The 115,343-nt window shown below is 65.4% G+C and carries 88 protein-coding genes, 4 tRNA genes, 3 rRNA genes, 1 pseudogene and 1 CRISPR repeat array (2 of these 97 cut by a window edge); of the genes and pseudogenes, 70 read left to right on the top strand and 26 right to left on the bottom strand.

All coding sequences use genetic code 11. From position 1 onward, the window contains the following. Together BcFMB_RS00725 and BcFMB_RS00720 are read right to left on the bottom strand one after the other, a co-directional pair. On the bottom strand, nucleotides 1–139 hold the 5' portion of the coding sequence (locus tag BcFMB_RS00725; protein ID WP_099720747.1) for a DUF4391 domain-containing protein. 584 nt of this gene lie to the left of the window's left edge; 139 of the gene's 723 nt are visible here — the first part of the coding sequence; the start codon lies at nucleotides 137–139; the stop codon falls past the left edge of the window. Between the two features lie 359 nt (nucleotides 140–498). Further along, a tRNA-Arg gene (locus tag BcFMB_RS00720) sits at nucleotides 499–574 on the bottom strand. A 236-nt stretch (nucleotides 575–810) separates the two neighbouring features. Here BcFMB_RS00720 and BcFMB_RS00715 point away from each other — a divergent pair. Further along, the gene (locus BcFMB_RS00715; RefSeq protein ID WP_024541083.1) at nucleotides 811–1,827 is read left to right on the top strand and encodes an endonuclease/exonuclease/phosphatase family protein; all 1,017 of its coding nucleotides are present in this window, start codon (nucleotides 811–813) and stop codon (nucleotides 1,825–1,827) included. A gap of 33 nt (nucleotides 1,828–1,860) precedes the next feature. Here the strand turns inward: BcFMB_RS00715 and BcFMB_RS00710 are convergent, their stop codons facing one another. Both BcFMB_RS00710 and xseA read right to left on the bottom strand, forming a co-directional pair. Beyond that, a complete protein-coding gene (locus BcFMB_RS00710; protein WP_024541082.1) occupies nucleotides 1,861–2,199 on the bottom strand; it encodes an exodeoxyribonuclease VII small subunit in 339 nt (112 codons plus the stop codon). Between the two features lie 76 nt (nucleotides 2,200–2,275). Next, entirely contained in the window at nucleotides 2,276–3,598 is a 1,323-nt protein-coding gene (xseA, locus tag BcFMB_RS00705; RefSeq protein WP_024541081.1) for an exodeoxyribonuclease VII large subunit, read from the bottom strand. Between the two features lie 359 nt (nucleotides 3,599–3,957). On the opposite strand from xseA, the gene nrdD reads away from it, so the two are divergent. Continuing rightward, nucleotides 3,958–6,351 (top strand): anaerobic ribonucleoside-triphosphate reductase, encoded by a 2,394-nt coding sequence (nrdD, locus tag BcFMB_RS00700; protein WP_099720746.1) that lies wholly within the window; start codon nucleotides 3,958–3,960, stop codon nucleotides 6,349–6,351. A gap of 283 nt (nucleotides 6,352–6,634) precedes the next feature. After that, nucleotides 6,635–7,381, top strand: a complete 747-nt coding sequence (gene nrdG, locus BcFMB_RS00695; protein WP_099721661.1) for an anaerobic ribonucleoside-triphosphate reductase activating protein — start codon at nucleotides 6,635–6,637, stop codon at nucleotides 7,379–7,381. 421 nt (nucleotides 7,382–7,802) lie between these two features. Here the strand turns inward: nrdG and BcFMB_RS00690 are convergent, their stop codons facing one another. Continuing rightward, nucleotides 7,803–8,843: a hypothetical protein gene (locus BcFMB_RS00690; protein WP_099720745.1), complete on the bottom strand. Its 1,041-nt coding sequence runs from the start codon at nucleotides 8,841–8,843 to the stop codon at nucleotides 7,803–7,805. 546 nt (nucleotides 8,844–9,389) lie between these two features. Between BcFMB_RS00690 and BcFMB_RS00685 the strand changes: the two genes are divergently transcribed. The 26 genes and pseudogenes from BcFMB_RS00685 to BcFMB_RS00560 form a co-directional block, all read left to right on the top strand. Next, nucleotides 9,390–14,162 (top strand): acyl-CoA dehydratase activase-related protein, encoded by a 4,773-nt coding sequence (locus BcFMB_RS00685; protein WP_232513816.1) that lies wholly within the window; start codon nucleotides 9,390–9,392, stop codon nucleotides 14,160–14,162. Between the two features lie 114 nt (nucleotides 14,163–14,276). After that, entirely contained in the window at nucleotides 14,277–15,548 is a 1,272-nt protein-coding gene (locus BcFMB_RS00680; protein ID WP_099720743.1) for a glutamate-cysteine ligase family protein, read from the top strand. A 311-nt stretch (nucleotides 15,549–15,859) separates the two neighbouring features. Then, nucleotides 15,860–16,009, top strand: a complete 150-nt coding sequence (locus tag BcFMB_RS09780) for a hypothetical protein (RefSeq protein ID WP_232513815.1) — start codon at nucleotides 15,860–15,862, stop codon at nucleotides 16,007–16,009. A gap of 540 nt (nucleotides 16,010–16,549) precedes the next feature. Further along, nucleotides 16,550–19,486 (top strand): CRISPR-associated helicase Cas3', encoded by a 2,937-nt coding sequence (cas3, locus tag BcFMB_RS00670; RefSeq protein ID WP_232513814.1) that lies wholly within the window; start codon nucleotides 16,550–16,552, stop codon nucleotides 19,484–19,486. A 55-nt stretch (nucleotides 19,487–19,541) separates the two neighbouring features. Beyond that, nucleotides 19,542–21,266, top strand: coding sequence for a type I-E CRISPR-associated protein Cse1/CasA (gene casA, locus BcFMB_RS00665; RefSeq protein ID WP_157774985.1), 1,725 nt, complete (start codon nucleotides 19,542–19,544; stop codon nucleotides 21,264–21,266). Beyond that, nucleotides 21,256–21,891, top strand: a complete 636-nt coding sequence (gene casB / locus BcFMB_RS00660) for a type I-E CRISPR-associated protein Cse2/CasB (RefSeq protein WP_157774983.1) — start codon at nucleotides 21,256–21,258, stop codon at nucleotides 21,889–21,891. The genes casA and casB overlap by 11 nt, the downstream gene beginning before the upstream one ends. 85 nt (nucleotides 21,892–21,976) lie before the next feature. Further along, nucleotides 21,977–23,107, top strand: a complete 1,131-nt coding sequence (gene cas7e, locus BcFMB_RS00655) for a type I-E CRISPR-associated protein Cas7/Cse4/CasC (RefSeq protein WP_099720739.1) — start codon at nucleotides 21,977–21,979, stop codon at nucleotides 23,105–23,107. A 7-nt stretch (nucleotides 23,108–23,114) separates the two neighbouring features. Beyond that, entirely contained in the window at nucleotides 23,115–23,858 is a 744-nt protein-coding gene (gene cas5e, locus BcFMB_RS00650; protein WP_099720738.1) for a type I-E CRISPR-associated protein Cas5/CasD, read from the top strand. 15 nt (nucleotides 23,859–23,873) lie between these two features. Then, nucleotides 23,874–24,584 carry a type I-E CRISPR-associated protein Cas6/Cse3/CasE gene (gene cas6e / locus BcFMB_RS00645; protein ID WP_099720737.1) on the top strand — a complete coding sequence of 237 codons (711 nt, stop codon included), beginning with the start codon at nucleotides 23,874–23,876 and terminating at the stop codon, nucleotides 24,582–24,584. 82 nt (nucleotides 24,585–24,666) lie between these two features. Further along, entirely contained in the window at nucleotides 24,667–25,689 is a 1,023-nt protein-coding gene (cas1e, locus tag BcFMB_RS00640) for a type I-E CRISPR-associated endonuclease Cas1e (protein ID WP_418214998.1), read from the top strand. 3 nt (nucleotides 25,690–25,692) lie between these two features. Beyond that, entirely contained in the window at nucleotides 25,693–26,070 is a 378-nt protein-coding gene (cas2e, locus tag BcFMB_RS00635; protein ID WP_099720735.1) for a type I-E CRISPR-associated endoribonuclease Cas2e, read from the top strand. A 143-nt stretch (nucleotides 26,071–26,213) separates the two neighbouring features. Next, a CRISPR array of direct repeats spans nucleotides 26,214–31,122; the repeat unit is 29 nt; unit sequence GTGTTCCCCGCAAGCGCGGGGATGATCCC. A 322-nt stretch (nucleotides 31,123–31,444) separates the two neighbouring features. Then, nucleotides 31,445–32,011, top strand: a complete 567-nt coding sequence (locus BcFMB_RS00630) for an NADPH-dependent FMN reductase (protein WP_099720734.1) — start codon at nucleotides 31,445–31,447, stop codon at nucleotides 32,009–32,011. A gap of 643 nt (nucleotides 32,012–32,654) precedes the next feature. Then, nucleotides 32,655–33,392 (top strand): MarR family winged helix-turn-helix transcriptional regulator, encoded by a 738-nt coding sequence (locus BcFMB_RS00625; RefSeq protein WP_232513813.1) that lies wholly within the window; start codon nucleotides 32,655–32,657, stop codon nucleotides 33,390–33,392. 95 nt (nucleotides 33,393–33,487) lie between these two features. Next, the gene (locus BcFMB_RS00620; protein WP_232513886.1) at nucleotides 33,488–35,416 is read left to right on the top strand and encodes an ABC transporter ATP-binding protein; all 1,929 of its coding nucleotides are present in this window, start codon (nucleotides 33,488–33,490) and stop codon (nucleotides 35,414–35,416) included. A 68-nt stretch (nucleotides 35,417–35,484) separates the two neighbouring features. Then, a complete protein-coding gene (locus BcFMB_RS00615; RefSeq protein ID WP_198405445.1) occupies nucleotides 35,485–37,491 on the top strand; it encodes an ABC transporter ATP-binding protein in 2,007 nt (668 codons plus the stop codon). A gap of 162 nt (nucleotides 37,492–37,653) precedes the next feature. Then, complete coding sequence (locus BcFMB_RS00610; RefSeq protein WP_099720731.1) at nucleotides 37,654–38,508, top strand: tyrosine-protein phosphatase; 855 nt, start codon at nucleotides 37,654–37,656, stop codon at nucleotides 38,506–38,508. A gap of 112 nt (nucleotides 38,509–38,620) precedes the next feature. Next, nucleotides 38,621–38,833, top strand: a complete 213-nt coding sequence (locus BcFMB_RS00605; RefSeq protein WP_024540480.1) for a hypothetical protein — start codon at nucleotides 38,621–38,623, stop codon at nucleotides 38,831–38,833. A gap of 299 nt (nucleotides 38,834–39,132) precedes the next feature. Further along, entirely contained in the window at nucleotides 39,133–40,221 is a 1,089-nt protein-coding gene (locus BcFMB_RS00600; RefSeq protein ID WP_099720730.1) for a glycoside hydrolase family 5 protein, read from the top strand. 183 nt (nucleotides 40,222–40,404) lie between these two features. Then, nucleotides 40,405–40,680 carry a hypothetical protein gene (locus BcFMB_RS00595; protein WP_024540482.1) on the top strand — a complete coding sequence of 92 codons (276 nt, stop codon included), beginning with the start codon at nucleotides 40,405–40,407 and terminating at the stop codon, nucleotides 40,678–40,680. 397 nt (nucleotides 40,681–41,077) lie between these two features. Then, nucleotides 41,078–41,368, top strand: coding sequence for a hypothetical protein (locus BcFMB_RS00590; RefSeq protein ID WP_024540483.1), 291 nt, complete (start codon nucleotides 41,078–41,080; stop codon nucleotides 41,366–41,368). A 288-nt stretch (nucleotides 41,369–41,656) separates the two neighbouring features. Beyond that, entirely contained in the window at nucleotides 41,657–42,892 is a 1,236-nt protein-coding gene (locus tag BcFMB_RS00585; RefSeq protein ID WP_099720729.1) for a hypothetical protein, read from the top strand. Further along, nucleotides 42,892–43,578 carry a PspA/IM30 family protein gene (locus tag BcFMB_RS00580; protein WP_024540485.1) on the top strand — a complete coding sequence of 229 codons (687 nt, stop codon included), beginning with the start codon at nucleotides 42,892–42,894 and terminating at the stop codon, nucleotides 43,576–43,578. Before BcFMB_RS00585 ends, BcFMB_RS00580 begins: the two co-directional genes overlap by 1 nt. A 357-nt stretch (nucleotides 43,579–43,935) precedes the next feature. Beyond that, nucleotides 43,936–47,256: a mupirocin-resistant isoleucine--tRNA ligase gene (gene ileS / locus BcFMB_RS00575; protein ID WP_099720728.1), complete on the top strand. Its 3,321-nt coding sequence runs from the start codon at nucleotides 43,936–43,938 to the stop codon at nucleotides 47,254–47,256. 497 nt (nucleotides 47,257–47,753) lie between these two features. Continuing rightward, nucleotides 47,754–48,392: a hypothetical protein gene (locus BcFMB_RS00570; protein WP_157774981.1), complete on the top strand. Its 639-nt coding sequence runs from the start codon at nucleotides 47,754–47,756 to the stop codon at nucleotides 48,390–48,392. 93 nt (nucleotides 48,393–48,485) lie between these two features. Beyond that, nucleotides 48,486–49,565, top strand: coding sequence for an isopeptide-forming domain-containing fimbrial protein (locus BcFMB_RS00565; protein ID WP_157774979.1), 1,080 nt, complete (start codon nucleotides 48,486–48,488; stop codon nucleotides 49,563–49,565). A gap of 64 nt (nucleotides 49,566–49,629) precedes the next feature. Then, a pseudogene (locus tag BcFMB_RS00560) lies at nucleotides 49,630–50,073 on the top strand (transposase); the annotation flags it as partial. Here BcFMB_RS00560 and BcFMB_RS00555 read toward each other — a convergent pair. Beyond that, entirely contained in the window at nucleotides 50,042–50,644 is a 603-nt protein-coding gene (locus BcFMB_RS00555) for an MFS transporter (protein WP_257790236.1), read from the bottom strand. The pseudogene BcFMB_RS00560 and the gene BcFMB_RS00555 overlap by 32 nt on opposite strands. Before the next feature lie 431 nt (nucleotides 50,645–51,075). Between BcFMB_RS00555 and BcFMB_RS00550 the strand changes: the two genes are divergently transcribed. From BcFMB_RS00550 to BcFMB_RS00540, 3 genes are all read left to right on the top strand, one after another. Further along, nucleotides 51,076–51,564: a hypothetical protein gene (locus BcFMB_RS00550; protein WP_099720724.1), complete on the top strand. Its 489-nt coding sequence runs from the start codon at nucleotides 51,076–51,078 to the stop codon at nucleotides 51,562–51,564. Nucleotides 51,565–51,683: 119 nt separating this feature from the next. Then, nucleotides 51,684–53,183, top strand: coding sequence for a basic amino acid/polyamine antiporter (locus BcFMB_RS00545; RefSeq protein WP_024540491.1), 1,500 nt, complete (start codon nucleotides 51,684–51,686; stop codon nucleotides 53,181–53,183). A gap of 138 nt (nucleotides 53,184–53,321) precedes the next feature. Continuing rightward, nucleotides 53,322–55,427, top strand: coding sequence for an elongation factor G (locus BcFMB_RS00540; protein WP_024540492.1), 2,106 nt, complete (start codon nucleotides 53,322–53,324; stop codon nucleotides 55,425–55,427). A 60-nt stretch (nucleotides 55,428–55,487) separates the two neighbouring features. Here BcFMB_RS00540 and BcFMB_RS00535 read toward each other — a convergent pair. Both BcFMB_RS00535 and BcFMB_RS00530 read right to left on the bottom strand, forming a co-directional pair. Further along, a tRNA-Gly gene (locus BcFMB_RS00535) sits at nucleotides 55,488–55,563 on the bottom strand. 24 nt (nucleotides 55,564–55,587) lie between these two features. Then, a tRNA-Val gene (locus tag BcFMB_RS00530) sits at nucleotides 55,588–55,659 on the bottom strand. Between the two features lie 741 nt (nucleotides 55,660–56,400). On the opposite strand from BcFMB_RS00530, the gene BcFMB_RS00525 reads away from it, so the two are divergent. From BcFMB_RS00525 to BcFMB_RS10005, 4 genes are all read left to right on the top strand, one after another. After that, nucleotides 56,401–57,943: ribosomal RNA gene (locus BcFMB_RS00525) — 16S ribosomal RNA — on the top strand. A gap of 551 nt (nucleotides 57,944–58,494) precedes the next feature. Then, a 23S ribosomal RNA gene (locus BcFMB_RS00520) occupies nucleotides 58,495–61,577 on the top strand. Nucleotides 61,578–61,770: 193 nt separating this feature from the next. Next, nucleotides 61,771–61,887: ribosomal RNA gene (gene rrf / locus BcFMB_RS00515) — 5S ribosomal RNA — on the top strand. The 16S, 23S and 5S rRNA genes sit together here, the layout of an rRNA operon. A gap of 206 nt (nucleotides 61,888–62,093) precedes the next feature. Beyond that, nucleotides 62,094–62,282 (top strand): LacI family DNA-binding transcriptional regulator, encoded by a 189-nt coding sequence (locus BcFMB_RS10005; RefSeq protein ID WP_081707920.1) that lies wholly within the window; start codon nucleotides 62,094–62,096, stop codon nucleotides 62,280–62,282. A gap of 81 nt (nucleotides 62,283–62,363) precedes the next feature. On the opposite strand, the gene BcFMB_RS00505 is transcribed toward BcFMB_RS10005, so the two are convergent. Beyond that, nucleotides 62,364–62,921 (bottom strand): 3'-5' exonuclease, encoded by a 558-nt coding sequence (locus BcFMB_RS00505; RefSeq protein ID WP_024540706.1) that lies wholly within the window; start codon nucleotides 62,919–62,921, stop codon nucleotides 62,364–62,366. A 250-nt stretch (nucleotides 62,922–63,171) separates the two neighbouring features. Further along, nucleotides 63,172–63,834 carry a GNAT family N-acetyltransferase gene (locus tag BcFMB_RS00500; protein ID WP_033491490.1) on the bottom strand — a complete coding sequence of 221 codons (663 nt, stop codon included), beginning with the start codon at nucleotides 63,832–63,834 and terminating at the stop codon, nucleotides 63,172–63,174. Nucleotides 63,835–64,141: 307 nt separating this feature from the next. Here BcFMB_RS00500 and BcFMB_RS00495 point away from each other — a divergent pair, with 307 nt between their 5' ends. The 11 genes from BcFMB_RS00495 to BcFMB_RS00445 all read left to right on the top strand — a co-directional run bounded on the left by BcFMB_RS00495 (nucleotide 64,142) and on the right by BcFMB_RS00445 (nucleotide 75,409). After that, on the top strand, nucleotides 64,142–65,566 hold the full coding sequence (locus BcFMB_RS00495) for an APC family permease (RefSeq protein WP_099720723.1): 1,425 nt from the start codon (nucleotides 64,142–64,144) through the stop codon (nucleotides 65,564–65,566). Nucleotides 65,567–65,804: 238 nt separating this feature from the next. Next, nucleotides 65,805–66,803, top strand: a complete 999-nt coding sequence (locus tag BcFMB_RS00490; protein WP_099720722.1) for a ketopantoate reductase family protein — start codon at nucleotides 65,805–65,807, stop codon at nucleotides 66,801–66,803. Between the two features lie 156 nt (nucleotides 66,804–66,959). After that, on the top strand, nucleotides 66,960–67,835 hold the full coding sequence (locus BcFMB_RS00485) for a MetQ/NlpA family ABC transporter substrate-binding protein (RefSeq protein WP_024540702.1): 876 nt from the start codon (nucleotides 66,960–66,962) through the stop codon (nucleotides 67,833–67,835). 9 nt (nucleotides 67,836–67,844) lie between these two features. Beyond that, nucleotides 67,845–69,005, top strand: coding sequence for a methionine ABC transporter ATP-binding protein (locus tag BcFMB_RS00480; protein ID WP_099720721.1), 1,161 nt, complete (start codon nucleotides 67,845–67,847; stop codon nucleotides 69,003–69,005). Then, nucleotides 69,002–69,661, top strand: a complete 660-nt coding sequence (locus BcFMB_RS00475; RefSeq protein WP_024540700.1) for a methionine ABC transporter permease — start codon at nucleotides 69,002–69,004, stop codon at nucleotides 69,659–69,661. The genes BcFMB_RS00480 and BcFMB_RS00475 overlap by 4 nt, the downstream gene beginning before the upstream one ends. A 117-nt stretch (nucleotides 69,662–69,778) precedes the next feature. Beyond that, nucleotides 69,779–70,939, top strand: coding sequence for a pyridoxal phosphate-dependent aminotransferase (locus BcFMB_RS00470; RefSeq protein WP_099720720.1), 1,161 nt, complete (start codon nucleotides 69,779–69,781; stop codon nucleotides 70,937–70,939). Between the two features lie 181 nt (nucleotides 70,940–71,120). After that, nucleotides 71,121–71,777, top strand: coding sequence for an amino acid ABC transporter permease (locus tag BcFMB_RS00465; RefSeq protein WP_099720719.1), 657 nt, complete (start codon nucleotides 71,121–71,123; stop codon nucleotides 71,775–71,777). Further along, nucleotides 71,764–72,447: an amino acid ABC transporter permease gene (locus tag BcFMB_RS00460; protein ID WP_024540697.1), complete on the top strand. Its 684-nt coding sequence runs from the start codon at nucleotides 71,764–71,766 to the stop codon at nucleotides 72,445–72,447. Before BcFMB_RS00465 ends, BcFMB_RS00460 begins: the two co-directional genes overlap by 14 nt. Then, nucleotides 72,431–73,288, top strand: coding sequence for an amino acid ABC transporter ATP-binding protein (locus BcFMB_RS00455; protein ID WP_024540696.1), 858 nt, complete (start codon nucleotides 72,431–72,433; stop codon nucleotides 73,286–73,288). The genes BcFMB_RS00460 and BcFMB_RS00455 overlap by 17 nt, the downstream gene beginning before the upstream one ends. Nucleotides 73,289–73,366: 78 nt before the next feature. Then, on the top strand, nucleotides 73,367–74,272 hold the full coding sequence (locus BcFMB_RS00450) for a cysteine ABC transporter substrate-binding protein (RefSeq protein ID WP_024540695.1): 906 nt from the start codon (nucleotides 73,367–73,369) through the stop codon (nucleotides 74,270–74,272). Between the two features lie 207 nt (nucleotides 74,273–74,479). Then, nucleotides 74,480–75,409: an SPFH domain-containing protein gene (locus tag BcFMB_RS00445; protein ID WP_099720718.1), complete on the top strand. Its 930-nt coding sequence runs from the start codon at nucleotides 74,480–74,482 to the stop codon at nucleotides 75,407–75,409. Between the two features lie 34 nt (nucleotides 75,410–75,443). On the opposite strand, the gene BcFMB_RS00440 is transcribed toward BcFMB_RS00445, so the two are convergent. Beyond that, a complete protein-coding gene (locus BcFMB_RS00440; RefSeq protein ID WP_033491488.1) occupies nucleotides 75,444–76,292 on the bottom strand; it encodes a patatin-like phospholipase family protein in 849 nt (282 codons plus the stop codon). A gap of 14 nt (nucleotides 76,293–76,306) precedes the next feature. Then, nucleotides 76,307–77,107, bottom strand: a complete 801-nt coding sequence (murI, locus tag BcFMB_RS00435; protein ID WP_099720717.1) for a glutamate racemase — start codon at nucleotides 77,105–77,107, stop codon at nucleotides 76,307–76,309. Nucleotides 77,108–77,240: 133 nt separating this feature from the next. Here murI and dapF point away from each other — a divergent pair, with 133 nt between their 5' ends. Beyond that, complete coding sequence (gene dapF / locus BcFMB_RS00430; RefSeq protein WP_099720716.1) at nucleotides 77,241–78,134, top strand: diaminopimelate epimerase; 894 nt, start codon at nucleotides 77,241–77,243, stop codon at nucleotides 78,132–78,134. A 69-nt stretch (nucleotides 78,135–78,203) separates the two neighbouring features. Here dapF and BcFMB_RS09445 read toward each other — a convergent pair whose 3' ends face one another. From BcFMB_RS09445 to BcFMB_RS00425, 3 genes are read right to left on the bottom strand one after another with little or no spacing between them, the layout of a single operon-like run. Then, nucleotides 78,204–78,341, bottom strand: coding sequence for a hypothetical protein (locus tag BcFMB_RS09445; RefSeq protein WP_157774975.1), 138 nt, complete (start codon nucleotides 78,339–78,341; stop codon nucleotides 78,204–78,206). After that, nucleotides 78,323–78,493, bottom strand: a complete 171-nt coding sequence (locus BcFMB_RS09440) for a hypothetical protein (RefSeq protein ID WP_157774973.1) — start codon at nucleotides 78,491–78,493, stop codon at nucleotides 78,323–78,325. Before BcFMB_RS09440 ends, BcFMB_RS09445 begins: the two co-directional genes overlap by 19 nt. A gap of 52 nt (nucleotides 78,494–78,545) precedes the next feature. Continuing rightward, on the bottom strand, nucleotides 78,546–79,154 hold the full coding sequence (locus BcFMB_RS00425) for a vitamin K epoxide reductase family protein (protein WP_099721658.1): 609 nt from the start codon (nucleotides 79,152–79,154) through the stop codon (nucleotides 78,546–78,548). 280 nt (nucleotides 79,155–79,434) lie between these two features. Between BcFMB_RS00425 and BcFMB_RS00420 the strand changes: the two genes are divergently transcribed. Next, nucleotides 79,435–80,319: a PHP domain-containing protein gene (locus tag BcFMB_RS00420; protein ID WP_099720715.1), complete on the top strand. Its 885-nt coding sequence runs from the start codon at nucleotides 79,435–79,437 to the stop codon at nucleotides 80,317–80,319. Between the two features lie 104 nt (nucleotides 80,320–80,423). Here the strand turns inward: BcFMB_RS00420 and BcFMB_RS00415 are convergent, their stop codons facing one another. Both BcFMB_RS00415 and BcFMB_RS00410 read right to left on the bottom strand, forming a co-directional pair. Further along, complete coding sequence (locus BcFMB_RS00415) at nucleotides 80,424–80,651, bottom strand: DUF3107 domain-containing protein (protein ID WP_024540687.1); 228 nt, start codon at nucleotides 80,649–80,651, stop codon at nucleotides 80,424–80,426. A 117-nt stretch (nucleotides 80,652–80,768) separates the two neighbouring features. Continuing rightward, complete coding sequence (locus BcFMB_RS00410) at nucleotides 80,769–82,220, bottom strand: phosphotransferase (RefSeq protein ID WP_099721657.1); 1,452 nt, start codon at nucleotides 82,218–82,220, stop codon at nucleotides 80,769–80,771. 165 nt (nucleotides 82,221–82,385) lie between these two features. On the opposite strand from BcFMB_RS00410, the gene BcFMB_RS00405 reads away from it, so the two are divergent. Next, nucleotides 82,386–83,885, top strand: a complete 1,500-nt coding sequence (locus BcFMB_RS00405) for an ATP-dependent helicase (RefSeq protein ID WP_099720714.1) — start codon at nucleotides 82,386–82,388, stop codon at nucleotides 83,883–83,885. 21 nt (nucleotides 83,886–83,906) lie between these two features. Here BcFMB_RS00405 and BcFMB_RS00400 read toward each other — a convergent pair whose 3' ends face one another. Next, nucleotides 83,907–85,508 (bottom strand): zinc-dependent metalloprotease, encoded by a 1,602-nt coding sequence (locus tag BcFMB_RS00400; protein WP_099720713.1) that lies wholly within the window; start codon nucleotides 85,506–85,508, stop codon nucleotides 83,907–83,909. Between the two features lie 104 nt (nucleotides 85,509–85,612). Between BcFMB_RS00400 and BcFMB_RS00395 the strand changes: the two genes are divergently transcribed. Further along, nucleotides 85,613–86,488 carry a YlbL family protein gene (locus BcFMB_RS00395; RefSeq protein WP_024540683.1) on the top strand — a complete coding sequence of 292 codons (876 nt, stop codon included), beginning with the start codon at nucleotides 85,613–85,615 and terminating at the stop codon, nucleotides 86,486–86,488. A gap of 138 nt (nucleotides 86,489–86,626) precedes the next feature. After that, entirely contained in the window at nucleotides 86,627–87,049 is a 423-nt protein-coding gene (locus tag BcFMB_RS00390) for a DUF3052 domain-containing protein (protein ID WP_024540682.1), read from the top strand. Between the two features lie 85 nt (nucleotides 87,050–87,134). On the opposite strand, the gene BcFMB_RS00385 is transcribed toward BcFMB_RS00390, so the two are convergent. Together BcFMB_RS00385 and BcFMB_RS00380 are read right to left on the bottom strand one after the other, a co-directional pair. Next, a complete protein-coding gene (locus BcFMB_RS00385; RefSeq protein ID WP_024540681.1) occupies nucleotides 87,135–87,629 on the bottom strand; it encodes a hypothetical protein in 495 nt (164 codons plus the stop codon). A gap of 96 nt (nucleotides 87,630–87,725) precedes the next feature. Further along, nucleotides 87,726–87,799, bottom strand: a tRNA-Val gene (locus BcFMB_RS00380). Between the two features lie 159 nt (nucleotides 87,800–87,958). Here BcFMB_RS00380 and BcFMB_RS00375 point away from each other — a divergent pair. From BcFMB_RS00375 to BcFMB_RS00350, 6 genes are all read left to right on the top strand, one after another. Further along, nucleotides 87,959–89,566: a DivIVA domain-containing protein gene (locus tag BcFMB_RS00375; RefSeq protein WP_099720711.1), complete on the top strand. Its 1,608-nt coding sequence runs from the start codon at nucleotides 87,959–87,961 to the stop codon at nucleotides 89,564–89,566. Nucleotides 89,567–89,570: 4 nt separating this feature from the next. Continuing rightward, nucleotides 89,571–90,800: a 1-deoxy-D-xylulose-5-phosphate reductoisomerase gene (gene dxr / locus BcFMB_RS00370; protein ID WP_081707925.1), complete on the top strand. Its 1,230-nt coding sequence runs from the start codon at nucleotides 89,571–89,573 to the stop codon at nucleotides 90,798–90,800. 149 nt (nucleotides 90,801–90,949) lie between these two features. Continuing rightward, nucleotides 90,950–92,149 carry a flavodoxin-dependent (E)-4-hydroxy-3-methylbut-2-enyl-diphosphate synthase gene (gene ispG, locus BcFMB_RS00365; protein ID WP_024540678.1) on the top strand — a complete coding sequence of 400 codons (1,200 nt, stop codon included), beginning with the start codon at nucleotides 90,950–90,952 and terminating at the stop codon, nucleotides 92,147–92,149. A 92-nt stretch (nucleotides 92,150–92,241) separates the two neighbouring features. Next, a complete protein-coding gene (locus tag BcFMB_RS00360) occupies nucleotides 92,242–93,864 on the top strand; it encodes an alpha/beta hydrolase family protein (RefSeq protein ID WP_024540677.1) in 1,623 nt (540 codons plus the stop codon). Between the two features lie 97 nt (nucleotides 93,865–93,961). Continuing rightward, complete coding sequence (gene recO / locus BcFMB_RS00355; protein WP_024540676.1) at nucleotides 93,962–94,681, top strand: DNA repair protein RecO; 720 nt, start codon at nucleotides 93,962–93,964, stop codon at nucleotides 94,679–94,681. A 4-nt stretch (nucleotides 94,682–94,685) separates the two neighbouring features. Next, nucleotides 94,686–95,480 (top strand): isoprenyl transferase, encoded by a 795-nt coding sequence (locus BcFMB_RS00350; RefSeq protein WP_024540675.1) that lies wholly within the window; start codon nucleotides 94,686–94,688, stop codon nucleotides 95,478–95,480. A 22-nt stretch (nucleotides 95,481–95,502) separates the two neighbouring features. On the opposite strand, the gene BcFMB_RS00345 is transcribed toward BcFMB_RS00350, so the two are convergent. The 3 genes from BcFMB_RS00345 to BcFMB_RS00335 form a co-directional block, all read right to left on the bottom strand. Beyond that, on the bottom strand, nucleotides 95,503–96,768 hold the full coding sequence (locus tag BcFMB_RS00345) for a nucleoside hydrolase (RefSeq protein ID WP_099720710.1): 1,266 nt from the start codon (nucleotides 96,766–96,768) through the stop codon (nucleotides 95,503–95,505). Nucleotides 96,769–96,823: 55 nt separating this feature from the next. Then, complete coding sequence (locus BcFMB_RS00340; protein ID WP_099720709.1) at nucleotides 96,824–97,912, bottom strand: ABC transporter substrate-binding protein; 1,089 nt, start codon at nucleotides 97,910–97,912, stop codon at nucleotides 96,824–96,826. 116 nt (nucleotides 97,913–98,028) lie between these two features. After that, nucleotides 98,029–98,847, bottom strand: coding sequence for an ABC transporter permease (locus BcFMB_RS00335; protein WP_099720708.1), 819 nt, complete (start codon nucleotides 98,845–98,847; stop codon nucleotides 98,029–98,031). A 245-nt stretch (nucleotides 98,848–99,092) separates the two neighbouring features. On the opposite strand from BcFMB_RS00335, the gene BcFMB_RS00330 reads away from it, so the two are divergent. The 3 genes from BcFMB_RS00330 to BcFMB_RS00320 all read left to right on the top strand — a co-directional run bounded on the left by BcFMB_RS00330 (nucleotide 99,093) and on the right by BcFMB_RS00320 (nucleotide 103,466). Then, nucleotides 99,093–100,142, top strand: coding sequence for a LacI family DNA-binding transcriptional regulator (locus BcFMB_RS00330; protein ID WP_099720707.1), 1,050 nt, complete (start codon nucleotides 99,093–99,095; stop codon nucleotides 100,140–100,142). Nucleotides 100,143–100,470: 328 nt separating this feature from the next. Next, on the top strand, nucleotides 100,471–101,802 hold the full coding sequence (locus BcFMB_RS00325) for an MFS transporter (RefSeq protein WP_029675376.1): 1,332 nt from the start codon (nucleotides 100,471–100,473) through the stop codon (nucleotides 101,800–101,802). 83 nt (nucleotides 101,803–101,885) lie between these two features. Beyond that, a complete protein-coding gene (locus tag BcFMB_RS00320; protein ID WP_099720706.1) occupies nucleotides 101,886–103,466 on the top strand; it encodes a glycoside hydrolase family 32 protein in 1,581 nt (526 codons plus the stop codon). 96 nt (nucleotides 103,467–103,562) lie between these two features. Here BcFMB_RS00320 and BcFMB_RS00315 read toward each other — a convergent pair whose 3' ends face one another. Genes BcFMB_RS00315 through thiM form a run of 3 tightly spaced genes read right to left on the bottom strand, consistent with a single transcriptional unit; the run spans nucleotide 103,563 to nucleotide 106,418 of the window. Next, a complete protein-coding gene (locus BcFMB_RS00315) occupies nucleotides 103,563–103,943 on the bottom strand; it encodes a thiamine-binding protein (RefSeq protein ID WP_024540668.1) in 381 nt (126 codons plus the stop codon). A 40-nt stretch (nucleotides 103,944–103,983) separates the two neighbouring features. Further along, nucleotides 103,984–105,528, bottom strand: coding sequence for a bifunctional hydroxymethylpyrimidine kinase/phosphomethylpyrimidine kinase (gene thiD / locus BcFMB_RS00310; RefSeq protein ID WP_033491419.1), 1,545 nt, complete (start codon nucleotides 105,526–105,528; stop codon nucleotides 103,984–103,986). Continuing rightward, the gene (gene thiM / locus BcFMB_RS00305; RefSeq protein ID WP_099720705.1) at nucleotides 105,525–106,418 is read right to left on the bottom strand and encodes a hydroxyethylthiazole kinase; all 894 of its coding nucleotides are present in this window, start codon (nucleotides 106,416–106,418) and stop codon (nucleotides 105,525–105,527) included. The genes thiD and thiM overlap by 4 nt, the downstream gene beginning before the upstream one ends. Before the next feature lie 220 nt (nucleotides 106,419–106,638). Here thiM and BcFMB_RS00300 point away from each other — a divergent pair, with 220 nt between their 5' ends. From BcFMB_RS00300 to dnaE, 9 genes are all read left to right on the top strand, one after another. Continuing rightward, nucleotides 106,639–108,114, top strand: coding sequence for a glycine--tRNA ligase (locus BcFMB_RS00300; RefSeq protein ID WP_024540665.1), 1,476 nt, complete (start codon nucleotides 106,639–106,641; stop codon nucleotides 108,112–108,114). 215 nt (nucleotides 108,115–108,329) lie between these two features. Further along, a complete protein-coding gene (dusB, locus tag BcFMB_RS00295) occupies nucleotides 108,330–109,571 on the top strand; it encodes a tRNA dihydrouridine synthase DusB (RefSeq protein WP_099720704.1) in 1,242 nt (413 codons plus the stop codon). A 165-nt stretch (nucleotides 109,572–109,736) separates the two neighbouring features. Continuing rightward, nucleotides 109,737–111,011, top strand: coding sequence for a cell division protein FtsZ (gene ftsZ / locus BcFMB_RS00290; protein ID WP_024540663.1), 1,275 nt, complete (start codon nucleotides 109,737–109,739; stop codon nucleotides 111,009–111,011). Between the two features lie 31 nt (nucleotides 111,012–111,042). Next, a complete protein-coding gene (locus tag BcFMB_RS00285) occupies nucleotides 111,043–111,513 on the top strand; it encodes a cell division protein SepF (RefSeq protein ID WP_024540662.1) in 471 nt (156 codons plus the stop codon). Between the two features lie 53 nt (nucleotides 111,514–111,566). Beyond that, on the top strand, nucleotides 111,567–111,857 hold the full coding sequence (locus BcFMB_RS00280; RefSeq protein WP_024540661.1) for a YggT family protein: 291 nt from the start codon (nucleotides 111,567–111,569) through the stop codon (nucleotides 111,855–111,857). A gap of 132 nt (nucleotides 111,858–111,989) precedes the next feature. After that, nucleotides 111,990–113,570: a DivIVA domain-containing protein gene (locus BcFMB_RS00275; protein WP_099720703.1), complete on the top strand. Its 1,581-nt coding sequence runs from the start codon at nucleotides 111,990–111,992 to the stop codon at nucleotides 113,568–113,570. 8 nt (nucleotides 113,571–113,578) lie between these two features. After that, complete coding sequence (locus tag BcFMB_RS00270) at nucleotides 113,579–114,151, top strand: signal peptidase II (RefSeq protein ID WP_099720702.1); 573 nt, start codon at nucleotides 113,579–113,581, stop codon at nucleotides 114,149–114,151. Continuing rightward, nucleotides 114,145–115,086 carry an RluA family pseudouridine synthase gene (locus BcFMB_RS00265; RefSeq protein WP_024540658.1) on the top strand — a complete coding sequence of 314 codons (942 nt, stop codon included), beginning with the start codon at nucleotides 114,145–114,147 and terminating at the stop codon, nucleotides 115,084–115,086. Before BcFMB_RS00270 ends, BcFMB_RS00265 begins: the two co-directional genes overlap by 7 nt. A 115-nt stretch (nucleotides 115,087–115,201) precedes the next feature. Beyond that, nucleotides 115,202–115,343 carry the start of a DNA polymerase III subunit alpha gene (dnaE, locus tag BcFMB_RS00260; protein WP_099720701.1) on the top strand. It continues 3,422 nt past the right edge of the window, so only the first 142 of its 3,564 coding nucleotides appear in the window; it begins with the start codon at nucleotides 115,202–115,204; its stop codon lies beyond the right edge, outside the window.

Here is a 115,343-nt window from a genome sequence, read left to right as displayed (position 1 = left end):
TCGTCTTCGCCGACAGCGGCGCGGACGCCTTCGCGGCGAACAATCCCTTCGGCAGTATGCTTTTGGCCGCCGGGAAGGCGGTCTTGGGGGAGAGCCCCAGCGTTTCGGCGGTCAGTGAACCACATGCGGCCATCGTCATCGTGGGCCCTCTTTCCTAGCGGATTTCCTGGCGGATAGTGCGCGGATGCTGCCTTCCGCCCTTCCACTGTACCGGCACACGGCCACGGCCGGCCGCGGCATCTCATGTTCGCCGCGCCCGGGACGGACCAGCGTCCGGATTGGGCGCGGCCGGTGGGCAGGACGGACGCCGTTGGCCTGGGCGGCGGATATCGGCCATCCGCGCCGCCGTTTGCGGCACTCCCTGTCCTGCCGCGGCAGTGGACGCCGTCGCCCTGCGATCATCGCGGGTGCGGATTGCGCCGGTCGTGTTCGCTGGCGTCGACGATGGACGGGGCAGTAATGACAAAGCCGCGGCGGCGTAGAGGCCGACGCGGCTGATGGTGCCCTAGACGCGATTCGAACGCGCGACACCCGCTTTAGGAGAGCGGTGCTCTATCCACTGAGCTACCAGGGCGAACAACCTGACATTATACACATGCCCATGCATCCGGCACAACCGTGCGTCGCCGTGCCGGTCGTCATGCGCGTAGGAAAAATCAGCCGTGCGGACGATGCATGTGCGTCCTTCGCTGCGTTAGTGTGGAACACGTCGGCACACCACGCTCGCCGTACGCGCGGCGTCGGCGGACGGCCGCCCGGCACGGCCGCATCCGCAGCGCATGCCAAATACAGGAAAGAAAAAGGAGACGTATGACACGGCACAAGCATCCGGTTCTGGCGGCGCTCGCGGCGATCCTCGCGATCGTCGCACTGCTCGGCTGCGCGGCGCGGCTGCTGCCCGAGGACATGCAGTCGCTGCCATACGTGCCGTACGTGATCGCGTTGTCGCCGTGGTTCGCGCTCGTCGCACTGATCGCGTTCGTCCTCGCCTGCATCTCGCGCCGCTGGTTCACGGCGGTCGTCGCCTGCGCGTGCATCGCGCTGCAGGTGTGGTGGCAGCTGCCGTACTTCCGCAACGGACATCCGATCAGCGGCGCCGCGATGAGCGCCGTCGCCCAGGTCAAGCCGTCCACCGACGACGCATACGCGCGCGTCATGACGTGCAACGTCTACAAAGGACAGGCGAACGCGCAGGACATCGTCGACGCCGTGCGCGACCAGCGCGTCGAGGTGCTCGCGCTGCAGGAGACGACGGAACCCTTCCTCAAGGAGCTCGCGAACGCCGGCATCTACGACTATCTGCCGCATTCGACGATCGCCAACGCGAACCACAAGTACTACAGCAACGCGCTGTTCTCGTCGTCGCCGCTCGAATCGCCGGCGGACGCCGAATTCGAGTCGAGCGCATCCGACATGCCCGCCGGCACCGTCCTCTTCGACCATGGCCGCCTTCCCATCCGATTCGTCAGCGTGCACACGACGTCGCCGAGCACGAGCACCTGGGACCTGTGGCGCCGTTCGCTCGACGAGATGGACGTGCTGCGCTCGCGCACCGACGTGCACTACGTGCTCATGGGCGATTTCAACGCGACGACCGACCACGCGCCGTTCCGCCGACTGCTCGGCGAACGTTTCCAGGACGCGTCGGTGGCGAGCGGCCACGGCCTCGTCTTCACCTGGCCGGCGAACATGCGTTTCGTGCCCGCCGGAGCCGGCATCGACCACATCGTCACCGAACGCGGCGTGCGCGTCGGGCAGATCAAGACGATCCATATCCCCGGATCCGACCACGACGCGCTGCTCGCGACGCTCGAATTCGCGCAGTAGCCGCGCGCGTCGATTCCGCGGCGGATCCGCCGCTTACTGCAGGTTCGACTGCGTGCCCGCCGTCGCCGCCGTCTGCGCCTGCTGCGCCTGCGCGGCGTCGAGCTTGGCGCGCACCGTGTTGAGCAGCGACTGCGCGCGCTGGGCGAGCGCCTCGCCGATCTCCCATTGGCGCATCGACTCGTCGAGGCTCAGGCCGCCGTTCTCGAGCGCGCGCACGGCCTGCATGAGCTTGTCGCGCGCCTCCTCGTACGGCATGTTCGCGATGATGTCGCGTTCTTGTTGCGTCAGGCTCGACGCGATCTGCGGCTGCTCGGCCGCCGTGCTCTCGCCGGTTGTCTCCGTCGCGGTGACTTCGATGGTTTCCTCCGCCATGGCTGCTCCTTCGTGCTGGTTGATGGTTGGTTCGGTTGCGTTGTCTGTGATTGCGTTTTTATGACTGCGTATGTATTTATGGTTCGACGATCTTCGTCGTCTGCGCGACGACGGCGCCGCGCCGCAGCGTGACGGTGATCTCGTCGCCGACCTCGAGCTTCGCCGCGTCGTCGACGACGTGGCCGTCGGCGGTCTGTAGCACCGCGTAGCCGCGGTCGAGCGTCGACTGGGGGCTCAGCGCGCGCAATGTCGCCTCGAGCTTCTCGACGCGCAGCTGCTCGTCGTCGACGATTCGCGTCAGCCCGATGCGCATCGTGCGCACGGCGTCGTCGATCTGCCGCTGGTACGGGTCGAGCATCGTCTGCGGCCGCGTCAGGCTCGGACGGTTCGCGTAGCCTTCGACGAGCCGCGTCTCGTTGTTGACCATCGCGCCGATGCGCATGCGCATCGTGCCGATCGCGTTCGCGATGAGCTGCTGCTGCTCGCGCACGTCGGGCACGACGCGCTTGGCGGCGTCGGTCGGCGTCGAGGCGCGCACGTCGGCGGCGAGGTCGATGAGCGTCCAGTCGTCCTCGTGGCCGATCGCGGAGACGATCGGCGTCACGCATGCCGCCGTCGCGCGCACGACGCCTTCGTCGGAGAATCCGATGAGGTCCTCGAAGCTGCCGCCTCCGCGCGCGACGATGATGACGTCGACGTTCGGGTCGGCGTCGAGCCTGCGGATTGCGTCGATGACTTCAGGCGGGCACTGCGGACCCTGCACATGCACGTGCTGCACGGTGAAGTCGACGGTCGGCCAGCGCAGCATGACATTCGTGATGACGTCGCCCTCGGCCCTCGCCTGCGGCGCGCAGATCAGGCCGATGTTCTTCGGGAACTCGGGCAGCGGCACCTTGTTCGAGGCGTCGAAGAGCCCTTCGCCCTTGAGTTTGCGGCGCAGCTCGTCGATCTGCTCCTTGAGGTCGCCGACGCCGACCTTGCGGATGTCGTCGCCGCGCAGGCTCAGCCTCGTCTGCTTGACCCACAGGTCGGCCTTGCCGTGCACGACGACGCGGTCGCCCTGCTTGAAGCCGCGCGCCATCTGCGCGAACGCGCCGAAGCCGTTCACCGAGATCGAGACGTCCTCGAAGTTGTCGCGCAACGTGATGTACACCGACGTCGCGCGGCGCGCGTTGATCTCGACGATCTGCCCTTCGATCCACACCGTCGGCCAGCGTTCGATCACGTCATGCCATTTGCGGCTGAGCAGATTGACCGGCCACGGGTGCTCCGGGGTCGTGTCGCGCGCGTACTTCGGCAGCTCGTCGAGCGGGCGCGGTCCGGCGGCGGCGCCGTCCGCTCCTGTCCATGGGGTGCCTGAAGGCCGTCCCGCCATGCCATATCCGTTGTTCCAAGACATGGTTCTAGGTTCCATCAGCGAAGGGACATCGTCCGTATCCTGTACGGCGTGTCAGGGCTGATTCCGCCGCCTCGGTGGCGTTTCACGGCGGCCATGGCGGCGGTGTCGCTATGATGATTCCCGCTCAGCGAACACCGCGCCGAGTGACGAAGGCCACACCGTCGGGAGGCATCGTGGATTTTCGGCACTGTTTCAACGAAAGTTCCATATTTAGTGATTGTCTGACGTCTGTTGCACTACATATAGCGGCGCGTCGCTTGGCAGAAGGGCGTACAGTCTTATCCGTCAGCAAGACGTCCGGCATCGTCCGGACGCACGAAACGAGCCGGCCGGGCCGGCCCCGAAGCAAGGAGCAGCGAATGGAAGCAGAGGTACTGGAGGCGCCGATGACGCAGCCGAAGACCGCAGCGAAGGTACTCGTCGAGAAGCGCGACGGCCGCATCGTCGATTTCGACCCGGTCAACATCATCGTCGCCGTCAAGTCCGCGTTCGCCGATCTGGACAAGGAAGTCGGTCCCGAAGAGGAGCGCATGATCTCCGACATCGCCGATCAGGTGGAGGGCGAGATCAAGGAACGCTACAACGGCCCGGCGCGCATCGAGGACATCCAGAACCTCGTCGAGCATGCGCTCATCGACGACCATCTCTACGAGGTCGCGCGCACCTACACGACCTACCGTCTCAACAAGGACATCCAGCGCGCGAAGGCCACCGACATCAACGAGGCCGTCAAGCGTCTCGTCAACAAGGACGAGTCGCTCGTGCGCGAGAACGCGAACAAGGACTCGAACGTCTACGCGACGCAGCGTGACCTGCTCGCGGGCGCCGTCTCGAAGGCGTCGGCGTTCTCGATGCTGCCGGACGCCGTCGCCAACGCCCACATGAAGGGCGACATCCACTTCCATGACGCCGACTACTCGCCGTTCACGTCGATGAACAACTGCTCGCTGCCCGACTTCGGCGACATGCTGCGCCATGGTTTCGCGCTCGGCAACGCGATGATGGATTCGCCGAAGTCGATCGGCACGGCGGCCACGCAGATCACGCAGATCATCAAGGACATCGCGGGCGCGCAGTATGGCGGCCAGACCGTCAACCGCGCCGACGAGATGCTCGAGGAGTACGCGCGCCGCGACTATGCGAAGAACCTCAACATGGCTCAGGCGCTCATCCCCGATTCGATGCCGATCGAAGTGGCCGAGGACATGGTCAGGGGACTCAAGGCGCAGGAGCCGGACTGGCTGCACTTCGAGAACCGTGACCCGCTGCCGGCCGACACCGCCTTCGACGAGGAACTGCCCGAGATCGACCAGCTGCGTGAGATCTACGCGAAGATCATGACGCGCAAGGCCATCTACGATGCGATGCAGACGATGGAATACCAGATCAACTCGAACCGCGTCTCCAACGGCCAGACGCCGTTCGTCACCGTCGGCTTCGGCCTCGGCACGAGCTGGTTCGCCCGTGAGATCCAGCGCGCGATCCTGCTCAACCGCATCCGCGGCCTCGGCAAGGACCGCCACACGGCGATCTTCCCGAAGCTCGTCTTCACGATCAAGCACGGCGTCAACGCCGATGCGGGCGATCCGAACTACGACATGAAGCAGCTCGCGCTCGAATGCTCGACGAAGCGCATGTATCCGGACGTCGTGTTCTATGAGAACATCGTCAAGATCACCGGCTCGTTCAAGGCGCCGATGGGCTGCCGCTCGTTCCTGCAGGGATGGATCGACCCGGAGACCGGCGAGGACGTCGAGGACGGCCGCATGAACCTCGGTGTCGTCACCGTCAACGTGCCTCGCATCGCGCTCGAATCGCACGGCGACGTCGACCGCTTCTGGAAGCTCTTCGACGAGCGCATGGAGACCGCGCATCAGGCGCTGCAGTTCCGCATCATGCGCTGCAAGCAGGCGACGCCGGTCAACGCGCCGACGCTGTTCCGCTACGGCGCCTTCGGCCGCCTCGGCGCGAACGACAACGTCGACCAGCTCTTCCGCAACGAGCGCGCGACGGTGTCGCTCGGCTACATCGGCCTGTATGAGGCGACGTCCGTCTTCTACGGCAAGAACTGGATGCGCGACCACGGCTGGGATCCGCAGGGCAAGGAGTTCGCGCTCGAGATCGTGCGCCGCATGAACCAGCTGTGCAAGGACTGGTCGGCCGCCGAAGGCTACCACTATTCGGTGTACTCGACGCCGGCGGAATCGCTCACCGACCGCTTCAACCGCATGGACCGCGAGAAGTTCGGCGTCGTCGAAGGCGTCACCGACCACGACTTCTACACGAACTCGTTCCACTATCCGGTGTGGCTGCAGCCGACGCCGATGGAGAAGCTCGACTACGAGAAGGACTTCCCGTACTATGCGTCCGGCGGCTTCATCAACTACTGCGAGTTCCCGTGCCTGCAGGCCAATCCGAAGGCGCTCGAGGCGGTGTGGGACTACGCGTACAACATCGGCATCGGATACCTCGGCACGAACACGCCGATCGACCACTGCTTCGAATGCGGCTTCCAGGGCGACTTCGAGCCGACCGAGGAGGGCTTCAAGTGCCCCGAGTGCGGCAACTCCGACCCGGACAAGTGCAACGTGACGAAGCGCACCTGCGGCTATCTCGGCAACCCGGTGCAGCGTCCGATGGTGCACGGCCGCCACGAGGAGATCGCGCACCGCGTCAAGCACATGGCCGGCGAGACCGGCCGCGTCACGCTCGCCGACGGCGAGACGCGCGAATGGTTCGAAGAGACGAAGTGAGCCGTTGACGCCCATGCGCAGCCGGTGCGATCGGCGTAATCGACACCGTCGATACGGTCGGCTCGGCCGGCGCGGATGACCGGAACACGGGCTCGGATGGACACATGGACACATTGGGGCGGTCGTAAGGCCGCCCCTTTTCGCGGTCTACAATCGGTAGGTCGGCAACGATGCGCGGCAGGCGCACAGGAGAGGACGGGACATGGCCCAGGAATGGCGCAGAACGGAAGGCACGACGAGCGCGGACGGTTCGGCGAGCGTCGTCGAATCGTCGACGGAACCGATGACCGACGCATCGGATTCGCCGCTCGACGACGCGCGACCGGTGCGGAAGAAGCCGCGGCTGCATGACTTCGCCGCCGGCGAGCGCGGCCGCGGTCCGGGAATCCCGACGCCGCTGTCGAACAATCCGAAGGCGGGGCAGTGGACGAGCGAGCGGATGAGCCACAACATGATCGCCGACTACAAGCGCTTCCTGATGACCGACGGAGAAGGCATCCGCTGCTCGCTGTACGTCTCCGGCTGCCCGTTTCACTGCGAACAGTGCTACAACGCGTCGATCTGGGACTTTCAGGCGGGGCATCCGTACAACGAGAAGCTCGAGGCGCAGATCATGGACGATCTTGCGCAGAGCTTCGTGCAGGGCATCACGTTCCTCGGCGGCGAGCCACTGCTCAACACCGGCGTGCTGCTGCCGCTCGCGCGCAGGATCCGCGAACGCTTCGGGCACACCAAGGACATCTGGTGCTGGACCGGCTACACATGGGAGGAGCTGATGCGCGACGGCGAAAGCGCCGACAAGATGGAGCTGCTGCGCGAGATCGACATCCTCGTCGACGGTCGGTATCTCAAGGACCAGCACGATTCGCTGCTGCAGTTCCGCGGCTCGCGCAACCAGCGGATCATCGACGTGCCCGCCTCGCTCGAGCGCGGCGAGGTCGTCATCTGGAGCAAACTGCACGACCAGGAGCGCTTCATCCCGGAGATCTACGGCCACGAGCGCGCCGCCGGCGAAGGCGACGCGAGCTGAGGTGGGGCTGGACGCATTCCGCGCAGCGTACCCATGCGCGTCATGCGACGCCGGCGGCCGTGCCGGCGTCCCGTGTCGCGTATGCGTGCGCGGTACATGACGCTGGCGGTGTTGCCGGCGTCACGTCTGGCGTATCCGTGCGCTGGAGGCGTCCCAAACGTGTGTGCCGGTGTCCGGTGTCGCGTATGCGTGCGCGGTGTGTGACGCCGGCGACCTTGCGGGCGTTCCGTCTAGCGTACCTATGCGCGGTGTGTGACATATGTGGCCACGTCGGCGTCCAGTGCCGCGTATCTAAGCGCAATCCGAGACGCGAATCCGCCGTTTGCACCTGCGCACGTGTACGGCCACACATGTCCCTGAATGCGGGCCTGATACACCTGTGTGACATAGAATATCGAAGAATGTTGCGTTTATTGCCTGCTTACTGCGCCTTTGCGGCCTGCGAGTCGATCCAATTGCTGACGGTGGCGATCGCCTCGTCGAGCGTCACTTTGGCGGCCTTGTAGATCTTCGAATTCGTGATCGGCGACAGGTCGAGCTTTTCGGCCGCGTCGATCGCCGACTGCAGGCCTTCGCTGATTCGCTTGCCCGCCTCGGAGGATCCGTACTGCTGCTTGACCGACGCGAGCAGTCCCTTCGCATGCTCGAGCGAATCCTTGAAGCCCTTCTTCGCCGCGGACGTATCGTCGTCGGCGTCGTCGGTGGTCTTGTCGGTCTTGTCGCCGTCCGCGCCGTCGGTCTCCGCGCTGCTTGATTCGTCGGTGCCGGAACCGCCGAGCCACTCCATCGCCTTTTTCCTCCAGTCGCCGCTGTCGAGCAGACTGCGCTGCTCTTCCTGCTGCTTCGTGATTTCACTGACCGACTTGTTGAGCGAATCGGTCGTGCTGTTGACGGTGTCGGCGACGAGATTGAGCTGTGTGATCGTCGCGTTCGTCGCGCATCCCTCGGTCGAGATGGTCTGTTCGGCGGCGGACGCGGCATCCGCGACCGCGTCGATCATGCCGTTGACGCCGAGCGCGTCGAGTACCCACTGCTGCGTCGACGACAGGTTCTTCGTCGTGTCGACGAGTTTCTTGCGTGCGGCGCTGAAATCGCTGACCGCCGTGCGGCACCGCACCAGCGCCTCGGAATGCTTGTTGCTGTAGACGATTGCGCCGCACACGCCGGCGATGAGCGCGACGACGACCACGACCGCCGTGACGATTGGCCACTTCCTGCCCGCCTTCCTGGGTTTCCCGTCGGTGTCCCCCTCTCCGTCGGCATTGTCGCCGTCGTGGGATGTCGGCGGCTGGGCCGGCGGGAAGCTGGCGGGGGTTGGCGCGGCGGGGCGCGGCGGCAACGCGGCCGTGACCGGCCCCTCGCTGACCTGCGTCTCGATGTCGATGCGCGTCGTCGGCATCGACTGTGGCATAGCCTCCGTCGGCGCCTCCTGCTCGGTCGGTTCGTATCTGCGTTCGGACATGGGCACCCCCGTATGCTGGTCTGCTGTCTGTCTATCTATGTCTATGTGGTCTACGTACGTCTTCTGTGCGCGCCATCGCCCGGCGTCTCCGCGTCGGGTAGCGTGCCTGTCCGCCACCCTGCGTGATGCCCGGCTGCGCGATACCGGTGATTCTAGCAGCGCCGCTTGGCCATCGGCATGGAATTGCCGGCATGCAGGGCCATCGACGGCCCCTGCCGGCATGTATCTGCGCTGAGGGAGAGCAACATGTGCGAATATGGCGAGTATGCGCCCCGGGAACCGCATGGTTCCAACGCCGAAAACCGCGGATACTCACCCAATGCCGAGAAGACGCTCTCCCTCAGCGCAGATACATCCGCAAAGGGGCGTTGCACACGTATGCGGCGCCCCGAACCGGCCCTGCGCGCACCGCGACGAACGTACCGAGGCCTGACTATGCTGGGGTGATTGCCCTATGCAGATCCTGCAGGGGCGCGAAGTCGGACGTCCACTGCGGCAGCGGCGCAATTCCGCCATTGCCGGGCACCATGAGCGAGTGAGGTAACGATGGTTCATCCGAAGGAGCAGATGCCGAACGACGATGCAACGAGGGGGAGGCACACGCCGCCGGCCGCATCGCAGTTCGCATCCGCGACCGGGGCGCGTCCGGAGCCTTCCGTGCCGCGCATCGGCCTCGACATCGGCTCGACGACCGTCAAAGCCGTCGTCCTCGACAATTCCAACGCGTTCGACGCACCGCTGTTCGCCGACTACCGCCGCCACCACGCGAATGTGCGCGCCACGATGGAGGAGCTGTTGCGCGACGTGCGCGCACGCCTCGCCGAACTGGGCCGCGCCGACGAGCCGGTGCGTCTGGCGATCACCGGCTCCGGCGGTCTCGCGCTCGCCGACGCGATCCATGTGCCCTTCGTCCAGGAGGTCATCGCCGAGACGCGTGCGATCGACGAGCGGATCCCGCAGGCCGACGTCATCATCGAGCTGGGCGGCGAGGACGCGAAGATCACCTACCTCAAGCCCACGCCCGAACAGCGCATGAACGGTTCGTGCGCCGGCGGCACCGGCGCGTTCATCGACCAGATGTCGACGCTGCTGGACACCGACGCGGCCGGCCTCAACGAGATGGCGAAGCATTACGAGAACCTGTATCCGATCGCGTCGCGCTGCGGTGTCTTCGCGAAGACCGACCTGCAGCCGCTCATCAACGACGGCGCCGCTAAACCCGACCTCGCCGCCTCGATCTTCACCGCCGTCGCCACGCAGACGATTGCGGGCCTCGCCGCCGGCCGCCCGATCCACGGCACCGTCGTCTTCCTCGGCGGCCCGCTGTTCTTCATGTCCGAGCTGCGCGAGGCGTTCCGCCGTGCGCTCGACGGCAAGGTCGACGAATTCGTCACGCCCAAGGACGCCCACCTGTACGTCGCGTACGGCGCCGCGCTCACCGCCGGCGAACCCGACCAGATCGAACATGCCGACGACTATCCGCCGCGCACGCTCGACGCGATCATCGCCGCGCTCGCCGACCTGAGCAATCTGGGCGCGAACACGGCGACGATGCCGCCGCTGTTCGCGAGCGCGCAGGACCGCGAGGCCTTCGACGCCCGCCATCATCGCGAACATGTGCACGTCGGCACGCTCGACGGCGCGCACGGACCGCATTTCCTCGGCATCGACGCCGGTTCGACGACGATCAAGGCGACGCTTGTCAACGACGACCGTGAGATCGTCTGGAGTTCGTATGCGACGAACGACGGTTCGCCGTTGACCGCCGCGATCGACATCGTGCGTCGCATCCAAAGCGAACTTCCGACGGACGCGTGGATCGCGCGCAGCTGCGCGACCGGCTATGGCGAAGGCCTGATCACGACCGGCCTGCATCTGGACGAGGGCGTCGTCGAGACGATGGCGCACTACCGCGGCGCCGAGATGACGTGCCCGGGCGTCACCGCCGTCATCGACATCGGCGGACAGGACATGAAGTACCTCGCGATCAATGACGGCGTCATCGATTCGATCGCCGTCAACGAGGCCTGCTCATCCGGCTGCGGCTCATTCCTGCAGACCTTCGCGCAGTCGATGGGACTGTCGATCGAGGAGTTCACGCAGGCCGCGCTGAACTCGACGCATCCGGTCGACCTCGGCTCGCGTTGCACCGTGTTCATGAACTCGAGCGTGAAGCAGGCGCAGAAGGAAGGCGCGAGCATCGAGGACATCGCCGCCGGCCTGTGCTATTCGGTCGTGCGCAACGCGCTGTACAAGGTCATCAAACTGCGCGACTCGGGCGAGCTCGGTGACAACGTCGTCGTGCAGGGCGGCACGTTCCTCAACGACGCCGTGCTGCGCGCCTTCGAACTACTGACCGAACGCGAGGTGACGCGGCCGAACATCGCCGGTCTGATGGGCGCATACGGCGCCGCGTTGACCGCGCGCATGCACTACGACGACGTCGCCGACGACACCGACGGCGACACCGCCGCCGCGCACGTCGCTGTCATCGCCGGCGCCGAACACACCGTCTCGAGCATCCTGTCCGGCGACGCGCTCGACGAACTGTCGATGACGACCGAACGCGACGTGTGCAAGCTGTGCCAGAACCACTGCAAGCTGACGATCACGACGTTCCACGACGGTTCGCGCTACGTGACCGGCAACCGCTGCGAACGCGGCGGCGACGCGAAACGCAAACGCAGCGACCGCCCGAACCTCTACGACTACAAATACAAGCGCGCCTTCGCCTACCGGCGCCTGACCGACAAGAAGGCGACGCGCGGCGAAATCGGCATCCCACGCGTGCTCAACATGTACGAGAACTACCCGTTCTGGTTCACACTGCTCACGTCGCTCGGCTTCAAGGTCGTCATCTCCGGCCGCAGCAACCACGAACTGTTCGAGACGGGCATCGAATCGATCGCGTCCGAGAACATCTGCTACCCGGCGAAACTCGTCCACGGCCACATCACATGGCTGCTCAACAAAGGCATCAAGACGATCTTCTACCCGTGCGTGAGCTTCGAGGACGACCTCGTTCCCGAATCGGACAACCATTTCAACTGCCCGATCGTCGCCAACTATCCGGTCGTCATCGCCGCGAACATGGCGGCACTGCGCGAGGACGGCATACGGTTCATGAAACCGTACTTCAACCTGTCCAAACACGACCTGATGGTCGACCGCATCGTCGAGGAGTTCGCCTGGGCCGGCGTCACGCGCGACGAGGCCGAACTGGCCGTCGCCGCCGCCTACGCCGAAGACAAGGTCTTCAAACACGACGTGCAGATGGAAGGACTGCGCGCGCTCGCCTACATGAAGGAACACGACTGCCGCGGCATCGTCCTCGCCGGCCGTCCCTACCACGTCGACCCCGAAATCAACCACGGCATCCCCGAAACGATCTGCTCGCTCGGCATGGTCGTCCTCTCCGAGGACTCCGTCAGCTGGCTGAACCCCGACGACAAGCTCGACCTGACCGCATACCTCGCCGACGGCGAAAGCGACCCGCACAGGCACGACGCCGCCGGCTTCCGCCACGTCGACGACCGCAAGGTCACGAAACTGCCGCTACGCGTCATGAACCAGTGGGCATACCACGCGCGCCTGTACAAGGCCGCCGACTTCGTCGCCCACTGGCCGGGACTCGAACTCGTGCAGCTCAACTCCTTCGGCTGCGGCCTCGACGCGATCACGACCGACCAGGTCGCCGAGATCCTCGCCGACAAGGCCGACGTGTACACGATGCTCAAGATCGACGAAGTGAGCAACCTCGGCGCCGCCAAGATACGACTGCGCTCGCTCAAGGCCGCCGTCGAGGAACGCGAAAGCAGCCGCGGCACACACGCAGCCGCCGCCGACGTGAACGCCGCGACGACGACATCGACGACATCGACATCGACATCGACGACGCCCACGCAGCCGACATCGACGTTCCGCAAGACCGGCACAATGGCGCCGACAGCCGGACGACAGGCGATGCTCGACGCGATCCTCGGCGCGCGCGACGGCGACGGCAGTCGTCACACACGCACGCAGAAAGCCACAATGAGCAACTACGCGCAGCACGTGCCGTTCACGAAGGCGATGCGCAAGACCCACACGATCGTCGCACCGCAGATGAGCCCCATCCACTTCAGCCTCGTCGAAGCTGCCGTACGCGCCAGCGGCTACAAATTCGACGTGCTCACCCACGCCGACAAGACCGACGTCGAAACCGGACTCAAATACGTCAACAACGACGCCTGCTACCCGGCGATCATGACGGTCGGCCAACTCGTCGAAGCCATCAAATCAGGACGCTACGATCCGGACACGACGGCGCTCGCGATCTCGCAGACCGGCGGCATGTGCAGGGCGACGAACTACTACGGCCTGATTCGCAAGGCGTTGATTGACGCCGGCTACCCGCAGATCCCGGTGCTCGCGATCTCGACGCAGGGATTCGTCGACAATCCCGGATTCACGCCGACGGTGCCGCTGCTGCACCGCGCGGCGAAGGCGCTCATCATCGGCGATCTGCTGATGAAATGCCTCTACCGCGTGCGCCCGTACGAGCAGCGTCCCGGCAGCGCGAACCGGCTGTACGAACGCTGGAACACAATCGTGCGCGAGACATTACTCAACCATGGCAACTCGAGGACTGCGAAGATGCTCTACGGACGCGGCCACTGGAGCTACGCCGCGCTCGTCAAGGGAATCGTGCGCAGCTTCGACGCGTTGCCGCTGCGCGACGTGCCACGCAAGGTGCGCGTCGGCGTCGTCGGCGAGATCCTCGTCAAATACCATCCGGACGCGAACAACCACGTCGTCGACGTCATCGAATCGCAGGACTGTGAAGCCGTCGTGCCGGGCATCATCGACTTCATGACGATGCGCCCGTACATCAACGACTGGAACGAGCACAACATCGGCATGGGACGCAACAAAGCGCTGATGGGCGCGTTCAAGGGCGTCATCCACGCCTACATGAAGCCGGTGCACGACGCGCTCGACGCAAGCGGCGGCAAGTTCGAGAAGGACCTGCCGATGGGCGAGCTCGTGAAGAAGGCGGCGACCGTCACGTCGATCGGCGTGCAGGCCGGCGAAGGATGGCTGCTGAGCGGCGAAATCGTCGAACTCATCGAATCCGGCTGCCCGAACGTCATCTGCGCGCAGCCCTTCGCATGCCTGCCCAACCATGTGACCGGCCGCGGCATGTTCGGCAAGATCCGCAGGATGTACCCGGAGGCGAACATCGTCTCAATCGACTACGACCCGGGCGCGAGCGAAGCGAACCAGCTCAACCGCATCAAGCTGATGATCGCGGCGGCGAAAAAGGCGGCGCGTCGCTGACGGGCGGGCGCTTCGCCGCCCGTCGGCGTCAGATGGCCGGTTTTGGACTGATTATTGAGATTTCCTAGAACGGCGCCGCCGTGTCCCCGCGGATGCACGTTACTATGGGCACTTATGACAACACCACGAGTCTCATACGCGCATCTGCTCGTCCAGCCGAATCCGAAGCATGTGCGCAGCCTTGTCCGCTTCTTCGAACAGGGATGCTCCGCGCCGGGAACCGGGGGCTTCGGCGTCGAGATCGAGCATCTGCCGGTGCACAACGCCGACGACACGGCCGTCACCTACGGGGAGCCGAACGGCGTCGAGGAGCTGCTGCGCCGCCTGCGGCCATATTATGACGCCGACCAGGAATACTGGCAGGACGACCATCTGGTCGGACTGGGACGTGAGGGACTCGCCGTCTCGCTCGAACCCGGCGGCCAGATCGAAACGTCAATCGGCATCCTGCGCAAGCCGGAAGAACTGCTTGCACTGCACGGACGGTTCATCGAGGAGGCGCAGCCGATCCTCGACGAACTCGGTTTCCGCCTCGTCAACTACGGCTACCAGCCGAAGACATCGTTCGCGGACATCCCGCTCAACCCGAAGCGACGCTACGCGGCGATGAATGAGTATCTGGGACGCATCGGACAGTTCGGCCCGTGCATGATGCGCGCGTCGGCGTCGACGCAGGTGAGCATCGACTACACGAGCGAACGCGACGCGATCGCGAAGATGCGGCTCGGCACCGCGATCGGTCCGATCCTCGCATGGTTCTTCCGCAACACCCCGTATTTCGAAGGAGAGCGCAACCCGTGGCCGTTGTGCCGACAGCGGATGTGGGACTATCTCGACGTGCAGCGCACGAACGTGACGCCGGGACTCTACGATGAACGCTTCAGCTGGGAGGACTACGCGGCGGACGTGCTCAGCACGCCGCTGATGTTCGCCGACCTGACGCATACGCCGGAATGCAAAGGACGCCCGGAGCACGAACTCGAGTTCGCGGCGTTCTGCTCGAATGCGGCCGACGTCTACCCGGACCGCGAGCTCAACGCCTACGAGGTCAACCATGTGCTCTCGACGCATTTCAACGATGTGCGCCTGAAGAACTTCATCGAGATGCGGCACTGGGATTCACTGCCGGTGGAGCGCGCCGAACGGCTCACGCAGATCGTAGGCGACCTGTTCTACGACTCGGAGCGCCGCGGGCGTCTTGAATCGTATTTCAGCGGCCTGACCGGTGAGGATGTGCATGCCGCGAAGGCCGTGCTGCAGTCGCGCGGGGAAGATGCGAAACCATACGACCGGCCGATGGAGTACTGGGCGCAGGTGCTCGGCGTGGAGGACACACGCGAGGATGTGCCGGGGGATGCGAAATGGTCGGAGGTGCGGCAGAGATAAGCGAGCGCGGCTGCTTTCCATATCGATCGTTGATATACGGAAGTTTGCGGACATCGCGAATTATGTTGCCGCCGTCGCAGTCGTAAATGGCGTAAACGGAATGATAAAATCACAGCGGATAATGCTCGACCCAATCAGGAAGGAGACGCGCGATGCATACGACGTTGGATTTGAGTCGATACGATGACGTGACGGCGTATGACGATATGCCTCGTGCGTCGGTGGCGCACGTGGATTATCTGCCGACTCCGCAGGCCGTGGCATGACGCGTGCGTGAGATAATCGACGGTCGCCGTCTGAGTGAGGAGCAGGTGGCTGAGGAAGCGCAAGTCAGCGTATCGGTGGTGCGGTCATTGTATGCGCGCGGACTGGCGAATTTGCGTGATGCGCGTCGCGTGTTCGCCGTGTTGGGAATCCGTGTGCATGAATATCCGATCGAAATGGTGACGATGTCGCTATGAATGCATTTGTTCCCGTAGGTGTTGGGATGGATTCCCCTGACTAGTTGAAGAAGATCAGGTCGTCTCCACATCGATCGTGGCTGTGGGAGGGCAGGGGGATATGTCGGCGCCTGTGCCGCATATAAGCCCCGCATGGGCGGGGAACACGCTCGCATGAACCACTCTAGCGGATCATCCCCACGGCGGCTGTCAGCATGGGCCGGAATGGAATGGGGAAGGCGCCGACACGAACGAGCGTACCAGAAATCGAACGGGTGTCGCTGATTCATAGGACAGTAGAATAGGAACCTAGAATGGTTAATGATTTTAATGTCCACATCGTGAGATTGGGCTGGTTGTAGCTAGACATGACGCGCTACGCTTGGTGACCATCATAGGCGATGACAACCAAAGGGGTGGGGACAATGAGAGAGGGACGCCATTCAACGACTGGCGACACGCGGCTTTCATCAGCTGCGCGCACGATCTGGGGAAAAACGGACAGGGGGGGACGGCGAGGAATGGCTGCCGCTGTATGCGCACATGTCAGATTCGGCGCGTGTGGCGGCGCATATCTGGGACGACTGGCTTCCCGAGGGGACGCGTGCGATCATCGCGGGTGATGTGGAGGGGCGCGAGGACGTCGCGAAGCGGATCGTCATGTTCCTCGCCGGCATCCATGATCTCGGCAAGGCGACGCCTGTTTTCCAGGACAAGCCAATTCGCTACGGGGATGGGGCGTCGATGTCGTGGATGGCGCGCGACGCCGGACTGACGATTCCCGCGATGGACGACCACGCCACGCCGACCCATCCGGTGGCCGGCGCGTTTCTGCTGGACCGATACCTCGCCACAGCCCATCATTGGAAGCCACTCGCCTGCGAAGGCTATGCAAGCATCGTGGGATCGCATCACGGCACACCCCTGACGCATAAGGCGCTTCGTGATGCGCGTTGCAGCGGCATCACGAGACGGCGCATCGGAGCGGACGAGGCCGCATGGTCCGCCGTGCAGCACGAACTCATCGCCTACGTCGTCGACATCGCCGGCATCGACGATGCGCTGTTCGACTGGCTCGGCCGCCATCGGCTCAGCGCGCAGTCGCAGGTGCTGATCACCGCGATCGTCATCATGGCCGACTGGATCGCCAGCAACAGCGACGACGGCATGTTTCCGCTCGTGCCGGTACTGGCCGCCGCGCACGGCGGAGCGGACGGCATCAGCACCGAAACGGAACTGCAACGACGGGCGGAACGCGGATGGCGCCGGGTGCATCTGCCGCCGGCATGGAACGCCGGCGGCCAGACGCCAAACGGCGTGGACGACGTCGACGCGTTCTACGCGGCACGTTTCCATCTTCCTGCAGGAGCCCGGCCACGGCCCATCCAACAGGACATCGTCCGACTGTGCGCCGAAACGGACGATCCCGGATTGTTCATCATCGAAGCGCCGATGGGCGAAGGCAAGACCGAAGCGGCGCTCGCCGCAGCAGAGATCCTCGGCATGCGCACCGGACGTGGAGGCGTCTGCGTCGCATTGCCCACGATGGCGACGACCGACGCGATGTTCGGCCGTGTGCGCGCATGGCTCGACGCGCTGCCGCAGGAGGACGGCGGCAGCGAGAAAAGCATCTGGCTTGCGCACGGCAAAGCGCAGCTCAATCAGGAATTCTCCGATATCATCCGCACGTCGAACATGAGACTGTCCTCCATCGACGACGGCGACGGCGGCAACGGATTCGAGGAACGCGCCGCCGCCGAGACGATCGTCTCCGAATGGCTGCGAGGACGCAAGAAAGGCGTGCTGGCGAACTTTGTCGTATGCACGGTGGACCAGGTGCTCATGGGGGCGCTGCGCATCAAACACGTGATGCTCAGGCAGCTGGCGCTCGCGAACAAGGTCGTCGTCATCGACGAATGCCACGCCTACGACTCCTACATGCAGGAGTATCTCAGGCGCGTCCTCGAATGGCTCGGCGGTTTCCATACGCCGGTCGTCATGCTGTCCGCGACGTTGCCGCGCGCCATCCGCCGGTCCTTTGTCGACGCATACATGCAGGGTCGCTACGGCGCCGCTCCCGCCGACGTCGCTGACGGTGACGTCGAGGAGGCGCGCGACGTCGACGAGGCCTATCCGCTCATCACCTACACCGACGCCGGCGAGGTCCGTCAGCGGGACGTGCGTCCGTCGGCGCGACGCATCGACGTGGAGTTCCGTATCGCCGATGACGATGACGACGCCGTCGTGGCGATGCTCGATCGACTGCTCGTCGATGGTGGCTGCGCCGGCGTGGTCTGCGACACGGTGGACAGGGCGCAGGCGCTCGCACGGTGCGCCTCCGCGCGCTTCGGCGCCGACGACGTCATCCTCACCCATTCGCGGTTCGTCGACGAGGACCGCATGACCAACGAGGAACGGCTGCGTCGGCTACTCGGGCCGCAGTCGACGGTCGCGAACGGACAACGTCCACATCGGCTCATCGTCATCGGCACGCAGGTGCTCGAACAATCGTTGGACATCGATTTCGATGTCATGGTCAGCGACATCGCGCCGATCGATCTGCTGATGCAACGTGTCGGACGCGTGCATCGGCATATGCGTGGCGACGGTCAGTGCGACCGCCCCGAATCGTTGCGCCGGGCGGTGTGCTATGTGCGCGGCGTCGGGGAGTGGACGACACAGGGGCCGTCCTTCGTGCAGTACGTCGATGCGGTGTATGCGCGCGCATCGCTTATGGAGACGTTCGCCGTGCTGGGATTGACCGGTGAGGATGCAACATGCGCCGCGCATCTGCCGCAGGACATCGCGCGCACCGTGCGCACCGCGTACGAGCCGACGCTGATTCGCGCGTTGATGCCGAGGCATTGGATGGACGTCTACGACGAGGCGGTCGTCGAACGGGACCAAGACGAGGACGAACGGCGTCAACGCGCCCAGACCTATCTGATGAAGTCGCTGCGTTCGATGCGCGGCAGGCACGCATCGCTGATGGACTTCTTTGATTTGCAAGCCGATGATGCAGCCACGGTCGGCGATGATGCGGGCAATCGAGCCGTGCGCGACACGCAGGAGACCATAGAGGTCATGCTCGTGCGTCGATGCGGCGACGACATTCGCCTGCTGCCGTGGATCGGCGACGAGGCGCATGGCGTCCCTCGCGGGACCTCCATCCCCACCGCAACGGTCCCGGGGGCGGCCGTCGCCAGAACGGTCAGCCGCTCATCGGTGCGCCTGCCGGCGAAGATGTGCCGGGGATGGGCGATCGACGCGTTGATCGACGCGTTGGAACGGCAATGCGAACAGGTCGTTGCGCAATGGCAGGAGTCGCCGTGGCTTGCCGGACGCCTTGTGCTCGTAGTGGAGCAGGACGGCGCGTCCGACGACGAGACCGCCGAGCGCGCGACGTACACGACGTGCGTCGACCGATGGAACATCACCTACACGAGAAGGGAGGGTCTGAGCGTCGGCGTCGCAGCCAAAGACGACGAATCCCGATGACGAACAATCAATCAATGCAATAAATATCAACACAACAAAAAAGAAAGGAGAAATCGTGGACCATTTCAATCTGATCAGCGACCCGTGGATTCCATGCGTGTCCGCTGACGGCAAGTCGGTGGAACTGTCGTTGCGCGAACTGTTCGCGCAGGCGACGGAACTCAGGGGCATCACCGGCGACATCCCGCAGCAGGTCATGCCGATACTGCGCATCGCGCTGGCGGTGTTGTACGAGGCGTATGCGGATCGACGGGGCACATGCGAGGAGATGAGCGACCTGTGGATGGAGGTATGGGAAGGCGATGGGTTCGACATGGCGCGCATCGACGCCTACCTGTCCCGCTACGAAGACCGCTTCGACCTGCTAGATGCAAGCAAGCCGTTCTTCCAGACGCCCGATCTGCAGTACACGGCGAAGGACCTCGATCCGCTCGACGTGCTCATCGCCGACGTGCCGAAGGCCGAACGCGCCTTGTTCACGATGCGTTCGGGCGACGGCATCGATGCGGTGTCCTTCGCCGAGGCGGCGCGATGGTTGGCGTTCATTCAGGCGTACGACACCGCGGGCATCAAATCGCCGGTCGTGGGCAACACCCAAGTGACGAACAACAAGGTCTATGCGCCGAAAGGCGCCGTCGGCACCGGATGGCTCGGCGCCATCGGAGGCATCTTCGTCGAAGGGGACAACCTGTTCCAGACCCTCGTGCTCAACTGGGTGCTGTACGATCCTTCGAGCGGCGACGACGACGATGTGCTGCTGGGCAGGCCGGGCGACGAGGCGCCATGGCGCAAGGACGAAGCACCGACACCCGACATGGTGATCCAAGGACGTTTCCACGGCGTCGTGGACGCGCTGACGCTGCAGTCGCGCCGCGTCCGTCTCATCGCAGACGAGGAACGCACCCGAATCATCGGATGCGTGGTCTGCTACGGAAACATCGTGCACGCCTATGACAACAACGGCGACGAGCAGATGACCGCATGGTATCTGAGCCCGAACCAGGCGAAGAAACTGGGCAGAAGCGCCGGCAGCGAGCCTTTGATGCCACGCACCTACGACCCGAGCCGGAATCTGTGGCGCGGACTGGCCCCGATCTTGCAGGCCTCCGAGGAACGCCATCGTGAACTGCGCCCCGGCGTGATCGCATGGCTCGGGGAGATGCAGCATTATGCGGGCTGGCATTCTGACGACCATCTGTTCGGATGCGTGACGCTGCACGCGCAAGGCATGGCGTACGGCACACAGAGCTCGGTGTTCGACGCCAGCATCGACGATTCGCTGCGCATCGCATCCGTGATGTTCCGCGATGACTACGACGGTGTGAAGGTGCTGCTGGACGTCATCGACAGGACCGACAAGGCCATCAGGGCGCTCGCTGACTTCGTACGGAATCTGCACACCGCGGCCGGTCAGTGCACGGCCTCCCAGGCGGCCAGATACGATGTGATTGAATCCGCCTACGCGCAGATGGACGCGATGTTCCGTGACCGTATCGCACGGTTCGATAAGAGTCAGGATGCGGAACGCTACGGAAAACAGTGGCGGGACGACGTGCATCGGGCGTTGCTGACGATGGCGCAGCGATACCTCGACCAATCGCCGGCGCAGGCTTTCGGCGCGCACATGCCTGACGGCAGGAACGGCAAGGGTGGCATCATGACGTCGGGCAGGGCTCTTCTCGAATTGCGGGGTGCGCTGAATGCCACGCTCGGCATCATCGCAACCCCCGAAACGACATCGGAAAACAACAAGACGGAAGGAGACGACAATGACCAGTGACATGACCGCGGCAATCGGTCGTTACGTCAACGGGAAAATCATCGCGCTGCAGCGGGGATTCCTTGCAGAAAACCCCGCTGCAAGGGCGACGTTGGCGAGGTTGCGCGCCGATATCGACGGCAGGGGAACGAACTGGATGGACATCGGCAACGATCTGTACGGCGACTGGCCGACCGAATCATTGGGCGACCCCGGCCGCAACCCGCGCGCCGTCGCCGCCGTGAGCACGGCGCTGGGGTTGTATGCGCTCCACCAGCAGTCGAAGACGACCCCCGTCGCACAGACCGACACGCAGGAAACGCGCTCCATATCCTTCGGCGCCGCATGCAGGCGCATCGTGGCGGACACGGGGGCGCCCATGGACGACGACGCGGCCAAAGGCGTCGTGCGACGCCTGAGCGCCGCCGAAAGCGCGCCGACCTTCGACGGCGTCGTATGGTTCCTGCGGGCGCTCATCATGCTCATGCGCGCCTCCAAGCGCAACATCAGCCTCGACTATCGGCAGTTCGCGCAGGATCTCTACCTGCTGCAGATCCCCGAATACGCCGATCAGGTGTTCCAACGCTGGAGCTGCGACTTCTACTATCGCCCAGCGCCGAACAAGACGGCACGTCAGGCGCGATGACCAAGCGACAACCAACAATCAACAAACACACAACAATCAACAAATAACCAATAAACAGGAAACAGGAAACAGAGGAGTGATCACCATGTCCTATCTCGATCTGTACGTTATCCAGAACGTGCCCGCAAGCAACATCAACCGCGACGACACCGGCAACCCCAAGGTGAGCCGCTACGGCGGCAAGCTGCGCGCACGCGTCTCCAGCCAATCCTGGAAGCGCGCGATGCGCGAAATGTTCCCGACGATGCTCAATTCGGACGAACTCGGCGTGCGCACCAAGATGGCTGCATCGCTCATCGCCGACGCCATTGACGAGAAGCGCCCCGACCTCGCCTCGGACGCGGAGGCGCTCGCGAAGGCCGTGCTCGGCGCGATCGGCGTGGAAATCAAGGAATCTAAGCGCAGCGGCTCCGACGCGGGACGTGACGCCACGAGCTACCTCATCTTCATCGCCCATTCGGAAATTCAGGCGCTCGCCGACCTCGCGATTCAGTGGGCGGACGACGAACAGCCGATCGATAAGCCGACGAAGGAGATGAAGGCCGAAGCGCAGGCCGCGTTCCACGGCAAGCAGGCCATCGACATCGCGCTGTTCGGCCGCATGCTCGCCGACGCGCCGGCGCTGAACACGGACGCCTCGTCGCAGGTCGCGCATGCGATCTCCGTCGATCAGATCACGCCGGAATACGACTACTTCACGGCGATCGACGACTGCGCGTCCGACGACAACGCGGGTGCGGCGATGCTGGACACGGTGGGCTTCAATTCCTCGACGCTGTACCGCTACGCCAACGTGAACATCGACTCGCTGCATAAGCAGCTGGGGGATGACGCCGCCACCGTCCAAGGCGTCGTCGCCTTCGTCGAGGCCTTCGTCCGTTCGATGCCCACCGGCAAGCAGAACACCTTCGCCAACCGCACGCTGCCGAGCGTTTGCGTGGCGATGATCCGCGATGACCAGCCGATCAACGCCGTCGACGCCTTTGAGAAGCCCGTGTATCCGAAGGACGACGTCTCGATCACTGAACAGGCCGCAGCACGACTGAGCGACCATCTGCGCGAACTGCAGAACGCGTACGGGCAGACGCCGGCGCACGCGTGGGTCATGGGCGTCGGCGATCTGGCGAAGACGGTCGGTGAGCTCGGCGACGTCGTCACGCTTCCTGAGCTGCACAACCAGCTTAAGCAGTATCTCACCGAATCGTTCGAAGGGTGAGGTCGCCATGGGTTCCGGAGTGTTGATGCTCCGTCTCGCCGGGCCGATGCAGTCGTGGGGCGACGCCTCACGGTTCAATCGGCGCGAAACGAGGACGGAGCCGACGAAAAGTGCGATAATCGGTCTGCTCGCAAGCGCCGAGGGACGGACGCGGGAGGATCCGATCGAGGATCTGCTCCAGCTGTCCTTCGGCGTGCGCGTCGAGCAGCAGGGTCTCGTCATGCGGGACTACCAGACCGAGAAATCCATCGAACGCAAACGCAACTCGACGAGTTTCGCGAAGGTGCTGCCGGTGACGAACCGGTACTATCTGTCCGACGCGATGTTCCTCGTGGTCATCGGCGCGCCGCGCGCCACGTTGGAGACGCTCGACGACGCGCTGCGGCATCCACGTTGGCCGCTGTATCTCGGACGGCGCTCGTGCCCGCCCGCATACCCGTTCAACCTCGGCATCCACGAGGAGTACGAAGGTATCGAGGACGCGCTTGAGCACCATCCTTGGCAGGCCGCGTCCTGGTATCGCCGCAGTCATCCCGGCGAACGGCTGGAGATCGTGCGCGATGCCGTCGGTGACGAATCCGGCGAGGTGCAGAACGACCTGCCGGTGTCCTTCAGCCAGCGGCATCGGGAATATAGCGGGCGTGCCGTGCATCGGTACTACATCGCCAATCCGAGTGACAAGCGGCATGACGAAGCCACGGACGCAGCAACTGACGCAGCCGCTGACCACGACCCGATGTTCTTCGCATAGGTAAGGAGGAGCCTTATGTATCTATCGCGAGTGCAGTTGAATCCTGCGCGGTTCTCCGCGAAGCAGCTCATCGCTTCGCCATACCGCATGCATGCCGCCGTGGAACACGCGTTCCCTCCGGACACCGTCAGAAACGGGGAAGCGGGACGTGTGCTGTGGCGGATTGACCATAACGAGCAGACTCATAGCACGATGCTGTACGTGGCCAGTCCCGAAACACCCGATTTCACGCATATCATTGAGCAGGCCGGATGGCCCAGCCGCTGCCAGTGGGAGACGAAGGAGTACGACAAGCTTCTCGATCGTCTCGCCTCCGGCCAGCAGTGGAACTTCCGCCTGCGCGCGAATCCGGTACGCAAGGCCGCGCATGACCGTGCCGAGCACAGCAGACGTTCGCCGGAGCAGATCGTTGGAAAACGGCAGGCATACGTGACCGTCAGTCAGCAGATTGATTGGTTGCTGCGCCGGGCCGATGACAACGGTTTCCGCGTGCTGGATGAGGAGAGCGGGCCGGCGCTGCGCGTGACGCAACGTCAGCGTGAGCAGTTCAACCGCGGCAACGCCAAGGTCACATTGTCGACCGCCGTATTCGACGGTTGTCTGCAGATCACGGACGTTGAACGGTTCCGGCACGCGCTGTGCCACGGCATCGGTCCCGCAAAGGGATTCGGCTGCGGTCTGATGACGATCGCGCCGATGACGACGCCGTTGACGCAGCGTCAATGACCAACGGCGTCGGGAATCGACGACGACAGACAGCAATGACGTCGTCAATTGGCGACGGCGGAAAATGGAAGGAACGGGCGCCATGAACGAAGACTCATCGAGTTCGGGGACGGTATTTCGTCCGCGGCAAACGAGAAAATCGGGGATGGGAGCGAAACCTCCCGAACTCGGTGAGCTCGTCCGTTTCGAGGACCGGATATCGTTTGTGTATTTCGAGCACTGTGTGATCAATCGGAAAGATAATGCGATTACCGTCACAGATCGTGAGGGAACGATATACGTGCCCGCAGCGTCGCTCAGCGTACTCATGCTTGGTCCGGGAACGAATGTGACGCATCAGGCGATGACGGTCATCGGGGACAACGGTGCGACGGTCATATGGGTGGGGGAGCGCGGCGTGCGAACGTACGCGTTCGGTAAGCCATTGACCCATTCGTCGAGATTGCTGCAGCAACAGGCGAGACTCGTCAGCAATACGAGATCACGACTTGCGGTTGCGCGCGCGATGTACCAGATGCGGTTTCCCGGCGAGGATGTGAGTGCGCTGACGATGCAGCAACTGCGCGGCCATGAGGGTGCGCGTGTTCGAAAAGTGTATCGTGCATTGTCTCGGGAAACCGGAGTCGCATGGGACAAACGTACATATGACCCGAACGATTACGATGCGGGAAATGAAATCAACAAAGCCCTATCGGCTGCTCATACGTGTCTGTATGCGGTTGCGCATGCGGCAATCGTGTCTTTGGGTTGTTCTCCGGGTCTGGGCTTTGTGCATGTGGGGCATGAGCGCTCATTCGTCTATGATGTCGCTGATTTGTACAAAGCCGAGTCATCAATACCTGTTGCCTTTCATGTCGCGGCGGATGAGCCGGAGGACATTGGGTCAGCGGTGAGAAGGGCGATGCGTGATGCAATGTATGATCTTTCGATTCTGGAACGGATGACAAAAGATATCCGTGGTCTGCTCAACCTTGGCAATGAAGACAGCCGAGATGAGAGAGAAGATGATCATGTCGGATTGTGGGATGAAAAGGTGAAGGAAGTGGCGGCGGGCAAAGCGTACGGCATTGTTGACGATGAGGATGAAGACGAGTGGGGGAAATGAACAATGGTAGTCATCGTATTGACCGCTTGTCCCACGGGATTGCGTGGAGATGTGAGCCGCTGGTTGTTGGAGATCGCTCCAGGTGTGTTCGTAGGACATGTCAGTGCACGTGTCCGGGATAGATTGTGGGAGCGCATCGTCGATACGTTAAAGGATGGAAGGGCCATCATGGTCTTTTCGGCGCGTAATGAGCAGCATCTGGATTTTCGTGTGTTCAGATCGGATTGGCAGCCGGTGGATTGCGACGGACTGCAATTGATCCGGCACCCCAGCGAAGAAGATGCGGCCTTCGAATCCTTCGCTGGCGCGCCGCGACATGGCTGGAGCAATGCTGCGAAATACAGGCGTGCTCGGCGATATGGCGGGAAGTCGAGAGGATGATATGGCGAAGGATTCCAAAGAGGCGATTCTCGGGAAATAAGGAAATCGGAAAGAAAGCTGGAAGTGGAAGACGACGCGAGGAAAGTGAATGAAAATGGTTTTCGTCCGCTGCTGCTAAGCTGAAAATACAGGGATTTCTTAGTGTGTTCCCCGCAAGCGCGGGGATGATCCCGCGGCGATAGGCGAAGCGACAGTAACCGCCGAGTGTTCCCCGCAAGCGCGGGGATGATCCCACCCGGCTTAATTTCCAGCAGCAGCGAACGAAGTGTTCCCCGCAAGCGCGGGGATGATCCCGGCGAACAACCGCAAAAGAAACGTATCACATGGTGTTCCCCGCAAGCGCGGGGATGATCCCGCCGCTCGGCAGGACCGCGTGCTATCCGGCTAGTGTTCCCCGCAAGCGCGGGGATGATCCCAGACGCACGGCGTCGCGCGCGCTTCGCCGCGTGTGTTCCCCGCAAGCGCGGGGATGATCCCTCGCTATGGGCGACCATGACGCTGTCCAGCGCGTGTTCCCCGCAAGCGCGGGGATGATCCCTTGATGGGCAGCAGGCCGTCGGTGTTCGTCGCGTGTTCCCCGCAAGCGCGGGGATGATCCCGCGACGATCATGCCCATCGGCATCGGCGGCGAGTGTTCCCCGCAAGCGCGGGGATGATCCCGACTGCATCCCGAGCGCGCCCACTGTCCGCACGTGTTCCCCGCAAGCGCGGGGATGATCCCCGAACTCACATCCATCTCGCCGGATCGTCTCAGGTGTTCCCCGCAAGCGCGGGGATGATCCCACCACGATACCGGTCACGGCGACGGCGACGTAGTGTTCCCCGCAAGCGCGGGGATGATCCCAGATTGCACTGCGTCTCAAACAAATCGACGGAGTGTTCCCCGCAAGCGCGGGGATGATCCCCCGTGGTCTACGATGGGCTATTTCCTCGCATTGTGTTCCCCGCAAGCGCGGGGATGATCCCTGCTGATTGAGGGATACGAAACCACTGACAACGTGTTCCCCGCAAGCGCGGGGATGATCCCCGCAGCTCGTTGCTCACGAATGAACCAGTCGGGTGTTCCCCGCAAGCGCGGGGATGATCCCTGGGACGCTAACACCACGAGCATCGGCATCGAGTGTTCCCCGCAAGCGCGGGGATGATCCCTTAAGAGTGGATAGCAAGGTTAGGCCATTAGGGTGTTCCCCGCAAGCGCGGGGATGATCCCTCAAGGACTTACGTAAACTCTTAGAGCCGTGAGTGTTCCCCGCAAGCGCGGGGATGATCCCGACCGCCTGACCGCTCTGGAAAGCATCGTCTCGTGTTCCCCGCAAGCGCGGGGATGATCCCCACGCCCGGCGTGCCCGTGAGCGTCAGCACGCGTGTTCCCCGCAAGCGCGGGGATGATCCCAATCAGGTGACGCTCGACATCCCGGATGGCGAGTGTTCCCCGCAAGCGCGGGGATGATCCCAGTTCGACGCTGCGGCGGTGAACCACAGTGCGGTGTTCCCCGCAAGCGCGGGGATGATCCCACGTCCGCCTCAAGCGACGCCAACTTCTGCATGTGTTCCCCGCAAGCGCGGGGATGATCCCCTGCAGCAGGTGTCGAATCGTCTCACGCAGGTGTGTTCCCCGCAAGCGCGGGGATGATCCCGCCGGTCCTCGCATCAAGCAGATCGTCACGAGGTGTTCCCCGCAAGCGCGGGGATGATCCCACTCTCTTCTCGATTTTCGGCACGCCGGATACGTGTTCCCCGCAAGCGCGGGGATGATCCTGCCGGTAGGTGACCGATGTGGCATTGCTCGGAGTGTTCCCCGCAAGCGCGGGGATGATCCCATGCGTGCGTCATCCGGGATATGCGCAACATAGTGTTCCCCGCAAGCGCGGGGATGATCCCTGGCGATATTGGTTTGCGGGATACCGCTTAAGTGTTCCCCGCAAGCGCGGGGATGATCCCTCACCGTCGTACTCACGCTTCGCGCGTCGCATGTGTTCCCCGCAAGCGCGGGGATGATCCTCGCCCGGTGTCGGACAGGCCACGGAGGCGGCTGTGTTCCCCGCAAGCGCGGGGATGATCCCGTGCATAGCGTTATTGCGCATTGATTTCCGTCGTGTTCCCCGCAAGCGCGGGGATGATCCCGTCGCGTTTGATAACACCGGGCCATCGAGCTTGTGTTCCCCGCAAGCGCGGGGATGATCCCTGGTCGGAGAGGATCTGGTCGGCGTCGGCGGCGTGTTCCCCGCAAGCGCGGGGATGATCCCTCCACCTTGCGGCGGCGCGGCAGCGAGAAGCTGGTGTTCCCCGCAAGCGCGGGGATGATCCCCGAAGATCTATGTGTCCGTGTGGACGAATCACGTGTTCCCCGCAAGCGCGGGGATGATCCCATCAACTGGCAGTTTTTGACGGGGCAGGTGGTGTGTTCCCCGCAAGCGCGGGGATGATCCCGCGGGCACGGACGGATTGGACGCTGTGCGCATGTGTTCCCCGCAAGCGCGGGGATGATCCCTTCTTCGCCTCCGATTCAATGGCGTCGGCGTTGTGTTCCCCGCAAGCGCGGGGATGATCCCCGCGGTGAGATACCAATGGTATCTAATGCGACGTGTTCCCCGCAAGCGCGGGGATGATCCCTTGAGGGACACGGCGACTGTAGTTTGAAAATTGTGTTCCCCGCAAGCGCGGGGATGATCCCGTCTGATTACAGGCGACGCACGTCTTACCGTGGTGTTCCCCGCAAGCGCGGGGATGATCCCAACAAAAAAATATCCGATAAATGGTTCAACGTGTATTCCCCGCAAGCGCGGGGATGATCCCAAGCCCAAGGCCACAGCAACCACGCCGTGGCCGTGTTCCCCGCAAGCGCGGGGATGATCCCAGATCTCCACCTGCCCGCCCGCAAACGCACGAGTGTTCCCCGCAAGCGCGGGGATGATCCTCTCAGCCAGTCAGGCTAGCCGACGATCCATTCGTGTTCCCCGCAAGCGCGGGGATGATCCTGTCCATCAATAGTCGGGGGCATTGCCATGCTAGTGTTCCCCGCAAGCGCGGGGATGATCCCGTCAATGGACGCCTTAACCTCCGGCGTCACAAGTGTTCCCCGCAAGCGCGGGGATGATCCTCGGATACGAGACAATCGAACAGTTTATATACAGTGTTCCCCGCAAGCGCGGGGATGATCCCGGCTCCCCGTGTCGGTGAGCGAGATCAGCGCCGTGTTCCCCGCAAGCGCGGGGATGATCCCTACAGTCGCGGCGGTTTGTGGACACGATCATGGTGTTCCCCGCAAGCGCGGGGATGATCCCACACGGCGTGTCGGATTTTCGACACACACAGAGTGTTCCCCGCAAGCGCGGGGATGATCCCAATTAAAGAGAGAGCGACTAGCTGGGGCGTAGGTGTTCCCCGCAAGCGCGGGGATGATCCCCCTATGACAACGACATGCCGATAGCCACAGACGTGTTCCCCGCAAGCGCGGGGATGATCCCTACGCGCCGGTCACGTTCGCTCTCGATGGATTGTGTTCCCCGCAAGCGCGGGGATGATCCCACTGTGAGGCCGACGTACGTGGCAGCGGCGACGTGTTCCCCGCAAGCGCGGGGATGATCCCGTCAGCCACGCCGCCGGCGCGTCGCCGTCGCGGTGTTCCCCGCAAGCGCGGGGATGATCCCCAACCACGAAGACACCGCCCGCCGGGTGGGCGGTGTTCCCCGCAAGCGCGGGGATGATCCCCCCAAGCATGGCACACCATCACCGACACCGGTGTGTTCCCCGCAAGCGCGGGGATGATCTCCTCTTGCCGGTGATGTAGGACGCTTCCTGCTCGTGTTCCCCGCAAGCGCGGGGATGATCCTATGGTGCTTGAGTGGAAGCGCACATGGTGGTGGTGTTCCCCGCAAGCGCGGGGATGATCCCGGTTGACGCGGAACGTCTTACCGACGGTAGGAGTGTTCCCCGCAAGCGCGGGGATGATCCCTCGCCGAGGCATACGTGCAGATTGTGCCCAGCGTGTTCCCCGCAAGCGCGGGGATGATCCCTGCAAACGCCGGTCGGTCGGCAACGTGATCTTGTGTTCCCCGCAAGCGCGGGGATGATCCCCTGATTGCAGTTTGCAGCGTCATGTTGCTGACGTGTTCCCCGCAAGCGCGGGGATGATCCCGTGTACGGCGGATCGGACCACACCGACCCGTAGTGTTCCCCGCAAGCGCGGGGATGATCCCGAGGGCCTCACGATGGTGGGGCGTCCCGCTAAGTGTTCCCCGCAAGCGCGGGGATGATCCCGACCCACCTCCGTTCCGTCGCTGACGACCGCCGTGTTCCCCGCAAGCGCGGGGATGATCCCACGGCGCCCATGAGCGCGACGGACAAAACGTTGTGTTCCCCGTAAGCGCGGGGATGATCCCTGTTATTTCGATTTTTGGAAGGTGTTGTCATGGTATTCCCCGCAAGCGCGGGGATGATCCCGCGGCGAAGCCGCCGCCGATCGCGGCGAGCGAGTGTTCCCCGCAAGCGCGGGGATGATCCCACGACGACTGACGCGTATTGCGGCAGTGGATCGTGTTCCCCGCAAGCGCGGGGATGATCCTCCTCGGACAGGCGCGCGACACCGGCAGCCTCGGTGTTCCCCGCAAGCGCGGGGATGATCCCGTGGACTGTGGTTTCTGCTTGTCGGCTGCGTCGTGTTCCCCGCAAGCGCGGGGATGATCCCTGGATGACGGCGCTGGGCCGCAGCGACGTGGAGTGTTCCCGCAAGCGCGGGGATGATCCCGGCGTGGCGGACAAGTGCGTCAACGGGGTCAGGTGTTCCCCGCAAGCGCGGGGATGATCCCAGTACGCGGCGGCGGCAGTGTACGCAGCAATCGTGTTCCCCGCAAGCGCGGGGATGATCCCGACTGGCATAACTCATTGAATCTGTGGGATCAGTGTTCCCCGCAAGCGCGGGGATGATCCCTTGCGGTCTGCGCGTATCGTGTGCCCGTCGAGGTGTTCCCCGCAAGCGCGGGGATGATCCCGGGTGGTCGCGGTCATCACCATCGGTGCCGACGTGTTCCCCGCAAGCGCGGGGATGATCCCTTGATGTAGAGTCCCTTGTCGTAGGTGGTGTCTTCGATGATTTCGGATGCCGGTGTCGGCTCCGGATGCCGGCATCCGAAATCCCTGCCACATAGCGTGTGCGTACACGCTATGTGACGAAGCCTGTTTGCCGCGCATTCGTACTATACGTCGCTTGGGCGCGACGCCCACCCTCCGCATACTTCGCCCCGTATTTGTTCACCGGTGGCTATTTCCGGTTCCCTGACGCCTTTCGCGGCACGAAGATGGTAGTCAGCAAGACAGAGCGACGGCGGCGCGCAGCTGTCTCGGTCCGTGCCTGAACCACCAGTAGGAGGACATTATGGCAGACAAGCCAACCATTGCATTCGTTGAGACTTCGCTCACCGACGGTTCGTTCGAAGCGGACCTCGCCAAGGAGATCATGGACATCGTCGGCGACCGCGCCGAGACGATCACCGTCGACTACGAGGATCTGCCGCTCGCCGGCGAAGCCCCGGAATACCCGCTGCCGGAGGCCGCGCTCGCCGTGCGTGACAAGCTTGGCAACGCGGACGCCGTCTGGGTCGTCGTCTCCGAGTACAAGAAGACGATTCCGGATTCGCTGCGCAACCTCTTCGACTGGCTGTCGCTGCCGTCCACGAAGGATGAGGAGGGCGAGAACGTGCTCAACCAGAAGCCGGTCGCGATTTCCGGCGTCGGCGGCTTCGAGGAGCTGCATCCGCGCATCATGGTCGGCGATCTGCTCGAGGATGCCGGTATGCGTCTCTTCCCTGTCGAGGTCGGCCTGTCCGTTCCGGACGAGGCCGTGCAGACCGGCGACTGGGCGATGACGGAAGCCGATCAGGAGGCGCTGCGCACGCAGGCTGAGGACTTCCTGACCTTCATCTCCGAGAACGAAGTGAAGTGAGTGTTCCGTTCGCACACCGCTGTGGATGACTGATTTCACGACGACCCGCGCATCTCCCGACGAGCTGCGCGGGTCGTCCCATACATTGCCAATGCTTTCCGGCCCATTTCATCGGTTCCGTCGACGACTACACCCGTAGCCATGCCGTTCTGCGTCCCGTCCTGTCGGCTCCATCGATGGTTCGTCCCGCAATCGGACCGGTTTCCGTCCCGATTCGTCGAGGTGCCCGACGGTTTGTCCCGCTGAGTCCCGTCCTGTCGGCTCCATCGATGGTTCGTCCCGCAATCGGACCGGTTTCCGTCCCATTCCATCGACCACATCGATGAACCCGACCGTGGAGAGGCCAGTTTCCGTCCCGATTCGTCGAGGTGCCCGACGGTTTGTCCCGCTGCGTCCCGTCCTGTCGGCTCCGTCGACGGACCGTCCCGCAATCGGACCGGTTTCTGTCCCGGCCCGTCGACTCCGTCGATGAAGCCACCCGCAATGCGGCCATCCGGCCCGTCATCCCCGCCAGCCCCATCTCCTTACGCCGACGGCATACAACAATTGCATCTACAACAGTTGTATGCCGTCCGGTCTAGACTGACCGGACGGCGTACAACCAACGCATACGACACATAGCGCGCAGGAAAGGAAGCGGATCGTGGTCATCGGGAACGCGGACGGCGGGCACGGGCAGGAGTGGCTCAAGCCGAGTCTGGAGATTCGTGCGGTGCATCAGCTTATCGCGCGGTACTGGAACGTCGTCACGCCGTCGGAATCCACGGGCTCGGGCACGAACATGCCGATCATCCTGTATCTGCACGACCATCGCCATGAGGACGTCTTCCAATACGACATCGAGCGGGCGTTCTCGATTACGCGTTCCACGGCATCTCGTGTACTCGCGCTGATGGAGAAGAAGGGGCTGATCACGCGCACGAGCGTCCAATGGGATGCGCGCGTGCGCAAGATCGAGCTCACGGCCTCCGCCGACGGCATCGTCGAAGAGCTACAGCGCCGTTCCCGGCAACTCGAACGTACGTTGTTCGAAGGGTTCTCCGATGACGAGCAGCGGCGTTTCCTCGCCGACCTCGAGCGCATGCAGTCGAATCTGTACGCCACCGGCCTGCTCGGCAAGGAGACGCCGGGGTGCGCCTGCGCGCATCCGCCGGCCGACGAAGAGCAGCACGGCGACGGCGCTCGCGCACCCGCGGACGCGTCGCCGACCCGCCCACAGCAGTCGGCCGACACTGATACGACCGACGCAGCCGACGCAGCCTATACAACCAATACGACCAATAACGACCCGGACGATGCGGACGGCCCGAACAAGCCATCCGACTCGTCAGAGGCCCACAGATTCCAACCAGAGAAAGCAAAGAAAGGAGCGGAGCAGTGAGCGCAACCACCACGGCGGATACCGCCACGAAGCGACCGCCGGCGTCGCAGCAGACGCAGCCGCCTCAGTTACCGCAGCCGCCGAGCAAGAAGCATGTGATACGCACGCTCGGCAAGTCGCTGCGTGAATACAAGAAGGCGAGCGTCCTCTCGCCGCTGTTCGTCATCGTCGAAGCCATCATCGAGATCCTGATTCCGTCGGTCATCGCCGTGCTCATCGACAAGGGCATCACCGGAAAATCGATGCCGGACATCTGGAAGTACGGCCTGATCCTGATCTGCTGCGCGGCCGTCTCGCTGGGCGCGGGCTTCCTGTCCGGGCGCTACGCGGCGGTCGCATCCTCCGGCTTCGCGAAGAACCTGCGCCACGACGAGTTCCAGAAAGTGCAGCAGTTCAGCTTCGCGAACATCGACCGATTCTCGACCGGCTCGATCATCACGAGGCTGACGACCGACGTGACGAACGTGCAGAACGCCTATCAGATGCTGATCCGCGTCGGCATGCGCGCCCCTGTCATGTTGGTCGTCGCATGGATCTTCACGTTCCGCATCAGCCCGCAGATCTCGCTGGTGTTCCTCGCATGCATCCCGGTGCTCGCGGTCGGCCTGTTCGGCCTGATCCTCGTCGTCCATCCGATCTTCGAACGCGTCTTCCACACCTACGACGAGCTCAACAACGTCGTCGACGAGAACCTGCAGGGCATCCGCGTCGTCAAGTCCTTCAACCGCGAGGGCTTCGAGGACCGCAAGTTCGGCCATATCTCACAGAAGATCTACGACCAGTTCTGCAAGGCCGAGAAGCTGCTGTCGATCAACTCGCCGCTGTTCAACGTCTGCATGTACGCGTCGCTGATCACGATCGCGTGGATCGGCGCCCGCCAGATCGTCGCCTCCGGCAACAACGCCGCGCTCGGCCTGACGACCGGCGACCTGACCGCGCTCGTCACCTATGCGATGCAGATCATGATGGCGATGATGATGCTGTCGATGATCTTCGTCATGGTCATCATCTCCCGTGCGTCCGCCGAACGCATCTGCGGCGTCCTGACCGAGGAGAGCACGATCCGCGAGGCGGACGAGCCGGTCACGGCCGTCGCCGACGGCTCGATCGACTTCGACCATGTGAGCTTCCGCTATTCCGAGCATTCGGAACGTCCGGTGCTCGACGACATCGACCTGCACATCCGCTCCGGGCAGACGATCGGCATCGTCGGCGGCACCGGATCGGCGAAGTCGTCGCTCGTGCAGCTCATCCCGCGCCTGTACGACGTCACGTCCGGCGCGCTCAAGGTCGGCGGCGTCGACGTGCGCGACTACGAGCTCGAGTCGCTGCGCGACGAGGTCGCGATGGTGCTGCAGAAGAACGTGCTGTTCGCCGGCACGATCGCCGAGAACCTGCGCTGGGGCAACCCGTACGCGACCGACGAGGAGCTGCGCCACGCCTGCGAGCTCGCGCAGGCCGACGGCTTCATCCAGGAGTTCCCCGATAAATACGACACCTACATCGAGCAGGGCGGCACGAACGTCTCCGGCGGCCAGCGCCAGCGTCTGTGCATCGCCCGCGCGCTGCTGAAGAAGCCGAAGATCCTGATCCTCGACGATTCGACGTCGGCCGTGGACACGAAGACGGACAAGCTGATCCGCGAGGCGTTCCACCACGAGATCCCGAACACGACGAAGATTATCATCGCGCAGCGCGTGGCGTCGGTCGAGGAGTCGGACCTGATCGTCGTCATGCATGAAGGCCGCATCCTCGACCAGGGCACGAACGACGAGCTGCTCGCACGCTGCGAGGAATACCGCAGCATCTACGAGTCGCAGACGCAGCAGCACACGCAACGCGACCTCGGCAAGGAGGCGCAGGACCTGCACGAGGAGGAGGCGGAGGCCAGCGGCTACCGCAAGGACTACGACGAGGACACGTCGACCGCCGACATCATCGCGCGGCAGCGGGAACGCGAACGGGTGCGCGAGGAGCATATCCGCAACGACATCGAACAGATCAAGGGAGGTGAGGAACGATGAGCGCAGCAGCAGCGACGACGGCGCGCACGGCGGTCACCGACAAGGAGACCCTCAACGACGACGCGCGCATGCCGAACGCGAACGGCATGCAGGGCATGCCGCGCCAGAAGGCGAAGAAGGGCACGCTCAGGCGACTGCTCAGATACGTGTTCGCCTACCGGGCGCGCATGGTCTTCATCATCATCGCGATCATCGTGTCCGCGATCGCGCAGGCCGGGTCAGCACTGTTCCTGCAGGCGCTGATCGACCGCTACATCATGCCGCTCGTCGGCGAAAGCCATCCGGCGTGGGCGCCGCTCATCGAGGCGTTGCTGTTCATGGGCGTCCTCTATGCGCTCGGCACCGTCAGCGCATGGCTGTACTCGTATCTGCTCGTCGGCGTCGAACAGGGCGTCATGAAGCAGATCCGCGACGAGATGTTCGAGCATATGCAGACGTTGCCGATCTCCTACTTCGACACGCATGAGCACGGCGACGTCATGAGCCGCTACACGAACGACACCGACACGCTGCGCCAAGCGATCAGCCAGTCGCTTCCGCAGATGTTCGCATCCGGCGTCTCGGCGCTCGCGGCGCTCGTCTCGATGCTGTACCTGTCGATTCCCTACACGATCTTCGTGCTCGTCTTCACGGCGCTGCTGATGCTGCTGATCCGCGTGATCGTCAGCCGCTCCGGCCGCTATTTCGTCGTGCAGCAGCAGGAGCTCGGCGACGTGAACGCCTTCGTCGAGGAATCGGTCAACGGGCAGAAGGTCATCAAGGTCTTCAACCACGAGGACGCGACGCAGGCGGACTTCGACGAGCGCAACGAACGGCTCTACCGGGCGAGCACGAGCGCGAACACCTACGGCAACGTGCTGATGCCGGTCGTCGGCAACATGGGCTATCTGCTCTATGTGCTCTCGGCGATCTTCGGCGGCCTGGCGGCGCTCGGCGACTGGGGCAACCTCAGCTTCTCGGGCGCGACCTTCACGATCGGCACGATCATCTCGCTGCTGACGCTGTCGAGGTCCTTCGTCAACCCGATCGGCCAGGTCTCGCAGCAGATGACGATGGTCATGATGGCGCTTGCGGGCGCGTCGCGCATCTTCGCGCTGATGGACGAGCCTTCGGAGAAGGACAACGGCACGGTGACGCTCGTCAACGTCGAGCTCGGTTCGGACGGCCGCACGATGACGGAGACGTCGAGGAAGACCGGCCATTGGGCGTGGAAGCGCGAGGCGAGCGACGACGGCACGCGTTCGCGCGAGGCTGCGAAGCAGCTCAGCGACCGCGCCTACGAGGTCTGGCAGAAGGCGCATGAGCAGGCGGTGACGTCCCCGGACGGCAGGCTGACGCTGCTGCGCGGCGACGTGCGCTTCACCGATGTGACCTTCGGCTACGACCCGAAGAAGCCGGTGCTGCACGACATCACATGGTTCGCCAAGCCGGGCCAGAAGATCGCGCTCGTCGGCGCGACCGGCGCCGGCAAGACGACGATCACGAACCTGATCAACCGCTTCTACGACATCCAAGAGGGCATGATCCTCTACGACGGCATCAACGTCAAGGGCATCAGGAAGCCGGATCTGCGCCGCTCGCTCGGCATCGTGCTGCAGGACGTCAATCTGTTCACCGGCACGGTGATGGACAACATCCGCTACGGCAAGCTCGATGCGACCGATGAGGAGTGCATCGCCGCGGCGAAGCTCGTCAACGCCGATTCGTTCATCCGCATGCTGCCGGACGGTTATCGGACGGTGCTGTCGGGCGACGGCTCGGGACTGTCGCAGGGGCAGCGTCAGCTGATCTCGATCGCGCGCGCCGCCGTGGCCGATCCGCCGGCGCTCATCCTCGACGAGGCGACGTCGTCGATCGACACGCGCACCGAGGAGGTCGTGCAGGCCGGCATGGACAACCTGATGAAGGGGCGCACGGTGTTCGTCATCGCGCATCGTCTGTCGACGGTCAGGAATTCGGACGTCATCATGGTGCTCGACCATGGCCGCATCATCGAACGCGGCTCGCATGACGAGCTGATGGCCGAGAAGGGCGAGTACTACCAGCTGTACACCGGTTCGCTCGAGCTCGAGTGATTCCGGTCCGGCTGGTCGTGGTCCTCATGAGGGCGGTCGTCCCGTGCGTTGCTCGGGGCGGCCGCCCTCCGTCGTTCTACGGGGAGGAGAGTGAAGAGGCCGCGGCTTTTCCCCTCGCGGAGTGCGCCGCCACGCCGCCGCGGACAGGTAGGATGGGGCAGTATGCAAGGGAACGAAGCGCATATCATCAGGCAGATCAACCACGTCGAGTTCGAGAACGAGCATGAGGACGGCGACTGGCCGATCGTCTCGCAGCCGCTCGAGCTTGAGGGCGTGGGCAACGTGCGCGACATGGGCGGCATCCCGACGCAGGACGGCCGGCGGATCCGTCCGGGCATGCTGCTGCGTTCGGCGGACCTGCACAAGGCGACCGACGCCGACCTCGCTACGCTCGACCGGCTCGGCGTGCGCAACATCATCGATCTGCGCACACGGCAGGAACGCCATATGGAGGAGGACCGGCTGCTTCCCGATTGGCGCTATTTTCCGATTCCGGTCTTCGATGAGGGCGGCGAGCTCGGCAAGCAGCTGCGGGGGCTGATCGCCGAGCCGGGCATGTTCATCGAAAGCCTGTACCCGCAGATGATCGACGCGCCGATGGCCGTCTCGTGCTGGAAGGACTGCTTCGGCCATCTGCTCGACGACGGCGGCGGCACGTTGTGGCACTGCACGCAGGGCAAGGACCGCACCGGCGCGCTCGCCGCGCTCGTCCTCGCCTCGCTTGGCGTCGACGAGACGCTCATCATCGACGACTACCTCGAGACGAACCGATTCATGCCGCACACCTCGTCGAAGCTCGCGCAGAAGCTCGAATCGATCCTCGGCGCGCGCGTCGACGGCGACATCAACCAGTTCCTGACGGCGGCGCCCGCCTACATCCACGCGTTCATCGGCGCGACGACGCGCTACGGCGGCCTCGTCGGCTTCCTGCGCACCAAGGTGGGACTGTCCGAAACCGATTTCGAACGGCTGCGTGAACGCTACACCTGCGACGCCTCCGACATGCCGCGGGACTGACGGCGAGCGGCGGCGCGCCGATTCGCCTAACTGCGCAATCGCGCGGCGAGGACGCCGGACGTGCTGTAATGGAAGACAGCAATATTCAACCGTGGAACGAAGGATGGTTACCATGACCGACATGACCGAGCAGATGAAGAAGAACTTCGAGGAGATCAAGGAACGCATCGACGAGCACAAGGATGACTTCGAAGGTGTCAAGGATTCGGCCGAGAAGATCGCCGGCAAGCTCAAGGATGCCAAGGAGGGCTGGGAGTCCGCCCGCGCCGAAAAGGGCGACAAGAACGAGATCGCCAAGGACGAGGAGACCCACCAGACCCACTGATCGGTCCTCGGATCGCCGGTCGGGATTCGACCGACGGGCCTTTGCATGGGGTATGACGGGGCGCGCCACACGGAAGCATCGTGCGGCGCGCCCTGTCAATATGTTTGCCGTGAGCTGAAAAAGACATGGGAACATGCGCGCCGGCTTGTTAGCGTAACGCTTGTATGATCTACACGGGCATCGGGGAGGCGATGTGCCGGGTGCGCCATCCATATCGTGGCCGGAGAGAGCGGACGCGTACAGTCAGCGGACGGCGGCGCCCTGAAGACGTGAAGCGCGATGGGAGAGAGGCGAGGACGATGATGAAGCAGTGGGCATCGGCCGTCATGACGATTGTGGCATGCATGGCGTTGCTCACCGGCTGCGGCGGCGCGAGTCGAACGGAGCCGCAGCCGAGCGCGGACACGGAGATCACGACGGCGCCGAGCGGCAAGGGCGAGTCGACGGAGGCGGCGCCGGACACGTCGGCGAGTGCCGGGGAACTGGAGACGACGACGGTCTCCCCATTGCATGTGGAGGGGACGAAGCTGCTCGACTCCGCCGGCAAGCCGATGCAGCTGCGCGGCGTGTCGACGCATGGCATCGCCTGGTATCCGCAGTACGTGAACGCCGACCTGTTCGCGAACCTCAAGCGCGACTGGGACATCAACGCGGTGCGCATCGCGATGTACTGCGCGGAGAGCGGCGGCTACTGCACCGACGGCAACAAGGAGCAGCTCAAGAAGACGGTGCGCGACGGCGTCGACGCGGCCGTCAAGGACGACATGTACGTCATCGTCGACTGGCATACGCTGTCGGACAACGACCCGAACATGCACGTCGACCAGGCGAAGGAGTTCTTCGGCGAGATCGCGAAGGAGTACGCCGACGTGCCGAACGTGCTCTACGAGATCTGCAACGAGCCCAACGGCGGCACGACGTGGGCGCAGGTCAAGCGGTACGCCGAACAGGTGATCCCGGTCGTGCGCGGGCATGCGAAGGACGCCGTCGTGCTCGTCGGCACGCCGAACTGGTGCCAGGACATCGACGTGGTCGCCTCCGATCCGCTCGACGTGGACAACGTCATGTACACCGTGCATTTCTATGCGGCCGACCATGGGCAGTGGCTGCGCGACAAGGTCGTGGCGGCCGTCAAGGCGGGCACGCCGGTGTTCGTCAGCGAATTCGGCGCGACGGCCGCGAACGGCGACGGCGCCGTGGACGTCAAGTCCGCCGACGCGTGGCTCGGCATGCTCGACAAGTACGACATCTCGTACATCATCTGGAACCTGTCCGACAAGCATGAGGGCAGCGCATTGTTCACGACGAATGAGGCACGCGACCCGATCGAATCCGACCTGTCCGCCGAAGGCAGGTGGTATCGGCAGTATCTGCGCGAGCGTCGATAGACGACCCGCGCATGGTGCCGGCGGCAGCGCCGAAAACGGCCATCGGCACCCAAGTTACTGAAGCGCTTATGGTTTTGGAATTATTGGGAAAAGATGACTTCGCTGCGCGCGTCGGAAGCGGAATCCGCCTATGATGGACAGTGCCGTCGGCGAAGACGGCACATCGACAGGAAGGAGCCCCATATGGCAGACGAAGAAAAGAAAGAGGGCCTCGAGGCTCTGGACGCCGCACAGATCGACGCGCTCAAGGAGGTTGTCGACGAGACCGACCATCCGCACATCGACCCGGTGAGCGGCAAGTCCGACGGCAACGCCGACGACGGATTCGACAAGCACGTCGAGGACGACGAGGGCGCCAAGGAGATCAAGGAAGAGAAGAAGGAGCGCACCGGCGCCGAGGAGTCGCTGCTGTTCAACACGGCGAACACGTGGGAGAACATGGACGAAGTGCCCCGCTGAGGTGCGCGGACGCGGCGCATCCATCGCCGGGGCGCCGCGAAACGCCGTCGTTCCAACGTTTGCGTGGAGACGGCGGACATCGAACGGATGACAGGTGAAGGCCGACGCCTTCACCTGTTTTCATTTTTTCATTACATTTTCATGAATGCGGCGCGCGCCGCGACGGGGATGCGCGGCGCGCGGAAGGCGGCGGATGCCGCGCCCGCGGCGATATGCCGACGTGCGCCGGCGTGTGTCGACGGCCGCGACGGGCAATGAAAACGCGGCATTTTCAATGAAACGAGAATCATTCGCCCGATGGGGGAAACCTACGGCGCGGCGCGGCGGCGAGCGGTTATATTGAGGATAGCGGCTGCGGCGAAGGACGTCGCACGGAAGACCCACGAATGGAGACGACATGGCACAGGACAAGAAGAACGTCGGCGACGATCTGGACGACATGAGCACGACCGAGCTCGACAACCTTGAGAACATCGTGCGCGACACCGACCATCCGTACGCCGATCCGGTCACCGGCAAGTCGAACGAGGACGTGCCGCACGAGGATCTGGGCGTCGCGCTCAAGTCCGCCGAACGCAAGGCCGCCGACGACGCGAAGATCGAGCGCGCCGCCGAGGAACCCGAGGAATCCGAGAACGCGAACGAGTGGGAGGATCCGGAGCTCGAGGACCGCGACGCCACCCGCTGAGCGGCGAACAGACCGGACGTCGGCGAACAGACCGGCGAATAGGCCGGATTGACGGTACAGGGGAAGTCATGCATGACCGAACATGGCTTCCCCTCGTTTTTCCGTGACGGACGGTCGCGCGGGGCCGCCGGCGTGCCCGGCATGGCCGGTCCGGTCTCAAAACGACACGTGCCGCGGGCGCGGCCGGCCGATCTGTCGTATATTGGTACGCGACGCGACCTGCCGGCGGCGTCGACGAAGGCGCCGGACGCGCAGGATCGAATAACGACGGGCAGCAAGGAGGAGGCCATGCCAAGACCGGGGAGCGGCGACGGTCCTGGACCGTCGTCGAGCAGCCACGACGACGGCCTGCGCGCCAGTTCGCACGGCCCGCGCGGCACCGGGCGGCGCCCGGGCATGGATTCGGGCGGCGGCTTCGGCGATTTCGGCGGCTTCGGAGGATTCGGCGGTCCGCCGCCGCGCCGTTATCACGACAGTCATCCGCGGTATCGTTCGGGCATCGACCTGGGCGATCTGATCAACTTCGGCATCGGCGTCGCCTACGGCAGGGACCAGGAACGCCGTTCCCGCCAGCATACGCACATCGAGGTGCCGCACATGAGCGAGGACAGCATGCACACGACGCAGCAGCCGACCGGCGCCGCCTACGGCGGTCCGTTCGGCGGCGGCGCGTCCGGCGGCGGGTCGGGCCCGTTCCCGACCGGCGGCAACGGCGGCGGCCGGAACCCGAAATCGGGGCCGAGCTGGCTGACGGCGGTCGCCGTCGTCATCGCGATCGCCTGCGTCGTCCTGCTCGGCTTCCTCGGATGCTCGAGCCGGACGAACGACGCGAACAGCTCCGGAGGCTCGATCCCGACGAGCACCTACAACCGCGAGAAGATCGATTCGGGCATCGCCTACGACGCCGACGACGTCGACGACGAACTCGGATGGATCACTGACGTGCGCGCGACCGGGCGCGGTCTCAAGTCGTTCTACGACAAGACCGGCATCCAGCCCTACGTGCTGCTCGCGAAGTACAACCCGGACCTCACGACCGACGAACAGCGCGAGACATGGGCGCGTGACTGGTACAAGCAGCACATCGACAACCAGGACACGCTGCTGCTCGTGTACTTCGCCGACAAGGACTCCGAGAACGTCGTGGGCCACAGCGTGCTCATCAACGGACGCAACGTCTCGACGGTGATGGACGCGCAGGCGGTCGACATCTTCTGGGCCTACTACGACCAGTACTGGTACTCCAACATGAGCACCGACGACGCGATCGTCAGGACCTTCGACTCGACGGCCGACCGCATCATGACGAAGACGACGACGACCAACGATGTGCTCAAATGGGTCATCATCGCCGTCATCGTCATCGGCGTGCTCGTCATCATCGGCATCATCGTCTGGATGGTGATCAGGCGCCGGCGCGAACACGAAGCGTACGTGGAACGCATGGTCAACACCCCGCTCGAGGAGGCGGAGGACCCGATTTTGAAAAAATATAGTCAGGACGACCAGAAAGGACAACGATAATGGCTATCCTGAAACGATTCGGCGACATCATGCGCGCCAACATCAACGCCTTGCTCGACAAGGCGGAGGATCCGGCGAAGATGGTGGATCAGATGCTGCTCGACCTCAACGAGGACCTCGCCGCCGTCAAGAAGGAGACCGCCGGCGTCATGGCCGCGGCCACGAGCGCGCGCCAGCAGGTCAACGAATGCAAGGCCGACATCGCGAAGTACGAGGCGGCGGCGAAGGCGGCCGTCAAGGCCGGCGCCGACGACGACGCACGCCAGCTGCTCACGCGCAAGCAGCAGTACGAGAGCACGCTGCCGTCGCTCGAGCAGGCCGCGCAGGTCGCCGAGGACAACGCCGCGAAGATGCGCCAGATGCACGACAAGCTCGTCAACGACATCAACGGGCTGCAGGCGCGCCGCGCCGCCGTGCACGCGAAGGTCGCCGTCGCGAAGGCGCAGAACACCGTCAACAAGGCCACCGAGTCGACGGCGAAGAGCTCGCGCAGCCAGGCCGCCTTCGACCGCATGGAGGCGAAGGCCGACCAGATGCTCAACGAGGCGAACGCGACGGCCGAGCTCAACTCGCAGTCGAGCGAGGAGGACCTCGCAAACAAGTACCTCGCCGGCGGCAGCGCGTCGGTCGACGACGAACTCGCCCGACTCAAGGCCGAACTCAACGGCGGCGACGCCCAGCAGTGACGGCGTGCTCCGCCGGCGGGAGCCGGACGAGGCGGCCATCCCACGAAGACACCGGCGCGGAATACATCATTCCGCGCCGGTGTTATAGTGGCACACGATAGGCGACGATCCGTCATCAGCGGGGAGCCTTCGGAAGAACGGTCCGGCGCATATGCCGCCGGGCTCAGTAGAACCGACGGGATCGGCCCGACACAGCCGAATCAAGCGGTCACGGGCACGTCGCCGGACGCGGCGCGCATGTGGCAAGCGAGGTGGTACCGCGGTGGCGGCCCCACGGGCGTGCGCACGACGCGCATGGCCGCGCAGGCGTCCATCGTCCTCGCAGGCAACCGAAGTCTGCAAGAACGAGGAGCAACGGTGAGCGAAACACCAAAGCACGTGTACCCTAAGGCAGCATCCGGCGAACAGAGCGCCAACGTGGCGCCGAACCCGGATTTCCCCAAGCTCGAAGAGGATGTGCTGCAGTACTGGGATACGAACGACACCTTCCAGAAATCCATCGATGAGAATCCCTCCGGCGAGAACAGCGACAATGAATTCGTGTTCTTCGACGGTCCGCCCTTCGCGAACGGCCTGCCGCACTACGGCCATCTGCTGACCGGCTACGCGAAGGATGTCGTGCCGCGTTATCAGACGATGAAGGGGCGCCGGGTCAACCGCGTCTTCGGCTGGGACACGCACGGCCTGCCCGCCGAACTCGAGGCGCAGAAGGAGCTCGGCATCGATTCGGTCGATCAGATCGAGAAGATGGGCATCGACAAGTTCAACGACGCCTGCCGCGCCTCCGTGCTCAAATACGTGGGCGAATGGCGCGACTATGTGCACCGCCAGGCGCGTTGGGTCGACTTCGAGCACGGCTACAAGACGCTTGACATCCCGTATATGGAGTCGGTGATGTGGGCGTTCAAGACGCTCTACGACAAGGGATTGGCCTACAAGGGCTACCGTGTGCTGCCGTACTGCCCGAAGGATCAGACGCCGCTTTCGGCGCACGAGCTGCGTATGGATGCCGACGTCTATCAGGACCGTCAGGACACGACCGTCTCGGTCGCGCTCAAGCTGCGCGACGAGGACGACGCCTACGCCGTCATCTGGACGACGACGCCGTGGACGCTGCCGACCAATTTCGCCGTCGTCGTCGGCGACGACATCGACTACGTCGAGGTCGCCCCGAAGGAAGGTCGATTCGCCGGCAAGAAGTTCTACTTCGCGAAGGCGCTGCTCGGCTCCTACAACAAGGAGCTCGGCGAGGACTACGAGATCGTGCGCGAGCTCAAGGGCCGCGACATGGTCGGCTGGCGCTACTATCCGATCTTCCCGTACTTCGCCGGCGCCGACGCGACGGCCGAGGACGGCACGCCGGGTCCGAACGCGTACCAGATCCTCACCGCCGACTACGTCGACACGACCGAAGGCACCGGCCTCGTGCATCAGGCGCCCTACGGCGAGGACGATATGAACACGCTCAACGCGCACGACATCAGGAGCGTCGACGTGCTCGACGCCGCATGCCGCTTCACGTCGCTGTGCCCGGACTATGAAGGCCTGTTCGTATTCGACGCGAATCTGCCGATCCTGCGCAACCTGCGTGCCGGCGACGGTCCGCTCGCCGAGCGTCCCGAGGCCGAACGCGCGCTGCTGTTCCAGGAGAAGAGCTACGTGCATTCGTACCCGCACTGCTGGCGCTGCGGCACGCCGCTGATCTACAAGCCGGTCTCGAGCTGGTTCGTCTCGGTCACGAAGATCAAGCCGCGTCTGCTCGAACTCAACCAGCAGATCAACTGGATTCCGGAGAACGTCAAGGACGGCCAGTTCGGCAAGTGGCTGTCGAACGCACGCGACTGGTCGATCTCGCGCAATCGCTTCTGGGGCTCGCCGATCCCGGTGTGGGTGAGCGACGACCCGAAGTACCCGCGCGTCGACGTCTACGGTTCGCTCGACGAACTCAAGCGCGACTTCGGCGACTATCCGCGCGACAACGACGGCAACATCAACATGCACCGTCCGTGGATCGACAACCTGACGCGTCCGAATCCGGACGATCCGACCGGCAAGTCGACGATGCACCGCATCACCGATGTGCTCGACTGCTGGTTCGAGTCCGGTTCGATGCCGTTCGCGCAGTTCCATTACCCCTTTGAGAACAAGGAGTACTTCGAGCACCACTTCCCGTCCGATTTCATCGTCGAGTACATCGGCCAGACGCGCGGATGGTTCTATCTGCTGCATGTCATGGCGACTGCGCTGTTCGACAAGCCGGCGTTCAAGAACGTCATCTGCCATGGCATCGTGCTCGGTGACGACGGCCAGAAGATGAGCAAGCACCTGCGCAACTATCCGGACGTCAACGGCGTGTTCAATAAGTATGGCTCCGACGCGATGCGCTGGTTCCTGATGAGTTCGCCGATCCTGCGCGGCGGCAACCTCATCGTGACCTCCGAGGGCATCCGCGACACGGTCCGTCAGATCATGCTGCCGGTGTGGAGCTCGTACTACTTCTTCACGCTGTATGCGAACGCCGCGAACGACGGCAACGGCTACGACGCGCGCCGCGTGCGCCCCGACGAGGTCGACGGCCTCGCGCAGATGGACCGCTACCTGCTCGCCCGCACGCGTCAGCTCATCGCCGACGTGACCCGCGACATGGACGCCTTCGCGATCTCCGACGCATGCGACGCGGTCGCCGACTACATCGACATGCTGACGAACTGGTACATCCGCAACTCGCGCGACCGCTTCTGGAACGAGGACGAGAACGCGTTCAACACGCTGTACACGGCGCTCGAGGCGTTCATGCGCGTGCTCGCGCCGCTCGCCCCGATGGAGGCCGAGGCCGTGTGGCGCGGCCTGACCGGCGGCGAATCGGTGCATCTGGGCGACTGGCCGTATCTGACCGATCCCGACACCGGCGCCGACACCGAGCTGGGACGGGTGCTCCAGGAGAACGGCGCGCTCGTCGCCGCGATGGACAAGGTGCGCGAGATCGTCTCGGCGACGCTGTCGCTGCGCAAGGCCAACAAGATGCGCGTGCGCCAGCCGCTTGCGAAGCTGACCGTTGTCGTCGATGAACCGTCGCAGGTCGACGTCTACGACGCGCTGCTCAAGAGCGAGCTCAACATCAAGGCGATCGACTACCTGATGCTCGACGAGGCGGCCGAACACGGCCTCAAGATCGTCGAGGAGCTCAAAGTCAACGCGCGCGCCGCCGGCCCGCGTCTAGGCAAGCAGGTGCAGTTCGCAATCAAGGCGTCGAAGAGCGGCGCATGGCATGCCGATCCGAAGACCGGCGACCCGGTCATCGAGACGCCGGACGGTGAGATCACGCTGCAGGGCGACGAATACGACATCACGCGCCGCGTCGAGGAGGCGGACGCGTCCGAACGCGCCAACTCGGCGTCGTCGATCCTGCCGTCGGGCGGATTCGTCATCCTCGACCTCGCGCTCGACGACGCGCTCATCGCTGAAGGCTACGCGCGCGACGTCATCCGCGCCGTGCAGGACGCGCGCAAGGCCGCCGGACTCGACGTGACCGACCGCATCGACCTGACGCTGAGCGTGCCGCAGGACGACATCGCGAAGGTCGAGCGCTTCGAGGACCTCATCAAGTCCGAGACGCTCGCCGTGTCGCTGACGCTCCAGCCGGGCGAGACGCTCAAGGCCGACGTCAGCAAGGCCTGACATGCCCGGTCGATACTGACGCCCGAACCGGCGCATACGGCGGCGATGCCCGTGCCGGACACCGATGCAGGTGTTCCGGCACGGGCATCGCCGCCGTATGCGCCGGTTCAGGGGACAATGTGGCTCCGATTCGCGCCGGTATTCGCCCTCTGCGTACTTTTCCCCGAAACTTGCTCGGACAAGGACTAATGATATTAGGCTTATTGCGCCGATTTGACTGGATAATTATCACAAATTCTACTGTAAGAGTAATAAATGGCGAAAATCCAAGGTTTTTTCTTGAAATAAGTGAGTTTGTTCTCCCGTCGCAAGTTTCCCACGCCGACGGGAATCTCCATACGTTGAGAATCAACGATGGAAATCCATCGGAGACACCGTGGGAATCACCGGAAGGTGTGCGTTGCGAAGGTCGCGCGGGCGCTAAAGGCCCGTGCGGGCGAGTGGCCATCATTTGCCGAGGAAACCCTCAATACCACGGGAAAGAAAGTCGGTACACGATGAACACTCGTTCAATAGCCAAGGCGTCGGCGGCCGTGTTTGCCGCAATCGCAATGCTGGGAGTCGGAGGGCTCACAGCCGGTACGGCGCTCGCGGATGACCCGTCCGCATCCCCGTCGGCGCCGTTCACACCCACCGCGAACGCGGGCACGATCATCATCCACGATGCGCCGGCGCCGTCGGACGGCGGCACGAACGACCTCGTCCCGGCGTCGGTCAACGGTCGTACGTTCACGGCCTACGAACTCGGCTCCTACGCCGATGTCCAGGTGACGGGCAGCAGCGTCACCAGCATGAACCTGGTCAACGCCCCGGGCGTGACCAATGCGGACGTGATGGCCTGGATCAAGGCCGCCGCACAGGGCGTCAACGCCGCGAACACCTCTGATGACCAGCTGAAACTGCTGGATGCCAACAACAAGATCGTCTATCAGGGCGGATCCTTCGTCGGCGACGCGACGAACATGTCCCCGCTGCAGTTCGTCGCCCGGTACTTCTACGGCGCCGGCGCCGACAAGTTCAGCAACGATCATGCGAACAACAAGGCGATGCGCCTGTTCGCCAAGGCCGCGCAGGCCACGCTCGGCGCCGCCTGCTCCACAGTGACCACGCATACCGCCACCGGTGCCCAGGGATAGGCCGAGTTCGCCAATCTGCCCGAAGGCGTCTACCTGATCGTCGAGCAGCCCGCCACGGGAAGCGGCGCGGCGGCCAACGAGATGCCGCGCGCCATGATCGCTGGCACGACGATCACGAACGGACAGAGCATCATCAAAAGCACGACGGGGCGCGACGGCCAGAGCTTCACGCTTGGTCAGATCAATCTGAAGGCCGAAAAGGTCGAAGTCCAGAAGACGACGCCGGGGGATCTGCTCTCCCAGATCGGCTCCTCGCATGAGTTCACGATCACGACGAACGTGCCGAACTACGGTGATTACCAGGATTGGACCAATCCGCAGTTCAGCATCTCCGATACGCCGACGAGCAACCTGACGACGCAGTTCGGCGCCGACAACGCCGGCATCGGAGTGAAGGCCAATGGCGTCGCCCTGACGTCCGGCACTGACTACACGGTGACGAAGGCCGCCAACGGCAATGGATTCACGGTGACGTTGAGCAACCCGCTCAAGCAAAGCGGCAATGCCATTACAGTCACCTACACGGCCGTCGTCAACGCCGTGGGCGTGGACAAGACGAACAACACGGCGTCGGTGACCTTCGACAACAACCCCCAGGACCACAGTTCGCATGGCACTGGCACCACCGATTCCACGAAGCATCTGTACGTGGCGTCCGTGCCGTTGCAGAAGATCGCGTTCAGCGATCCGAACACCATCCTGCTCGGAGCGCAATTCACCGTGACCGCCGGAACGGCCAATACTCCGGTCAAGTTCCATGACTACGGCAATGGCGTATACGGCATCGTCAAGGACGGCGCCGTCGATGCCCAGGGTAATCCGGTCGTGACGGTCGATCACATCACCTCCAGCGATACGCAGATCGTCATCAAGGGCCTCAACGCCGATTCGACCGACGCGACGACCTACACGTTCAAGGAGACCAAGGCGCCGACGGACTATCTGCTCGGCGACAATCCGGTGCAGTTCACGCTGACGGTCCAGCCCACCTACAAGGAGCCGGCGAAGAAGACGCTCGCCGGCGTGACTTACAGCATGGATTCGGCGAACTACAAGAACTTCATGGCTTTTCGCTGTTTGGTGTGGGTGGGCTGGTCGGGTGGAGGTGGCTGGCGGGTAGTTTGGGGGTATGGATACCACGTTGTTGTTCACCGCCGCCTTGCAGTTGCCTGATTCTTGGAGGGTTTCGGGCGTGGAGTTCCGTGACGGGGAGGGCGGCAGACGCGAATTGCACATCGCGATCGGCTTCGACGAGACCAGCCGCAAAGGCCACCGGTACATCACCGTGGTCGCCGATCTGGCGGAGCGCAACGTGATCTGCGTGGTGCCCGGCAAGGACGCGAACACAGTCAAACGGTTCGCGTTGGATTTCATGGACCACAACGGTGACCCGAACCGGGTGACACTGGTCACCTGCGACATGAGCCTGGGGTTCGCCAAGGGCATCTGCGAACACCTGCCTAACGCCGCCAAGGTGATCGACAAGTTCCATGTGATCAAGCACGCCAACGAGGCCGTCGACAAGGTCCGCAAGACGGAGGCCGGGCGCAACCCCCTGCTCAGGCGCACGAAATACCTGTGGCTGCGCAACGAGGAGGGCTTGACCGGGCTCTAGCTGGAGACCAAGCATAACCTGCAGAAACAACGGGTCAAGACCGGACGCGCCTGCCAGATGCGCGAGACCGGCAGCCCATGATCAGTGAGACGATGCCGATGAGCAGCGGCACGGCGTACATCGACGTCAGGCTCACATAGGTCAGGAACACGCCGGACAGCAGCGGCGCGACGGCGATGCCGACACCGATGAGCGAACTGTTCAGCGAGACGATGCGGCCGGAGCGTTCGGGCGGCACGATGCGGATGATGACGGTGTTGATCGTCGGGAACATCAGCGCGGCGCCGACCGCCTGGATCAGACGGCTCGACAGCATCATCGGGAAGTCGAGCGAGCACAGGCCTATTGCGGAACTGACGATGAGCAGGATTCGGCTCCAGAAGAACAACCGCTTGAGACCGATGCGCGCGAGCGCGCTCGCCGCCGTCATGACGGCCGTCGCGGCGACAATCGCGTAGTCGACCGTCACCCAGTTCGCCGTGGCGAGGCTCACATGGTAGGTCTCGGAGATGTCCGGCAGCGCGACCGACATCATGACCGAGCAGAAGCCGTCGCCGAGCGTACTGACGATGAGCGTCGCGAGCAGCAGCTTGATCGAACGCCACGAATGCCGTTCGCTGTTCTTCGCGACGACCATCGTGTCGTCGGTCAGCTTGGGCAGCTTGCCGGATTCGGTCGTTTGATACGTCGTCGCCGTGTTCGCCGTGGTCGTCTTACATTGTCTGTCTCGTGTGCTTGCGCGTCCATTCGCCGCCTCCTCGTGTTCCGTCGTCCCGCCGGTGTCGCGGCGGATGCCGCGGGAGGATCTGTCCACTTCCTCCAACGTAGTGCGCCGGCGCGGCCCCGTCGCCGGTTTTCGTCGGTCGCCGAACCGTATGCCCGTATGATTGCGCACTCCGTGCTGCGTTCATCATGAGGACGGATGGTGCCCGAGCGGTGGAACATGCGCGCGGGCGGCCGGCGGTGCCGTACGGTGACACGGGTCGGCGCTGCGGCGCAACGGAACGTGGCGCCGATGCTGAGGACACGGACTACGTCACGACGACGTCGAGGAAAGGAAGAGGACTGATGCGTATCAACGGCGGAGCCATGATGACGAGGATCGCGGCGCTCGCGGCCGCAGCGGCGGTCGTCGTCACGATGGGGGCGTGCGGCGTCAAGGCGCACGCGGACAAGTCATACACCTTCAACGTCGACACCGGCGACGCGATCAAGGTCACGCTCGATGTCACCGACGGCTACGACATCACCGGCAAGGTGCCCTTCGAGGTTACGAAGGACGGCGAGGAGATCTTCGAGGGCTCGTTCATGCATGAGGAGGGCTACGAACTCTACCGTGAGCAGATCGACGGCGACGACACCGCCGAGATCCTCAACGAAGGCGAACGCAACGGCAACGACTTCATCTTCTGGCAGGAAGCCGTCGACGACGCGACCGAACACAACTACGTCGTCAAGGTCAAGGACAGCGCGACCGTCGTCCTCCTGGAAGGCAACGCCTCCGAGGATGCGGCGAAGGCCGCCTTCGACCGCATGAAGATCGTCGTCGACGACTGACGGCGCGCGCCGGCGGCGATTGCGCGCCCGCCGTCGGCATAACGTCCCGCGATGCACTACGATGGCGGCGTAACAACGGTCGTCGAAGGAAACGCGGGGCGCGGAACATGCACCGGGACATGCACAAGGACACCGAACATGCGAGCGGATCGGCGGGATCGGTCGGATTCCTCGGACTGTTCGCGCTCGTCATCTCCGCGATGGTCGGCGGCGGCGTCTTTAGCCTCCCGCAGAACATGGCCGCGCGCGCCGGGGCGGGCGGACAGCTGCTCGCATGGGCCGTCACCGGCGTCGGCATGTGGTTCATCGTCGACACCTTCCGCACGCTCACCGAAATCAAACCCGAACTCAAGGACGGCCTGTACACCTACGCGCGTCAGGGATTCGGCAGATTCATCGGATTCCTCGTCGGCTACGGGTACTGGCTGTGCAACTGCTTCTCGATCGTCGCGTACGGCGTGCTCATCATGTCGACGCTCGACGTCTTCATGCCCGGCGTCTTCACCGATGGCAACAACACGGCCTCGATCATCGGCGCGTCGGCGATCCTGTGGATCATGACGGCCGTTGCGATGCTCGGCACACGCACTGGCGCCGCCATCAACGTCGTCGGCACGATATGCAAGATCGTGCCGGTCGTCGTCTTCATCGTCGCGCTGTGCGCCGTGTTCAACCCCGCGATAATGCGCGCCGACTTCTGGGGGCAGGCGCCCGACGGCACGGCGCTCGCGTTCCACGCCTCCGACCTGTTCGCGCAGATGCGCGATTCGATGCTCGTGACGCTGTGGCTGTTCATCGGCATGGAGGGCGCCGTCGTCGTCTCCGGCAGCGCGCGCTCGCCGAAGGCCGTGTCGCGCGCGACTATCGCCGGCTATCTCGCCGTGCTCGTCCTGTATTTCCTCGTGTCGATGCTGCCGCTCGGCGTCTACGGGCAGCAGCGCATCGCCGGTATGGCGAATCCGTCGATGTCGATGATCATGGAGCAGCGTTTCGGCATGTGGGGTGCCGTCATGGTCAACGTCGGCGTCATCGTCAGCGTCCTGTTCGCATGGCTCGTGTGGATGCTGATGATCAGCCAGATGCCGCTGTTCGGCGCGCGCGACGGCATCTGGCCGCGCGCGTTCCTGACGACGAACCAGCACGGCGCGCCGAAGGGCGGCATCCTGCTGACGGCCTGCACATGCCAGCTGCTGTTCATCCTGTGCCGTTTCGTACGCGGCGACGCATGGAACGTGATGATCTCGATCACGTCGGTCATGTCGATGCCGTGCTATCTGCTGTGCTGCCTGTATCTGTGGAAGGTTGCCGTGCGCGAGCGCGCGTTGTTCGACGCGCACGCCGACGTCACTCGTCGGCGCGCCCTGACGACCGGCGTACTCGGCTCGCTGTTCTCGCTATTTCTCGTCTACGCGGCCGGTCTCGAATATCTGATGGTCGCCTGCGCGTTGTTCGCCGCCGGATTGCCGATCTTCACGCTCGCGCGTCGCCAGCATGCTCCGGATGTCGAATTGCGCGCGCTGTTCAGCGTGAAGGAGCGCGCGCTGTTCGCCGTCATCGTTGTGGGCGGCGTGTGCGGGCTGCTGTACACGCTGCACGTCGGCCTGTTCACAGGTGCGTGATGACGCCGGCGGCGTGCCGTCGTCATACAATCGACTGTTGATTTGCGCGACTGTTGATTTGCGCAATCGACTATGCAGATACGATCGGCGAATCATGTGGCGGGCGCGCGGAACGCGGCATGAATGGAAGGAACGCGGATGAAACGAATCGTGGCGGGCGTCGTCGCCCATGTGGACGCGGGCAAGACGACGCTGTCCGAGGCGCTGCTGTACGCGTCCGGTGTGACGCGCAGGCTCGGCCGTGTCGACCACGGCGACGCGTTCCTCGATACGAACGCGATCGAACGCGCCCGCGGCATCACGATCTACACGGAGCCGGCGATCATCACGGACGGCGACCTCGAACTCACATTGCTCGACACGCCCGGGCACGTCGATTTCTCCGCCGAGACCGAACGCACATTGCAGGTGCTCGACTATGCGATCCTCGTCGTTTCCGCCGTCGACGGCATCCAGGGGCACACACAGACGTTGTTCCGCCTGCTCGGACAGTACGAGGTGCCGACCTTCGTCTTCATCAACAAAAGCGATGCGACCGGCGCCGATGTGGAGCGCACGCTCGCGCAGCTGCGCAGTCGCTTCGGTGACGGCTGCATCGACTTCACGCCCGCAGATGCCGAGGATGTCGGCGCATTGGCTGCGCAGAGCTTCGAGGACATCGCGATGCAGAGCGAACGCGCGATGGACGCATATCTCGAAACCAGCGTCGTCGACGTCGAACTCATCCGCGAGCTCATCGCCGCGCGTCGCGTGTTCCCCGTCTACCACGGCGCCGCGCTGCACATGGACGGCGTCGACGCATTGCTCGGCGGCTTCGCGCACTACGCGCGCCAGCCGCGGTATCCGCAGCGCTTCGGCGCGCGCGTGTTCAAGATCTCCCACGACGCGCAGGGTCGACGACTGAGCTGGATGAAGGTGACCGGCGGCGAATTGAAGGCGAAGATGGTGCTGCCGGCGAAGGACGGCGACGCGGACGGCGAGAAGGTCGACGAGGTGCGCAGCGTGTCCGGCGCGAAAAGCACGACGACGGACACGGCGCCCGCAGGCACCGTGTGCGCGGTGAGCGGACCCGAACGCACGTTCCCGGGGGAGGGATTCGGCATCGAAGAGGACGCGGGCGACCCGACGCTGCAGCCCGTGCTCACGTACACGCTGCTGCCCGGTGACAACGATGTGCACCGATGCCTGCTCGCGCTGCGCGAACTCGAGGACGAAGAGCCGCTGCTGCACGTCGTCTGGCAGGAACGGCTGCAGGAGGCGCACGTGCAGCTCATGGGCGCCGTGCAGCTCGAAGTCATCGAACAGCTCATGCACGACCGTTTCGGACTCGACGTCGGATTCGGAGAAGGGTCAATCCTGTACAAGGAGACAATCGGCGCGCCGGTCGAAGGCGTCGGGCATTTCGAACCGCTGCGCCACTACGCTGAAGTGCATCTGCTGCTCGAACCGCTCGAAGCGGGCGCGGGACTGCAGTTCGCCAGCGACGTGAGCGAAAACGAACTCGACCGCAACTGGCAGCGGCTCATCCTCCAGCATCTGCGCGAACGTGAACATCTCGGCGTGCTCGTCGGCGCGCCGATCACTGACATGCGCATCACGATCATCGGCGGACGCGGCCACCTCAAGCACACCGAAGGCGGTGATTTCAGGCAGGCGACGTACCGCGCGCTGCGCATGGGACTGATGGAATCGCGCGCCGGCGTGCCGACTGATTGTACCGAACTCGATGTGGCGCGCCGCTTCGGCGGCGACGTGCGCGAGGATGAGGGAGATGGCGATGGTGTTAGTACGGACGGTGCGGAGGGTGTTAGTCGTCGCGGCGCTCGCATCAGGGGAGTCGGCAACTGCAGGCTACTCGAACCGTGGTATCGGTTCCGTCTTGAGCTGCCGCAGGAATCGATCGGTCGCGCGATGAGCGACGTGCAGCGGATGAGCGGCGAAAGCGAGGCGCCGCGGACCGACGGCGACTACGCGATCTTGGAAGGCGTGGCACCGGTCAGCGCGATGCGCGACTATGCGATGGACGTGCACGCCTACTCGCACGGACGCGGACGGCTGGCACTGACCTTCGCCGGGTACCGTGCATGCCACAACGAAGCCGAAGTGGTGGAGGAGAGCGGCTACGATCCGGAAGCCGACCTGGAGCATACGCCCGATTCGGTGTTCTGCGCGCACGGCGCCGGCTACCCGGTCAAGTGGTACAAGGTTCCGCAGTTCTGCCATGTGGCGATGCGGGAAGAATGAGGGGGGCGACTGGCGGCCGGTTCCGGATATGAGAAAAGCCCCCGAATGGGGGGCTTGTGGTGGAGCGGACAACGGGACTCGAACCCGCGGTCTCGACCTTGGCAAGGTCGCGCTTTACCAACTAAGCTATGTCCGCAAAGTCAACCGGAAACCGGTTTCGTGGGCGATACAAGATTCGAACTTGTGACCCCTTCCGTGTCAGGGAAGTGCGCTACCACTGCGCCAACCGCCCGGGCCGAGAAGTAAACTTACCCGATGGTCGCCGATTTGCCAAATCCGATGGCCTCTTCGGCGTGTCGCGCCCTGATTTTCGCCGTTTCCGATACCCGCCGGTGCGTTCCTTCCTGCTGATGTTCGCTGGGGGCCGCCCGGGCGAACATGACCTGCGCGGTTCGTGCCCGAGGTGTTCGCTGTGCCCGGCTGAGTGAACGCGGCTGGTGAGGTTGGCGCCGGTCATGTTCGCTAAGACCTCTCTGCGCGAACGTAGTTGGTACGTTCCTCGCCGGTGACGTTCGTTGAGGTGGGTCTGTGTGATTGCGGTTGGCATGTTCCTTGCCGGTGGCGTTCGCTGGGGTGGGGCGTAGCGTGGGTGGACTGGACGGGTTGGGGTGTGGTTGTGGTGGTTTGCGACACGCCGTGGAGGGGTTGTGTTTGTTGGGTTTTGGTGGTGTGGGTTGCGTTTTGGTTTGGGGTGGTGTAAGTTTTCTTCTTGCTGCCGCTCACGGCTTGCCGGTCTGGTTGATTGGTGTGGTTGTGGGTGTGTGTGGTGGTTTGAGAACTCAATAGTGTGTACTGTACTACTTCATCACATGGCCTTTGTTGGTTGTGTGGTGGTCTTTGATTGCCAGTCCGATGCCCGCCCGTGTGGTACCCGAGGGGGTTTGATGGGTGTCGGGGTTTTTGTGTGACCGTCCTTCCTTATTGGATGGTCCGTCTTTTTCTTTTGGGGCCGTTTGGCTCTTCATGAAGGTTTTTTGTGGAGGGTTCGATTCTGGCTCAGGATGAACGCTGGCGGCGTGCTTAACACATGCAAGTCGAACGGGATCCGGCCGGGCTTTGCTTGGCTGGTGAGAGTGGCGAACGGGTGAGTAATGCGTGACCAACCTGCCCCATGCACCGGAATAGCTCCTGGAAACGGGTGGTAATGCCGGATGCTCCGCACCTTCGCATGGGGGTGTGGGAAATGCTTTTGCGGCATGGGATGGGGTCGCGTCCTATCAGCTTGTTGGCGGGGTGACGGCCCACCAAGGCGTTGACGGGTAGCCGGCCTGAGAGGGTGACCGGCCACATTGGGACTGAGATACGGCCCAGACTCCTACGGGAGGCAGCAGTGGGGAATATTGCACAATGGGCGCAAGCCTGATGCAGCGACGCCGCGTGCGGGATGGAGGCCTTCGGGTTGTAAACCGCTTTTGTTCAAGGGCAAGGCGGGTCTTCGGGCCCGTTGAGTGGATTGTTCGAATAAGCACCGGCTAACTACGTGCCAGCAGCCGCGGTAATACGTAGGGTGCAAGCGTTATCCGGATTTATTGGGCGTAAAGGGCTCGTAGGCGGTTCGTCGCGTCCGGTGTGAAAGTCCATCGCTTAACGGTGGATCCGCGCCGGGTACGGGCGGGCTTGAGTGCGGTAGGGGAGACTGGAATTCCCGGTGTAACGGTGGAATGTGTAGATATCGGGAAGAACACCAATGGCGAAGGCAGGTCTCTGGGCCGTTACTGACGCTGAGGAGCGAAAGCGTGGGGAGCGAACAGGATTAGATACCCTGGTAGTCCACGCCGTAAACGGTGGATGCTGGATGTGGGGCCCTTTCCACGGGTTCCGTGTCGGAGCTAACGCGTTAAGCATCCCGCCTGGGGAGTACGGCCGCAAGGCTAAAACTCAAAGAAATTGACGGGGGCCCGCACAAGCGGCGGAGCATGCGGATTAATTCGATGCAACGCGAAGAACCTTACCTGGGCTTGACATGTGCCTGACGATCCCGGAAACGGGGTTTCCCTTCGGGGCGGGTTCACAGGTGGTGCATGGTCGTCGTCAGCTCGTGTCGTGAGATGTTGGGTTAAGTCCCGCAACGAGCGCAACCCTCGCCGCATGTTGCCAGCGGGTTATGCCGGGAACTCATGCGGGACCGCCGGGGTCAACTCGGAGGAAGGTGGGGATGACGTCAGATCATCATGCCCCTTACGTCCAGGGCTTCACGCATGCTACAATGGCCGGTACAACGCGATGCGACATGGTGACATGGGGCGGATCGCTGAAAACCGGTCTCAGTTCGGATCGCAGTCTGCAACTCGACTGCGTGAAGGCGGAGTCGCTAGTAATCGCGGATCAGCAACGCCGCGGTGAATGCGTTCCCGGGCCTTGTACACACCGCCCGTCAAGTCATGAAAGTGGGCAGCACCCGAAGCCGGTGGCCCAACCGTTTTTCGCGGGGGGAGCCGTCTAAGGTGAGGCTCGTGATTGGGACTAAGTCGTAACAAGGTAGCCGTACCGGAAGGTGCGGCTGGATCACCTCCTTTCTACGGAGTTCTGTGGGGCGCCCGTGTGGCGTCCGTTTCGGGACGATGTGTTTCCCGCCCTTGTGGGGGTGGGGGTCGTCCCTGCTGGTGTGGAAGAGATCAAGGATCTGTTGCCGGCCCTGTGGGTCGGTGGTGGTGCGGTGCATGCTGTTGGGTCCCCGGACCGCCACGCCCCTTGTGTGGGGTGGGTGTTCCGCGCCCATGGGTCCGGTGCGGCGTGTTCGTCGTGTCGTGCGGGCTTGTGGTGTGGTGGTGGTTTGAGAACTGGAGAGTGGACGCGAGCAACGGCCGCATCCGTTTGGGTGTGGTTGGTGTTCGTACTGTGAATGAACCGAGGCGCATCGGTCCGTTGTGGCTGGTGCGGCCTGGACGCATCCCTGTTGTGGGGTGTGTGTGTTCGTTCGTTTGTTTCGTGTCGGCCATGCCCTGTTGTGGGGTGTGGTTGATGTGTGTGATGATCTGATAGTCGAGTGTTCCAGTTGGACACAGTTTTGTGTTTTTCGTTGTGTGTTCGCGATGGCCGCCCATGGGTCCCTGTTGGGGCTGGTGGTCGGGTTGTTGTGAAGGGCGCAGTGGTGGATGCCTTGGCAGACAGTACCGATGAAGGACGCGTGGGGCCGCGATAGTCCTCGGGGAGCCGCCGACATGGCTTTGATCCGAGGGTTTCCGAATGGGGCAACCCGCCAGCCGTCATGGGCTGGCACCGCATGTTGTGCGGGGGGTACGCAGGGAAGTGAAACATCTCAGTACCTGCAGGAGAGGATACTCCGTGAGTAGTGGCGAGCGAAAGCGGATGATGGCTAAACCGTGGTCGTGTGATACCCGTCGGGGGTTGCGGCTTCGGTGTCGTGGGAGCGTGTGTCCCGGTGCCGACGTGCCGGGCGTCAGTGATAAAACCGTGTGTGAGGCGAACCGGGTTGGATACCGGGCCGTAGAGGGTGATGGCCCCGTAGCCGAACGCGCATGGTCTGGCGATCGCGTCTCCCGAGTAGCGCGGGCCTCGTGGAATCCCGTGTGAATCCGCCCAGACCGTTGGGTAAGCCTGAGTATAGCTGTCTGACCGATAGTGGACGAGTACCGTGAGGGAAAGGTGAAAAGCACCCCGGGAGGGGAGTGAAAGAGTTCCTGAAACCGTGCGCCTACGAACCGTCGGAGCCTGGATTCGTCCGGGTGACGGCGTGCCTATCGAAAAATGAGTCTGCGAGTCAGTGGCATGTGGCGAGCATAAGCCGTGTGGCGTATGCGTAGCGAAAGCGAGTCTGAAAAGGCGTTTTTTCAGTCGCGTGTCCTGGACCCGAAGCGGGATGATCTAGCCCTGGGCAGGTTGAAGCGTGGGTAAGACCGCGTGGAGGACCGCACCCACTTAGGTTGAAAACTGAGGGGATGACCTGGGGTTAGGGGTGAAAGGCCAATCAAATTCCGTGATAGCTGGTTCTCTCCGAAATGCATTTAGGTGCAGCGTCGGTTGATTGCGCGCAGGGGGTAGAGCTACTGGATGCTTGCGGGCCCGTACCGGGTACCAACAGCAACCAAACTCCGAATACCTGTCGCGTGTATGCCGGCGGTGAGTCGGCGGGGGATAAGCTCCGTCGTCGAGAGGGAGACAGCCCAGACCGTCGTCTAAGGTCCCCAAGCGCGTGCTAAGTGGGAAAGGATGTGGAGTCGCATAGACAGCCAGGAGGTTGGCTCAGAAGCAGCCATCCTTGAAAGAGTGCGTAACAGCTCACTGGTCTAGTGGTTCCGCGCCGACAATGTAGCGGGGCTCAAGCACGCCACCGAAGACGCGGACGCCAGTTTGTCTGGCGTGGTAGGAGAGCGTCCCTTGAGGGTCGAAGCCGCCGGGGAACCGTGTGGTGGACTTCAGGGGAGTGAGAATGCAGACATGAGTAGCGAGAGCAGGGTGAGGATCCCTGCCGCTGGATGACCAAGGGTTCCAGGGCCACGTTCGTCGTCCCTGGGTGAGTCGGGTCCTAAGGCGAGGCCGACAGGCGTAGTCGAATGGATGAACGGGTCGATATTCCCGTACCGGCCGCATGACCGATCAGCGGTCCCTTGACCGATCGCGTGTTTCCATCGGATCCGTCCTTCCTTCGGGTTGGTCGGTGATGTTCGGGTTCGCGCGTGGCGTCCTGGGGTCGAGCGCATGGAGTGACGCGGACGGGTAGCCGGCCGGGGAGGTGGTTTTCCCTGGTCAAGCGTGCGGCCCCGCCCCCAGGCAAATCCGGGGGCAGCATGGGGCGAGGCGTGATGATGGGGGCCTTGATGGCCCGATATCCGGTGATCCCGTCGGCCGAGAAAAGCTTCGGCGCGAGGTGGGCGGCCGCCCGTACCCCAAACCGACACAGGTGGTCAGGTAGAGTATACCGAAGCGAGCGAGCGAATCCTGGTCAAGGAACTCGGCAAACCGCTCCCGTGCCTTCGGCATAAGGGAGACCCCCCGCGGTGGGACGTCCTTGCGGCGTCGAGCGGTGGGGGGTGGCACAAGCCAGGGGGTAGCGACTGTTTACCAAAAACACAGGTGCATGCCAAGACGCAAGTCGCCGTATATGCACTGACGCCTGCCCGGTGCCGGAAGGTTAAGAGGATCCATCAGCGCTTTGCGCGAAGTGGTGAATTCAAGCCCCGGTAAACGGCGGTGGTAACTATAACCATCCTAAGGTAGCGAAATTCCTTGTCGGGTAAGTTCCGACCTGCACGAATGGCGTAACGACTTCCCCGCTGTCTCGACCAGGAGCTCGGCGAAATTGCAGTACGAGTAAAGATGCTCGTTAAGCGCAGAAGGACGAAAAGACCCCGGGACCTTTACTATACCTTGGTATTGGCATCAGGTGCGGATTGTGTAGCATAGGCGGGAGACTGTGAGGCATGCACGCCAGTGTGTGTGGAGTCGGCCAGTGAAATACCGCTCTGTCCCCATCTGATGCCTAACCCGGACAAGTCAGCCTTGTCGGGGAGAGTGCCTGGCGGGTAGTTTAACTGGGGCGGTTGCCTCCCAAAGAGTAACGGAGGCGCTCAAAGGTCCGCTCGGCCCGGTTGGCAATCGGGTGTCGAGTGTAATCGCACAAGCGGGCTTGACTGCGAGATCGACGGATCGAGCAGGGACGAAAGTCGGAGATAGTGATCCGGTGCCGGCGTACGGACGCGGCATCGCTCAACGGATAAAAGGTACCCCGGGGATAACAGGCTGATCATTCCCAAGAGTCCATATCGACGGGATGGTTTGGCACCTCGATGTCGGCTCGTCGCATCCTGGGGCTGGAGCAGGTCCCAAGGGTTCGGCTGTTCGCCGATTAAAGCGGCACGCGAGCTGGGTTCAGAACGTCGTGAGACAGTTTGGTCTCTATCCTCTGCGCTCGTTGGAATCCTGAGGAGGCCTGCCCATAGTACGAGAGGACCTGGGTGGACGAACCTCTGGTATGCCGGTTGTCGCGCCAGCGGCACGGCCGGTTGGCTACGTTCGGGAGGGATAACCGCTGAAAGCATCTAAGCGGGAAGCCCGCTCCAAGATAAGGATTCCTGACACCCCTCCGGGGGTGTGTGAGACCCCACATGAGACCATGTGGTCGATAGACCGGACGTGGAAGCCCCGCAAGGGGTGGAGCCGACCGGCACTAACGGTCGAAGACGACCCCCACCGCGACCCATCGCGCGGCACACGCGTGCGGGACACGCGACCATCGGGAGTCACACGGCAAAGCATCGAACACGCGAACAGACGACGACACATCGTCCCGGTACGAACACGCAGCGCGTCCACCATCCGGTCCCCAAACCAACCACCAACCGGCCCGACGGGTCGGGAACATGGATAACAGAACAACAAGTCTTGCGGCGGTCACAGCCCAGGGGAGACGCCCGGCCCCATTCCGAACCCGGAAGCTAAGACCTGGCACGGCGATGGTACTGCACCCGACAGGGTGTGGGAGAGTAGCACGCCGCCGCACCCACACTTCACACGAAAGCCCCGAATCGGCACACCGGTCCGGGGCTTTCCCATACCCACACCCCGAAACCAGCGGACAACCCAACAACACCCCAACCAACAAACCTTCGCCTTTTTGCGAATGCATGATGCATCGCATGGACCTACAATGGAACACGACTGCATTGTCCTGTCGTGGACGGATCACGGCAGCCATCGAATCGGGGAATGATGCGCAAACGTGTGACGCTCAAGGAGATCGCCAAGGAGGCCGAAGTGTCGCCGGCGGCGGTCTCGCTCGTACTCAACAACAAAAGGTCCACTTCGTTGACAGTTTGCCCCGCATGTGCGGGGATGATATCCCATAACACTGTTTGGCCACTGCTATCTTCGTTTGTCCTGCACAAGGTGGGATGATCGGACGACCGCTATCCTGAAGGCCTCGGACATGTCCTGTCCGAGGCCTTCAGGATATGTGCCGCACGCCGGTTGTGCTTGTCAGCTCTGGGGGAGGACGGCGGCGTCGCAGGAGATGTAGCGGCGCTGCCATTCAAGGCACTGGTAGGTCTGCGTCGCATCCGAAAGCGCACGATGCTCTTCGACGTCGGCGATGCCGTAACGCTGGATCAGATCGACGAGACGATGCCGTTCCGAGGGGAACAGATGCTTGTCGATCGTCATCGTGTCCAATGTCGGACGCATGAAATGGTTCGTGAACCCCAATATGCGGTGCTCGGCCTCGGCGAGGAAGCCCATGTCGAAGCGGATGTTATGGCCGATGACGACGTCGTCCTCGAGGAAATCGATGAACGGGCCGAGCACGGCCTCGAGCGACGGCATACCCTCGACCATCTCGTTGGTGATGCCGGTCAGTCGTGTGATGTTGGGTGTGATGAGCGTGCCCGGATCGACGAGCTGATCGAAGGTGTCGACGATCCTGCCGTTGCGGATCTTCACCGCACCGATCTCGGTGATGCGATCACGCTGCGCGCTCAGACCGGTCGTCTCCAGATCGAGCGCCGTGTAATCCTTCGGTAGGCGTTCGGCTGGCCGGATGACTACGGACATCGTGATTCCTCTCTGATATCCAACGCATCGGCGACCCTCTGTCGGCTGCCTTGTACGGGGATCGGCCGTGCGCTGCTCCCATGTTGTTTCTAGTGCCGAGTCTAATGTAAAACCGCCGTGAATGCGGCGCGAGTTCCAGTTTATGCGCAAGGTGTTCGCAAATCGCAGACGGCAGGGACGCAGCCATCCCGTTTTCCGGGAGCGGATGTCCGGCATCCGGCCGCTCGGTCGGCAACGGTTATCTGAGCACCGGGAACTGCGCCGTGATCGTATGGCCGTGGTCCATGTACGACGTCGTCTCCTCCATCGCCTTGCGGATGTTGCTCGCCGTGATGTCATAGGCCTCGTCGATCTCGTCGCCGTCGGCCTGCCGTCCAAGCCGCAGCCGCATCTGGTACCATATCGCGTTGCCGTGCGTCGAGGCGCTCGGGCCTTCGTTGACGAAGCCGAAGCCCTGATAGAAGCCGATGAGCCGCTCCTTGCAGGCAAGCACGATGCCGGCGCGGTGGGCGATTGCCGAATCGAGGATGACGCGGCGCATCAGATAGGCCGCGCAGCCGCGATGCTGGTAGACCGGCGCCGTGTCGACGCCGAGGATCATCTGCCAGGAACCGTCCTCGTCATGCAGATTGGCCTGCTCGTACATCGCGTCGGTCAGATCGGCGACGTTGGTCGTCATGCCGTTGATGAAGCTGACGAGCATGCCGTCGGCGAGATGCGCCGGGAAACAGGCGTCCGACGCATCGGCGTCCGGGTTGACGAGCAGCCAGAAATGCTCCGGATACGTCTCGATGCGATTCGCGAGCCTTTCGATGTCCGCGGCCTCCTTGGGAGGGAAGCACGCTGATTCAATACTGGAAAGAGCATCGAGGTCGTCCAAAGTTGCATGACGCACAAACATAGGCATCATCGTCTCTCAAGGCATAGCCAAAAGCGCAGGCCGGACCGCCTGCGTCCCGCATGGACGAACACGGCGCCGGGTAGCGCGATGTGGACGCCGGCGTTTTCGACGCTGTGAGGAAAAGCCCGGCGTGAGGGGAACCGGCACCGGGCCGGTGAGCTATATTACACGTAGAACGGTCAGGCCCCGCCATGGGAGGACCGATGCGCCATGCGCATCCGCCGCGCATGGCGCACGTTGTCGTCGCGGCGCGCGGGCATGCCGCCGCAAGCGTAGGAACGCCACCAATATGAAGGAGCGAGGAATCATGTCCGGGAACGTACAAGGCACAGGGCAATCCGCCGTCAAGACGGGGAAGACGGGCAAAATCGACGGCTCCCAGGCGACCGCGACGAAATCGGTCGTCAAACGAACGCTGACGACGAAGGACCTCATCGTCTTCGGCATGATCTTCATGGTGCCGATCGCGCCGTTCTCGATCATCGCGTCGGTCGCCTCCGTATCCCACGGCATGCCGGCGATCGCCTATCTCATCGCGATGGTCGCGATGCTGTTCACGGCATTGTCCTTCGGCATGATGGTGCCGTTGTTCCCGTCGAGCGGCAGCATCTACATCTACGCGTCGCATGAGATGAACGACTCGGTCGGCTTCGTCGTCGGATGGCTGATGATCCTGCAGTATCTGATCACGCCGGCGATCATGCTGCTCATGGCGGCGAACGCGCTGCACGAGTATCTGCCGCATATCCCGGTATGGGTGTGGTGCGTCGGCTTCCTCGTCGTCATCACGGCGATCGCGATGCGCGGCATGGGCGCTACCGTCCTAGTCGACAAGCTCGCGCTCGCGGCCGAGCTCATCGTGCTGGCGCTGTTCTTCGTATTCGGCGTCATCTACGTCTGCAAGCATCCGCAGACCGCGCACTTCTCCGGCACCGCGTTCTTCAACCCCGGCAAGTTCGACATGGGCGCGATGATGAGCGCCGTCTCGCTGTGCGCGCTGTCCTATGTGGGATTCGGCTCGATCGTGACGCTCGACGACCAATGCGTGCGTCCGAAGAAGGCGCCGGGCAAGGCGATGATCATCATCGTCCTCATCCTCGGCTTCCTGTACATGTCGATGAGCTTCCTGACGATGTGCATGGATCCCTCCGGCAACATCCTGCAGGCGAACCAGAACAGCGGCTTCTACGAGGTGGCCGGACTCGCCGGCAAGTGGCTCGGCGTCGTCTGCGCCGTCACGAACGCGCTCGCGCTCGGCCTGTTCACGTCGCTGTCCGGCATGACGGCGATCTCGAGCCTCATGTACACGATGGCCGTCGACGGCGGCCTGCCGAAGTTCCTCGCCAAGTACGACAAGAAGACGAACGTGCCGGTCGGCGCCACGCTGTTCACGGCGGCCGTGAACCTCGTGCTCATCTTCGTGTTCATCCTCCTGGGCCAGAACACGGCGGCGAAGGTGAGCAACTTCGGCGCGCTGTCCACCTATTGCATGCTCAACATCGTCGTCATCTGGGGTCTGGGGATCAAGGCGCGCGGCTATCGCGGCCGTTCGTTCTGGCGCACGATCCTGTGCCCGCTCATCGGCGCGGTCGTGACCTTCGTCATCTTCATCTCCCTGGGCTGGACCGTGTGGATCGTCGGACTGATCTGGACGGCGCTCGGCATCGTCTATTACCTTGTGTGGACGAAGGGCATGCATCGCACGATGGACCTCGAACGCAAGGTCGTCTGACCATATCCCTCCATATTCGGCAAGCGCCGTCACGATATTTCCGTCGTGGCGGCGCTTGTTTTTCCGATTGATTGGCGCGTTCGCACGCATGTTGAGCATCGTATCGATTTTTGCTATAGCGGCGCCGCCGTTTCGGCTTGTGAGGTGCCGTACAGTGTGTCACGCAGGCACGGCAGAGGGTCTGCGCACGACGAATAATACGTTCGGAAAAGCGACGATATGCAAGGAGGGACGACGCATGAGATACGCGATTCTTGGGGCCGGCGGCATGGGCGTCCAGTACGGTGTGCTGCTGCAGGAGCATGCGCACGCCGACGTCGACTTCATCGACGCGTGGACGCCGAACGTCGAGCGGATACGCGCACAGGGCGGCGCGTATGTGTCGCAGGACGGCGAGGGACGTCACCTTGTGCCGATCGACGTGTACTACCCGGAGGAGTACGACGGCGACCCCGATGTGTGGATCGTCTTCGTCAAGCAGCATCAGCTCCCGGGGCTCCTCGAGCGCGTCAGCGTATGCATCCGCCCGCGCCACCATGTGTTCTCGGCGATGAACGGCTACGGCCATTTCGAACATCTCGCGGAATACTTCGCGAAGGACCATATCTATGGCGGCACGGCGCTCATCGGCGCGTACGTCTACGGTCCCGGCGATTTCAACTTCACCGGGGGCGTCCACGCGAAGGCGATGCACATGTGCGCGTACGACGGCCACGATGCCGCCGACGATCCCGTCGAGCTCGCGTTGTACCGAGATTTCCAGGCGGCGACGCTCAATCCGACGATCGCGCCGCATTTCCTCGGCATGTGCTTCGCGAAGATCGTGTTCAACTCGGTGCTCAACACGCTGTGCACGATGTACGAGATCCGTTTCGGTGAATTCGCCGAGCATCCAAGCGCCCCGGTCCTGACGCGCCGGCTCGTCGACGAAGCGTACACGGCGGCGGAACGCGCCGGCATCACGCTTCCCGGTACGAGGGAAAGCGAGGTGGAGACGATAATGCATACGGCCGCGGTCGCGCATCCCCTGCATTATCCGTCGATGTACCAGGACCTCACGAGATGCCGCCCGACCGAAGTCGACTACATCAACGGTTACATCGCACGCCTTGGGCGCGAGCACGGCGCGCCGTGCCCGCTCCACGAGTTCGTGACGCATGAGGTGCACCTCGCCGAGCATGCGTTCGCGATCCACCATCCCGACATCGCCACGCAGCAGGCGATCGACGGACGCTGAGAGGCGACGAGGTCCAAGAACCGGCATCCGGACGGCCGCCGCATGGTCCGCACCACGCGGCGGCCTGGGCGAACACGCCCGAAACCACGCATGACCACAGCGACGTATGCAGGAACATCACCATTCGAGCAAGCGATCAAGGAGACGACAACCATCATGACGACGAAGCAGCGCATCCACACGCTCATCCGCACGGCGGCCGCCGTGCTCGCCGGCGCGGTCATCATCGCGAACAGCGCATGCGGTGACGCGCGCAGCGCATCGGCCGAGCAGATCCCGACGCCGAAGGACGGCGAGACGACGACGATCACGGTCGGCGTATGCCCCGGGCCGTACGGGGAGATGATCGACGAGGTCATCGCGCCGCTCCTGAAGGACGACGGCTACGCACTGACGACGAAGACCTTCAACGACTACGTGCAGCCGGACAAGGCGCTCGCGAGCGGCAGGATCGACGCGAACCTCATGCAGCACGGCAACTACCTGAAGAAGTTCAGCGCCGACAACGGCCTCGACCTCGTCTCGCTCGGACAGACGCCGACGCTCGGCCTCGGCGTCTATTCGAAGACGTTCGCGTCGATCGACGACATCGCCGACGGCGCGAGCGTCGCGGTCGCGAACGACGGATCGAACCTCGCACGCAGCCTCGGCGTCCTCGAGCAGAACGGGCTCGTGACGCTCAAGGACGGCATCGACGCGACGAAGGCGTCGGTCAGCGACATCGCCGACAATCCCAGGCATCTCGACATCAAACCGATCGACGCCGCGCAGCTCGCGCGTTCGCTCGACACCGTCGACGTCGCGCTCGTGCCCGGCAACTACTCGTGGGCGGCGGGGCTCGACCCGAAGGACGCGCTCGCGCTCGAACGGCAGGACGACGGCGTCATCGAGGTGTTCGCGGTCGCGGGAGCGAACAAGGACACGCATTTCGCGAAGACCGTCCGGGCACTGCTCAGCAGCGACGAATTCAAGAGCGCGATCGCCGCGAGCCGCTTCAGGGACTTCGGCAAGCCGGCGGGCTGGAACGAATAGGGGGAGACGATGACGGACATCATCACCTTGGACGACGTCTCGGTCGTCTTCGAAAGCGACGGACGTTCCGTCGAGGCGGTCAGCCACGCGAGCGTGCACATCGAGGAAGGCGAGATCTTCGGGATCGTCGGCTTCTCGGGGGCCGGCAAATCGACGCTCGTGCGCACGATCAACCTCCTCGAGCGCCCGACGTCGGGCCGTGTCGTCATCGACGGGCGCGACGTGACGGCGCTGCGCGGGACGGCGCTGCGCAAACTGCGCAGCGGCATCGGCTTCGTCTTCCAGAGCTTCAACCTCATCGACAACGTGACCGTCGCGCAGAACATCGCGTTCGCGCTCAAGGCGGCGCATGTGCCGAAGTCGCGGCACCGTGCGCGCATCGAGGAGCTGCTCAGGCTCGTCGGGCTTGAGGAGAAGATCGACAGCTACCCGTCGCAGCTTTCCGGAGGGCAGAGGCAGCGCGTGTCGATCGCGCGTGCCCTCGCGAACCATCCGCGCATCCTGCTGTGCGACGAGGCGACGAGCGCGCTCGACCCGGAGACGACCGAGGGGATCCTCGCGCTGCTCAAGCGCGTCAACGCCGAGCTCGGCGTCACGATCGTCTTCATCACGCACCAGTTCGACGTCGCGAAGGCGATCTTCGACCACGTCGCCGTCATGGAACATGGCGTCATCGTCGAACAGGGCACGACCTTCGACGTGTTCGGCTCCCCACATCACGAGACGACGCGCGCGCTCGTCGAACGCTATCTCGGCGTCGCGATCCCGAGGCGGCTCGTGCCGCAGCTGCCGTCGGGACGTCTCATCGAATTGCGATACAAGGACGAAGGCGCGCTCGAGCCGCTCATCAGCGACGTCTCACGGCATTTCGAAGTGTCGATCAACGTCCTGCACGGCAATGTCGGCTACTTCGGCACGCAGGCGATCGGCACGCTCATCGTGCTGGTGAGCGCGCGGCAGGAGGGACAGCGGGGCGCGTTCGTCGTGCAGGCGGCGATCGACGAGCTCACGTCGCGCGTCGCCGATGCGCGCGAACTGAGCGTCGCGCTCAACGACGACATCGGCGCGAGCGTCGACGCGATCTTCGCGGACGACGCATACGGCACGAGGCCGTCGGCGCATGCCGCCGACGCATACGACGGCGATGCGCATAAGGAGGTGCTCGCATGAACGACACGATCGAGATCCTCAGGGAGAACCTGGGACGGGCGTTGTGGGAGACGTGCACGATGGTCGGCATCGCGACGCTGGTCGGCGTCGTGTTCGGCACGGCGCTCGCGATCCTGCTGTTCCTCACGCAGCACCGGCTGTTCACGCCGAACAGGATCGTCAACGAAGCCGTCGGATTCGTCGTCAACGCGATCCGTTCGATGCCGTTCCTCATCCTGCTCGTCGTGCTGATCCCGCTCATCCAGCTGATCATCGGCGACCCGTACACGCCGACGGGAGGCGCGATCGCGCTGTCGATCGCGGCGATCCCGTTCTTCGCCCGCGTCGCCGAAAGCGCATTCCAGGAAGTGGACGACGGTCTGCTCGAAGCGGCGATCTCGACCGGTGCACCGGTGCGGCAGATCATCGTCGGCGCCGTGTTCCCGCAGGCGCTGCCCGGCCTCATCCGCGGCATCGTGCTGACGATCGTCTCGCTGCTCGGCTATTCGGCGATGGTCGGCACGATCGGCGCCGGCGGCATAGGCGACCTTGCGATCCAATACGGCTACAACCGCTATGAGACCGGCGTGCTCGTCGCCGTCGTGCTGCTGCTCGTCGCCGTCGTGCAGCTCATCCAATGGGTCGGCGACCGCATCGCGCTCAAGGCCACGCATTAGACGGCGCTCGGGATATGGGCCATATGGACATGCATGGATCCGCGCCCCGCGCGGGCAATGGCGGCGACGGACAACAGGACAACAGAGCAATCAACAGAGCAATAGGGAAGGAGCGTCATGGGCGTGCGGTTCTCGACGGTCACGGCGAACATGCCGGCGAACGTCTTCGAGAGGATGGACAGGAAAGTGGCCGAGGCGAGACGTGCAGGCGCCGACGTCATCGACCTGTCGAAGGGCAATCCGGACGGTTTCCCCGAACCGTTCGTCCGCGAGGCGGCGCGCGCCGGCGTCGACGATCCGGACAACGCGCGCTACACGCCCTTCGACGGCAAGCGGCGCTTCCTCGACGCGGCGGCCGGCTGGTACGGACGTGAACACGGCGTGACGCTCGACCCGTCGCGCGAGCTCCTCGCCGTCGAAGGCGCCGTCGACGGCCTGGCGACGCTGTTCAGCGTGCTGCTCGACGCCGGGGACGTCGTCGCGTTCGCCGATCCGTACTATCCGTCGTACCATGGCATGGCTGCGCTGCGCGGCGCGCGCGAGCTGCTGCTGCCGGCGCGCGCCGAGCTCGGCTGGCTGCCCGACCTCGACGCCGTACCGGCGCATGTCTGGGACGGCGTGCGCCTGCTCGTGCTCAACTACCCGAACAACCCGACCGGCGCGCAGGCGCCGGCCTCGTTCCTGCGTCGTGCGGTCGAACTCGCGCACGCCCACGACTTCATCGTGCTGCACGACTTCGCCTACGCCGGGCTGGGCGTGCGGGAGCGGCAGCCGAGCCTGCTCGAGGCGACCGGCGTCGACGAACGCGCGGTCGAGGTGTGCTCGCTGTCGAAGATGTACGCGATGGCCGGTTGGAGGGCCGGATTTATCGCCGGCAGTGAACAGGTGGTTGACGTGGCGCGGAAATTCCATTATCAAATGGGTTCTATGATTACTTCGTTCGTACAGGACGCCGGCGCGTCCGCTCTGGAAAGCGACCAGAGCGGCGTGGCACGGCAGGCGGCGCGCTATGCGGCGCGCCGCGCCGTCGTCGCCGGCGGCCTGCGCGAACTGGGATACGATCTCTTCGATTCGCCGGGCGGATTGTATGTGTGGATGCGCGCACCGGAGGGCCTCGACGGCGACCGTTTCGCCGACGAGCTGCTCGACGGCGCCGGCGTCGCCGTGCTGCCCGGTTCCTGCTTCGGCCGCGTCGGCGCCGATCATGTGCGCCTGAGCCTGCTGCAGCCGCGCGAGCGTCTCGCCGACGCCGTGGCGCGCATCGGCCGGTGTTGTTGAGGGCGGATCATCGGCGCAAGCCATCCGCCGCGTACCCCGTCACGGGACGTCACGCGGCGCAATCGTCCATAAGCAATAGCCACATAGTGGAATATCATGTGGCATGGCAACAATCATCGGTCACACTCTCGGGAAGGTCGCCTGCGACTGAACCCGACGGCAGCGAAGGAGGAATCAGCGGATGCTCGACTGGTCGTTCATCGAGCGATATGCCCCGTTCTTCGTGAACGGCGCGTGGATGACGCTGTTCATCTCCGTGTTCGGCATCGCGCTCGCCATCATCACCGGAGGCATATGCGCGGCGATCCAGACGGCGCGCATCCCGGTGCTGCGGCAGATCGTCGCCGTGTACATCGAGGTCAGCCGCAACACGCCATTGCTCGTGCAGCTGTACTTCCTGTATTTCGGCCTGCCGAAGCTCGGCTTCGTCTGGTCGGCGGAAATGTGCGCGATCATCGGCCTCGGCTTCCTCGGAGGCTCGTACATGGCCGAATCGATGCGTGCGGGACTGCAGGCGGTGCCGCAGATCCAGCGCGAGAACGCGTACATGCTCGGTTTCAATCGCATGCAGACGCTCGTGCACGTCGTCATCCCGCAGGCGATCAGCGTCTCGACGCCGGGCTTCGTCGCGAACGTCATCTTCCTGATCAAAGAGTCGTCGGTCGTCTCGGCGATCGCGCTCGCCGACGTCATGTACATGGCGAAGGACCTGATGGGCATCACCTACAACACCTACGAGTCGCTGTTCATGCTCATTGTGACCTACCTGATCATCCTGCTGCCGATTTCGATCCTCGGCACATGGCTCGAGAGGAGGTTCGACTATGCAAGGCGCTAACATCCTGCTCGAACCGGGCGTCTTCCCGCGTTTGCTGCAGGGCCTGTGGGTGACGATCTGGATCGCCGCCGTCTCGGTGGCGATGAGCGTGCCGGTCGGCCTCGTCTGCGGCTGGCTGATGACGCTGCGCAATCCGGTCATCCGCTTCATCATGCGCGTCTACCTCGATTTCATCCGCATCATGCCGCAGCTTGCGCTGCTGTTCATCGCATACTACGGCATCGCGCGCGCCTGGAACTGGAACCTCGACGCGACCGGCGCCTGCGTGCTCGTCTTCGTGCTGTGGGGCGGCGCCGAACTCGGCGACCTGACACGCGGCGCGCTGCAGTCGATTCCCGAAGTGCAGCACGAGACGGCGTACATGCTGGGACTGAGCAACTGGCAGGCCTTCATCCATGTGATCCTGCCGCAGGCCGTGCGCCGGCTGCTGCCGGGTTCGGTCAACCTCGCGACGCGCATCGTCAAGACGACGTCACTGGCCGTGCTGCTCGGCGTCGTCGAGGTGATCAAGGTCGGCCAGCAGATCATCGACGCGAACCGATTCCAATATCCGACGGGCACGCTGTGGGTCTACGGCGTGATCTTCCTGATGTACTTCATCGTGTGCTGGCCGCTGTCGCTCGTGGCACATGCACTGGAGAAAAGGTGGGCGAATGACCGAAACGACTGAGCATACCCGGCGCGACGAGGCGATCGCGCTCAAGGTGACCGATCTGAAGAAGCATTACGCGGACGCCGACACGAACGTGTTCGACGGCATCTCCTTCGAGGTGCCCAAGGGCAAGGTCCTCGTCATCGTCGGCCCGTCGGGTTCCGGCAAGTCGACGCTGCTGCGCACGATTGCCGGCCTCGAGCCGATCCAGGGCGGCACGATCGCGCTCGACGGCAGGGTCATCGAGACCGGCAGGCCCGGCAACGAGAAAAGCGGGCGCGTCAAGCGCAGCGAGGAGCTGCGCACGAAGTTCGGCATGGTGTTCCAAAGCTACGACCTGTTCCCGAACAAGGACGTGCTCGGCAACATCACGATGGCGCCGCTGCTCGTGCAGAAGCGCAAGAAGGACGAGGTGGAGCGCGAGGCGCTCGAACTGCTCGAGCGCGTGCATCTGGCCGACCGCGCGCACGCGAAGCCGCATGAGCTCTCGGGCGGCCAGCGTCAGCGCGTCGCGATCTGCCGCGCGCTGATCCTGCATCCGGAGATCCTGCTGCTCGACGAGATCACGGCGGCGCTCGACCCGGAGATGGTGCACGAGGTGCTCGAAGTCGTCGTCGAACTCGCCGACGCCGGACAGACGATGCTCATCGTCACGCACGAGATGAGCTTCGCGCGCGCGATCGCCGACCGCGTGATCCTGCTCGCCGACGGCAGGATCGAGGAACGTTCGTCCGACGCCGAGGAGTTCTTCACGCATCCGAAGACCGAACGCGCCAGGGAGTTCCTGCACTCCTTCGACTTCGTCCGCCACCGCAGCCAGCAGGCGGAGCAGGACCTCGAGGCATTCGACGCCTCATGAGCGGACGGCCGCGAACACGGCGCGCCGAACAGAAGATTTGACCATAAAGACCACGGAAGAGCACGGAAAGGAACGCAGATGAGCTCATCCATTTTCAAACAGCTGGGCAGGGCGATTGCAGCGGCGGGCGCCGCCGTCATGATGGTGACGGCGGTCGCGGCCTGCGGGCCGTCCGCATCCACGCCAAGCGAAGCCGGCTCCTCCGATACGTCGAACACGACGACGGCGAAGGCGCGCACGCTCGACGAGATCAAGAAGTCCGGTGAACTGCGCATCGCCGTCTTCTCGGACAAGGCGCCCTTCGGCTATGTGGATCAGGACGGCAAGTACGCCGGCTACGACATCGAATTCGCCGAGGCGCTCGCCAAGGGACTCGGCGTCAAGCCGGCATACACGTCGGTCGATCCGGCCGCGCGCGTCGACGTGCTCGCGTCGAACAAGGTCGACGTGACGCTCGCGAACTTCACCGAGACGCCGGAACGCGCCGAGAAGGTCGACTTCTCGAAGCCGTACATGAAGGTCTCGCTCGGCATCGTCTCGCCGGAGAGCAACGAGATCACCGACGTCAGCCAGCTCAAAGGCAAGACGCTCATCGTCGCGAAGGGCACGACGGCCGAGACCTACTTCGAGAAGAACCATCCGGAGATCAAGCTGCAGAAGTACGACCAGTACGCGGATGCCTACAACGCGCTGCTCGACGGCCGCGGCGACGCGATGAGCACCGACAACACCGAGGTGCTCGCCTGGGCGAAGGCCAACAAGGGCTTCAAGGTGGGCGTCACCGACATCGGCGACGTCGACGTCATCGCCGCCGCTGTGCAGAAGGGCAACACGCAGCTGCTCGACTACATCAATGACGAGATCGTCAAGCTCGGCAAGGAGAACTTCTTCCACAAGGACTTCGAGAAGACGCTCAAGCCGGTCTACGGCGACGAGGTCAACCCCGACGACATCGTCGTCGAAAGCGGCGAACTCGACAAGTGATACGCCCGGCCGTCGGCATGACGACGGCTCTGACGCACTGCCATCGCGGCCCCGCGCATCCCGGACGGATGCGCGGGGCCGCGCCATGTTCGGTGGCAAGGAACGCGGCCCGTTCCGGCTCTCGGAACGGCGACGCGGCGGGCGGCACCGGCGCGGTACAGTGGAAGCCATTGTGCCCGTGCGGGCACAGGAAACGAGGTAACCACCATGACCCCAGGCACCATTGCGCTGATCGTCGTCGCCGTCCTGCTGATCGTCGTGCTGTGCTGCTCGTGCTACATCGTGCCGCAGCAGCAGGCGTACATCATCGAACGGTTCGGCAAGTTCAAGAAGGTGACCTTCGCCGGCATCCATGTGAAGATCCCCTTCGTCGACCAGATCGCGATGAAGACGAACATGCGCGTCAGCCAGCTCAACGTCAAGATCGAGACGAAGACGCTCGACAACGTGTTCGTCGAGATCGTCGCGAGCACGCAGTACCGCGTCAACGCCGCCGACGTGGCGAAGGCCTACTACGAGCTGCGCGACCCGGCGGGCCAGCTGCGCGCCTACATGGAGGACGCGCTCAGAAGCGCGATCCCGATGCTCACGCTCGACGACGCCTTCGCGAAGAAGGACTCGGTCGCCGCCGACGTCCAGCAGACCGTCGGCGCCGAGATGATGCGCTTCGGCTTCACCGTCGTCAAGACGCTGATCACGTCGATCGACCCGAGTCCAGCCGTCAAGGCGGCGATGGATTCGATCAACGCCGCGCAGCGCGAAAAGGAGGCGACGCGCCAGCGCGCCGAGGCGCAGCGCATCCAGATCGAGACGCAGGCGGCCGCCGAGGCCGAGAAGGTGCGTCTGCAGGGCGAGGGCCAGGCGAACTACCGCCGCGAGATCGCGACCGGCATCGTCGACCAGATCAAGAGCCTGCAGGCCGTCGGCATGGACATCACCGAAGTGAACAACGTCGTGCTGTTCAACCAGTACCTCGACGTGCTGCGCTCGCTCTCCGACTCGCCGAACGGCAAGACGGTCGTGCTGCCGGCGTCGACGCCGGGCGGCTACCGCGACCTATACGAGCAGATGACGAACGCGATGCTCACCGCGCAGGAGAACGCGCCGACGACGATGCCGCCGGCGCCGCGCGCCTGATCCGGGTCCGGCGATGCGGCCGTGATGGCGACGGTCAGGAGGCGAGGAATGCGGCGATCGGCTCGGCGGCCGCGTAGCCGGCGCGGTACATGCGCTCGAGCCCCTCGTAGGTCTTCGACATCGTCGACAGCCCGTAGAGGTCCTCGGGGGCGAGGATGAGCACGCGGCCCTCCTGCTCGTAGCGTTTGGCGAGCGCGACCTCGTCGTTGTAGGTGCGGTAGCGGTTGAGCAGCGCCTCGCCGGCGGCCGGATAGGAGTGCGAGAGCAGCTTCGCCGGGGCGACGTCCTTGTGCTGTTCGCGCAGCACGTCCTTCAGCCGCGTCAGTACGACGACGATGCGGTCGTAGCCGGCGTCGACGGCGCGCTGCACCGGGACCGGGTCGGCGATGCCGCCGTCGAAGTACGGCACGTCGTCGATGACGACGGGCTTGCAGGCGACCGGCACGGCCGAGGACGCCTTGAGGATCGTGTAGTCGTCGTAGCGCATGTCGTGCTTCGTGAAATAGTGCGGTTCGCCGGTCAGGCCGTCGGCGGCGACGACGGTGAATTCGGTCGGGTTGGCGGCGAAGGCCTCGTAGTCGAGCGGGTATTCGCCGTCGTGGTTGCTCAATGTGCCGTAGACGTAGTCGAGGTCGCAGTAGTTGCCGGTGCGCACGTAGGCGTCCATGCTCGCATATTCCTTGCGGAACGCGAATTCGGTGTAGAAGCGGTGCGCGCGCGTGTTCTGCCTTGCGATGAACGACGCGAGGTTCGCGCTGCCCGCGGAGATGCCGTAGGCGTGGTCGAAGGAGATGCCTTCGTCGAGGCAGCGGTCGAGGACTCCGGCGCCGAAGATCGCGCGGAAACCGCCGCCGACGTCGATGATTGCTGTGCTGTTCGTCATTCGAGCATTGTACGTCACCGCCGCAGACCGGTTTCGCCGCCGGTTTCCAGCAGTTCCTCGGCGAGCGCGGCGACACGCGGCGACGGGTCAGAGTTCGTCAGCGTGGCGCCGCCTTCGGCCGTGTCGGGCGCGAGCGCGCCGAGCGATTCGAGGATGACGTCGAGATGGTGGACGGTGCCGGCGTTGCCGTCGACGATCGCGACGTTGTCGGGCAGCAGTTCGCGGAAGTAGTCGCGGTAGAAGATGAAATGGGTGCAGCCGAGCACGACCGAGTCGATCGAGTCGAGGTCGTAGCGGTCGAAGTAACCGTGGAGCGTGCGCATGACGAGGTCGTGGTCGGCGAGCCGTCCCTCCTCGACGATGCGGACGAGTTCGGGGCACGGCTGCGGGAAGATCGTGTGGCCGGATTCGAAGCGGTGCATCAGCGCGGCGAACTTGTGTTCACGCAAGGTCAGTGGCGTGGCGGCGACGATGACGCGCTGACGGCGTCCGTGGCCGCGGTCGCAGGCGACCTTGAGCGCGGGCTCCATGCCGATGATCGGCAGATTGTAGTGGTCGCGCAGCGCGGCTGCGGCGGCCGACGTGGCCGTGTTGCAGGCGATGACGATCGCCTTGGCGCCCTGGGCGACGAGGTCCTCGACGATCTGCTCGGACAGTGCGCGCACCTGTTCGGGCGTCTTCGTGCCGTAGGGCGCGTGCTCGGAGTCGCCGAAGAACATGATGCGCTCGTGCGGCATCTCGCGGCGGATCTCACGGACGACGGAGATGCCGCCCAAGCCGGAATCGAATACGCCGATCGGAGCCGACGAAGCCATGATGGTGCCTCCTGACAGAGCCGTTGCGCGCGACGCGGGGCCGCGCCTCCCAAGGCGTCATTATACGAAGCGGCGCGCACCGCTACGCGCATCGGGGAATCAAAGGGGCGGCTGTGCGGGTACAGTGAGGCATATGAGCATTGCAACGACGGTATACAAGACGCAAGGCACCGGCAACGACTTCGTCATGTTCGAGGACGCGGACGGCACGTACGATCCGCAGCCCAAGGAGATCGCGGCGATCTGCGACAGGCATTTCGGCATCGGCGCCGACGGACTGATTCGCGTCACGAAGCCGCAGTACGTCGGGGACATCAGCGAGGAGGACCTCAAGGCGTGCGAGGACGGCGGCGCCGAGTGGTTCATGGACTACCGAAACGCCGACGGTTCGATCGCGCAGATGTGCGGCAACGGTTCGCGCGCGACGGCGCTGTTCATCCGCACGATGCACGGCATCGACGGCGACGAGCCGCTCAGGCTCGGCACGCGCGCCGGCGTCAAGACGCTGACGCCGATGCCCGACAACGACGAGCTCGGCACGCATCTGTTCCGCGTCGACATGGGCGTCTGGAAGATCGGCGACGTCGACGCGCACATCGTGACGGTCGCGGATTCGGACGGCTCGGGCAAGGGCACCTTCGTCGACATGGGCAATCCGCATGTCGTGACCGTCGTCGAGGACGCATTCAGCACGCTGCCGGTGCTCGAGGACCTCGACCTCGACGAGGCGCCGGTCGTGACGCCGGCGATCGAGGAGGGACAGAACGTCGAGTTCGTGCGCATCGATGAGATCGACGACGGCGAGGGCCGCGGCGAGGCGACGATGCGCGTGTTCGAACGCGGCTGCGGCGAGACGTTGTCGTGCGGCACCGGCCTGTGCGCGACGGCCGTCGTGCTGCATGCGAAGACCGGCGTCAACCATTGGCGCATCACCGTGCGCGGCGGCAAGGTCGACGTCGACGTGACCGGCGACGACGTCATGCTGACCGGGCCGGCGGCGATCGTCGCGAAGATCGAGATGCTGTGACCCGCCGTGGCCGCCGTCGACGGTGGGTCACAGCGGATCACAGCCACTGCGCGCGGGGAGGGCGAACGCTCACCCCGCGCGCAGCTGCATGCCGTAGGGGATGAACATCAGGCCGAACCAGACGAAGCAGGCGACGATCGCGAGCGCGGCGAGCATGACGACGACGCTGACGACGATGCCGGCGATCGTCAGGCCGCGACCGTGCAATGCATGGCCGCGGCGATGCGGGCGAGCGCGACGATCGAGCAGGCGAGGCCGGCCGGCGGCAGCAGCCACGCGCAGACGAAGCCGACGACGGCGAAGACGCTCCAGCGTTCGGTCATGCGCGGCGGCGCGGGGGAGGGGGACGGCGAAGTCATCGTGCTCCTTGGCAATGAGAGGAAAGGGAATCGTGCGGGCAATCGCTGCGGTTCAGGCGAAGAGATAGGCGCCGTCCTTGACGAGGATGAGCGTGACGAGCGCGACGATCCAGACGGCGTCGACCATCAGGTCGAAGTTGAGGCGGTAGTATTTGCGCAGGCCGGCGGCGCGCGTCGGCAGCCCCTGGACGGTGACGGTCACGTGGCTGACGGCGATGAATTGGATCGTCGTCGCGAAGCACAGCACGAGGCACCACGGGCACAGCGCGTTGATGACGAACAGCGACTGCGTCGTCAGCCAATACGAGTAGGCGAGCGCGGCGAGGGAGCCGAACCATGTGCAGGCCGCGAACCAGCGCGGCATGCGCATGCGCGCCAACCCGATGACGGCGATCGTGCAGAACACCGATTCGGCGGCGATGCCGAAGAACGCGTTCGGGTAGCTCAGGCCGGCGAACTTGACGATCTCCGCCTGCCAGGAGTCGGCGACGGCGGAGCAGGAGAGCACGGCGTTGACGTCGCACGACAGCAGCTTGCCGGGTTCGCGCGCCATCTGCAGCGTCTCGGCGGACAGGACGAAGGAGACGACGAGCGCGAGGCCGGAGGCGGCGAGCATGACGAGATACAGCCAGACGGCTCCGTGGCGCCAGCCGCGTGGCATGTCGGCGGGGACGGCCGGCGCGCCGGTCTCCTTGGCCGGGATGGATACGGGCCGTGCCGTCGCCTGATGCGGCTGTTCGGATTGGGTGCTCCGCTGCCGGTTCGCTGCCATATTGGCCTCCTCGATGCGTCGGACGTGGGTGCGGCGCGGCCGGTGGCGGGCGCCGCTGTGGAACAGTGTACAAAACGCTGGCCCGCATGGGCGAATCGGCGATTGCGCGGATCTCAGTGATTTCGCCGAATGCGCGCGGCGCCGCGGCGCGACCGTTTACGATGGAGATATGGCGAAGGTAGCGATTGCGATGACACCGCCGACGAGCGGATGGGATATGCACTGCCACACGGTGTTCTCCGACGGCACGGAGACGCCGCATGAGCTCGTGCGGCGCGCGAAGGGGATCGGGCTGCACGGCGTGGCGATCACCGACCACGACACGACGGCCGGCTGGCCGCAGGCCGAGCAGGCGTCGAGCGAGCTCGGGCTGCCGCTTGTGCGCGGCACCGAGATCACGGCGCAGGACGGCAACGTCTCGGTGCATATGCTCGCCTACCAGTACGATCCGCGCTCCAGACGCATCTGCGACCTGTTCCGCACGACGCGCGCGGCGCGGCTAGCCCGGACGAAGAAGATGGTCGCGCTGCTGGCGAAGGACTTCCCGATCGACTGGGACGACGTGCTCGCGCAGGTCAAGGAGGGCGACCAGACGACGATCGGCCGTCCTCACATCGCCGACGCGCTCGTCGCCGCCGGCGTCTACCCGGACCGTTCGGCCGCCTTCGCCGACGCGATCAGCTCGCACAGCAAGTACTACATCCCAACGCCGTCGCCGAGCACCGGCGACGTCGTGCGGGCCGTGGGCGAGGCCGGTGGCGTCAGCATCGTCGCGCACGCCGCCGACCCGAGCCGCAACAAGGTGCTGCTGTCCGACGCGCAGATCGCGCGCCTGGTCGACGAGGGGCTCGACGGGCTCGAGGTGTGGCACCGCGGCAACCCTCCCGAACAGCGCGCGCGGCTGCTCATGCTCGCCGAACGCTACGGGCTGCTCGTGACCGGCGGATCGGACTGGCACGGCAAAGGCAAGCCGAACAAGCTCGGCGAATGCCTGACCGACGATGCGACGGTAGCCGAGATCGTGCGCCGCGGCGCGATCCCGCTGTGGAAATAGCGCCCCGCGGCGGGCATGGATACGGCGAAGGGCGGCGGATCCCGCGGATATGGAATCGCGGGAATCCGCCGCCCTTCGCGGCCGTGCAGGGTCTTGTGGACGCTTCAGCTGAGCGCGCCGAAGCCGACGGCGTGGCGCGTCTCGGAGCCGATGATCGCATAACCGAGCGCGTCGGCCGGCACGATGAAGCGGCGGCTCTTGTTGTCCATCAGCACAATCGGCTTGTGCGCTTCGAGCGCCTGCTCGATCGTATGCTCGATCTGCTCCGCCGGCTCGTCCGAGTTGAACGTGACCGGACGTGTGACGTTCTGGACGCCGAGTTCGATTTCCATATGACTCTCCTTGATGATGATCGCTGTCCCTGTGCGTACAGCATTCTACGGCAAGCGTCGCGCCGGGCGCCGGCGCGCTACGCGCACGGATGAGCGTGCGTCGGGCGCTGCATACGCTCAGCCTTGCGTATGCAGCGTGGGGGAGGAGCCGTCGCCGGTCGCCGGATGCGACTGTTCGAGGCCGGCCTGCGCGTCGCGCATCGCCTGCTCCTCGCGTTCGAGCAGTGGGATCAGCAGCGTCTGCGCATCGGGCCCGTTCGACGACGTGCCGTTCGACGCGGGACGCTGCGCGCCGGGCGTCGAACGGACGGAACCGGTGGCGACCGCCTGCGCCTGTCCGGTCGCGTCCGTCTGCTCGGTGACGTCGATGACGATCGTCTCGCTCGACGAGGCCGCGATCTGGCGTGACGCCGTGTCGTCGGCGTCGACGACGCCGATCGCGTCGATCGGATGGGAGTCGGTGCGGTCGTCGCCGGCCGGCTGTCGCACGGCTTGCGTCGCGCCGGCGGTGACGTCGCGTTCGTCGGTCACGTCGAAGATCGACGACGCCGAGGCCAGCTGCGTGCTCGACGGCGTCGACGCGCGGCGCTGGCGCGCCTCGTCCTCGCGCAGCAGCGTGTTGACGGTGACGGTGCTCGGGTTCGCGCCGGAGGCCGCGTCGTAGCCGCGTGTGCGGTGCATCGTCGCGCCGAGCTGATGGGCGAGATGGTCGACCTGCGCCTTGAACTGCATGATGCGCGCGTTGTCGCCCTGGTTGAGCGCCTGGATGAAGTCGCCGACCTGCGCCATCTGCACCCACAGGTTCGCGCGCAGCATGATGAGGTCGTCGAGACGGTTGCCGAGGATGCGGCCGTAGGCGGAGATGACGGCGTTGCGGTGCGTCTCGTCGAGCTTCGAGAAGATCCACGCGAGGTCGCGCGCCGGATCGTTGATCTGCATCTCCTGCCAGTTCGTGATCGTCGTGATCGTCGAGCCGGAGAAGACGAAGTCGCCGTCGGCGTAGCCGCCGTGCACCGGGCAGGTCATGAACGACCACAGCCCCTCGGTCTCGAGGATGCGCGTCCAGCTGTCGGTGATCTCGCCGGGCACATGGCCGGCCTGGCGCAGCCGCTTGATCCACGACGTCAGCTGCGCGCGGATCTGGCCGGTCGTGTACGAAGGATAGCCGGATTCGGTCAGGAAGGTCGGGCGCAGCCGGTGCACGGCGCCGATCGCCGTGCCCACCGACGCGCAGTCGTCGAGCGTGAGCAGCTCGAGCGAACGGGCGACGCCCTCGGGATGGGCGGTGACGAGCACCGACGCGCGCTCCGGATCGTCACCGCCCGGCTGGAACGCGACGATGCGGTCGACGGAGAAGCCGAGTCCGGCGAGCTCGCGCGCATGCTCGACGACCTGCCCGGCACGCACGCGGCCGGCGAGACGACGCTTGCCGCGCGCGTCGTCGGACGCATAGACGTTGTAGAGATGGCCGCGCAGATCCTGCACGACGGCCTGGTCGATGCCGACCCCCGCATCCGTGTCGTTCTCCTGCTCGCTGGCGCGGACGCCGACGACGGCCGTGTCCGGCATCGCCGCCGAAGCCAGGGCCGCCAACATCAGATTGCTTCGTTCACTCACAGCGGCCATTTTTCCATGCGGAGCGTACAAGACGATGCACAAACGTCAGTCGTTGCAACGTTCCGCAGGCCCGCGCGGGCGCGCGGCGCGGGCGTGCGAGACCGGGCGCGTGGCACAATGGTCGGCATGCAGGCATCAGCGGAGGAGATTCTCGACGGGCTCGACGACGCGCAGCGGCGCGCCGCGACGAGCGTGGAGGGGCCGGTGCGCATCATCGCATGCGCCGGCGCCGGCAAGACGCGCACGATCACGCGGCGCATCGCCTACGCGTGCGCGACCGGCGCGTGGCGCCCCGGCGCGACGCTCGCCGTGACGTTCTCGGTTAAGGCGGCGAACGAGATGCGCGAGCGGATCGCGGCGCTCGGCGTCGACGGCGTGCATGTCGCGACCTTTCATTCGGCCGCGCTCGCGCAGCTGCGCGAAGTGTGGAACGAACTGTGCGAGGGACCGTTCCCGCAGCTCGCCGAACGCCGCGGCGACCTCGTCGCGCAGGCGTGCGTGCGCGCGCTCAACCGCGAACCGGAACGCCGCGCCGCGCACGACATCGAACGGGAGATCGACTGGTGCAAGGTCTCGCTGATCGCCCCCGACGACTACGGGCGCGTCTGCGCGGCGACGCGGCGCGAACCGCCCGCGCAGCTCGACGTGCGCCGCTTCGTCGACGTCTACCGGCAGTACGAGCTCGAGAAGACGGCACGTCTGCAGATCGACTTCAACGACATCCTGCTCATGTGCGCGCATGTGCTCGACGCGTTCCCCGAGACGGCCGCGCACATCCGTGAGCGCATCGGCTGGCTCACCGTCGACGAATACCAGGACGTCTCGCCGCTGCAGCACCGGCTGCTGCGCGGATGGCTGGGCGACAACCGCCGCATCTGCGTCGTCGGCGATCCGGCGCAGACGATCTATTCGTTCGCGGGCGCGACGAGCTACTATCTCGACGACTTCGCGCGCGAGTTCGCGCCGCTCGCCGCGAACATCGAACTGAGCCGCGACTATCGTTCGACGCCGCCGGTCGTCGCGCTCGCGAACCGTGTGCTGTCGCGTTCGCCCGAACGCGACGGGTATCTGCGGCTGCGCGCCGTGCGCGGCGGCGGCCCGCGCGTGACGAGCATGATCTACGGAACCGACGCCGAGGAGGCGCGCGCCGTGGCCGCGGCGATCCGCCGCATCGTCGAGCGCGGGGGGCGCGCCGCCGACTGTGCGGTGCTCACGCGCATCAACGGCCAGCAGGCCGTGCTCGTGCGTGCGCTGCGCGAGGCGGGCGTGCCGTATCAGGTGCGCCGCGACGCCGGATGGCAGCAGTCGGCGGTCGCCGACATGCCGCCGGCCGACATGTCGGCGATCGACGACGCCGCCGGTGCGCGCGCCGGACGGGCGACGGTCAGCACGATCCACGCGTCGAAGGGCCTCGAGTTCAAGCATGTGTTCCTCGTCGGGCTGTCCGACGGGCTGATGCCGTTCCACGCCTCCGATGACCCGACGACGCTCGAGGAGGAGCGCCGCGTGCTCTATGTGGGCGTGACGCGCGCCGAGGACGCGCTCCATCTGTCCTATGCGCGCCGCATGAACGAGGAAAGCGGCTTCGTCAGGGACGTAAGCCGCTTTCTGCAGTGAGATCCGCCGTCGTCGGGCCGGTTACCGGCGCGTCGCGTCAGTAGCGCCGGGGTGGTCGTCGTCGGGATGGTCGTCATCGGCACCGTTGGTGTCGTCGGTGTCGCCGTGCTCGTCGTCGGCGTTCGCGTCGGCGGATGTGGCGTCGTCGTTCGGGACGTCGGCGTCGTCCGTTTCGGTCGGGGCGCCCGCGTCGGGCTCCGTGTCCGCGTCGGCCGCGGCGCTCGCGTCGTCGTCGAGCAGGCGGCTCAGTTCGGCGTCCCAGTCGATATGCTCGCCCTTCGGCGCGGCGGCCTCGGCCTCGTCGCCCTCGTTGGGCAGGCTCGGCAGCAGGTCCGGGTGTCCCCACATCGCGTCGCGTCCCTCGACGCCGCGTTCGGCGGTGAGGAGCTCCCACAGCTGCGCGGCCTCGCGTGTGCGCTTTGGGCGCAGCTGCAGGCCGAGCAGGTTCTCGAAGGTCAGTTCGGCGGGGCCTCCGACGGCGCGCTCGCGGCGCATCATCTCGCGCAGCTGCTCGAGATGCGGCAGATGCGCCATGCCGGAACGCCAGACGACGCAGTCGACCCAGCCTTCGACGAGCGCGAGCAGCGTCTCGATCGAATGCATCGTCTCCTTCTGCTCGTCGGTCGTCGTCAGTCCCACGTTCGACAGGTTGACGGCGCCGGACAGCGACTCCGGGTCGAGCGACGAGGCGCCGCGCAGCTGCTCCTCCATCGCGTCGAGGTCGATCGTGATGCCACGCGCGTATTTGCCGATGAGCGCGACGAAGCGCGGCATCAGCCACGGCACCGTCGCGTACAGGCGCGCATAGGCCTGTTCGCGTAGCGCGATGAACTCGGTGACCTCGGCCGCGTCGATCTCGAGCGAGCGCGCGTATTCGTCGACGTTCTGCATGATGAGGCCGCCCGCCGGGTTCTTGAGCAGTTCGATGCCCTGATCGTAGCTGCCGCGCACCTCCTTCGACATCGCGCCGGCCGCCTGGCCGAGCTGCATCGCGTACGAGGTGTTGGCGAACAGCTTCATCAGCTGCTTGGGGTCCTTCATGCCCTCGGGGATCGGGATCGGCACCGGGCCGGCGAACATGCCGGTGATCTCGCCGTCGAAGGCGCCGTCGAGACGTTCGGAGATGACGGCGCCGAGCGCGTCGTTCATCGAGGCGGCGACCGGCGCGGCGAACTGGGCCCACTGCTCGATCGTGCCCTCGACCCAGGCGGCGCGCGTCAGCGCCTCGGCCTGCGAGGGCACCGGGTCGAAGTCGGTCGTCGTGTCGAGCCACAGGTTGACCTCGCTCATCGCGCGGCGCATCGCGGCGCCCTCCTCGGCGGTGACGATCCGCTCGCTGTCGGCGTCGTTCGCCTGCTGCAGCGCGATCGACTTCGCGAGCTTGACGTTGATCGGGCCTTCGGCGATCGTCTGCTGCATCTCGCCGAAGGAATTGAGCCCGCCGCCGGCGAAGGCCTGCATCATGCCGCGGATCTGCGCCGGGTCGGGCAGGTCCTCGAGGCTCTGGCTCATCAGCTGCTCGCGGATCTGGTCGGGCAGCGACTCGACCTGCTTCCACGCCATCTCGCCCTGCACGGGGCCGAAGCATTCGATGAACCACTGGTGCAACGTATTCTCATCCATCATGGGTTCCCTTCGTACTTGGATCTGTACGCTTCGTGTTTTTCCTATCTGTCTCAATACGCGACACGCCGAAATAATTCCGCCGCGGCCATAGTATGGGAGGCATGTCGCACACGCAGAACCCCACCCGGCCGCAGACCACGCGGGACGCCGTCCGCCCCGGCCTGCTCCGCCGCCTCGCCGCGCATTGGCGGGGGCGGCCCTTCGGCTTCGCCGTCGGCGCGCTCGCCGTGCTGCTCGGCGTCATGATCCTGCTGATGCCGAGCGCCTACGTCGTCGAGACGCCCGGGCCGACGCAGGACGTGCTCGGCGAAAGCGGCGGCAAGAAGGTCATCGACGTCTCCGGCGTGCCGACCCACAAGGACTCCGGCAGGCTGCTGCTCGTCACCGTCAACGCCGCCGGCGTGCCCGGATACCCGGTCTCGAACGCCGAGGCGCTGTGGGGCTGGGCCGACCCGCAGATGCTCGTCATGCCGCAGGAGGCGATCTTCCCGGTCGGTCAGACGAGCGAGGAGTACGAACGCGAGTCGCAGCAGGAGATGACCTCGTCGCAGGACGCGGCCGTCACCGCGGGCCTCGACTACGCCGGAAAGCTCGGCGCCGACGTCAAGGGCGCGAAGGTGACGATGCACGTCGACGACATCGGCGGCCCGTCGGCCGGCATGATGTACGCGCTCGGCCTCGTCGACATGCTGACGCCGGCCGAGGAGTCGGCTGGGACGACGGTGGCGGGCACCGGCACGATCGACGACAAGGGCAAGGTCGGCGCGATCGGCGGCATCGACCTGAAGATGCTCGGCGCGCTCCGCGACGGCGCCACCTGGTTCCTCGCGCCGTCCGCCAACTGCGACGAGGTCGTCGGCCATGTGCCCGAAGGGCTGCGCGACGTCAAGGTCTCGACGCTCGACGACGCATACCGCGCGCTCGTCGCGATCGGTGAAGGCAAAGGCGACGCGCTGCCGCGCTGCACTGCCGGATGACGGCCGGATGACGGCCGGGAAGACGTCGCCGCCGGCACGGCCGACGCCCGCGAACGGCTCCGCGGCGCCGATTGCGGGCCACCGGTCCCCGCGGTCGGCGTAACGGGCGTGTTCGCTGGTGTTGCTATATTGGCGAACGTGAATCAAACGGCATCTGAGAAAGCTGAGGAGTTCGGCTTCCGCGCGGGGGACCTGGTCCAGGAATGGCTCTGGGACGACGATGTGGATGACACGATCCGCGAGAACATCGAGACGTTGACCGGTGAGGAGCTGGTGGACGAGGAATACGATTCCGCCGTGGACGGCGCGATCATCTGGTGGCGCGACGGCGACGACGAGGACGGCCTGTCGGACACGATCATGGACGCCTACGCCGTGCTCGGCCAGGACGGGCCGCTGTGGGTGCTCACGCCGAAGCCGGGACGCGACGGTGCACCGGGGGCGAACACCGTGCAGAACGCGTCGAAGACGGCGGGCATGAACGCGTCGACGCCGCTGACCGTCAGCAGCGACTGGAACGGCATCCGCCTGCGGGCCTTCGGCAAGAGCTCGAACCGCTAGACGGTCCATCGCCGCCGGCGATCCCCGAGGGGAAGGCCGGCGGCGATGTCGTATCGGAAAGCCGGGGCGGGCATCGAGGCCACGCTCACAGCAGGCACGCGCACAGCTGCATCATGACGGCGCAGACGAAGACGATCGTCATCGCGAAGGTGCGCGGGAACCGCTCGCGCATGATCGCGAAGGCGACGGCGAACGCGAAGGCGAACGCGATGAGGCCGAGCGTCACCCATCGGATGACGGCGTGCGCCGGGTCGATGACGCCGAACAACGTGAGCATGACCGGGATGAGCATGCCGGCCGACAGCACGAGCATGACGAGCGCGACGATCATGTCGGCGCGCCTCGTCGCAGGCGAGGGGTGCCGACGTCGCGCCCGTTCCTCCTCGAGCGCGCGCGTCAGCTCGGTGATGCGCCGGTCGTCGTCGACGGCGCGCCAATGCGCCTCATGTTCGAGCCGCTGCACTTCGAGGTCGAGCGCATCGAGGCGCTCCTCGAGCCCCTGTTCACGCCGTGAGGTGCCGGGAAGCAGCGTCTGCAGCGCCTTCAACGGGGTCGACAATACGTCCAATGGGGTGTTCATGGCTCATGATTATAGGGAGGCCGCGCATGCGCCGCGGCACGTTCCCTCGCACAGCTGAGCGCGGATGCGCCGAATGGGGAGGACGGAAGGCAACGGTGGGCGATGAGGGATTCGAACCCCCGACATCCACCGTGTAAAGGTGGCGCTCTAACCAACTGAGCTAATCGCCCGCATGCGCGTGTGCGTATCGCATCGCGGCAGCCACATCACTGTACAACGACGGGTGAAGAAAGCGTCGCGGCGGCGGGTGTCGCGCGCGCCGCCGCCGTGCGCGCGTCTCAAACATCACGTAATCTAGCACTGGTACGAAATCGCGAGGAGGACAGACGATGGCGCAGGAACGCGAAGCGACGGGCGGCACGGCGAATATCGAACGCGTGGGCAAACGCAAGAAGGGATACGACGTGCGTCAGGTGGACGCATTCCTCGAACAGGCGCACGCATTGTACGAACAGGACGGCGTCGAACTGCGGCGCGGCGACATCCAGGACGCGTCCTTCGACATCGTCAAGGGCGGCTATTCGATCCCGCAGGTCGACGCGACGCTCGAACGGCTCGCGAAGGCCGTCAGCGACAAGGACACCTCCTACGAGATCGCCGAACTCGGCCGCGTCGCATGGAAGGCGCAGGTCGAGGCGCTCTACCGGCAGCTCGAGGCGCATGCCGAACGCGCCGACGGCGAACGCTTCGCGCCGGGCGAGCCGAAGCGGCCGTCCTACGACCGCAAGCAGGTGGACCGGCTCATCGACCGCATCATCGACCAGGCCGGCGACGAGCTCGAGCACATCAGCACCGAGGCGCCGGACGGCGGCGACGACGGCTCGAAGCTGACGGCGCAGTCCGTCTCCGACGTCATGTTCACACAGCGCAAGGGCAAGCACGGCTACGACGAACGCCAGGTCGACTACTATCTCAACGCCTGCGCCGACCTGCTCGGCCGCCTTGAGTCCTATGGGCGTGTCTCCACCTACGCCGAGCACAGGCCGGCGGCCGCCGCGCAGACCGCGACGCCCGCGCCGGCCGTCGCGCCGCTCATCCCGGAGCACGCAGACGCGCCGCGCACGGCCGCGTCGACGACGCAGCCGATGACGATCGTGCAGCCGACGCCGGTGCCGGCGCAGCCGTCCGCCGCGACCGAGCCGATCGCGCCCGAACAGTCCTTCGACGAGCTGCACAAGGCCGAACAGGCGATCTTCATGCCGACGACGCCGACCGTCTCGCCGGTGACGCCGGCGGCGGCGTCGGCTACGGCCACGTCGACGGTCCCGGTCAGCGACGCCGTCGCCGCGGCGGCCGCGGCCGCCGGCGCGAGCGTCGCCGCATCCGGCCGCCATGACGACGCCGACCGCGACACGACGCAGACGCAGTCCTTCGACATGCCGCTCGTCCCGCACGAACCGGCGCGCACGTCGCCGGTCGCGCGCGCCCACACGCTGTCCGACATCAAGCCGATCACGCCGGCGCCACGCACGATCCCCGAGCGCGAACGCACGACGCCGACGCCGCCCGCGGTGCCCGACGACCTCAACGTGTCGCCGACGGTGACGGCCGTGTCCGACGAGACGACGATCACCTTCGGCGACGACGCCTCGCAGCCGGCGCTCGACTCGCCGTCGCTCGCTGCGCTCGCGTCGCTCGCGAAGAGCACCGAGACGCTGCCCGAACGGCCGCAGCAGCTATCGGCGACGACGTCGAGCGGACTGTCGGTGCCGAAGCTGGCGAACCTCACGATCCCCGACCTGCCGGTGCGCCGCCCGATGGACGCGGGCACGGACGCAGCGTCCCCCGCATCCGGCCACGATGCGTCCGGCGCCGGTCAGGACATGCGCTTCGTGCCGCCGGAGACGATGAACGTCGAGATCCCGAACCTCGAATTCCCGACCTTCTCGACCGACGGGCCGCTCGTGCCCGGCGACACGGACAAGGACGGCCGCTGACATGATGCAGGAACGGCACAGCACGGCGCCGCGGAGCGCCGCATCGTCCGGCGACGGGCACCGCGACGTCGTCATCCTCGGCTCGACCGGATCGATCGGCACGCAGGGACTCGACGTCATCGCGCGCCACCCCGAACGCTTCACCGTCACCGGCCTGGCCGCCGGCGGCTCCCACGTCGACCTGCTCGCCGACCAGGCCGTGCGCTTCGCCGTGCCCGAGGTCGTCGTCGCCGACCCGGCCGCCGCGCGCCCGCTGCGCGAGGCGCTTGACGCGCGCGGCGCGCGCGGCGTGCATGTGCGTGCCGGGCACGACGAGGTCGACGCGATCGCCGCAAGCGGCGCCGACGTCGTGCTCAACGGCATCACCGGATCGATCGGCCTGACGCCGTCGATCGCCGCGCTCAGGGCCGGCTCGCAGCTCGCGCTCGCGAACAAGGAGTCGGTCGTCGCCGGCGGCCATCTGCTCTTCGACGCGCAGACGCGCCCCGACCAGATCAATCCGGTCGACTCCGAGCATTCGGCGATCTGGCAGTCGCTGCGCTCCGGCACGCACGCCGAGGTCTCCCGCCTCGTCGTGACCGCGTCGGGCGGCCCGTTCCGTGGCCGGACGCGCGAACGGATGCGGGACATCACGCCCGAGCAGGCGCTCAACCATCCCACCTGGCATATGGGTCCGGTCGTCACGATCAACTCGTCGACGCTGATGAACAAGGGACTCGAGGTCATCGAGGCGAGCCGCCTGTTCGACATCCCTCCCGAACGCATCGCCGTCACCGTCCATCCGCAGTCGATCGTCCATTCGATGGTCGAGTTCCGCGACGGCGCGACGATCTGCCAGGCCTCGCCGCCCGACATGCGGCTGCCGATCGCGCTCGGCCTGTCCGCGCCCGACCGTCTCGACGACGTCGCCGCGGCCTGCGACTGGAGCACGGCCGCCAGCTGGACCTTCGAGCCGCTTGACGACGAGGCCTTCCCGGCCGTCGACCTCGCGCGCCGCTGCCTGAACGCCTCGGAGAAGCACACGGCCGTGCTCAACGCGGCGAACGAGCAGGCCGTGCACGCGTTCCTCGACCGCCGATTGCCGTATCTGGGCATCGTCGACACCGTCGGGCGGGTGCTTGACGCGATGGACGGCGAACTGCGCGGCGCGCCGCGCTTCACATCGGTCGACGACATGCTCGCCTGCGAGCACGAGGCGCGCGCACGCGCCGACGCGATCATCGCCGCGCGCTGAGGGCCGCCGCGTCCATGTGCGGCCCGCGTCCGCGGGTGCGGACATGGGCGCGGCGTTGACGCGCTGGTGTATCCTGTGATGGATTCGCCGCCCGCAGGCGGCATAGCCAGCATCATGGTTGTCTGAACGAACGAATGGATGGATTGACGATGGACAAACCGTTCCGCAAAACCGGGGAACAGGCGATCAGCGAAAGCCCGCTGCACCCGAGGCGCAAGTCGCGCCGCATCATGGTCGGGCCGGTCCCGGTCGGCGGCGGCGCGCCGATCTCGGTGCAGTCGATGACGAACACGAGGACCGCCGACGTCGGCGCGACGCTGCAGCAGATCGCCGAACTGACGGCCGCCGGCTGCGACATCGTGCGCGTCGCCGTGCCGACGCAGGAGGACGCCGACGCGCTGCCGAAGATCGTCGCGAAGTCGCCGATCCCGGTCATCGCCGACATCCATTTCCAGAGCAACTACGTGTTCGAGGCGATCGACGCCGGCTGCGCGGCCGTGCGAGTCAACCCCGGCAACATCCGCAAGTTCGACGAGGTCGGCCCGGCAATCTGCCGCGCCGCGACCGACGCCGGCATCTCGCTGCGTATCGGCGTCAACGCCGGCTCGCTCGACAAGGCGCTCTACGAACGCTACGGCGGCCCGACGCCGGAGGCGCTCGTCGCCTCCGCGCTCAAGGAGGCGCGCATGTTCGAGGACGTCGGCTTCCACGACTTCAAGATCTCGGTCAAGCACCACGACCCGGTCACGATGGTCGAGACCTACCGTCTGCTCGCGCAGCAGGGCGACTGGCCGCTGCATCTGGGCGTCACCGAGGCCGGACCGGCCTGGCAGGGCACAATCAAGTCATGCCTCGCCTTCGGCGCATTGCTCGCCGAAGGCATCGGCGACACGATCCGCGTCTCGCTGTCCGCGCCTCCGGTCGAGGAGGTCAAGGTCGGCTGCAAGATCCTCGAATACCTCGGACTGCGCGCACGCAAGTTCGACATCATCAGCTGCCCGAGCTGCGGACGCGCGCAGGTCGACGTCATCCAGCTCGCGAACGCCGTCACCGAGGGGCTCAAGGACGTCACGGCGCCGATCCGCGTCGCCGTCATGGGCTGCATCGTCAACGGCCCCGGCGAGGCGCGCGAGGCCGACCTCGGCGTCGCCTCCGGCAACGGCAAGGGACAGATCTTCATCAAGGGCAAGGTCGTCGAGACGGTCCCCGAGGACCGCATCGTCGAGACGCTGCTCAAGCACGCGAACGCCATCGCCGAGCAGATGCAGGCCGACGGCGTCGACACGGCGTCGGCGACGGGGCCCGTCGTCATCCCGGTCGTCGGCGAGGGACACGGCGAGGACGAGTGAGCGGAAAGGACGGTGACGTGACGGACAGCGGACGGCACGGCGACGAGACCCAGGAGCAGCGCCCCACCGGGTTCAGCCGCACGAAGCGGCTCATGGTCACGCTGCCGATCTTCATCATCCTGCTCGGCATCCTCGTGACCGTCTCGACGAACACGAGGATCCCGGTCGAGGACGAGCCGCGCGCGATGAGCTTCGCGACGCTCACGCCGGACACGGCCGTCACCTTCGACACAAAGGAGCGGCTGCCCGGCAACGGCACCTACAAGGTGCGCAAGCAGTACCTGACGATCGACGCGAAACGGCCGTCGAACGGCGAGATCCAGAAGATCCGCGTCCTGATACGCATGCCCGAGGGCGCGCCGTCGAAGGGACTGCCCGGCATGGTGTTCATGCACGGCGCCGGCTACGGCACCTGCGACAACTCCTTCGGCGACATCGCCACGAGCATGGCGTCCGCCGGCTTCGTCACCGCCGTCCTCGACAAGCCGGTGTGGTCGACGACCGACCTCAACCGCGACTATCAGGGCTCCGCCGTCATCTACGATCAGGTCATCGACATCCTGCGCGGCATGGACGCCGTCGACGAGCACAAGGTCGGCATCTACGCGACGAGCGAGGCGACGTGGATCTCGTCGTACCTGCTCGACCTCGACGAGGGCATCGCATTCCAGATCCTGCTGTCGCCGATGGTGTTCTCGCCGCGCCACTCGCTCGCGTTCCTCGCCGTGCAGAACTTCGCGCTCGCCGGCGCGAACGACGGCTACCAGTCGATCGTGCGGCGCGTGTTCTCCTTCGACCTAGCGATGTTCCATCTGGACAACATCGACATCCACACGTCGACGCCGAAGGCATACTCGGTGCCGACGATGGTCGCCTACGGCTCGAAGGACGTCATGACGGCGCAGGTGCAGGGATTCAAGGAGATCCTCGCGCTCGCGCACCGCGCCGGCAACTGGGACGTCTCGCTGCGCAGCTATCCGATCGCGAACCATGTGCTGCGCCTGGGCGACGAGTCGATGAGCGGCACACCGTTCGCCGACGACTACGTCGACGACATGGTCTCGTGGGCCGTCGGCACGTCGCGCGGCCTGAAACAGACGAGCGAGCATATCGCCGGCACGCCGCTCTACCAGTCGATCCCGGTGCCGCGCGGCCTGCACGGCCACCGCGTCATGACCATCTACGGCACGATCGTGCTCGCGCTGATGGCCGTCATGATGCTCGTCTCGCTCGTGCTCGCGCTCGTCGCGCTCGTCATGCACATCCGCAACCGCAGCAAGGGGCTCGGCCCCGCGCTCGGCTTCCGCGAACGCTTCGGCGGCGCGCTGCTCATGCTCACGATCGTGACGCTCGTCGCGCTGTTCGTGTTCCTCGGCGGCTTCGCCGAGGTCGTCCTCGCCGTCGTGCACATGGCGTGGGGCAGCGCGCCGCCCGACAACAGCGGCATGATGTACTGGAGCTGGCCGTTCATCCAGATCGTGTGCATCGTGCTGCTGTGGGCATGGTCGCGCGTCTTCGCCGGCATCATCGAATCGCTGTCGGTACGCGGCGTGCTGCAGTGGCCGATGCGCCGCGGCGCGCTCAGACAGATCACGAGCGGCGCGCAGCCGGTCGTCGCGACGACGAGGCTCGGGCGCGTCCTGTTCTGGACCGTCGCCTTCACGATGCTGCTCATCCTGCTGAGCTTCTCGTTCTGGGGCCTGTTCCTGTTCTGATCCGGACGCCGATGCGGCGCCGGCACGGCCGTACGATGTCCGTCGTGCTTTCGTTTGTTGTGCTTTCCGATGTGACGATGTGAGAAAGGAGCGGCGCGTGGCGCTGTACCGTGACGAAGGCGTCGTGCTCAGGACGACGAAGCTCGGCGAGGCCGACCGCATCATCACGCTGTTCACGCGCGGCCATGGCAAGGTGCGCGCCGTCGCGAAGGGCGTGCGCCGCACGAAGTCGCGCTTCGGCGGCCGCGTCGAACCGTTCATGCGCGTCGACCTGCTGCTGGGCGAGGGGCGCACCTTCGACACGATCAGCCAGGCCGAGTCGATCGCCGCCTACGCCGCCCCGATCGGCGCCGACTACGAGGCGTACCGCGCCGCGAACGTCATCGTCGAGACGCTCAACGACCTCGTCACGAGCGAGCACGAGCCGGCGCCGGCGCAGTACCGGCTGCTCGTCGGCGCGCTCAACGCGCTCGCGCAGGGCCGCCACGACGCGCAGATGACCGCCGAATCCTATGTGCTGCGCGCGCTCGCGCTCGCCGGCTGGCGACAGCGGCTCGACTCGTGCGTCGTGTGCGGACGCACCGACCGGCTCACGCATCTGTCGGCGGCCGCCGGCGGCGTCATGTGCCAGGCCGACCATACGCCCGAGGCGAAACCGGTCGACCCGTTCACGCTGCGCCAGCTTCGCGCGCTCGCCGACGGCGACTGGAAGGCGCTCGACGGCACGCGGCTCGACCCATGCACCTCGCGTGCCGTCGAGGAATGGGCACAGTACTATCTCGAACGGCCGATTCGTTCGATGCGCTTGCTAGATTGAACGTATGGCTTTTGACTGCGTCGACTACACATCCCTCAACGTCCCGGCTGCGCCCTTCTCCGATCCGACGATCGTGCCGGACTTCCCGAAGAACAAGGTGCCGCGCCATGTGGGCGTCATCATGGACGGCAACGGAAGGTGGGCGCAGCAGCGCGGCCTGATCCGCACCGAAGGCCATCAGGCCGCCGAGCCGGTCGTCTTCGACACGATCGCCGGCGCGATCGAGGCCGGCGTGCGTTATCTGAGCCTGTACACGTTCTCGACCGAGAACTGGAAGCGCTCGCCACAGGAGGTGCGCTTCCTGATGGGCTTCTCGCGCGACATCATCCGCCGCCGCGTCGCGCAGATGGACGAATGGGGCGTGCGCGTGCGCTGGTCGGGACGCCGCCCGAAGCTGTGGAAGTCGGTCATCGACGAACTCGAATCGGCGATGGAGCGCACGAAGCACAACAAGGTCATCGACGTCGTCTTCTGCATCAACTACGGCGGCCGCGCCGAGATCGCCGACGCCGCCGCGGCGATCGCGCGCGAGGTGCGCGAGGGACGCATCAAGGGCGATCGTGTCACCGAGAAGATGGTCGCCGAGCATCTGTACAACCCGGACATCCCGGACTGCGACCTCGTCATCCGCACCTCCGGCGAGCAGCGCACGAGCAACTTCCTGCCATGGGAGGCCGCCTACGCCGAACTCGACTTCGTGCCCGAGCTGTTCCCCGACTGCGGCCGCGAGGTGCTGTGGGGCTCGATCGACCGCTACATCCACCGCGATCGCCGATTCGGCGGCGTCAAGCAGGCGTGAGCGCAGCCGCCATCGCGGCCCGTTAGCCGAGCGAGGCGAGGAAGCCGGCGATCGTGTCGGTGAAGCGGCGCACGAATCCGGCGCCGTCGACGCCGAGCGCGACATGCGTATCCGTCGCGTCATCGAGCGCGGCGCGCGGGTCTCCGATTGTGCGGCCGCGCACGCCGACGCCGTCGCCGGTGCGCGTCTCGACGATCATCGGCAGGGCGAAGGTCGTCACGAGCGTCGGGTCGAGCGCGACGGCCGCGGCGAGCGGATCGTGCAGCGGCATGCCGGCGGCGAAGATCGGGTCGCTCGCGCGGTTCGCGCGGATCGAGAAGTTCGCGAGGCTCGCGAGCAGGAACGCGACGTGGCGCTGGCTGCGCATGCCCGCCCTGCCCGCGTCGCCGTTGGCGGCATCGTCGCCGTCATTGCCGTTGCCTTCGCCGACGACGGAGAGCCACCGGGCTACGTCAGCCGGGCCGAGCAGGCAGCGGTGTGTGACGTCGAGGCCGACCATCGTCGTGTCGGCGTGCGCGCGCAGCACGCGGTCGGCCGCTTCGGGATCCTGCAGGACGTTCGTCTCGCAGACGAGGTCGTAGCAGTTGCCCTCCTGCGTAAGCGCGCCGCCCATGAAGACGATGCGCGCGCGGCGCACGGTGGCCGGGTCGGCGCGCAGCGCGACGTCGACGTCGGTGAGCGGACCGGTCGCGACGATCGTCAGGTCATGGCCGTAGCGTCGCGCGGCGTCGACGATGAGCCGCGCGCCGTCGGTCATCGTCGCGCAGTCCTCGTCGGGGAAGCCGAGCTTCTCCGACGTCGCGAGGCCGGCGCGTGCGAAGAACTCGGGGATCGTCGGCAGTTCGGCGTGCGGGTCGCCGACCGGGTAGCCGCCGACCGAGATCGCGTGGCCCTGCCTGATGTGGTTCCTGACGTCCGCCGTCGACAACGTGACGATGCCGTCGGCGTCCGAGGCGATGACACGCCCGGGGCGTTCCTTGGGCGTCGCCGACGTGCCGATGCGCAGGTCGGCCAGGCCGTTGCGGCCGTGGAAGCGCGCGCAGCCGGCGTCGGCGACGAACAGCGGCGCCCACGACGGGTGGCGTGCGCCGTCGGCGACCGGCACGTCGGCGTGGCCGAGCACGTCGAGCATGACGCGCGTGTTGCGCGCCGCCTGCTGCTGCAATACGTTGCCATAGGTCGCGCTGATGCCGACGATATGCGCGCCGGAGGCGATCAGGTAGGCGAGCGCGAGCGCGTCGTCGACGCCGGTGTCCATGCTCAGGACGAAATGCGATGAAGAGGTCATACGGTCATTGTTTCACGAATGGTTTCACTGCGCGTGATTTCACTGTGTGTGGATTTCACTGTGTGTTGTGTGCCGCGTCCTGCGCGCCGCCTGCGAGGAACTCGTCGGTCGCGAGGTCGTGCGAGCGCGGCGCCTCGTGCACGACGCGGCCGTTCGCGTCGGCGTAGGCGTCCGATTCGGCGAGGAAGTCGAAGTAGCGCTGCGTGCCGTCGTAGTCGATCGAGCCGAGGACGAAGTCGCCGTCGTCGATCTGCTTGCGGTCGCCCCAGTACTGGCCGTCGACGATCGTCCGCATCGATTCGGCGACGAAGGCCTCGTCGAGGTTCGCCTCGGGCGCGTCGTGCACGAGGATGGAGGCGGCTTCGTCGCCGTGTTCGTAGGCGTAGCGGTAGCCGCGCTGCGTAGCCTGGACGAAGGCGCGCACGAGTTCGGGGTCGTCGTCGACGAGACGGTCGCTCGTGATGATGCCGATCGAGTCGGCGTTGCCGGGCACGCCGTAGTCGGGTTCGGTGAAGCAGCGCAGCTCGGGACCGTTCATCTTCGCCTGCACGCCCTCCCAGGTGGCGTAGAAGCCGCCGAAGTCGGCGCGTCCCGACGCGAGCGTCGCGAAGGTCGACGTGCCGACCGTGACCTTGTCGAAATCGCCTTTGCCGCCGTCGGTCTCGATCATGCGGCGCACGACGGCGTCCGATTCGCTCGAGCCGAAGGTCGCGAAGGTCCTGCCGTCGAAGTCGCGCGGACGCTCGATCGCCTTGTTCGACGCGAGCGCGCACCAGATCGCGCTCGTTTTCTGCTGCACCTGCATGACCTGCTTGAGCTGCGCGCCCTTCGTCGCGTAGACGCCGACGTTCGTCAGGTTCGACAGCGCGAAGTCGGCGACGCCGTTGTTGACGGCCTGTTCGGCGCCGGACTGCGCGACGGCGACGATGTCGACGTCGAGGCCGGCGTCCCGGTAGTAGCCCTTGTTGCGGGCGACGTAGACGCCGATGTGGTTCGTGTCGGGCGCCCACGACAGCATGAACGTGACGTGGCGCAGGCCATCGACGCCGGCGTGGCGGTCGGCGCCGCATGCGGCGAAGGCGAGGACGGAGCACAGCGCGGCGGCTGCCGCGGCGGCGCGCGTGAGGAATCGGCGGAAGGTCATGAGTCTCTCCTGACAACTGATGACGGGGTCGGCGATGGGGATCGGCGACGGATGACGGGGATGAGGATGGGGAGGTCGAAATGGCCGGCGATGGCGGCGCCGGGGAGCGCGGCTGCTTACGCGTCCGGGTCCTCGTCGTCGCCGGGTGCGCCGATCGTCAGCCGTTCGACGGCGTGCACGGCGAGCAGCAGCAGCGCCGTCATGACGATGATGACGAAGGTCGCCGCGAAGATCAGCGGCGTCTGGAACGAGTTGTAGGCGGCCTGCAGCCAGATGCCGAGGCCGCGGCGCGCGCCGAGGTACTCGGCGGTCGCCGCCGTCGCGAAGACGTAGGCGGCGGCGACGCGCACGCCGCCGAAGATCTGGCGCGCCGCGACGCGCAGGTCGACGTGAAACAGCGTCCATGCGCGCGACGCGCCGCAGGTCGTCGCGACGTCGTCGTAGAAGGCGGGCACCGCCTCGAGGCCGCGCATCGTCTGCACGACGATCGGGAAGAGCGCGAACACGGCGACGATGACGACCTTGCCGACCGGCTCGAAGCCGAACCAGATGAGGAACAGCGGCGCGATCGAGATGAGCGGCAATGTCTGCGCGGCCGCGAGCAGCGGGAACAGCGCCGCGTACGCCGTGCGCGAGCAGTGGATGCCGACGCCGAGCAGCACGCCGATGATGCAGGCGATCAGGAAGCCGCACACGCCCTCGGCGAAGGTGACGAGCGTCGCCGGCCACAGCGTCGGCCACGCCTGCGCCGCCGCGACGACGATCCGGCTCGGCGAGGCGATCGCCGTGACCGGGGGATGGGCGGCGTCGACCCAGATCTGCCAGATCGCGAGGATCGCGACGACGACGGCCGCCGTCGGCCAGTGCCGGTGCAGCGCGCGCAGCGTCGGGGATTCGTGGCGGACGGGTTCATGTCGACGATCTGGGAAGGCCATGGGCACCTTGCTTTCTGCGCGCCGTGCGCGCTGGAAGGCCGCCGGCTTGCTGTGGCAAGGTGAGGAGTCCACCGCCGCACGACCAGAAAAGGTAATCGCCCGCCGGCTGGCGGCGGACGCAACGTATCGTAACGGATACGTCAGTGTAGTCCACGGTGTGGGCATCGGCGCGTTCGGCGGCGCCCGCAGGCGACGGCGGCGACGACGGGCGTGGCGATTATCCGCGCGGCAATTATCGTGGAGATATGACGACGATGAAGCAGATCGCACAGCGCGTCGGGGTCTCGGTCTCCACGGTCTCGCTCGTGCTCAACGGCAGGGACGGCGGCCGCGTCAAGCCGCAGGTCGCGCGGCGCGTGCGCGAGGCGGCCGACGCGATGGGCTACCAGCCGAACGCGCTCGCGCGCTCGCTGCGCACGAGCCGCACGCACATCGTCGGCTTCATCAGCGTCGAGGTCGCGACGACGCCGTACGCGGGCGGCATGATCCAGGGCGCGCAGGACGCGCTCGGCGCGCTCGGCTACGTGCTGCTCACCGTCAGCGGCGACGACGCGCAGGCGATCGACGGCGAGGTCGACGCGCTGCGCCGCTACGGCGTCGACGGCTTCCTCTATTCGGCGATGTCGAACCGCGTCGTCGACGTGCCGCGGTCACTGACGCGCTTGCCGCTCGTGCTCGTCGACGCGACCGACGCCGCGCACCGCTTCCCGTCGATCGAGCCGGACGAGTTCCGCATCGGCTACGACGCGACGACGCGGCTCATCGACGCCGGCTGCCGGCGCATCGCCTACGTCGGCTGCGCCGAGCCGATGATCGCGCAGACCGGGCGTCTCGAAGGATACCGGCAGGCGCTTGTCGACCACGGGATCGACGTCGACGAACGGCTGCGCCGCGACGTGCTCAACAACGGCCCCGCGTTGCGCGCCGTCGAGGAGCTGTTCGACGCCGAACGGCCCGACGGCTTCTTCTGCTTCAACGACGCACGCGCCTGGTACGTCTACGAGGCCGCCGCGCGCAGGGGACTGGCGATCGGCGACGACGTCTCGGTCGTCGGCGTCGACAACCACCGAGTCTTCGCCGAGACGCTCGAGCCGCAGCTGACGACGATCGAGCTGCCGCACTACGAGATGGGATACTGGGCCGCGAACCGCCTCGTCGCGTGGATCGAGGGGCGGGCGATCAACGAATCGACATGGCCGCGCACGACGGCCGTCATGCCGCTGCTCGACACGCCGGCTCCGGCGAAGGTGCACTGCACGCTCATCGAGAAGGCGTCGGTGCGCGGCGCGCGCTGAGCGGCGCGCCGGTGCCCGACGTCCGCCGCTCGGCGCGACACGCCGTGACGACGCCCGTCCGCGCCGTCGACGATGCCCCCAAAATCCGTCAAACGATTGACGTTATGTGCTTCAATGCTTCGACGTCGTTGTGTCGACGTTCGTCAATCGTTTAACGTCAATCGATTGACGAACTATGATGAAGCCATCCGGACATCACGAACGACACAGCCGACGGGAGTGATGCCCATACGGCGGATCCGCGGAAGCGGGCCGCCCGGGGCCGCCGCACGGGCGGGCCCGACCGTCATGCATACGGCTTTCCCAAGCCCTGACAACGAGGTTCATCATGGCAACATCAACAACCGCGAAGGTGTGGAGGAACCCCTCCTATCTGCAAAGCTCGACGGGCATCTTCCTGTTCTTCTGCTCGTGGGGCATCTGGTGGTCGTTCTTCCAGCGCTGGCTCAACTCGATGGGACTCAACGGCGCCGAGGTCGGCACGATCTACTCGATCAACTCGCTCGCCACGCTCGTGCTCATGTTCTGCTACGGGCTCATCCAGGACAACCTCGGATTGAAGCGCCGGCTCGTCATCGTCATCTCGGTCATCGCCGCGCTCGTCGGCCCCTTCGTGCAGTTCATCTACGCGCCGCTGATGAAGACGAACATGATGGCGGCCGCGTTCATCGGCTCGATCGTGCTGTCGGCCGGATTCATGGCGGGCTGCTCGCTCATCGAGGCCGTGGCCGAACGCTACAGCCGCCGCTTCGGCTTCGAATACGGCCAGTCGCGCGCCTGGGGCTCCTTCGGCTACGCGATCGTCGCGCTCGTCGCCGGCTTCGTGTTCAACGTCAACCCGATGATCAACTTCTGGATCGGCTCCGCCTTCGGCGTCGGCATGCTCATCGTGTACCTGACGTGGTACCCGGCCGAGCAGCGCGAGGCGCTCAAGGAGGCCGCCGACCCGAACGCCGCGCCGTCGAACCCGACGCTCAAGGAGATGGCGCACGTCCTGAAGATGCCGGCGCTGTGGGTGCTCATCGTCTTCATGCTGCTGACGAACACGTTCTACACGGTCTTCGACCAGCAGATGTTCCCGACCTACTACGCGTCGCTGTTCCCGAGCGAGGCGACCGGCAACGCCGTCTACGGCACGCTCAACTCTGTGCAGGTGTTCTGCGAATCGGCGATGATGGGCGTCGTGCCGATCATCATGCGCAAGATCGGCGTGCGCAACGCGCTGCTGCTCGGCTCGACCGTCATGTTCCTGCGCATCGGCCTGTGCGGCGTCTTCCACGACCCGGTCGCGGTCTCGATCGTCAAGATGTTCCACGCGATCGAAGTGCCGCTGTTCTGCCTGCCGGCCTTCCGCTACTTCACGCTCCACTTCAACCCGAAGCTCTCGGCGACGCTGTACATGGTCGGCTTCCAGATCGCCTCGCAGATCGGCCAGGTCGTCTTCTCGACGCCGCTCGGCATGCTGCACGACCGCATGGGCGACCGCGCGACGTTCCTGTCGATCTCCGGCATCGTGCTGGCGGCGACGATCTACGGGTTCTTCGTCATCAAGCGCGACGACGAGCAGGTCGACGGCGACCCGTTCATCCGCGACTCGAAGAAGACGCCGTCGCTCGCGGCCGACGAGGCCGTGCTGTCCGCCGACTCCGAGGACATGTGACCTCCCGGCCGGACCCGTTCCCGATAGTTTCCGATAGTTTCCGATAGCGCGTTCCGAGTGAACGCACGAGAGAAAGACCCATCATGACCAACGCAACCTTCACGCCATCCGCCGCGACGTCCGCCGATCCGCAGCTCACGCCGATCGCCGACCACGCCGAGCAGCTCAGGCTCGCCGAAGCCGGCGTCGCCGCGCTCGCCGCGACGCGCAACGACCGCTGGTACCCGAAGTTCCACATCGCCTCGAACGGCGGCTGGATCAACGATCCGAACGGCCTGTGCCGCTACGACGGCCGCTGGCACGTGTTCTACCAGCTGCACCCCTACGGCACGCAGTGGGGTCCGATGCACTGGGGCCACGTCTCGTCACCGGACATGCTGCACTGGCGCCGCGAGCCGATCGCCTTCGCGCCGAGCCTCGAGCAGGAACGCCACGGCGTCTTCTCCGGCTCGGCCGTCATCGGCGACGACGGCAGGCCGTGGATATACTACACCGGCCACCGCTGGGCCAACGGCAAGGACAACACCGGCGGCGACTGGCAGGTGCAGATGCTCGCGAGGCCGGACGACGACGACATGACGACGTTCACGAAGCAGGGCATGATCATCGACTGCCCGACCGACGAGATCGACCACCACTTCCGCGACCCGAAGGTGTGGAAGACCGGCGACACATGGTACATGACCTTCGGCGTCTCGTCGAAGGAGCACCGCGGCCAGATGTGGCTGTACACCTCCGACGACATGACGCACTGGAGCTTCGAGCGCGTGCTGTTCGAGCATCCGGACCCGGATGTCTTCATGCTCGAATGCCCCGACTTCTTCCCGATCCGCGACGCCGCAGGCGACGAGAAGTGGGTCATCGGCTTCTCGGCGATGGGCGCGAAGCCGTCCGGCTTCATGAACCGCAACGTCAACAACGCCGGCTACATGATCGGCGCCTGGCGCCCGGGGGAGGCCTTCGAGCCCGAGACGGAGTTCCGCCTGTGGGACGAGGGGCACAACTTCTATGCGCCGCAGTCCTTCCACGCCGACGGACGGCAGATCATGGTCGGCTGGATGAGCCCCTTCGTCGCGCCGATCCCGATGGAGGAGGACGGCTGGTGCGGCAACCTCACGCTGCCGCGCGAGATCACGATGGACGCCGACGGCGACCTCGTCACCGCGCCGGTCGCCGAGATGCGCGGCCTGCGCGCCGGCACGATCGGCCTCGGCCCGCTCGACCTGGGCGTCAACGAATGCGCGACGGTCGTCGAGGACGACGGCGGCGCCGTCGAGATCGAGATGAGCATCGACCTCGCGCGCACCGACGCCGAACGCGCCGGGCTGCACGTGCACATGACCGGCGACGGCCACTACACGGCGGTCGTCTACGATGCGCAGATCGGCGGCGTCGTCATCGACCGCCAGAACGTCGCCAACGGCGACCGCGGCTACCGCGTCGCGCCGCTGTCCGAAGGCGAGCTCGCCTCCGGCACGCTCGACCTGCGCGTCTTCGTCGACCGCGGCTGCGTCGAGGTCTACGTCAACGGCGGCAAGCACGCGATGAGCTCGTACTCGTTCCCGTCCGAGGGGCCGCGCGCGATCGGACTCGTCAGCGAATCCGGCGCGGCGCATCTCAACGATCTGACGATGCACACGCTCGCGTCGATCGGCCTCGACTGATCCGGCCGGCGACGATATGTGAAGCCCCGGGGATGACGGACCGTCATCCCCGGGGCTTCACCGCGTCTGCTGCGGCTGCGCGGCGTATCCGCGCGCTCAGTCGTTCTGGCCGGCCGCGATGATCTCGTCGACGAGCGCCGGCTTCTCGGCCATCTGCCCGCTGAATCCGGGGCGGATGTCGAGCTTGAGGCTCACGCCGGTGCGGTAGCCCTGCTCGGCGAGCTTCATCGTCGCGTCGCGCACGACGCGCAGCACGTCGTCGAGATCGCCCTCGATGTTCGTGAACATCGCGTTCGTCTCGTTCGGCAGCCCCGAGTCGCGGATGACGGCGACGGCCTGCGAGACGTACTCGCTCAGCTCGGCGCCGACGCCGCTCGGCGCGATCGCGACGGCGGCGACGGTGTTGATGATCGGCTTGCCGTCCTTGTCGGTCGGCACCTGCTGGCGGACGGCGTTGCGGTCCGGCGTCTGTGGCATGGCGGTTCCTTTCGCGTTGGTGATGGTCGGGGACATGCGCTCAGTGGCGCGCCCAGCCGTGGTCCATCGGGCCGGCGCCGGCGCCGAGGTCGAGCTGTGCGCGCAGCGCGCCGCCCAGATACGCCTTCGCGTTCGCGACGGCGTCGCCGAGCGTGTCGCCGAGCGCGAGCCGCGAGGCGATCGCCGACGACAACGTGCAGCCGGTGCCGTGCGTGTTCGTGTTCGCGATGCGCTCGCCCTCGAACCAGCGCACGTCGCCGCCGGGCCAGACGAGCACGTCGCTCGCGTCGTTCGTGCCGTGGCCGCCCTTGACGAGCGCCGCGCAGCCGTAGCGTTCGGCGAGCGTGCGCGCGGCGCGCTCCATCGCGTCGCGGCCGTCGATCGCCTCGCCGACGAGCGTGGACGTCTCCGGGATGTTCGGCGTGATGACCTCGGCGAGCGGGAACAGCTCGCGCGTCATCGTGACGACCGATTCGTCGTCGGCGAGCGACGAGCCGCTCGTCGCGACCATGACCGGGTCGACGACGACATGTTTCGCGCCGTGCGCGCGCAGCTTCGCGGCGACCGTCTCGATCGCCTCGCGGCCGACGACGACGCCGATCTTGACGGCCGTCGGGCGGATGTCGTCGAAGACCGAGTCGATCTGCGCTCCGATGAGCGCCGCGTCGACCGACGCGATCGCCTGCACTCCGGTCGTGTTCTGCGCGGTGATGCCGGCAATGACGCATTCGCCGTAGACGTCGTTGGCGAGCATCGTCTTGAGGTCGGCGGCGATGCCCGCGCCGCCGGAGGAGTCGGTCGTCGCGATCGACAGCACTGCCGGCAGCTTCACCGGCGTGCCGACCGTCTCCTCGTAGCCGTGGCGCGCGTCGCCGCGCACGGCCGTCCACGCGTCGACGAGCCGTTGCGTGGCGACCTCGGGGTCGTCGGCCGCGGCGATCGCCGAGACGACGAACCAGCCGTCAGCGTAGGTGTCGGCGAGCATCGGCACGTCGTCGACGTGCACGCCGCCGCCGACGACGAGCGGGTAGAGGCTCTTGTCGCACAGCGCGTTGATCTGCTCGGCGTCGAGCGTCTTGGCCTTGCCGGCGACGCCCGCCTCGGGCTTCGTCGCCGTCGCGTGCAGCGGGCCGGCGCCGATGTAGTCGATCGTACCGGCCGGCAGCGCGTTCGCGGCCTCGACCTGCTCGGGCGTGTTCGCCGACAGGCCGACGATCGCGTCGTTGCCGAGCAGGCGCCGCGCCTCCTCGGGGGAGAGGTCGTCCTGGCCGATGTGGACGCCGTCGACCTTGATGCCGCGGTGGCGCGCCTCAATCGCGGCGTCGACGCGGTCGTCGATGACGAAGGCGACGCGGTCGTCGAGATGGTGGCCGCGGATCTCCTCGGCGATGTCGGCGGCCATCGAGACGATGTCGGCGACATCGGCGTGCTTCGCGCGCAGCTGGACGAAGCTCGCGCCGCCGTCGAGCGCCTTCGAGACGACGTCGAGGAGCGTGCGCCCCTTGCAGTCGTCGGGGCCGATGACGAAGTAGAACCGCAGGTCGAAGGACCTGCGCATGGATGGATACGGGAATGCAGCGGTCATCGATTCGCCTCCAGAATCGTGGACGTCGACACGGTGTCGGCGTCGATTGCCCATAGGGCGTCGAGGAACTCGGTCTGGAACGAGCCGGGTCCGTGGGACTCGGCCGCCGCGCGCTCCCCGGCGCGGTCGAACAGCAGGGATGCGGCGAGTGCCGCGACGAGCGGCTCCGCGACGCACAGATAGGTGGCGGCCACGCCGCCGAGCGCGCAGCCGGCGCCGGTGATCTTCGTCATCATCATGTCGCCGCCGGGCAGACGGAACACCCGTTCGCCGTCGGTGACGAGGTCGGTCTCGCCGGAGACGGCGACGGCGCCGAGGCCGTCGGGGTCGCCCGCGCGCAGATGTTTCGCGACGCGCTTCGCGGCGCCGAGCGCGGTGTCGACGTCGTCGGTCGACTCGACGCCGGCCGGGCCGTCGGTCACGTCGGAGCCGTCGGACAGCCCCCACAGCGCGTCGAGCGCGATGACCTCGGACGCGTTCGCGCGCACGAGCGACGGCGGCGTGTCGCGCATCGCCTTGAGGATCGCCGTGCGCGTCGCGCCGAGTCCGGCGGCGACCGGGTCGAGCACCCAGCGGTGGCCGGCCTCGTGCAGCGAGGTCGTGATCTCGCCGAGCGCGTCCTTGTAGAACGGCAGCAGCGTGCCGACGTTGATGTAGGTGGCGCCGCACATCGCGGCGATGTCGATGACGTCGTCGGGCAGGTAGCTCATCGCGGCGGTGCCGCCTGCGGCGAGCTGCGCGTTCGCGACAAGGTTGATCGTGACGAAGTTCGTGAAGGACTGCGCGAGCGGCGTGCGTGCGCGCACGTCGAGCACGGCCCGGCGGATCGACATGCGCAGCGCGTCGTCGGCTGCGAGATCGTGATGGTCGGCTGTCGTTGCCTTGGACATATGTTGACTCCCTACGATGGCGTTACCCAAACAGGTTCAAAGGGTCAGGCGCGTGGCCTCTCTCAACTTCCCGCACGTTCCCATGCGGAAGTTCCCCTGCACATCACGAACGTATCGGCGGCTTGGGACAGTGCCGCGCCGGCCGCGGCGTGTCACGATATGACGGTAGGATGCGGACGTTGACGTAAGTCCCCAAACCGTTCAAACCAGAAGGTGCATTGTGGCTAATTCCAAACTTGATGAAGTCGTCTCCCTCGCCAAGCGTCGCGGCTTCGTATTCCCGGCAGGCGAAATCTACGGCGGCACGCGCTCCGCATGGGACTACGGTCCGCTCGGCGTGGCGCTCAAGGACAACATCAAGCGCGAATGGTGGCGCGCGATGGTCGTCACGCGCCCCGACGTCGTCGGCGTCGACACGTCGATCATCCTGCCGTCGGCCGTCTGGGTCGCCTCCGGTCACGTCTCGGTCTTCAACGACCCGCTCATCGAATGCCTCACCTGCCACAAGCGCCACCGCGCCGACAAGCTCGAGGAGTCCTACGCCGAGAAGCACGACGACCAGATGCCGCCGAACGGCCTCAAGGACATCGTGTGCCCCGACTGCGGCACCCGCGGCAACTGGACCGAGCCGCGCGACTTCAACATGATGCTGCGCACGCATCTGGGACCGGTCGAGGACGACAACTCGCTGCACTACCTGCGTCCGGAGACGGCGCAGGGCATCTTCGTCGACTTCAAGAACGTCATGACGAGCTCGCGTTCGAAGCCGCCGTTCGGCATCGCGAACACCGGCAAGAGCTTCCGCAACGAGATCACGCCGGGCAACTTCATCTTCCGCACGCGCGAGTTCGAGCAGATGGAGATGGAGTTCTTCGTCGAGCCGGGCACCGACGAGGCGTGGCAGCAGTACTGGATCGACGCGCGCACGCAGTGGTACCTCGACCTCGGCGTCAAGCCGGAGAACCTGCGCCACTACGAGCATCCGAAGGAGAAGCTCGCGCACTATTCGAAGCGCACCGTCGACATCGAGTACCGCTTCGGCTTCCAGGGCTCCGACTGGGGCGAGCTCGAGGGCATCGCGAACCGCACCGACTTCGACCTCGGCGCGCATTCCGAGCATTCCGGCGAGGACCTGAGCTACTTCAACCAGGCGACCGGCGAGAAGTACATCCCGTACGTCATCGAGCCGGCGGCCGGCCTGTCACGCTCGCTGATGGCCTTCCTTGTCGACGCCTACGACGTCGACGAGGCGCCGAACACGAAGGGCGGCGTCGACAAGCGCACCGTGCTGCGCCTCGACCCGCGCCTCGCGCCGATGAAGGCCGCCGTGCTGCCGCTGAGCAAGAAGCCCGATCTGCAGAAGATCGCGCAGGACCTCGCCTCCGATCTGCGTCTCAACGACTGGATGATCGACTACGACGAGTCCGGCGCGATCGGACGCCGCTACCGCCGTCAGGACGAGATCGGCACGCCGCTGTGCATCACCGTCGACTTCGACACGCTCGACGATCAGGCCGTGACGATCCGCGAGCGCGACTCGATGCGCCAGGAGCGCGTCGCACTGACGCAGGTCGCCGACTACGTGGCCGCGCGCATCAACGACAAGCGCACGCGCGTGCCGATGAAGCCGGTCGAGATGGGCGGCGAGGCGTGGCCCGACAGCGTCCACATCGCCCAGGCCGGAGGCCTGTACTGATAGCGCAGCCCGGAGGTCTGTACTGAGTGCTGCCCGGGAGGGCTGAACTCAGTACGCCGAGCGTGGCCTGACCGCCGTCTGAAGGCCTGCGCCGCGACCGATGCCTGCCGGACCCCGGGGTCCGGCAGGCATTTTGTCAGGAATCTTTCAGCGCGATGCCCTATCGTGTCCGCTGCCATCCGTTTATCCATCCGCCGATGTCCGAGCAAGGAACCATGACCGCTTCACAGGAACCACCGCTGACGGCCTTCGAGGCCGATGTGCCGGAGCTCGACCCGAGCGTCGACCCTGCGCCCGTACGGCTCGAGCACGCCCTCGATCCGCTGCGGCTCGGGCCGATTGACGTGCCGACGCCCGTCATGCTTTCACCGATGGCCGGCGTGACGAACTGGCCGTTCCGCGTCCTGTGCGAGGAATATGGCCCCGACGGCCTATACGTCGCCGAGATGATCACGGCGCGCGCGCTCGTGGCGCGCAACCCGAAGGCGCTGCGGCTGTGCCGCTTCGCGCCGCAGGAGAGGCCGCGCTCGCTGCAGCTGTATGGCGTCAACCCGTCGATCGTCGAGCAGGCGGCGCGCATCGTCGTCGACGAGCACATGGCCGACCATGTCGACCTCAACTTCGGATGCCCGGTGCCGAAGGTCACGCGCCGCGGCGGCGGCTCCGCGCTGCCGTGGAAGACTGACCTGTTCGCCGACATCGTCCGCCGCGTCGTGCATGTGTGCGAGCCGGCCGGCATCCCGGTCACCGCGAAGTTCCGCGTCGGCATCGACGACGAGCATGTGACCTTCCACGAGGCGGGGCACATCGCGCAGGAGGAGGGCTGCGCGGCCGTCACGCTGCATGCGCGCACGACCGCCGAGTACTACGGCGGCCACTCCGACTGGTCACGGATCGGCGAACTCGTCGCCGAACTCGGCATCCCGGTCTTCGGCAACGGCGACATCTGGGGCGCCGACGACGCCGTGCGCATGGTCAACGAGACCGGCTGCGCCGGCGTCGCGATCGGACGCGGCTGCCAGGGCCGCCCGTGGATCTTCGCCGACATCCGCCACGCCTTCGCCGGCAGCGACGAACGCGCCGACCCGACGCTCGGCGAGGTCGGTGCGATCATCGTGCGCCACGCCGAACTGCTCACGCGCTTCTACGACGGCGACGAACGCATGGCCGTGCACGACCTGCGCAAGCACGTGGCCTGGTATCTCAAGGGATTCCCGGTCGGAGGGAGGATGCGCCGCGCGTTCATGGAATGCGAGGGGCTCGACGACGTGCGCCGCCTCGTCGCGACGCTCGACCCGGATGCGCGGATCCCGGCGCGCGTCGTCGACAAGCCACGAGGCCGTGTTCGCTTTGCGAAAAAGGTGCATCTTCCCTACGGATGGTTGGATTCCCGGCATACGACGCGTGAGGAGCGCGAGCGTCTGTTCGGCGACGACCCGATGGATGCCGGATATTAGTCGCCGGTCCGTCGCAAAAACGGCTGGCGGCAATGCAATAAGGAAAAAACGAGAGCAATCGCGTGGTATTCCATGAAGCGTTTCACATGGCGACTTGTCGGGCGCGGAATATCGAGCGGTTTGCGATACAGTAGAGACCAGTATCGTAAGTGACAGGAGAACATCGTGAGCGAGATTGCCCAGAATGACAATTTCAACGACAAAACCAACATCAAAGTCGTCGGCGTGGGTGGAGCCGGCGGCAACGCCGTCAACCGCATGATCGCCGAAGGCCTGCAGAACGTCGAGTTCGTCGCGATCAACACCGACGCGAAGGACCTGATGCGTTCGGACGCCGACGTCAAGATCTCGCTCTCCGACGCCTCGAGCCGCGGCCTGGGCGCCGGCGCCGATCCCGAGAAGGGCGCGAAGGCGGCGCAGGACCACCAGTCCGACATCGAGGAGGCCGTCAAGGGCGCCGACATGGTCTTCGTCACCGCAGGCGAGGGCGGCGGCACCGGCACCGGCGCGAGCCCGCTCGTCGCGCGCGCCGCGCGCCAGCAGGGCGCGCTGACGATCGCGGTCGTCACCCGTCCGTTCTCTTTCGAGGGTCCGCAGCGCGCCGCGTCGGCCGCGCTCGGCATCGACAACCTGCGCAAGGAGGTCGATGCCCTCATCGTCATCCCGAACGACCGCCTGCTCGAGCTCGCCGACCGTTCGATCGGCATCGTCGACGCGTTCAAGACCGCCGACACGGCGCTGCTCGCCGGCGTGCAGGGCATCACCGACCTGATCACGATGAACTCGTACATCCACGTCGACTTCTCCGACGTGACGTCGATCCTGCGCGACTCGGGCACCGCGATGTTCGGCATCGGCTCGGCGCGGGGCGACGACCGCGCGACGCAGGCCGCCGAGATCGCGATCAGCTCGCCGCTGCTCGAGGAGAGCATCGACGGCGCGAACGGCGTGCTCATCAACATCGCCGCGTCGACCGACCTCAAGCTGCAGGAGGCCTACGCCGCGACCGAGCTCGTGCGCCGCTCCGCGCATCCGGAGGCGCAGATCATCTGGGGTCTGGCGCTCGACGACGCCTACGGCGACGAGATCCGCGTCACCGTCATCGCCGCCGGCTTCGACTCGAAGCACGAGAGCACCGGCAAGGCCGCGCAGGGCGCCGCCGCATCGGACGTCTACGCCGCGCCGGACATCAACCTCCCCTCGCCGCAGCACGCGGAGCCGGCCAAGCCGGCCGAGCACGCGGGCGGCCTGCCGCGGATCATGACGTCTCCGGCACCGAACGCGACTCCGATCTTCCAGACGAAGGTCGAGCCGGAGCAGCCGGTCACGCCGGTCGTGCCGGACACGCCGGCCACGCCGATCTTCGATCCGAGCACCACGCCGGACCAGTACTCGCAGAACGATTCGGGCGATCTCGACATCCCGGATTTCCTGCGCTGAATGAACCGCGAGAGCCAGAAAGGAAACACCAATGCCCGGCTTTCTCAAGCAGACGATGTCGTATCTCGGCATGAGCGACGTCGCCGAGGACGATGACGCCGAATTCGACGAGGAGGAGGACGAACCGGCCTCGTCCTTCGACTCCGACCGTTCGGTGACGCCGATGCCGGCCGCGACCGCGCAGCCGGCCGCCGCGCGCAAGCCGGCCGTCCCGTTCCAGGGGCGCGTCAGCCGCATCACGACGATCCATCCGCATTCGTACGAGGACGCGCAGCTCGTCGGCCGCGCGCTGCGCGACGGCGTGCCGGTCGTGCTCAACCTCACCGGCGTCTCCGAGGCCGTCGCCTACCGCATCGTCGACTTCTCGTCGGGCGTCGTCTTCGGCGTGTCCGGATCGATCGAGCGTGTCACGCCGCGCGTGTTCCTGCTGAGCCCGGCGCGCGTCGACATCGTCGCCGAGGACGCCGAGCAGAACGCGACGCACGACCTGTTCGCGCAGTGAGCGGGGCAGGACCCGGCGCGGGCATGCCCGGAAGAGGAAGATAGGGGAGAGGCATGCTTTCGACATTGATGACGATGGTGTTCAGGCTCGTCGATTGGCTCATCGACGCCTATATGCTCGTATTGTTCGCGCGCATGATCCTTGACTGGGTCTTCGTATTGGCGCGCGGATGGCGGCCGCGCGGCTTCGCGTCGACGCTCGTGACGATCGTCTACGCGCTCACCGAGCCGCCGCTGCGGTGGCTGCGCCGCTACATCAGGCCGATCCCGATGGGTCCGGTCTCCTTCGACACGAGCTTCCTCGTGCTGTATTTCGCGCTCATCGTGCTGCGCGTGCTCATCTGAGAAGGGCGTGGACGGCGGCGTCCGAACAGCGGGAAATACGCAGAAACGTGATTGTTTGCACGCAACCCGTGCTAGCATCAACAAATAAGTCCAACTAAGCCGGGTGGTAACCCAAAGCGAGGTGCAAGATATATGGCTCTTTTGACGCCTAAGGATATTAGGGAGCACACCTTCCAGACGGTGCGCTTCAAAGAAGGGTATGACGTTGACGAGGTCGACGACTTCCTCGACCAGGTCACCGAGACCGTCGAAGCTTTGGGCAAGCAGGCCGTCGCCGGCAGCCAGTCGACCCAAGCGCTCGGCCCGGACGTTTCCGAACTCAACACGAAGATCTCCGATCTGACGAACCAGGTCCAGCAGCTGCAGAACGAGAACCAGTCGCTGCGCGCCGCGGCCGCCCAGGGCGCCGGCGAGCAGGCGCAGGCGCAGATCGCGCAGGCCAATCAGGCCGTGCAGGCCGCGCAGGGCAAGCTCGCCGAGGCCGAGGACACGAACCGCACGCTCGCCTCGCAGAACGAGCAGCTCAAGGCCCAGGTCGAGCGTCTGAGCGCACAGATCGACCAGCTCACCGCGCAGGCCGCGCAGAACTCCGAGCAGCCGGATCTGGCGGCGCAGCTCGCCGAGGTCACCAAGCAGCGCGACCAGTTCCGCGCCGACAGCGAGAACCTGCGTCGCGAGCTGTCCACCGCGCATCAGCAGACGATCCGCGCGCAGCAGCAGGACGCGCAGATCGCCGAGCTCAGCAAGCAGCTCGAGGAGTCGAAGCAGCGCGAGGAGCAGCTGCGCGACCAGGTCGCCAAGGTCGAGCCGAACACCGAGACCGGCAGCCTGCAGAAGATCAAGAGCGCCGCGGCGGCCGCCAACAGCGAGCCGGAGCGCGCGACAGCGATGCTCACGCTCGCGATGCAGCTGCACGACCAGTACGTCGACAAGGGCAAGGCCACGGCGAAGGAAATCACCGAGCAGAGCCAGCGCAAGTACGAGGAGCTCATCGGCAAGGCCAACGACTATTCGAACCGCACGCGCACCGAGGCCGACGACTACAACAAGCGCGTCCACGATGAGGCGGACGCCTACAGCAAGCGCACGCGCGACGACGCCGACGCCTACGGCCAGAGCGTGCACGAGCAGGCCGAGGCCTACTCGACGAAGACGCGCACCGAGGCCGACGAGTACAGCGCGAAGACGCGCACCGAGGCCGACGAGTACAGCGCGAAGACGCGTCAGGACGCCGACACCTACATGCAGAACAAGCACACCGAAGCCGACCAGTACGTCGCCGACAAGACCGCGGAGGCCAACAACTACGCGGAAACGAAGACGAACGAGGCGAACACCTACGCCGACGCGAAGGCGAACGAGGCCGACGAATACGCCCAGAAGAAGCAGGACGAAGGCAACACCTACGCCCAGCAGAAGAAGAGCGAGGCCGACCAGTACGTCGTCGACCGCCACGCCGAACTCGACGAGTACGAGAAGGAAGTGCAGCAGCGTGCCCAGGCCTACGACGAGAAGACCCGCACGGCGGCCGACGACTACGCGACGCAGGTGCGCACGAACCTCGAGACGCAGTCGAAGGTCATCGAAGGCAACATCCAGGGCCTCAAGCAGTTCGAGACCGAGTACCGCGCACGCCTGACCGAGTTCCTCACCCAGCTGCAGGCGCAGGTTTCGGACACGAACAACTACAACAGCATGGACAAGAACAACTGAGGGACGCAGTGACCCATCAGTCGAACAGCGAGCAAAGACGGCCGCGTATCCGCGTGGCCGTCTTTGCGTGTATCGCCATCATCGCCATCGTCGTCGACCAGCTGACGAAGTGGATCGCGCAGGCGCGGCTCGCCGACGGCGAATCCGTCGTCGTCATCCCCGGTTTGCTCAGGTTCACGCTCGTGCACAACCCCGGCGCCTCGCTCGGCATGGGGTCGAACATGACGTGGCTCATCGCGCTGCTGGCCGTCGTCGCCTGCGCCGTGCTGCTCGTGCTCGGGCTGCGCACGCGGTCGATGGCGTGGACGGTGTTCCTTGCGCTGGCCTTCGCCGGCGCGTTCGGCAACCTCATCGACCGCGTCGTCCACGCCGACGGCTTCCTCAACGGCCGCGTCGTCGATTTCCTCGACTACGGATGGTCGGTCGGCAACGTCGCGGACGTCTTCCTGATGGTCGCCGGCTTCGGCATCGTCGTGCTGATCCTGTGCAACGTGCCGTTCCGCATGGACGGCGGCAAGATCGGCGACGGCAAGGACGACGTGGCCTCGCAGGGAAAGGGAAAGGACGCAGGGACATGCTGAAGGTCGTGCCGGCGCCGGACACGCTGATCGGCCGGCGCTTCGACGTCGCCGTCGCGAAGATGCTCGGCATCTCGCGCGCGAAGGCGGCCGATCTGATCGAGACCGACCAGGCGCGCATCGCAGGGCGCCAGGGGGAGCACGGCAGCAAGTCGGCGACGTTGCAGGACGGCGACCTCGTCGAATTCGACCTCGTCGACGAGCAGCGCGCGCCCGAACCGATCGCCGAGGGCATGCCGATCGTCTACGAGGACGAGGACATCGTCGTCGTGGACAAGCCGGTCGGCGTCGCGGCGCACGCATCGGTCGGCTGGGCCGGGCCGACCGTGCTCGGCTCGCTGCTCAAGCGCGGCGTGCGGATCACGGCGCTCGGCGTGCCGGGACGCCAGGGCATCGTCTCGCGACTCGACGTCGGCACGTCGGGGCTCATGCTCGTGTGCAAGTCCGACCTCGCGTACAAGGAGATGCGCCGGCAGTTCTCCGAGCACGAGGTCATCAAGACCTACCATGCAGTCGCCCAGGGCAACCTCAAGGAGGACAAGGCCACGATCGAGGCGCCGATCGGGCGTGCGAAGGTCTCCGACTTCCGCTTCTGCGTGACGCCGGGCGGCAAGGACGCGGTCACGCACTGGGACGTGCTCGAACGCTTCGGCGAGGCGACGCTCGCGAAGATCAACCTCGAGACCGGGCGCACCCACCAGATCCGCGTGCACTTCTCGTCGATCGGCCATCCGCTCGTCGGCGACGCGATGTACGGGGCGAACCCGAAGCTCTCGGCCGAGCTCGGGCTCGAACGCCAGTGGCTGCACGCGATGCAGCTCGAGTTCCGCCACCCGCGCACGCATCTGAACACCGTCGTCACCTCGCACTATCCGGCCGATCTCGAGCATGCGCTCGACGTGCTGCGCGCACGCCATGCCGAGGCCGAGGGAGACTGAGCGAGAGGCCCCGCACGGGGGCGTTCCGGAGTGTCGCGGAGTGTCGCGTGCAGGGACGGTGAATTGCCTCACAGACCCTTGAGACGCGTCACCGAAGTTCGCTAGATTGGTGGATATGGCTCAATCCGCGAACTTCGTCCATCTGCACAACCACACGCATTATTCGCTGCTCGACGGCGCCTCGAAGATCCCCGATCTCGTCGCGCGCGCCAAGGAGTTGGGGATGCCGGCCGTCGGCATCACCGACCACGGCAACA

This window comes from Bifidobacterium choerinum, assembly GCF_002761235.1.
Classification (GTDB): domain Bacteria; phylum Actinomycetota; class Actinomycetes; order Actinomycetales; family Bifidobacteriaceae; genus Bifidobacterium; species Bifidobacterium choerinum.
The sequence above is the reverse complement of the archived record's forward strand: the minus strand, read 5'-3'. Positions and strand labels throughout refer to the sequence as shown.

What these genes read in the sequence shown, in the direction of transcription:
- BcFMB_RS00600 (WP_099720730.1), top strand. Translation starts at nt 39,133, where the DNA reads ATGATGAAGCAGTGGGCATCGGCCGTCATGACGATTGTGGCATGCATG.
- cas5e (WP_099720738.1), top strand. Translation starts at nt 23,115, where the DNA reads ATGGGTTCCGGAGTGTTGATGCTCCGTCTCGCCGGGCCGATGCAGTCG.
- BcFMB_RS00450 (WP_024540695.1), top strand. Translation starts at nt 73,367, where the DNA reads ATGAGCTCATCCATTTTCAAACAGCTGGGCAGGGCGATTGCAGCGGCG.
- BcFMB_RS00415 (WP_024540687.1), bottom strand. Translation starts at nt 80,651, where the DNA reads ATGGAAATCGAACTCGGCGTCCAGAACGTCACACGTCCGGTCACGTTC.
- BcFMB_RS00690 (WP_099720745.1), bottom strand. Translation starts at nt 8,843, where the DNA reads ATGTCCGAACGCAGATACGAACCGACCGAGCAGGAGGCGCCGACGGAG.
- BcFMB_RS00610 (WP_099720731.1), top strand. Translation starts at nt 37,654, where the DNA reads ATGCAAGGGAACGAAGCGCATATCATCAGGCAGATCAACCACGTCGAG.
- BcFMB_RS00545 (WP_024540491.1), top strand. Translation starts at nt 51,684, where the DNA reads ATGCACAAGGACACCGAACATGCGAGCGGATCGGCGGGATCGGTCGGA.
- BcFMB_RS00475 (WP_024540700.1), top strand. Translation starts at nt 69,002, where the DNA reads ATGAACGACACGATCGAGATCCTCAGGGAGAACCTGGGACGGGCGTTG.
- BcFMB_RS00420 (WP_099720715.1), top strand. Translation starts at nt 79,435, where the DNA reads ATGGCGAAGGTAGCGATTGCGATGACACCGCCGACGAGCGGATGGGAT.
- cas7e (WP_099720739.1), top strand. Translation starts at nt 21,977, where the DNA reads ATGTCCTATCTCGATCTGTACGTTATCCAGAACGTGCCCGCAAGCAAC.
- BcFMB_RS00350 (WP_024540675.1), top strand. Translation starts at nt 94,686, where the DNA reads ATGGCTTTTGACTGCGTCGACTACACATCCCTCAACGTCCCGGCTGCG.
- thiD (WP_033491419.1), bottom strand. Translation starts at nt 105,528, where the DNA reads ATGACCGCTGCATTCCCGTATCCATCCATGCGCAGGTCCTTCGACCTG.
- BcFMB_RS00485 (WP_024540702.1), top strand. Translation starts at nt 66,960, where the DNA reads ATGACGACGAAGCAGCGCATCCACACGCTCATCCGCACGGCGGCCGCC.
- BcFMB_RS00425 (WP_099721658.1), bottom strand. Translation starts at nt 79,154, where the DNA reads ATGCCACGCGGCTGGCGCCACGGAGCCGTCTGGCTGTATCTCGTCATG.
- BcFMB_RS00285 (WP_024540662.1), top strand. Translation starts at nt 111,043, where the DNA reads ATGCCCGGCTTTCTCAAGCAGACGATGTCGTATCTCGGCATGAGCGAC.
- BcFMB_RS00335 (WP_099720708.1), bottom strand. Translation starts at nt 98,847, where the DNA reads ATGGCCTTCCCAGATCGTCGACATGAACCCGTCCGCCACGAATCCCCG.
- BcFMB_RS00345 (WP_099720710.1), bottom strand. Translation starts at nt 96,768, where the DNA reads ATGACCTCTTCATCGCATTTCGTCCTGAGCATGGACACCGGCGTCGAC.
- nrdG (WP_099721661.1), top strand. Translation starts at nt 6,635, where the DNA reads ATGACCGACGCATCGGATTCGCCGCTCGACGACGCGCGACCGGTGCGG.
- cas1e (WP_418214998.1), top strand. Translation starts at nt 24,667, where the DNA reads ATGAACGAAGACTCATCGAGTTCGGGGACGGTATTTCGTCCGCGGCAA.
- BcFMB_RS00385 (WP_024540681.1), bottom strand. Translation starts at nt 87,629, where the DNA reads ATGAACACCCCATTGGACGTATTGTCGACCCCGTTGAAGGCGCTGCAG.
- xseA (WP_024541081.1), bottom strand. Translation starts at nt 3,598, where the DNA reads ATGTCTTGGAACAACGGATATGGCATGGCGGGACGGCCTTCAGGCACC.
- BcFMB_RS00315 (WP_024540668.1), bottom strand. Translation starts at nt 103,943, where the DNA reads ATGCCACAGACGCCGGACCGCAACGCCGTCCGCCAGCAGGTGCCGACC.
- BcFMB_RS00360 (WP_024540677.1), top strand. Translation starts at nt 92,242, where the DNA reads ATGGTCACGCTGCCGATCTTCATCATCCTGCTCGGCATCCTCGTGACC.
- BcFMB_RS00395 (WP_024540683.1), top strand. Translation starts at nt 85,613, where the DNA reads ATGTCGCACACGCAGAACCCCACCCGGCCGCAGACCACGCGGGACGCC.
- BcFMB_RS00565 (WP_157774979.1), top strand. Translation starts at nt 48,486, where the DNA reads ATGATCGCTGGCACGACGATCACGAACGGACAGAGCATCATCAAAAGC.
- dusB (WP_099720704.1), top strand. Translation starts at nt 108,330, where the DNA reads ATGACCGCTTCACAGGAACCACCGCTGACGGCCTTCGAGGCCGATGTG.
- BcFMB_RS00410 (WP_099721657.1), bottom strand. Translation starts at nt 82,220, where the DNA reads ATGCCGGACACGGCCGTCGTCGGCGTCCGCGCCAGCGAGCAGGAGAAC.
- BcFMB_RS00580 (WP_024540485.1), top strand. Translation starts at nt 42,892, where the DNA reads ATGGCTATCCTGAAACGATTCGGCGACATCATGCGCGCCAACATCAAC.
- BcFMB_RS00275 (WP_099720703.1), top strand. Translation starts at nt 111,990, where the DNA reads ATGGCTCTTTTGACGCCTAAGGATATTAGGGAGCACACCTTCCAGACG.
- casB (WP_157774983.1), top strand. Translation starts at nt 21,256, where the DNA reads ATGACCAGTGACATGACCGCGGCAATCGGTCGTTACGTCAACGGGAAA.
- BcFMB_RS00405 (WP_099720714.1), top strand. Translation starts at nt 82,386, where the DNA reads ATGGTCGGCATGCAGGCATCAGCGGAGGAGATTCTCGACGGGCTCGAC.
- BcFMB_RS00540 (WP_024540492.1), top strand. Translation starts at nt 53,322, where the DNA reads ATGAAACGAATCGTGGCGGGCGTCGTCGCCCATGTGGACGCGGGCAAG.
- BcFMB_RS00480 (WP_099720721.1), top strand. Translation starts at nt 67,845, where the DNA reads ATGACGGACATCATCACCTTGGACGACGTCTCGGTCGTCTTCGAAAGC.
- BcFMB_RS00615 (WP_198405445.1), top strand. Translation starts at nt 35,485, where the DNA reads ATGCCGAACGCGAACGGCATGCAGGGCATGCCGCGCCAGAAGGCGAAG.
- BcFMB_RS00495 (WP_099720723.1), top strand. Translation starts at nt 64,142, where the DNA reads ATGTCCGGGAACGTACAAGGCACAGGGCAATCCGCCGTCAAGACGGGG.
- BcFMB_RS00375 (WP_099720711.1), top strand. Translation starts at nt 87,959, where the DNA reads ATGGCGCAGGAACGCGAAGCGACGGGCGGCACGGCGAATATCGAACGC.
- BcFMB_RS10005 (WP_081707920.1), top strand. Translation starts at nt 62,094, where the DNA reads ATGATGCGCAAACGTGTGACGCTCAAGGAGATCGCCAAGGAGGCCGAA.
- BcFMB_RS00490 (WP_099720722.1), top strand. Translation starts at nt 65,805, where the DNA reads ATGAGATACGCGATTCTTGGGGCCGGCGGCATGGGCGTCCAGTACGGT.
- BcFMB_RS00595 (WP_024540482.1), top strand. Translation starts at nt 40,405, where the DNA reads ATGGCAGACGAAGAAAAGAAAGAGGGCCTCGAGGCTCTGGACGCCGCA.
- BcFMB_RS00605 (WP_024540480.1), top strand. Translation starts at nt 38,621, where the DNA reads ATGACCGACATGACCGAGCAGATGAAGAAGAACTTCGAGGAGATCAAG.
- BcFMB_RS00465 (WP_099720719.1), top strand. Translation starts at nt 71,121, where the DNA reads ATGCTCGACTGGTCGTTCATCGAGCGATATGCCCCGTTCTTCGTGAAC.
- BcFMB_RS00280 (WP_024540661.1), top strand. Translation starts at nt 111,567, where the DNA reads ATGCTTTCGACATTGATGACGATGGTGTTCAGGCTCGTCGATTGGCTC.
- BcFMB_RS00330 (WP_099720707.1), top strand. Translation starts at nt 99,093, where the DNA reads ATGACGACGATGAAGCAGATCGCACAGCGCGTCGGGGTCTCGGTCTCC.
- dxr (WP_081707925.1), top strand. Translation starts at nt 89,571, where the DNA reads ATGCAGGAACGGCACAGCACGGCGCCGCGGAGCGCCGCATCGTCCGGC.
- BcFMB_RS00570 (WP_157774981.1), top strand. Translation starts at nt 47,754, where the DNA reads ATGAACACTCGTTCAATAGCCAAGGCGTCGGCGGCCGTGTTTGCCGCA.
- BcFMB_RS00400 (WP_099720713.1), bottom strand. Translation starts at nt 85,508, where the DNA reads ATGGATGAGAATACGTTGCACCAGTGGTTCATCGAATGCTTCGGCCCC.
- BcFMB_RS00685 (WP_232513816.1), top strand. Translation starts at nt 9,390, where the DNA reads ATGGTTCATCCGAAGGAGCAGATGCCGAACGACGATGCAACGAGGGGG.
- BcFMB_RS00555 (WP_257790236.1), bottom strand. Translation starts at nt 50,644, where the DNA reads ATGGTCGTCGCGAAGAACAGCGAACGGCATTCGTGGCGTTCGATCAAG.
- BcFMB_RS00715 (WP_024541083.1), top strand. Translation starts at nt 811, where the DNA reads ATGACACGGCACAAGCATCCGGTTCTGGCGGCGCTCGCGGCGATCCTC.
- murI (WP_099720717.1), bottom strand. Translation starts at nt 77,107, where the DNA reads ATGGCTTCGTCGGCTCCGATCGGCGTATTCGATTCCGGCTTGGGCGGC.
- nrdD (WP_099720746.1), top strand. Translation starts at nt 3,958, where the DNA reads ATGGAAGCAGAGGTACTGGAGGCGCCGATGACGCAGCCGAAGACCGCA.
- BcFMB_RS00710 (WP_024541082.1), bottom strand. Translation starts at nt 2,199, where the DNA reads ATGGCGGAGGAAACCATCGAAGTCACCGCGACGGAGACAACCGGCGAG.
- BcFMB_RS00470 (WP_099720720.1), top strand. Translation starts at nt 69,779, where the DNA reads ATGGGCGTGCGGTTCTCGACGGTCACGGCGAACATGCCGGCGAACGTC.
- BcFMB_RS00320 (WP_099720706.1), top strand. Translation starts at nt 101,886, where the DNA reads ATGACCAACGCAACCTTCACGCCATCCGCCGCGACGTCCGCCGATCCG.
- BcFMB_RS00585 (WP_099720729.1), top strand. Translation starts at nt 41,657, where the DNA reads ATGCCAAGACCGGGGAGCGGCGACGGTCCTGGACCGTCGTCGAGCAGC.
- BcFMB_RS00680 (WP_099720743.1), top strand. Translation starts at nt 14,277, where the DNA reads ATGACAACACCACGAGTCTCATACGCGCATCTGCTCGTCCAGCCGAAT.
- BcFMB_RS09440 (WP_157774973.1), bottom strand. Translation starts at nt 78,493, where the DNA reads ATGACTTCGCCGTCCCCCTCCCCCGCGCCGCCGCGCATGACCGAACGC.
- BcFMB_RS00460 (WP_024540697.1), top strand. Translation starts at nt 71,764, where the DNA reads ATGCAAGGCGCTAACATCCTGCTCGAACCGGGCGTCTTCCCGCGTTTG.
- BcFMB_RS00590 (WP_024540483.1), top strand. Translation starts at nt 41,078, where the DNA reads ATGGCACAGGACAAGAAGAACGTCGGCGACGATCTGGACGACATGAGC.
- BcFMB_RS00630 (WP_099720734.1), top strand. Translation starts at nt 31,445, where the DNA reads ATGGCAGACAAGCCAACCATTGCATTCGTTGAGACTTCGCTCACCGAC.
- cas6e (WP_099720737.1), top strand. Translation starts at nt 23,874, where the DNA reads ATGTATCTATCGCGAGTGCAGTTGAATCCTGCGCGGTTCTCCGCGAAG.
- BcFMB_RS00455 (WP_024540696.1), top strand. Translation starts at nt 72,431, where the DNA reads ATGACCGAAACGACTGAGCATACCCGGCGCGACGAGGCGATCGCGCTC.
- BcFMB_RS00500 (WP_033491490.1), bottom strand. Translation starts at nt 63,834, where the DNA reads ATGTTTGTGCGTCATGCAACTTTGGACGACCTCGATGCTCTTTCCAGT.
- BcFMB_RS00265 (WP_024540658.1), top strand. Translation starts at nt 114,145, where the DNA reads ATGCTGAAGGTCGTGCCGGCGCCGGACACGCTGATCGGCCGGCGCTTC.
- ispG (WP_024540678.1), top strand. Translation starts at nt 90,950, where the DNA reads ATGGACAAACCGTTCCGCAAAACCGGGGAACAGGCGATCAGCGAAAGC.
- cas2e (WP_099720735.1), top strand. Translation starts at nt 25,693, where the DNA reads ATGGTAGTCATCGTATTGACCGCTTGTCCCACGGGATTGCGTGGAGAT.
- dapF (WP_099720716.1), top strand. Translation starts at nt 77,241, where the DNA reads ATGAGCATTGCAACGACGGTATACAAGACGCAAGGCACCGGCAACGAC.
- thiM (WP_099720705.1), bottom strand. Translation starts at nt 106,418, where the DNA reads ATGTCCAAGGCAACGACAGCCGACCATCACGATCTCGCAGCCGACGAC.
- BcFMB_RS00340 (WP_099720709.1), bottom strand. Translation starts at nt 97,912, where the DNA reads ATGACCTTCCGCCGATTCCTCACGCGCGCCGCCGCGGCAGCCGCCGCG.
- BcFMB_RS00440 (WP_033491488.1), bottom strand. Translation starts at nt 76,292, where the DNA reads ATGACGAACAGCACAGCAATCATCGACGTCGGCGGCGGTTTCCGCGCG.
- BcFMB_RS00325 (WP_029675376.1), top strand. Translation starts at nt 100,471, where the DNA reads ATGGCAACATCAACAACCGCGAAGGTGTGGAGGAACCCCTCCTATCTG.
- BcFMB_RS00550 (WP_099720724.1), top strand. Translation starts at nt 51,076, where the DNA reads ATGCGTATCAACGGCGGAGCCATGATGACGAGGATCGCGGCGCTCGCG.
- BcFMB_RS00445 (WP_099720718.1), top strand. Translation starts at nt 74,480, where the DNA reads ATGACCCCAGGCACCATTGCGCTGATCGTCGTCGCCGTCCTGCTGATC.